This window comes from Pseudomonas sp. HN2, from assembly GCF_020736465.1.
GTDB classification, from domain to species: domain Bacteria; phylum Pseudomonadota; class Gammaproteobacteria; order Pseudomonadales; family Pseudomonadaceae; genus Aquipseudomonas; species Aquipseudomonas moraviensis_A.
Genome location: NZ_CP085885.1, coordinates 3,619,645 through 3,730,138 on the forward strand (window position 1 = coordinate 3,619,645; position 110,494 = coordinate 3,730,138).

General features: G+C 60.7%; 110 protein-coding genes and 1 pseudogene. 60 read left to right on the forward strand and 51 right to left on the reverse strand.

All coding sequences use genetic code 11. The annotated features are described in order from the left end of the window. Positions 1 to 135: 135 nt before the first annotated feature. Positions 136 to 744, reverse strand: coding sequence for a tRNA-(ms[2]io[6]A)-hydroxylase (locus tag LIS66_RS15685; RefSeq protein WP_123419326.1), 609 nt, complete (start codon positions 742 to 744; stop codon positions 136 to 138). 159 nt (positions 745 to 903) lie between these two features. Between LIS66_RS15685 and LIS66_RS15690 the strand changes: the two genes are divergently transcribed. Beyond that, on the forward strand, positions 904 to 1,767 hold the full coding sequence (locus LIS66_RS15690; protein ID WP_042609373.1) for a universal stress protein: 864 nt from the start codon (positions 904 to 906) through the stop codon (positions 1,765 to 1,767). A gap of 103 nt (positions 1,768 to 1,870) precedes the next feature. On the opposite strand, the gene LIS66_RS15695 is transcribed toward LIS66_RS15690, so the two are convergent. After that, a complete protein-coding gene (locus LIS66_RS15695) occupies positions 1,871 to 2,341 on the reverse strand; it encodes a DUF1289 domain-containing protein (protein ID WP_042609372.1) in 471 nt (156 codons plus the stop codon). A gap of 467 nt (positions 2,342 to 2,808) precedes the next feature. On the opposite strand from LIS66_RS15695, the gene acnB reads away from it, so the two are divergent. Continuing rightward, positions 2,809 to 5,418, forward strand: a complete 2,610-nt coding sequence (gene acnB / locus LIS66_RS15700) for a bifunctional aconitate hydratase 2/2-methylisocitrate dehydratase (protein WP_039763151.1) — start codon at positions 2,809 to 2,811, stop codon at positions 5,416 to 5,418. A gap of 134 nt (positions 5,419 to 5,552) precedes the next feature. On the opposite strand, the gene LIS66_RS15705 is transcribed toward acnB, so the two are convergent. The 3 genes from LIS66_RS15705 to LIS66_RS15715 form a co-directional block, all read right to left on the reverse strand. Then, a complete protein-coding gene (locus LIS66_RS15705; RefSeq protein WP_227974523.1) occupies positions 5,553 to 6,833 on the reverse strand; it encodes an HAAAP family serine/threonine permease in 1,281 nt (426 codons plus the stop codon). Between the two features lie 249 nt (positions 6,834 to 7,082). Beyond that, positions 7,083 to 7,253, reverse strand: coding sequence for a hypothetical protein (locus tag LIS66_RS15710; RefSeq protein ID WP_165839209.1), 171 nt, complete (start codon positions 7,251 to 7,253; stop codon positions 7,083 to 7,085). Between the two features lie 52 nt (positions 7,254 to 7,305). Continuing rightward, positions 7,306 to 7,500 (reverse strand): hypothetical protein, encoded by a 195-nt coding sequence (locus tag LIS66_RS15715; RefSeq protein WP_042609370.1) that lies wholly within the window; start codon positions 7,498 to 7,500, stop codon positions 7,306 to 7,308. A gap of 226 nt (positions 7,501 to 7,726) precedes the next feature. Between LIS66_RS15715 and LIS66_RS15720 the strand changes: the two genes are divergently transcribed. From LIS66_RS15720 to LIS66_RS15745, 6 genes are all read left to right on the forward strand, one after another. Beyond that, complete coding sequence (locus tag LIS66_RS15720) at positions 7,727 to 8,110, forward strand: tautomerase family protein (RefSeq protein ID WP_042609369.1); 384 nt, start codon at positions 7,727 to 7,729, stop codon at positions 8,108 to 8,110. Positions 8,111 to 8,441: 331 nt separating this feature from the next. Further along, positions 8,442 to 8,924: a DUF4822 domain-containing protein gene (locus tag LIS66_RS15725; RefSeq protein ID WP_042609368.1), complete on the forward strand. Its 483-nt coding sequence runs from the start codon at positions 8,442 to 8,444 to the stop codon at positions 8,922 to 8,924. A gap of 16 nt (positions 8,925 to 8,940) precedes the next feature. Then, positions 8,941 to 9,363: a hypothetical protein gene (locus tag LIS66_RS15730; RefSeq protein WP_042609367.1), complete on the forward strand. Its 423-nt coding sequence runs from the start codon at positions 8,941 to 8,943 to the stop codon at positions 9,361 to 9,363. A 169-nt stretch (positions 9,364 to 9,532) separates the two neighbouring features. After that, complete coding sequence (locus tag LIS66_RS15735) at positions 9,533 to 10,501, forward strand: 2-hydroxyacid dehydrogenase (protein WP_042609366.1); 969 nt, start codon at positions 9,533 to 9,535, stop codon at positions 10,499 to 10,501. A 198-nt stretch (positions 10,502 to 10,699) separates the two neighbouring features. Continuing rightward, complete coding sequence (locus LIS66_RS15740; RefSeq protein ID WP_227972528.1) at positions 10,700 to 11,767, forward strand: phosphotransferase family protein; 1,068 nt, start codon at positions 10,700 to 10,702, stop codon at positions 11,765 to 11,767. Positions 11,768 to 11,804: 37 nt separating this feature from the next. Further along, positions 11,805 to 12,572, forward strand: coding sequence for an SDR family oxidoreductase (locus LIS66_RS15745; protein ID WP_024013283.1), 768 nt, complete (start codon positions 11,805 to 11,807; stop codon positions 12,570 to 12,572). A gap of 1,096 nt (positions 12,573 to 13,668) precedes the next feature. Here the strand turns inward: LIS66_RS15745 and LIS66_RS15750 are convergent. From LIS66_RS15750 to LIS66_RS15765, 4 genes are all read right to left on the reverse strand, one after another. Beyond that, positions 13,669 to 13,926, reverse strand: coding sequence for a DUF1652 domain-containing protein (locus LIS66_RS15750; RefSeq protein WP_042609364.1), 258 nt, complete (start codon positions 13,924 to 13,926; stop codon positions 13,669 to 13,671). Positions 13,927 to 14,065: 139 nt separating this feature from the next. Continuing rightward, entirely contained in the window at positions 14,066 to 15,562 is a 1,497-nt protein-coding gene (locus LIS66_RS15755) for a helix-turn-helix transcriptional regulator (protein ID WP_227972529.1), read from the reverse strand. A 124-nt stretch (positions 15,563 to 15,686) separates the two neighbouring features. Beyond that, a complete protein-coding gene (locus tag LIS66_RS15760; RefSeq protein ID WP_042609362.1) occupies positions 15,687 to 16,058 on the reverse strand; it encodes a DUF1428 domain-containing protein in 372 nt (123 codons plus the stop codon). Positions 16,059 to 16,060: 2 nt separating this feature from the next. Beyond that, complete coding sequence (locus LIS66_RS15765) at positions 16,061 to 17,143, reverse strand: hypothetical protein (RefSeq protein ID WP_042609361.1); 1,083 nt, start codon at positions 17,141 to 17,143, stop codon at positions 16,061 to 16,063. Between the two features lie 279 nt (positions 17,144 to 17,422). On the opposite strand from LIS66_RS15765, the gene LIS66_RS15770 reads away from it, so the two are divergent. Continuing rightward, a complete protein-coding gene (locus LIS66_RS15770; RefSeq protein ID WP_042609360.1) occupies positions 17,423 to 17,698 on the forward strand; it encodes a hypothetical protein in 276 nt (91 codons plus the stop codon). Positions 17,699 to 17,796: 98 nt separating this feature from the next. Here LIS66_RS15770 and LIS66_RS15775 read toward each other — a convergent pair whose 3' ends face one another. Further along, positions 17,797 to 18,861, reverse strand: coding sequence for a hypothetical protein (locus LIS66_RS15775; RefSeq protein ID WP_042609359.1), 1,065 nt, complete (start codon positions 18,859 to 18,861; stop codon positions 17,797 to 17,799). 104 nt (positions 18,862 to 18,965) lie between these two features. Continuing rightward, a complete protein-coding gene (locus tag LIS66_RS15780; RefSeq protein WP_042609358.1) occupies positions 18,966 to 19,172 on the reverse strand; it encodes a hypothetical protein in 207 nt (68 codons plus the stop codon). Positions 19,173 to 19,415: 243 nt separating this feature from the next. On the opposite strand from LIS66_RS15780, the gene LIS66_RS15785 reads away from it, so the two are divergent. The 4 genes from LIS66_RS15785 (at position 19,416) to paoC (ending at position 25,229) form a co-directional block, all read left to right on the forward strand. Next, positions 19,416 to 21,170 carry an L-lactate permease gene (locus LIS66_RS15785; RefSeq protein WP_227972530.1) on the forward strand — a complete coding sequence of 585 codons (1,755 nt, stop codon included), beginning with the start codon at positions 19,416 to 19,418 and terminating at the stop codon, positions 21,168 to 21,170. A 287-nt stretch (positions 21,171 to 21,457) separates the two neighbouring features. Then, entirely contained in the window at positions 21,458 to 22,081 is a 624-nt protein-coding gene (gene paoA, locus LIS66_RS15790) for an aldehyde dehydrogenase iron-sulfur subunit PaoA (RefSeq protein WP_227972531.1), read from the forward strand. Further along, positions 22,078 to 23,034 (forward strand): FAD binding domain-containing protein, encoded by a 957-nt coding sequence (locus tag LIS66_RS15795; RefSeq protein ID WP_227972532.1) that lies wholly within the window; start codon positions 22,078 to 22,080, stop codon positions 23,032 to 23,034. The genes paoA and LIS66_RS15795 overlap by 4 nt, the downstream gene beginning before the upstream one ends. Beyond that, positions 23,031 to 25,229, forward strand: a complete 2,199-nt coding sequence (paoC, locus tag LIS66_RS15800; protein WP_227972533.1) for an aldehyde oxidoreductase molybdenum-binding subunit PaoC — start codon at positions 23,031 to 23,033, stop codon at positions 25,227 to 25,229. Before LIS66_RS15795 ends, paoC begins: the two co-directional genes overlap by 4 nt. Before the next feature lie 63 nt (positions 25,230 to 25,292). Here paoC and LIS66_RS15805 read toward each other — a convergent pair whose 3' ends face one another. After that, positions 25,293 to 25,769, reverse strand: coding sequence for a cupin domain-containing protein (locus LIS66_RS15805; protein ID WP_227972534.1), 477 nt, complete (start codon positions 25,767 to 25,769; stop codon positions 25,293 to 25,295). Between the two features lie 97 nt (positions 25,770 to 25,866). Here LIS66_RS15805 and LIS66_RS15810 point away from each other — a divergent pair, with 97 nt between their 5' ends. Next, complete coding sequence (locus LIS66_RS15810; RefSeq protein ID WP_083352521.1) at positions 25,867 to 26,760, forward strand: LysR family transcriptional regulator; 894 nt, start codon at positions 25,867 to 25,869, stop codon at positions 26,758 to 26,760. Positions 26,761 to 26,766: 6 nt separating this feature from the next. Here the strand turns inward: LIS66_RS15810 and LIS66_RS15815 are convergent, their stop codons facing one another. Further along, complete coding sequence (locus LIS66_RS15815; RefSeq protein ID WP_227972535.1) at positions 26,767 to 27,726, reverse strand: aldo/keto reductase; 960 nt, start codon at positions 27,724 to 27,726, stop codon at positions 26,767 to 26,769. 111 nt (positions 27,727 to 27,837) lie between these two features. On the opposite strand from LIS66_RS15815, the gene LIS66_RS15820 reads away from it, so the two are divergent. Beyond that, the gene (locus LIS66_RS15820; RefSeq protein WP_227972536.1) at positions 27,838 to 28,608 is read left to right on the forward strand and encodes an alpha/beta hydrolase; all 771 of its coding nucleotides are present in this window, start codon (positions 27,838 to 27,840) and stop codon (positions 28,606 to 28,608) included. A 133-nt stretch (positions 28,609 to 28,741) separates the two neighbouring features. Here the strand turns inward: LIS66_RS15820 and LIS66_RS15825 are convergent, their stop codons facing one another. Next, positions 28,742 to 29,551 (reverse strand): OBAP family protein, encoded by an 810-nt coding sequence (locus LIS66_RS15825; protein ID WP_416220735.1) that lies wholly within the window; start codon positions 29,549 to 29,551, stop codon positions 28,742 to 28,744. Between the two features lie 243 nt (positions 29,552 to 29,794). Between LIS66_RS15825 and LIS66_RS15830 the strand changes: the two genes are divergently transcribed. Both LIS66_RS15830 and LIS66_RS15835 read left to right on the forward strand, forming a co-directional pair. Beyond that, positions 29,795 to 29,977, forward strand: a complete 183-nt coding sequence (locus LIS66_RS15830) for a hypothetical protein (RefSeq protein ID WP_189654622.1) — start codon at positions 29,795 to 29,797, stop codon at positions 29,975 to 29,977. Between the two features lie 14 nt (positions 29,978 to 29,991). Next, positions 29,992 to 30,420, forward strand: a complete 429-nt coding sequence (locus LIS66_RS15835) for a nuclear transport factor 2 family protein (RefSeq protein ID WP_227972537.1) — start codon at positions 29,992 to 29,994, stop codon at positions 30,418 to 30,420. 93 nt (positions 30,421 to 30,513) lie between these two features. Here LIS66_RS15835 and mqo read toward each other — a convergent pair whose 3' ends face one another. Then, on the reverse strand, positions 30,514 to 32,160 hold the full coding sequence (gene mqo, locus LIS66_RS15840; RefSeq protein WP_064363529.1) for a malate dehydrogenase (quinone): 1,647 nt from the start codon (positions 32,158 to 32,160) through the stop codon (positions 30,514 to 30,516). A 527-nt stretch (positions 32,161 to 32,687) separates the two neighbouring features. On the opposite strand from mqo, the gene LIS66_RS15845 reads away from it, so the two are divergent. Further along, a complete protein-coding gene (locus LIS66_RS15845) occupies positions 32,688 to 33,119 on the forward strand; it encodes a nuclear transport factor 2 family protein (protein WP_227972538.1) in 432 nt (143 codons plus the stop codon). Between the two features lie 159 nt (positions 33,120 to 33,278). Here LIS66_RS15845 and LIS66_RS27985 read toward each other — a convergent pair whose 3' ends face one another. Together LIS66_RS27985 and LIS66_RS27990 are read right to left on the reverse strand one after the other, a co-directional pair. Beyond that, on the reverse strand, positions 33,279 to 34,142 hold the full coding sequence (locus tag LIS66_RS27985; RefSeq protein WP_416220763.1) for a methyl-accepting chemotaxis protein: 864 nt from the start codon (positions 34,140 to 34,142) through the stop codon (positions 33,279 to 33,281). 42 nt (positions 34,143 to 34,184) lie between these two features. Next, positions 34,185 to 34,955, reverse strand: a pseudogene (locus LIS66_RS27990) (MCP four helix bundle domain-containing protein); the annotation flags it as partial. Positions 34,956 to 35,135: 180 nt separating this feature from the next. Between LIS66_RS27990 and sodC the strand changes: the two are divergent. The 3 genes from sodC to LIS66_RS15865 all read left to right on the forward strand — a co-directional run bounded on the left by sodC (position 35,136) and on the right by LIS66_RS15865 (position 36,580). Further along, positions 35,136 to 35,657, forward strand: coding sequence for a superoxide dismutase family protein (gene sodC / locus LIS66_RS15855; RefSeq protein WP_042609346.1), 522 nt, complete (start codon positions 35,136 to 35,138; stop codon positions 35,655 to 35,657). 126 nt (positions 35,658 to 35,783) lie between these two features. Continuing rightward, the gene (locus LIS66_RS15860) at positions 35,784 to 36,098 is read left to right on the forward strand and encodes a DUF2388 domain-containing protein (protein WP_016775151.1); all 315 of its coding nucleotides are present in this window, start codon (positions 35,784 to 35,786) and stop codon (positions 36,096 to 36,098) included. An 80-nt stretch (positions 36,099 to 36,178) separates the two neighbouring features. After that, positions 36,179 to 36,580, forward strand: a complete 402-nt coding sequence (locus LIS66_RS15865) for a hypothetical protein (protein ID WP_173867309.1) — start codon at positions 36,179 to 36,181, stop codon at positions 36,578 to 36,580. Here LIS66_RS15865 and ligD read toward each other — a convergent pair whose 3' ends face one another. Together ligD and LIS66_RS15875 are read right to left on the reverse strand one after the other, a co-directional pair. Beyond that, entirely contained in the window at positions 36,581 to 39,220 is a 2,640-nt protein-coding gene (gene ligD, locus LIS66_RS15870; protein ID WP_083352516.1) for a DNA ligase D, read from the reverse strand. A gap of 128 nt (positions 39,221 to 39,348) precedes the next feature. Then, positions 39,349 to 40,086, reverse strand: coding sequence for a tellurite resistance TerB family protein (locus LIS66_RS15875; protein ID WP_227972540.1), 738 nt, complete (start codon positions 40,084 to 40,086; stop codon positions 39,349 to 39,351). A 259-nt stretch (positions 40,087 to 40,345) separates the two neighbouring features. Here LIS66_RS15875 and pcsA point away from each other — a divergent pair, with 259 nt between their 5' ends. After that, positions 40,346 to 41,068 (forward strand): phosphatidylcholine synthase, encoded by a 723-nt coding sequence (pcsA, locus tag LIS66_RS15880; protein ID WP_042609341.1) that lies wholly within the window; start codon positions 40,346 to 40,348, stop codon positions 41,066 to 41,068. A gap of 122 nt (positions 41,069 to 41,190) precedes the next feature. On the opposite strand, the gene LIS66_RS15885 is transcribed toward pcsA, so the two are convergent. The 4 genes from LIS66_RS15885 to LIS66_RS15900 form a co-directional block, all read right to left on the reverse strand. Continuing rightward, the gene (locus LIS66_RS15885) at positions 41,191 to 42,003 is read right to left on the reverse strand and encodes a class I SAM-dependent methyltransferase (protein WP_227972541.1); all 813 of its coding nucleotides are present in this window, start codon (positions 42,001 to 42,003) and stop codon (positions 41,191 to 41,193) included. A gap of 235 nt (positions 42,004 to 42,238) precedes the next feature. Continuing rightward, positions 42,239 to 43,450 (reverse strand): cytochrome c biogenesis protein DipZ, encoded by a 1,212-nt coding sequence (locus LIS66_RS15890; protein WP_083352514.1) that lies wholly within the window; start codon positions 43,448 to 43,450, stop codon positions 42,239 to 42,241. Positions 43,451 to 43,540: 90 nt separating this feature from the next. Beyond that, positions 43,541 to 43,921 carry a hypothetical protein gene (locus tag LIS66_RS15895; RefSeq protein ID WP_227972542.1) on the reverse strand — a complete coding sequence of 127 codons (381 nt, stop codon included), beginning with the start codon at positions 43,919 to 43,921 and terminating at the stop codon, positions 43,541 to 43,543. Positions 43,922 to 43,954: 33 nt separating this feature from the next. Next, on the reverse strand, positions 43,955 to 44,218 hold the full coding sequence (locus LIS66_RS15900) for a DUF2790 domain-containing protein (protein WP_042609337.1): 264 nt from the start codon (positions 44,216 to 44,218) through the stop codon (positions 43,955 to 43,957). 298 nt (positions 44,219 to 44,516) lie between these two features. On the opposite strand from LIS66_RS15900, the gene LIS66_RS15905 reads away from it, so the two are divergent. From LIS66_RS15905 to LIS66_RS15920, 4 genes are all read left to right on the forward strand, one after another. After that, the gene (locus tag LIS66_RS15905; protein ID WP_039762337.1) at positions 44,517 to 45,257 is read left to right on the forward strand and encodes a response regulator; all 741 of its coding nucleotides are present in this window, start codon (positions 44,517 to 44,519) and stop codon (positions 45,255 to 45,257) included. Continuing rightward, the gene (locus tag LIS66_RS15910; protein ID WP_042609336.1) at positions 45,254 to 46,564 is read left to right on the forward strand and encodes an ATP-binding protein; all 1,311 of its coding nucleotides are present in this window, start codon (positions 45,254 to 45,256) and stop codon (positions 46,562 to 46,564) included. The genes LIS66_RS15905 and LIS66_RS15910 overlap by 4 nt, the downstream gene beginning before the upstream one ends. 150 nt (positions 46,565 to 46,714) lie before the next feature. Continuing rightward, positions 46,715 to 47,761, forward strand: coding sequence for a class I SAM-dependent methyltransferase (locus tag LIS66_RS15915; protein WP_065616099.1), 1,047 nt, complete (start codon positions 46,715 to 46,717; stop codon positions 47,759 to 47,761). A gap of 160 nt (positions 47,762 to 47,921) precedes the next feature. Next, positions 47,922 to 48,764, forward strand: a complete 843-nt coding sequence (locus tag LIS66_RS15920; RefSeq protein ID WP_227972543.1) for an NAD-dependent protein deacetylase — start codon at positions 47,922 to 47,924, stop codon at positions 48,762 to 48,764. 151 nt (positions 48,765 to 48,915) lie between these two features. Here LIS66_RS15920 and LIS66_RS15925 read toward each other — a convergent pair whose 3' ends face one another. Continuing rightward, the gene (locus tag LIS66_RS15925; RefSeq protein ID WP_227972544.1) at positions 48,916 to 50,532 is read right to left on the reverse strand and encodes a L,D-transpeptidase family protein; all 1,617 of its coding nucleotides are present in this window, start codon (positions 50,530 to 50,532) and stop codon (positions 48,916 to 48,918) included. 153 nt (positions 50,533 to 50,685) lie between these two features. On the opposite strand from LIS66_RS15925, the gene LIS66_RS15930 reads away from it, so the two are divergent. Then, the gene (locus LIS66_RS15930) at positions 50,686 to 51,399 is read left to right on the forward strand and encodes a murein L,D-transpeptidase catalytic domain family protein (RefSeq protein ID WP_064363540.1); all 714 of its coding nucleotides are present in this window, start codon (positions 50,686 to 50,688) and stop codon (positions 51,397 to 51,399) included. On the opposite strand, the gene LIS66_RS15935 is transcribed toward LIS66_RS15930, so the two are convergent. Further along, the gene (locus tag LIS66_RS15935; RefSeq protein ID WP_083352509.1) at positions 51,396 to 52,016 is read right to left on the reverse strand and encodes a cell wall hydrolase; all 621 of its coding nucleotides are present in this window, start codon (positions 52,014 to 52,016) and stop codon (positions 51,396 to 51,398) included. The two genes, LIS66_RS15930 and LIS66_RS15935, sit on opposite strands and share 4 nt — an antisense overlap. A 197-nt stretch (positions 52,017 to 52,213) precedes the next feature. Here LIS66_RS15935 and LIS66_RS15940 point away from each other — a divergent pair, with 197 nt between their 5' ends. From LIS66_RS15940 to LIS66_RS15960, 5 genes are all read left to right on the forward strand, one after another. Next, positions 52,214 to 53,065, forward strand: coding sequence for a CAP domain-containing protein (locus tag LIS66_RS15940; RefSeq protein WP_227972545.1), 852 nt, complete (start codon positions 52,214 to 52,216; stop codon positions 53,063 to 53,065). A 119-nt stretch (positions 53,066 to 53,184) separates the two neighbouring features. Continuing rightward, the gene (moaA, locus tag LIS66_RS15945; RefSeq protein ID WP_064363543.1) at positions 53,185 to 54,183 is read left to right on the forward strand and encodes a GTP 3',8-cyclase MoaA; all 999 of its coding nucleotides are present in this window, start codon (positions 53,185 to 53,187) and stop codon (positions 54,181 to 54,183) included. A gap of 25 nt (positions 54,184 to 54,208) precedes the next feature. Continuing rightward, on the forward strand, positions 54,209 to 55,108 hold the full coding sequence (locus LIS66_RS15950) for a bestrophin family protein (protein WP_064363544.1): 900 nt from the start codon (positions 54,209 to 54,211) through the stop codon (positions 55,106 to 55,108). A 578-nt stretch (positions 55,109 to 55,686) separates the two neighbouring features. Beyond that, a complete protein-coding gene (locus LIS66_RS15955; RefSeq protein WP_227972546.1) occupies positions 55,687 to 57,051 on the forward strand; it encodes a glutamine synthetase family protein in 1,365 nt (454 codons plus the stop codon). Positions 57,052 to 57,196: 145 nt separating this feature from the next. Beyond that, on the forward strand, positions 57,197 to 58,480 hold the full coding sequence (locus LIS66_RS15960) for an NAD(P)/FAD-dependent oxidoreductase (protein WP_227972547.1): 1,284 nt from the start codon (positions 57,197 to 57,199) through the stop codon (positions 58,478 to 58,480). A gap of 112 nt (positions 58,481 to 58,592) precedes the next feature. On the opposite strand, the gene LIS66_RS15965 is transcribed toward LIS66_RS15960, so the two are convergent. Next, positions 58,593 to 59,378: a DeoR/GlpR family DNA-binding transcription regulator gene (locus LIS66_RS15965; RefSeq protein WP_227972548.1), complete on the reverse strand. Its 786-nt coding sequence runs from the start codon at positions 59,376 to 59,378 to the stop codon at positions 58,593 to 58,595. 83 nt (positions 59,379 to 59,461) lie between these two features. On the opposite strand from LIS66_RS15965, the gene LIS66_RS15970 reads away from it, so the two are divergent. After that, on the forward strand, positions 59,462 to 59,626 hold the full coding sequence (locus tag LIS66_RS15970) for a hypothetical protein (protein WP_165839223.1): 165 nt from the start codon (positions 59,462 to 59,464) through the stop codon (positions 59,624 to 59,626). A 7-nt stretch (positions 59,627 to 59,633) separates the two neighbouring features. Here LIS66_RS15970 and LIS66_RS15975 read toward each other — a convergent pair whose 3' ends face one another. Beyond that, positions 59,634 to 60,527, reverse strand: coding sequence for a LysR family transcriptional regulator (locus LIS66_RS15975; RefSeq protein ID WP_227972549.1), 894 nt, complete (start codon positions 60,525 to 60,527; stop codon positions 59,634 to 59,636). A gap of 85 nt (positions 60,528 to 60,612) precedes the next feature. Here LIS66_RS15975 and LIS66_RS15980 point away from each other — a divergent pair, with 85 nt between their 5' ends. Beyond that, the gene (locus tag LIS66_RS15980) at positions 60,613 to 61,389 is read left to right on the forward strand and encodes an NAD(P)H-dependent oxidoreductase (RefSeq protein ID WP_042609323.1); all 777 of its coding nucleotides are present in this window, start codon (positions 60,613 to 60,615) and stop codon (positions 61,387 to 61,389) included. A 177-nt stretch (positions 61,390 to 61,566) separates the two neighbouring features. Here the strand turns inward: LIS66_RS15980 and LIS66_RS15985 are convergent, their stop codons facing one another. Both LIS66_RS15985 and LIS66_RS15990 read right to left on the reverse strand, forming a co-directional pair. After that, positions 61,567 to 62,586 (reverse strand): AbrB family transcriptional regulator, encoded by a 1,020-nt coding sequence (locus LIS66_RS15985; protein WP_227972550.1) that lies wholly within the window; start codon positions 62,584 to 62,586, stop codon positions 61,567 to 61,569. Between the two features lie 134 nt (positions 62,587 to 62,720). After that, positions 62,721 to 63,143, reverse strand: a complete 423-nt coding sequence (locus tag LIS66_RS15990; RefSeq protein ID WP_227972551.1) for an HD domain-containing protein — start codon at positions 63,141 to 63,143, stop codon at positions 62,721 to 62,723. 159 nt (positions 63,144 to 63,302) lie between these two features. Here LIS66_RS15990 and LIS66_RS15995 point away from each other — a divergent pair, with 159 nt between their 5' ends. Further along, the gene (locus LIS66_RS15995) at positions 63,303 to 63,734 is read left to right on the forward strand and encodes a hypothetical protein (RefSeq protein ID WP_042609320.1); all 432 of its coding nucleotides are present in this window, start codon (positions 63,303 to 63,305) and stop codon (positions 63,732 to 63,734) included. A gap of 60 nt (positions 63,735 to 63,794) precedes the next feature. On the opposite strand, the gene LIS66_RS16000 is transcribed toward LIS66_RS15995, so the two are convergent. The 6 genes from LIS66_RS16000 to LIS66_RS16025 all read right to left on the reverse strand — a co-directional run bounded on the left by LIS66_RS16000 (position 63,795) and on the right by LIS66_RS16025 (position 70,062). After that, a complete protein-coding gene (locus LIS66_RS16000) occupies positions 63,795 to 64,079 on the reverse strand; it encodes a hypothetical protein (protein WP_042609319.1) in 285 nt (94 codons plus the stop codon). A 186-nt stretch (positions 64,080 to 64,265) separates the two neighbouring features. Then, positions 64,266 to 64,550, reverse strand: coding sequence for a hypothetical protein (locus tag LIS66_RS16005; RefSeq protein WP_042609318.1), 285 nt, complete (start codon positions 64,548 to 64,550; stop codon positions 64,266 to 64,268). A 196-nt stretch (positions 64,551 to 64,746) separates the two neighbouring features. Continuing rightward, positions 64,747 to 65,295, reverse strand: a complete 549-nt coding sequence (locus tag LIS66_RS16010; RefSeq protein ID WP_011333561.1) for a cupin domain-containing protein — start codon at positions 65,293 to 65,295, stop codon at positions 64,747 to 64,749. A 394-nt stretch (positions 65,296 to 65,689) separates the two neighbouring features. Further along, positions 65,690 to 66,973, reverse strand: coding sequence for an NAD(P)/FAD-dependent oxidoreductase (locus tag LIS66_RS16015; protein ID WP_042609317.1), 1,284 nt, complete (start codon positions 66,971 to 66,973; stop codon positions 65,690 to 65,692). Positions 66,974 to 67,022: 49 nt separating this feature from the next. Then, the gene (locus LIS66_RS16020) at positions 67,023 to 68,513 is read right to left on the reverse strand and encodes an aldehyde dehydrogenase (protein WP_227972552.1); all 1,491 of its coding nucleotides are present in this window, start codon (positions 68,511 to 68,513) and stop codon (positions 67,023 to 67,025) included. A 172-nt stretch (positions 68,514 to 68,685) separates the two neighbouring features. Further along, positions 68,686 to 70,062: a glutamine synthetase family protein gene (locus LIS66_RS16025; protein ID WP_007918694.1), complete on the reverse strand. Its 1,377-nt coding sequence runs from the start codon at positions 70,060 to 70,062 to the stop codon at positions 68,686 to 68,688. 282 nt (positions 70,063 to 70,344) lie between these two features. Between LIS66_RS16025 and LIS66_RS16030 the strand changes: the two genes are divergently transcribed. The 5 genes from LIS66_RS16030 (at position 70,345) to LIS66_RS16050 (ending at position 75,598) form a co-directional block, all read left to right on the forward strand. Then, positions 70,345 to 71,106 carry a gamma-glutamyl-gamma-aminobutyrate hydrolase family protein gene (locus LIS66_RS16030; RefSeq protein WP_227972553.1) on the forward strand — a complete coding sequence of 254 codons (762 nt, stop codon included), beginning with the start codon at positions 70,345 to 70,347 and terminating at the stop codon, positions 71,104 to 71,106. 290 nt (positions 71,107 to 71,396) lie between these two features. Then, positions 71,397 to 72,539, forward strand: coding sequence for a polyamine ABC transporter ATP-binding protein (potA, locus tag LIS66_RS16035; protein ID WP_042609314.1), 1,143 nt, complete (start codon positions 71,397 to 71,399; stop codon positions 72,537 to 72,539). Next, positions 72,536 to 73,450, forward strand: a complete 915-nt coding sequence (locus LIS66_RS16040) for an ABC transporter permease subunit (RefSeq protein ID WP_227972554.1) — start codon at positions 72,536 to 72,538, stop codon at positions 73,448 to 73,450. The genes potA and LIS66_RS16040 overlap by 4 nt, the downstream gene beginning before the upstream one ends. Then, entirely contained in the window at positions 73,447 to 74,325 is an 879-nt protein-coding gene (locus tag LIS66_RS16045; RefSeq protein ID WP_227972555.1) for an ABC transporter permease subunit, read from the forward strand. The genes LIS66_RS16040 and LIS66_RS16045 overlap by 4 nt, the downstream gene beginning before the upstream one ends. Before the next feature lie 175 nt (positions 74,326 to 74,500). Next, positions 74,501 to 75,598: a polyamine ABC transporter substrate-binding protein gene (locus LIS66_RS16050; RefSeq protein ID WP_042609311.1), complete on the forward strand. Its 1,098-nt coding sequence runs from the start codon at positions 74,501 to 74,503 to the stop codon at positions 75,596 to 75,598. 252 nt (positions 75,599 to 75,850) lie between these two features. Here the strand turns inward: LIS66_RS16050 and thpR are convergent, their stop codons facing one another. Next, the gene (gene thpR / locus LIS66_RS16055) at positions 75,851 to 76,390 is read right to left on the reverse strand and encodes an RNA 2',3'-cyclic phosphodiesterase (protein WP_227972556.1); all 540 of its coding nucleotides are present in this window, start codon (positions 76,388 to 76,390) and stop codon (positions 75,851 to 75,853) included. 107 nt (positions 76,391 to 76,497) lie between these two features. Here thpR and LIS66_RS16060 point away from each other — a divergent pair, with 107 nt between their 5' ends. Continuing rightward, on the forward strand, positions 76,498 to 76,692 hold the full coding sequence (locus LIS66_RS16060; protein ID WP_042609399.1) for a hypothetical protein: 195 nt from the start codon (positions 76,498 to 76,500) through the stop codon (positions 76,690 to 76,692). A gap of 125 nt (positions 76,693 to 76,817) precedes the next feature. Here LIS66_RS16060 and LIS66_RS16065 read toward each other — a convergent pair whose 3' ends face one another. Together LIS66_RS16065 and LIS66_RS16070 are read right to left on the reverse strand one after the other, a co-directional pair. After that, positions 76,818 to 77,960, reverse strand: a complete 1,143-nt coding sequence (locus LIS66_RS16065; protein WP_083352496.1) for an HlyD family secretion protein — start codon at positions 77,958 to 77,960, stop codon at positions 76,818 to 76,820. Further along, the gene (locus LIS66_RS16070; protein WP_227972557.1) at positions 77,957 to 79,612 is read right to left on the reverse strand and encodes an MFS transporter; all 1,656 of its coding nucleotides are present in this window, start codon (positions 79,610 to 79,612) and stop codon (positions 77,957 to 77,959) included. Before LIS66_RS16070 ends, LIS66_RS16065 begins: the two co-directional genes overlap by 4 nt. 310 nt (positions 79,613 to 79,922) lie before the next feature. Here LIS66_RS16070 and LIS66_RS16075 point away from each other — a divergent pair, with 310 nt between their 5' ends. From LIS66_RS16075 to LIS66_RS16100, 6 genes are all read left to right on the forward strand, one after another. Then, entirely contained in the window at positions 79,923 to 81,218 is a 1,296-nt protein-coding gene (locus LIS66_RS16075) for an OprD family porin (RefSeq protein WP_227972558.1), read from the forward strand. Positions 81,219 to 81,495: 277 nt separating this feature from the next. Beyond that, complete coding sequence (locus LIS66_RS16080; protein WP_227972559.1) at positions 81,496 to 82,320, forward strand: NAD-dependent epimerase/dehydratase family protein; 825 nt, start codon at positions 81,496 to 81,498, stop codon at positions 82,318 to 82,320. Positions 82,321 to 82,364: 44 nt separating this feature from the next. Continuing rightward, positions 82,365 to 83,258: an SMP-30/gluconolactonase/LRE family protein gene (locus tag LIS66_RS16085; protein WP_227972560.1), complete on the forward strand. Its 894-nt coding sequence runs from the start codon at positions 82,365 to 82,367 to the stop codon at positions 83,256 to 83,258. Between the two features lie 60 nt (positions 83,259 to 83,318). Next, complete coding sequence (locus tag LIS66_RS16090; RefSeq protein WP_227972561.1) at positions 83,319 to 84,290, forward strand: TRAP transporter substrate-binding protein; 972 nt, start codon at positions 83,319 to 83,321, stop codon at positions 84,288 to 84,290. A gap of 76 nt (positions 84,291 to 84,366) precedes the next feature. Further along, entirely contained in the window at positions 84,367 to 84,894 is a 528-nt protein-coding gene (locus tag LIS66_RS16095) for a TRAP transporter small permease (protein WP_042609303.1), read from the forward strand. Further along, a complete protein-coding gene (locus LIS66_RS16100; RefSeq protein ID WP_042609302.1) occupies positions 84,894 to 86,174 on the forward strand; it encodes a TRAP transporter large permease in 1,281 nt (426 codons plus the stop codon). The genes LIS66_RS16095 and LIS66_RS16100 overlap by 1 nt, the downstream gene beginning before the upstream one ends. A 114-nt stretch (positions 86,175 to 86,288) precedes the next feature. Here the strand turns inward: LIS66_RS16100 and LIS66_RS16105 are convergent, their stop codons facing one another. From LIS66_RS16105 to LIS66_RS16115, 3 genes are all read right to left on the reverse strand, one after another. Then, a complete protein-coding gene (locus LIS66_RS16105) occupies positions 86,289 to 87,089 on the reverse strand; it encodes a sulfite exporter TauE/SafE family protein (protein WP_064363566.1) in 801 nt (266 codons plus the stop codon). A gap of 9 nt (positions 87,090 to 87,098) precedes the next feature. Continuing rightward, the gene (locus LIS66_RS16110; protein WP_227972562.1) at positions 87,099 to 88,343 is read right to left on the reverse strand and encodes an NAD(P)/FAD-dependent oxidoreductase; all 1,245 of its coding nucleotides are present in this window, start codon (positions 88,341 to 88,343) and stop codon (positions 87,099 to 87,101) included. Positions 88,344 to 88,506: 163 nt separating this feature from the next. Then, positions 88,507 to 88,848, reverse strand: a complete 342-nt coding sequence (locus LIS66_RS16115) for an ArsR/SmtB family transcription factor (protein WP_083352492.1) — start codon at positions 88,846 to 88,848, stop codon at positions 88,507 to 88,509. A gap of 93 nt (positions 88,849 to 88,941) precedes the next feature. Here LIS66_RS16115 and LIS66_RS16120 point away from each other — a divergent pair, with 93 nt between their 5' ends. Further along, positions 88,942 to 89,805, forward strand: coding sequence for an MBL fold metallo-hydrolase (locus LIS66_RS16120; RefSeq protein WP_227972563.1), 864 nt, complete (start codon positions 88,942 to 88,944; stop codon positions 89,803 to 89,805). Positions 89,806 to 89,892: 87 nt separating this feature from the next. Here the strand turns inward: LIS66_RS16120 and bkdR are convergent, their stop codons facing one another. Then, positions 89,893 to 90,381, reverse strand: a complete 489-nt coding sequence (bkdR, locus tag LIS66_RS16125) for a Bkd operon transcriptional regulator BkdR (RefSeq protein ID WP_039762201.1) — start codon at positions 90,379 to 90,381, stop codon at positions 89,893 to 89,895. 185 nt (positions 90,382 to 90,566) lie between these two features. Here bkdR and LIS66_RS16130 point away from each other — a divergent pair, with 185 nt between their 5' ends. From LIS66_RS16130 to LIS66_RS16150, 5 genes are all read left to right on the forward strand, one after another. Continuing rightward, positions 90,567 to 91,802, forward strand: a complete 1,236-nt coding sequence (locus LIS66_RS16130) for a 3-methyl-2-oxobutanoate dehydrogenase (2-methylpropanoyl-transferring) subunit alpha (protein WP_227972564.1) — start codon at positions 90,567 to 90,569, stop codon at positions 91,800 to 91,802. A gap of 1 nt (position 91,803) precedes the next feature. Continuing rightward, positions 91,804 to 92,862 carry an alpha-ketoacid dehydrogenase subunit beta gene (locus tag LIS66_RS16135; RefSeq protein ID WP_003224000.1) on the forward strand — a complete coding sequence of 353 codons (1,059 nt, stop codon included), beginning with the start codon at positions 91,804 to 91,806 and terminating at the stop codon, positions 92,860 to 92,862. Beyond that, the gene (locus LIS66_RS16140; protein ID WP_227972565.1) at positions 92,863 to 94,134 is read left to right on the forward strand and encodes a dihydrolipoamide acetyltransferase family protein; all 1,272 of its coding nucleotides are present in this window, start codon (positions 92,863 to 92,865) and stop codon (positions 94,132 to 94,134) included. 7 nt (positions 94,135 to 94,141) lie between these two features. Then, the gene (lpdA, locus tag LIS66_RS16145) at positions 94,142 to 95,515 is read left to right on the forward strand and encodes a dihydrolipoyl dehydrogenase (protein WP_227972566.1); all 1,374 of its coding nucleotides are present in this window, start codon (positions 94,142 to 94,144) and stop codon (positions 95,513 to 95,515) included. A 226-nt stretch (positions 95,516 to 95,741) separates the two neighbouring features. Then, entirely contained in the window at positions 95,742 to 96,761 is a 1,020-nt protein-coding gene (locus LIS66_RS16150; RefSeq protein WP_008086978.1) for a branched-chain amino acid aminotransferase, read from the forward strand. Between the two features lie 135 nt (positions 96,762 to 96,896). Here the strand turns inward: LIS66_RS16150 and LIS66_RS16155 are convergent, their stop codons facing one another. The 3 genes from LIS66_RS16155 to LIS66_RS16165 form a co-directional block, all read right to left on the reverse strand. After that, positions 96,897 to 97,799 (reverse strand): TIGR03915 family putative DNA repair protein, encoded by a 903-nt coding sequence (locus LIS66_RS16155; RefSeq protein ID WP_227972567.1) that lies wholly within the window; start codon positions 97,797 to 97,799, stop codon positions 96,897 to 96,899. Then, positions 97,796 to 99,016, reverse strand: a complete 1,221-nt coding sequence (locus tag LIS66_RS16160) for a putative DNA modification/repair radical SAM protein (RefSeq protein ID WP_042609293.1) — start codon at positions 99,014 to 99,016, stop codon at positions 97,796 to 97,798. The genes LIS66_RS16155 and LIS66_RS16160 overlap by 4 nt, the downstream gene beginning before the upstream one ends. A 112-nt stretch (positions 99,017 to 99,128) precedes the next feature. Next, on the reverse strand, positions 99,129 to 99,881 hold the full coding sequence (locus tag LIS66_RS16165; protein ID WP_227972568.1) for an ArsR/SmtB family transcription factor: 753 nt from the start codon (positions 99,879 to 99,881) through the stop codon (positions 99,129 to 99,131). 79 nt (positions 99,882 to 99,960) lie between these two features. On the opposite strand from LIS66_RS16165, the gene LIS66_RS16170 reads away from it, so the two are divergent. Next, a complete protein-coding gene (locus LIS66_RS16170; protein WP_227972569.1) occupies positions 99,961 to 101,070 on the forward strand; it encodes a cytochrome P450 in 1,110 nt (369 codons plus the stop codon). 111 nt (positions 101,071 to 101,181) lie between these two features. Here the strand turns inward: LIS66_RS16170 and LIS66_RS16175 are convergent, their stop codons facing one another. Both LIS66_RS16175 and LIS66_RS16180 read right to left on the reverse strand, forming a co-directional pair. Beyond that, complete coding sequence (locus tag LIS66_RS16175; RefSeq protein WP_042609290.1) at positions 101,182 to 102,501, reverse strand: Nramp family divalent metal transporter; 1,320 nt, start codon at positions 102,499 to 102,501, stop codon at positions 101,182 to 101,184. Positions 102,502 to 102,616: 115 nt separating this feature from the next. After that, positions 102,617 to 103,153, reverse strand: a complete 537-nt coding sequence (locus LIS66_RS16180; protein ID WP_064363577.1) for a chalcone isomerase family protein — start codon at positions 103,151 to 103,153, stop codon at positions 102,617 to 102,619. Positions 103,154 to 103,298: 145 nt separating this feature from the next. On the opposite strand from LIS66_RS16180, the gene LIS66_RS16185 reads away from it, so the two are divergent. Together LIS66_RS16185 and LIS66_RS16190 are read left to right on the forward strand one after the other, a co-directional pair. Continuing rightward, on the forward strand, positions 103,299 to 104,072 hold the full coding sequence (locus tag LIS66_RS16185; RefSeq protein ID WP_123419276.1) for a hypothetical protein: 774 nt from the start codon (positions 103,299 to 103,301) through the stop codon (positions 104,070 to 104,072). Positions 104,073 to 104,156: 84 nt separating this feature from the next. After that, positions 104,157 to 104,714, forward strand: a complete 558-nt coding sequence (locus LIS66_RS16190) for a hypothetical protein (RefSeq protein WP_227972570.1) — start codon at positions 104,157 to 104,159, stop codon at positions 104,712 to 104,714. Here LIS66_RS16190 and LIS66_RS16195 read toward each other — a convergent pair. The 3 genes from LIS66_RS16195 to LIS66_RS16205 form a co-directional block, all read right to left on the reverse strand. Then, positions 104,704 to 105,420, reverse strand: a complete 717-nt coding sequence (locus tag LIS66_RS16195; protein ID WP_227972571.1) for an alpha/beta hydrolase — start codon at positions 105,418 to 105,420, stop codon at positions 104,704 to 104,706. The two genes, LIS66_RS16190 and LIS66_RS16195, sit on opposite strands and share 11 nt — an antisense overlap. 181 nt (positions 105,421 to 105,601) lie before the next feature. Next, positions 105,602 to 106,714 (reverse strand): succinylglutamate desuccinylase/aspartoacylase family protein, encoded by a 1,113-nt coding sequence (locus tag LIS66_RS16200; RefSeq protein ID WP_227972572.1) that lies wholly within the window; start codon positions 106,712 to 106,714, stop codon positions 105,602 to 105,604. Between the two features lie 200 nt (positions 106,715 to 106,914). Next, positions 106,915 to 107,694 (reverse strand): ABC transporter substrate-binding protein, encoded by a 780-nt coding sequence (locus LIS66_RS16205; protein ID WP_042609284.1) that lies wholly within the window; start codon positions 107,692 to 107,694, stop codon positions 106,915 to 106,917. A gap of 26 nt (positions 107,695 to 107,720) precedes the next feature. Here LIS66_RS16205 and LIS66_RS16210 point away from each other — a divergent pair, with 26 nt between their 5' ends. Continuing rightward, positions 107,721 to 107,930 (forward strand): hypothetical protein, encoded by a 210-nt coding sequence (locus LIS66_RS16210; RefSeq protein ID WP_227972573.1) that lies wholly within the window; start codon positions 107,721 to 107,723, stop codon positions 107,928 to 107,930. 113 nt (positions 107,931 to 108,043) lie between these two features. On the opposite strand, the gene LIS66_RS16215 is transcribed toward LIS66_RS16210, so the two are convergent. Further along, positions 108,044 to 108,472, reverse strand: coding sequence for a rhodanese-like domain-containing protein (locus LIS66_RS16215; RefSeq protein WP_123419273.1), 429 nt, complete (start codon positions 108,470 to 108,472; stop codon positions 108,044 to 108,046). A 100-nt stretch (positions 108,473 to 108,572) separates the two neighbouring features. On the opposite strand from LIS66_RS16215, the gene ftrA reads away from it, so the two are divergent. The 3 genes from ftrA (at position 108,573) to LIS66_RS16230 (ending at position 110,392) form a co-directional block, all read left to right on the forward strand. Continuing rightward, on the forward strand, positions 108,573 to 109,562 hold the full coding sequence (gene ftrA, locus LIS66_RS16220; protein ID WP_042609282.1) for a transcriptional regulator FtrA: 990 nt from the start codon (positions 108,573 to 108,575) through the stop codon (positions 109,560 to 109,562). Between the two features lie 194 nt (positions 109,563 to 109,756). Beyond that, entirely contained in the window at positions 109,757 to 110,080 is a 324-nt protein-coding gene (locus tag LIS66_RS16225; RefSeq protein ID WP_042609281.1) for a type II toxin-antitoxin system RelE/ParE family toxin, read from the forward strand. Positions 110,081 to 110,083: 3 nt separating this feature from the next. Further along, positions 110,084 to 110,392 (forward strand): helix-turn-helix domain-containing protein, encoded by a 309-nt coding sequence (locus LIS66_RS16230; protein WP_227972574.1) that lies wholly within the window; start codon positions 110,084 to 110,086, stop codon positions 110,390 to 110,392. Positions 110,393 to 110,494: the final 102 nt, after the last annotated feature.

Here is a 110,494-nt window from a genome sequence, read left to right on the forward strand (position 1 = left end):
GCGGGCAATCGTCGGTCAGGCGATGACGCCAGACAGCAAAAACCGGCCACGCGGGCCGGTTTTCGGTGATGTTTCATACTCTTAAGAATTTTTTACAATCAGACAATGATGGCCGTTTTCGTAGGAGCTGCCCTGTCATGCGGCGACCGGCACACCGCTGTGGAAGCGGAATTCGTCGTCCGGTGACTCTATCAGTGCTTGCTCGGCTGCACGGACGCGCTCGATCACCTGCGCGACATCCTTGGCATCACCATACTGATAGGCCAGTTTCAGATAACCCTGAAAATGCCGCGCCTCGCTTTTCAGCAGACCGAAATAGAACTTGCCCAGCTCTTCGTCCAGATGCGGCACCAGTGCTTCGAAGCGTTCGCAACTGCGTGCTTCGATGAACGCGCCGACCACCAGCGTGTCGACCAGTTTCACCGGCTCGTGGCTGCGCACCACTTTGCGCAGGCCCGAGGCGTAACGGCCGGCGTGCAGCTGACGCAGCTCGATCTTGCGCCGCTTCATGATGCGCATGACTTGCTCGTGGTGCACCAGTTCTTCCCTGGCCAGGCGCGACATCATGTTGATCAGGTCGACGTGGGCGTGGTACTTGGCAATCAGGCTCAGCGCAGTGCTGGCGGCCTTGAACTCGCAGTTCTTGTGGTCGATCAGCAGGATGTCCTGATTGGCCAGTGCCGCCTGGACCCAGGCGTCGGGCGTGCGGCAGCCAAGGAATTCGTGGATTTCGGGAAGGATCATGGGGCTCACGGTAAAAGGTGTTCGAGCGAAGGGCGCCGATTATACCGGCCTGCCCGCAGACCACCAGCGGCGGCTGTTGATATGCATCAAGTCGCAGACGTTCGGACAGCAACTATAGTTGTGCAACGCCGTGCCTTTTCTTTGCTGGAGACTCCGCTCATGCAAGCCATTCGCAGCATTCTGGTGGTCATTGAACCTGAACATGCAGAGAGCCTGGCGCTCAAGCGCGCCAAGCTGATCGCCGGTGTGACCCAGGCCCATCTGCATCTATTGGTGTGCGACAAGAAGCATGACCACGCCGGCCTGCTCAGCGTGCTCAAGGCTGCGTTGCTCGCCGAAGGTTACAGCGTGACCACCGAACAGGCATGGAACGAGAGCCTGCATGAAACCATCATCGATGTGCAGCAGGCCGAGGGTTGCGGCCTGGTGATCAAGCAGCATTTCCCCGACAGCTCGCTGAAAAAAGCCCTGCTGACCCCGGCCGACTGGAAGCTGCTGCGCCACTGCCCTACCCCGGTGCTGCTGGTCAAAACCGCCGGTACGTGGAAGGACAAAGTGATTCTCGCCGCCGTCGATGTCGGCAATGCCGACGGCGAGCACCGGCATTTGCACAGCACCATCATTGATCACGGCTACGACATCGCCAGTCTGGCCAAGGCGCATTTGCATGTGATCACCGCGCACCCGTCGCCGATGCTGTCGGCGGCAGATCCGACGTTTCAGCTCAAATCGACCATAGAAGCCAGATATCGCGAGCAATGCCGGGCGTTTCAGGCGGAGTTCGACGTCGATGATGAGCACCTGCACGTCGAGGAAGGCCCGGCAGATGTGCTGATTCCGTTCATGGCGCACAAGCTGCAGGCGGCGGTAACGGTGATTGGCACGGTGGCGCGCAGTGGCTTGTCAGGCGCGTTGATCGGCAATACCGCTGAAGCAGTGCTGGATACGCTGGAAAGCGATGTGCTGGTGCTCAAGCCGCAGGAGGTTGAGGATCATCTGGTGGAGTTGGCGGTGAAACACTAAACATTTGCTATGCGGCCCCTTGTAGGAGTGAGCCTGCTCGCGATAGCGGTGGATCATTGAAAATGCGTTGACTGACACAACGCCATCGCGAGCAGGCTCACTCCTACAATTGAAAGGCGTCTTTGAGAAAGCCGGGGGCGATATAGCGCTGATAATGCGCTTCCGACAGCAGGAAGAATTCCCGATCGATGGCATCGCGCAGCTCCGGCAGGTTCCAGTCACGAAACTCCGGCAGCAATACCATCCCGTATGCCTCAAGATTAATGATCACTCGCGCGCCCCGGGCAATCAGCTGATAGGCCCAGCAATATTCCGACTGATGCGGGACGAAGCGGATCTTGCGCTGTTCCAGCTGTTCGCGCAGACGAACCGGGTCGAAGATCTCGACCTTGCTCGCCATCACTTGTGACAGCAATTGCTCCAGACGCAGCCAGACCGCACGCTTTTCCTCCTCGTTGTATCCGTTCCAGTGGATCACTTCGTGGTGGAAACGCTTGCACCCACGGCACACCAGGTCACCGTAAACGGTGGAGCAGAGGCCGACGCAGGGGGTCTTGATGGTCTGATTGGGCATAAATGGGCAGAACACTGAAACGCGGAACAGGCCGGCATGTTAGCCCTTTGTCGCGCATTGATCACCCCTCAAACAGCAGGGTTTCGCCAGCGTCGCAGGTTTGCCCCGGCCACGCTGGTTGCCACGAAAGTCCAATAGAGCGCGACTTACCTTTAAATTTTTTTTGCCGTAGAATCAGCCAGCCTTTTAAGGCGCCAATGTCCGTTAGAAGCTGTTTTCAAAGCGTCACGAGCACAGTCGTTCCTTCAGAGCGGTGTTGGCGAAGGGTTTTTCCAGCGGGGAAAAGCCCGACGCCAACCCTCATCAGCTCCCCGTTCTGCAGGCGTAAAACTTTGAAAGCAGCTTCTGTAAGGAATGCCCGGTAATTCTGGCCAAGCGGCCCACAACGCCGCGCAGCGCATGAGTACGAGCATTTCGCGACGAGCGTCCCGGACACCCATTTGGGACCACTGATGAGGGTAATAACTGTGCTTGAAGCCTACCGCAAACATATCGAAGAGCGTGCAGCCCTGGGTATCGTTCCCCAGCCGCTTAACGCCGAACAAACAGCAGGCCTGATCGAGCTGCTGAAGAACCCTCCGGCTGGCGAAGAAGCTTTCCTCGTTGACCTGATCACCAATCGCGTACCGCCTGGAGTGGACGAAGCCGCCTACGTCAAGGCCGGTTTCCTGTCCGCCCTGGCCAAGGGCGAAGCCACCTCCCCTCTGTTGGACAAGAAACGCGCTGTCGAACTGCTCGGCACCATGCAGGGCGGCTACAACATCGTCACTCTGGTCGAGCTGCTGGATGACGCCGAACTGGCCCCAGTCGCCGCCGAAGAACTCAAGCACACCCTGCTGATGTTCGATGCCTTCCACGACGTCGCGGAAAAAGCCAAGAACGGCAACGTTCACGCCAAGGCCGTGCTGCAATCCTGGGCTGACGGCGAGTGGTTCAAGAAACGCCCTGTTCTGGCCGACAAGATCAGCCTGCGCGTATTCAAAGTCACCGGCGAAACCAACACCGACGACCTGTCGCCTGCCCCAGACGCCTGGTCGCGCCCGGACATCCCGCTGCACGCCCTGGCCATGCTGAAAATGGCCCGTGACGGCATCGTGCCGGACGAGCAAGGCAAGACCGGCCCGATGAAGCAGATCGAAGAAATGCGCGGCCAGGGCTTCCCGATCGCCTACGTCGGTGACGTGGTCGGTACCGGTTCCTCGCGTAAATCGGCCACCAACTCGGTGCTGTGGTTCTTCGGCGACGATATCCCGTACGTGCCGAACAAGCGCGCTGGCGGTTTCTGCTTCGGCAGCAAGATTGCCCCGATCTTCTACAACACCATGGAAGATGCCGGCGCCCTGCCGATCGAGTTCGACGTGTCGAACATGAACATGGGCGACGTGATCGATCTGTACCCGCACGCTGGCAAGGTCTGCAAGCACGGTACCGACGAAGTCATCACCACTTTCGAAATGAAAACCCCGGTGCTGCTGGACGAAGTCCGTGCCGGCGGTCGTATTCCGCTGATCATCGGCCGTGGCCTGACCGAGAAGGCTCGCGCCGAGCTGGGCCTGCCACCGTTCGACCTGTTCAAGAAGCCTGAAGCGCCGGCTGAAAGCACCAAGGGCTTCACCCTGGCGCAGAAAATGGTCGGTAAGGCTTGCGGTCTGGCAGAAGGCCAGGGCGTTCGTCCTGGCACCTACTGCGAGCCGAAGATGACCACCGTGGGTTCTCAGGACACCACCGGTCCAATGACCCGTGACGAACTGAAAGACCTGGCGTGCCTGGGCTTCTCCGCTGATCTGGTGATGCAGTCGTTCTGCCACACCGCGGCTTATCCAAAGCCGATCGACGTGACCACCCACCACACCCTGCCTGACTTCATCATGACCCGCGGCGGCGTATCCCTGCGTCCGGGCGACGGCATCATCCACTCGTGGCTGAACCGCATGCTGCTGCCGGACACCGTCGGTACCGGTGGTGACTCGCACACCCGTTTCCCGATGGGCATCTCGTTCCCGGCCGGTTCCGGTCTGGTTGCGTTCGCCGCAGCCACCGGCGTCATGCCGCTGGACATGCCGGAATCGATCCTGGTGCGTTTCAAAGGCAAGATGAAACCTGGCATCACCCTGCGCGACCTGGTTCATGCCATTCCGTACTTCGCTATCCAGAACGGTCTGCTGACCGTTGAGAAGAAGGGCAAGAAAAACGCCTTCTCCGGCCGCATCCTGGAAATCGAAGGCTTGGAAGGTCTGACCCTCGAGCAGGCGTTCGAACTGTCCGACGCCTCGGCCGAACGTTCGGCTGCCGGTTGCACCATCAAGCTGTCGAAAGAGTCGATCACCGAGTACCTGCAGTCCAACATCACCCTGCTGCGCTGGATGATCGGCGAAGGCTACGGCGATGCGCGTACCCTGGAACGTCGTGCTCAAGCGATGGAAGCCTGGATTGCCAACCCTGAGCTGATGGAAGCCGATGCCGACGCCGAATACGCCGAAGTCATCGAAATCGATCTGGCCGAGATCAACGAGCCTGTGCTCTGCGCGCCGAACGATCCGGACGACGCCCGTCTGCTGTCCAGCGTCGCTGGCGAGAAGATCGACGAAGTGTTCATCGGTTCCTGCATGACCAACATCGGTCACTTCCGCGCTGCCGGTAAACTGCTGGATCAGGTCAAGGGTCAGCTGCCAACCCGTCTGTGGCTGTCGCCGCCGACCAAGATGGACGCTCACCAACTGACCGAAGAAGGATACTACGGCATCTACGGCAAGGCTGGCGCACGCATGGAAATGCCAGGCTGCTCGCTGTGCATGGGTAACCAGGCACGCGTTGAGCCGAACAGCACCGTGGTGTCGACTTCGACCCGTAACTTCCCGAACCGCCTGGGCGACGGCGCGAACGTCTACCTGGCCTCGGCCGAGCTGGCGTCCGTTGCTTCGATCCTGGGTCGCCTGCCGACCGTCGAGGAGTACATGGAATACGCTGGCAAGATCGACAGCATGGCGGCCGATGTCTACCGCTATCTGTCCTTCGACCAGATCGCCGAGTTCCGTGAAGCTGCTGCGAACGCCAAGATCCCGGTCGTTCAAGCCTAACGCTGCAAGGCAATAAAAAACGCCGCCCATCGTGAGATGAGCGGCGTTTTTTTATGCCTGCCGTGCAAGCATCACGCAAAACCTTGTGGGAGCGAGCCTGCTCGCGATGGCAGGCTCGCAATCGCACAGATCGGTCAGACAGCCAGCTTGTAAACCAACGCTGAAATCGCTACCAGCCCAACTGCCGTAACAAACACGTTCGATGCCTGACCGCGATAACGCGCCATGGCCGGCACCTTGCGAATCGCGTACATCGGCATCAGAAACAGAATCGCCGCAATCACCGGACCACCGACGGTCTCGATCATGCCGAGGATGCTAGGGTTCAGCGTCGCGACAATCCAGCAGACCACCAACATCAACGCCGCAACGATGCGATCCAGCGCCTTGGCGCCCGGACGCTTGCCGCTCTTGACGATCAAACCCTTGAGACCTTCACTGGCACCAATGTAATGGCCGAGGAAGGACTTGGAGATCGCCACAAACGCAATCAACGGCGCCGCGAAAGCGATGGTCGGGTTACTGAAGTGGTTGGCCAGGTACGACAGGATCGACAGGTTCTGGTCTTTCGCCTCAGCCAGTTGCTCCGGCGACAGGGTCAGTACGCAACTGAATACGAAGAACAGCACCATCACTACCATCAGTGCATGAGCGCGCGCGAGGATCTGCGAGCTGCGCTCTTCAGCGTGTACGCCATAACGACGCTTCTGATCCACCGCAAACGCGGAGATGATCGGCGAATGGTTGAACGAGAACACCATCACCGGAATTGCCAGCCAAAGGGTATGCAGCAGCGCTGACGGCGCCGGTACTTGCGAGGCGGTGGCGAGGATGCCGCCGTTCCAGTGCGGAATCAGGTACACGGCGAGGAACAGCAGCGCGACGATAAATGGATAGACCATCAGGCTCATGGCCTTGACGATCGCCTGTTCACCGCACCGCACCACCGCCAACAGGCCGAGAATCAGCACGAATGACAACAGCGCGCGCGGCGGCGGCGTGATGTGCAGTTGATGTTCGAGGAAACTGGCGACCGTGTTGGTCAGGCCGACGCTGTAGATCAGCAGGATCGGGAAAATGGCGAAGAAGTACAACAACGTGATCAACGCGCCGGCCTTGATGCCGAAATGCTGCTCGACCACTTCCGTGATATCGGCGCCTTCGCGACCGGACAGCACAAAACGGGTCAGGCCACGGTGAGCATAAAACGTCATCGGGAACGCCAATAGCGCGAGGATCACTAGCGGCCAGAAGCCCCCCAGCCCTGCGTTGATCGGCAAAAACAGGGTGCCGGCGCCAATGGCCGTCCCAAACAGTCCCAGCATCCAGGTGGTGTCCTGGCGATTCCAGCTCGAAAGTTCAGCGGGTGCTGCTGCGTCGAAACGCTTTTCGAGGCTATTGGCCTGATCATTCATCCGGTCGGATCTCCGCATTCCGGTCACTTGCCACTCGGTCGGGACGCGTCGGAAAAAACCGACAGACATGCTCCGGCCGAAACAGGGGCGCGATTCTCCGTGATAAATCAACGCAAGCAAAGACTTAGCTGAGGAATGGTTGTCCGGAGCAGATGGATGGGTGGTCGTTTTCGGAATGTTTTTTGCCGTTAAAAGCTACGTTGAATGTCGTTTTTCGACGTTTTTCCTGCACCCTGCCCAGCCGAAGGCTCAGATCAATCGAGCGACCAGGAAGCCAAACGACATGCAAAGTATTGCCAGACTCAGTAATCCCAGGATAGGAACGATGTCGCCTCTCTGTTTGATGCGTAATTTTTCCAAATACTCGTCGTGCTCTCGATCGGATCGATCAATCATGGCCTGGCGGTCGAATGTACTCATGGTGGATTTCCTACTCGCGGGTGATGGGTTAAATATGGTGAAGCTCGAACATTCATAACTTGAGTGAAAGGCCTATCAAGGCCGCTGTTGCAGTCAATACCCCGGCTATTACCGCAACCGGGTAGAAATAGGTTTCCCATTTCATCTTTTTTTCTTCCGCTACAAGCTTTTTCCTCTCAGCCACAAGCTTGCGTATTTCATTCATCAGCTTGTCAAGTTCGAGGTTTTCCCGGTCGTTTTGAAGCATTCGCCTTCCTTGGCTAGTGGCAGCTCTCGCGCAAGCTGCTCTGTGGCGTGATGATTTCGCATCCATAGGGTGCTGGCTAGCAGACGCATCTGCCGTCCCCGTAGGCAAAATCCGCGCGTCGCGTAAGCTCCCTCATACACCGAACCCACGATATTCCAGACCATTCACCTGCCAGGACACTGCTTTTGATCTAGCGTGAGAGAAGCCACCACTCAAGGAGACTCCCATGCCACTGGTTCGCGTCGATATCCAGCAAAACCCCGATCCCACGTTCGCCAGGCGCATCGGTGAACAGGTCTATGCCGCTCTGCGCACCTGTATCGATGTGCCCGAGCACGACAACTTCCAGATTCTCAACGAGCACGACAGCCAGCACTTCGTGTATGACCCGCAATACCTCGGCATCCAGCGTAGCGATGGCGTGGTGTTCATTCAGATCACCATCAGCGAAGGGCGCACCGTGGATAAGAAACAATTGCTGTTCAAGACCATCGCCGAGGGCCTGCATGCGCAATTGGGCATACGCCTGGAGGATGTCTTCATCAATCTGGTCGAGGTAAAAAAAGAGAACTGGTCATTTGGCAATGGCGTCGCCCAATACGTCACCTGACGTCGTCGGCGTTTCGAGTCGGGACTGACTCCCACAGCCCTGTCTGATTTTAATTGTTACATGTTCTTCAGATCGAATTAGAAAACCGGGTAGACCGTCCTGGCGACTATCAACTGACACGCGACACCTGTGTTAACACTGTAACTTGGAAGAATTTCAGACCCAAACTTTCAGATTAATCCTACAAATAAAAACGCAATTAAAATAACACCGAACAATACCGGGAATTCAAAACAAGCGAATTTGTTACAAGCAACTTCCCTGGCCTTGAATAACTTCCCGATGCCTGACTATATTTTCTCCGTCACCTTTCAGACAGCGAGAATCGGGCATGCAAAAATACAACAGGATTCATTTACTGTGGGCGGCGCTGCTCTTGCCGATTGCGGGCGCGCAGGCTGACATTCGCGAATTGGCCTCGTCACCGCGGTGGCTGACGACCAAGGTCTACATCGAGGGCGCTCCGCAGACTGACGTGAAGGCCAAATATCCCGGCGTCGTCGGAATATCGACCTGGGACCCGGAAACCAACCGCTACGAGTTTTTCTACACCGATACCGGTGAGTCCAAATACAACAATGGCGGCGGCGGTTACTTCTTCGTCACCGGTGATCAACGACAACATGTGCTGGTGCCGGACATCGGACCGAACAAAACGATCGTCAGGCGTCTGGAGACACTGAATAAAAACGAGTTCACTTATTCCCGTGAAGTACCTCGCGACATGATTGAAAGCAATCCGCCCGTACGCATTCACGTAGTTCACGCGCCCTATACCGGAAGTGTGGTCACCAAGTCTGCCACGCCACAATAAAAGCCTGGAGTTCGACATGAAAAAGACACTGAAGTCCCTGTTGTTATCAGCATCCCTGATGTCCGCCGCGCTGCTCGGATTCAGCAACGCACAGGCCACGACAGCTCCGACAAAGGCCGCCGTCACGGACAACACTATGATGCTCACCGTGTTCCTCAAGCATGATCAATCCCGTCCGCTCAGCGAACTCAAAGCCCAGCTTGCCCAGCAAGGTTTCTATAAAACCTTCCCGCCCGCCGGGGTCGAAGTGGTGAGCTGGAATATCATGATGGGCATCGGCCAGGTCGTTACAGTGCGTTTTCCCGCGTCTCGACTGGCGGAAGTGAACCTGGCGCTGGAAAACACAGCCTGGGGCAGCTATCGCACCGAGTTCTACCCCACCTATGATTTCAAACCGATCGCGCTGGCCGAACAGAGCAAAGCGCACGCGGCCCAATGACATCGCCCGCCCACCGGTTCACCGGTGGGCGGGCGCCCTTGCTTCTGGCGTGAAGCGGTCCAGAATCAAAGCACCACTGCGCGAATGCAACGATTGCCAAGCCGCTGCGGATTCAGCACTCTGAGTCGACTTTCGCGACCCACCCGCCGCCAATCACAGGAGCCGCGCAATGCCCGCAACCGTTCTGGTACTGGTTGAAACGATCAATGACTATCTGCCGATTCTCGAACATCAGGGATTCCACCTGATCCTTGCACCGACGCCAGCCGAACGTACGCAAGCCATCCTCACCCATGGCAGTCGTATCGACGCCGTGCTCACTCGCGGCCCGCTGGGCCTGACAGCCGACGAAATCAACGCCCTCCCCGCCTTGAAAATCATCACGGTGATCGGTGCGGGCTACGAGCAGGTCGACCTGCAAGCAGCGAGTAATCGAGGCATCACCGTCACCAACGGCGCCGGGGTCAACGCTTCATCGGTGGCGGATCATGCAATGGCACTGCTGCTGGCATTGGTGCGTGATATCCCGCGCTGCGATGCCGCAGTACGCCGGGGTGAATGGCCAAAAATCATGCGGCCCTCCCTGGCGGGCAAACGTCTGGGCATTCTCGGGCTGGGCGCGGTGGGCATGGCGATTGCCAAACGCGCCGAGCTGGGTTTCGACATGCAGATCAGCTACCACAATCGCCAGGTGCGCAGCGATGTGCCCTACGCATTCTGCTCAACGCCGACGGAACTGGCCCGGGCCTCGGACTTCCTGGTCGTTGCCACGCCCGGTGGCATTGGTACTCAACATCTGGTGACGCGAGCAGTGCTTGATGCGCTGGGCCCAAACGGATTCATCGTCAATATCGCGCGAGCCAGTGTGATCAGCACGGCGGAACTGGTTTCCGCACTGGAACAACGTCGCATCGCCGGAGCTGCGCTGGACGTTTTCGATCACGAACCCGAGGTGCCCGACACGCTGAAAAACCTCAGCAATGTGGTGCTGACGCCTCATGTCGCCGGGCTGTCTCCCGAGGCCACTCAGGGCACCGTGGAACTGGTAGGCAAGAACCTCATGGCGTTTTTCTCCGGTCAACCAGTGTTGACCCCCGTCGCCCTGCCGCCCAGATTCAGCAACCAGCGCGTGCACTGAAGCATGCCGCGAGCCTCGGATTCACTGCCGTCAAGCGGATCCGGCCCGTTCTGTCTGCACGCCCGTTGTACCCATTTCCATAGGTGATCATCCAGCAACACGCGAACCTATAAGACCGACCCGCGCTTGTGACCGACCCCGCGCGCCATTAGATTAGCCAATGATGTCTGGCCTCCAAAATAAGCAGAAGGGATAAGCATGGCGCTTACTGACCAGTCCACCCGGATCCGCGCAGGCGAAGAACTCGATGCCGGCCTGATCGATCCGTATCTCAAGGCGCACATTCCCGGCCTGACCGGCAGCCCCAGGATCAGCCAGTTTCCCGGCGGCGCCTCGAACCTGACCTACCTGCTGGAATACCCAGGACAGGAGTTCGTCCTGCGCCGCCCGCCGTTCGGCCACAAGGCCAAGTCCGCCCATGACATGGGCCGTGAGTTCCGCATCCTCAATCAACTGCGCGAAGGTTTCCCGTATTGCCCGAAGGCCTACGTGCATTGCACCGACGAAGCCGTCATCGGCGCCGAATTCTATGTGATGGAACGGGTCAAGGGCATCATCCTGCGCGCCGAACTGCCGCCGGAACTGGGCCTCGATTCGGCGAAGACCGAATCGCTGTGCAAAAGCTTCATCGACCGTTTCGTTGAACTGCACCGGGTCGATTACAACGCCTGTGGCCTCGGCGATCTGGGCAAGCCCGAAGGCTACGTCGCGCGGCAGATCAAAGGCTGGAGCGAGCGTTACGAGAAAGCCCTGACCCCGGACGCCCCGCATTGGGAAACAGTGAAAGCCTGGCTCAACGCCAAGATGCCGGCCGACCACCCGACGTCGAGCATCGTCCACAATGACTACCGTTTCGACAACGTCATCCTCGACCCGGACAACCCGATGCAGATCATCGGTGTACTCGACTGGGAACTGACCACCCTCGGCGACCCGCTGATGGATCTTGGCAACACCCTTGCCTACTGGATCGAAGCCGGCGACCCGGCACCGGTGCAATTGATGCGTCGCCAGCCGAGCCATGCGCCGGGCATGCTGACGCGCCGCGAATTCGTCGACTACTACGCCGAGCGCTCAGGGATCCGCATCGACAACTTTGACTTCTACTACACCTACGGCCTGTTTCGCCTGGCCGGCATCGTGCAGCAGATCTACTACCGCTTCTACCATGGCCAGACCCAGGACAAACGCTTCGCGCAGTTCATTCACATGAACAAACTGCTGGAGCAGATGAGCCTGCAGGTCATCCAGAAATCCAGCCTCTGATCCGGGCCAATAACAAGACTTTTCACAAGGGAATCCCATGTCCAAGACTCAGTTGTTCGACCTCGACGGCAAAATCGCTTTCGTCTCCGGCGCCAGCCGCGGCATCGGTGAAGCCATCGCCAAACTGCTGGCCCAGCAAGGCGCCCACGTGATCGTCTCGAGCCGCAAGCTCGAAGGCTGCCAGCACGTCGCCGACGCCATCACCGCCGCCGGCGGCAAGGCAACCGCCGTAGCCTGCCACATCGGTGAAATGGAGCAGATCAGTCAGGTCTTCGCCGGGATCAAGGAACAGTTCGGCCGCCTCGACATCCTGGTCAACAACGCCGCGACCAACCCGCAATTCTGCAACGTGCTCGACACCGATCTCGGTGCGTTCCAGAAGACCGTCGACGTGAATATTCGCGGCTACTTCTTCATGTCGGTGGAAGCGGGCAAGCTGATGCGCGAAAACGGCGGCGGCAGCATCATCAACGTCGCCTCGATCAACGGCATCTCGCCGGGGATTTTCCAGGGCATTTATTCGGTGACCAAAGCCGCGGTCATCAACATGACCAAGGTCTTCGCCAAGGAATGCGCGCAATTCGGCATCCGCTGCAACGCCCTGCTGCCCGGCCTGACCGACACCAAATTTGCCTCAGCACTGGTGAAAAACGACGCAATCCTGAAGCAAGCCCTGACCCAGATCCCGCTCAAACGCGTGGCCGATCCGAGCGAAATGGCGGGCGCGGTGTTGTACCTCGCCAGCGACGCGTCGAGCTACACCACCGGTGTGGCGCTGAATGTGGACGGCGGCTTCCTGTCCTGATTTCCCCGGCAAATTGCTAGCCCGTGTGGGAGCGAGCCTGCTCGCGAAAGCGTCGTGTCAGTCAGCTGTGTTTCGACTGATACCCCGCCTTCGCGAGCAGGCTCGCTCCCACAGAGTCACTGCTGGATTCCAGGCCTCGTGCAATCGAGCAATCGCGAGTCTTATTGTGTGATGCAACGGGTAGTCGTGATCTGGCGTGTCACCTGCCCATCCACGTACATGTCCCCAACAACCTCAGTATTCTCCAACACCTCGCAGCGGCGCTCCGGCGGTGGCGGCGGCGCGACAGGCGCAGGGGGTGGTGGACTGGCACAACCCGCCACCAACACGACAAGAAAAGCCAACGGCAATACGCGTTTCCCAGGATTAGTCATAGGACGACCCGCGATAAAGGGAGACAACCTCCCGCCGCCCAAACGGCCGCGGAAGACCTGACCACTCATTCTTTATAGCTGAGCACATTGTTCGCGCCAGTGGATTGGGGCGATTGAATAGTTTGGGCTGTCGGTTTTGCGCGGATTGTCCAGAAGAGGTCTGGATTGAGATCATCGTAATCGGCGAGGGCCTCATCGCGAGCAGGCTCGCTCCTACATGGATTGCGTAAAACCTAAAGAACAGGTCGGCTGTCAGGCCACCTTCGCGAGCAGGCTCGCTCCCACAGAACAGCAAAAACAAAATCAAAAGATCGTCCGATCGCGCCCCGAGCCTTCGGCAGCGCCTACCCACGATGAGCGCAAGCTCGAGTTCCGCTTTTGATCCTGGAGCCCGTCGGCAGGCTGAGTGGAGGGATTGATCCAGGCGTGGGAGCGCAGCGACCCTACGACGCAGTCGGACACAGCGAGTGTAGGTGCAGCGAAGCAAACCGGAGCCGCTGCGCCAGGATCGATCCCGTAGCGAAGGAACCCCGAGCCCCAGCGAGTGGGCCGAACGTCAGGGCGAAGACCTTTTGGTTCCTTTTGGGGCGTTTGCCAAAAGGGACTCGCCGTAAGGGCGAAACCGCCATCCGCAACACCCAAAAAAACGGATATACACCCCCCCCAAAGCATGGTCGGCCCAAAGGCCGCCAAGCCCCAAAGGCCGCCAAGCCCCAAAAGCGCTAAGCCAGATCCGGATCCCGCGACGAGCGCAAAGAATTGCTCTCAAGCTCATACCGCAACTCACCCACCAACGCCTCAACCGCCTCCGGCGTACGCAGCGAAGCCAAATCCAGGCCACTGATCACCAGATCCACCTGCCCCGAATCCGGGTGATACAACTTGACCGTCAGCGAATGATCACCATCCACCGAACATTCACAAGCCAGCGGCGCAAAACTGTGCTCTAGCCGAGCGCGCAACTGCGCAAGATTCATCATGGACATGTTCCTATGGCTGTTTCGAAAGGGGGCGCGATCGCAAGACGCAAATGGTCCACACCGCACCCCACAAGCCTAAGAACACAACGCCTGCGCCAATACATGAATTTGCACCCTTGTAACTAGTGCATTTGCACCCTCAGCGCTGGCCTTTGGTGCCCCACTCTCCCGAGAACAAGCCGCGCTCCCGCGCCCAGACAATCGCCTCGCTGCGGCTGTGCACATCCAGCTTCGAATACACCGTGGCCACGTGATTGCGCACGGTATTGGGCGCCAGTTTCAGTCGGCCGGCGATCTCCTTGTCTGCCAGCCCTTCGCAGATCAGACCCAGTACATCGCGCTCGCGCGCCGTCAGATCAGTGAACGAGGCGCTGGGCAACTGCGGCGAGTTGATCTTCTTTACGTTGGCGAGCTTTTCGATCAACGTCCGACTGAACCACGAAGCATCCTTCATCACCTCTTCAATCGCCGCGACCAGTTCAAGCTCCGTGCGCTTGCGTTCGGTCATGTCCATCAACACCAGCAGATAGCACGAGGTGTCATGGATGTTCACCGTGTCGGCGGACACTGCGCATTCGAGCAGTTCCTCGTCCTTCTTGCGCACCGGCACGTCGACCCGATCCACCCGACCGTGCTTGGCTAGCGCCGACAACAACCGCGTGCGCGCACCGTCATCGTGGATAAAGCTCAACTGCGTCACCGTCTTGCCGAGCACCTCATCGCTGTCATAGGCCAGGGTATCGAGAAACGCCTGATTGACGTCGATGACCTCCTGCTTGTCCGCGGTGCAGATGAGAATCGGCACGGGGGTCAGCCGAAAGGCTTTGGCGAACCGTTCTTCGCTCTGACGCAGCGCCAACTCGACCCGGCGCCGCGGCTCCATGTCGACGAAGGAAAACAGCATGCAATTCTCGTCATTGAGCAGCAGCGGCTGGCCGGCAACGATCACCTGTTTGCTGCCGCCGTCAGGCAGGCGCAGTTCCGCCTGCATCTGCGGAATGGTCGCGACATCGCGCAAGCGCTGGATAGCCAGATCGCGTTTATCGGCCTGCTCGAAGATATCGATTTCGTATGCCGAGGTGCCGATCACCTGATCGCGGGTATAGCCGGTCATTTCCAGAAAACCCGGATTGACCTTGATGTAACGCAAATCGCTGAGCCGGCAGATCACCGCCGGCGCGGGGTTGGCGTTGAAGGTTTTTTCGAAGCGCAGCTCGGCGTTGGCCCAGTCGGTGACATCGCTCATGATCAGCACCAGCGACTCGGGCTGCCCCACACGGTCGGTCAGCACCATGCTGCGCACACTGTGCACCCAGATACGCTCCGGGTCGTCCACGGGCGAGATCTCGATCAGCACGTCACTGAACGCCTCGCAACGCGCCACGCGGCTGATCGGGTAGTTCTCGGGCGACAACACATGGTTATTGCGATAGCGCAGGACGAAACGCTTGGCGTACTCGTCAGCGTTGGTGCCCAGGTCACCGATGGTGCTGACGCCATGCATGGTCAGCGCCGCTTCGTTGGCCCAGAGGATACTTTTGTCGAGTTCCAGCAGAATCACCCCGTCCGACAGCCCGGCAATGATCTGCTGCAACTGGCGACGGTTGGTTTCGGTGGTCAGGACTTCCTGGCTCATTGGATCTCCACACTGTGATGCGGCTAGGTGAAGAGTACGACCGCGACGACTCGGGATCGTGCCACGCCTTGAAAATCGCCGAAAAGCCCTCTGTGGGAGTGCGTGAGCTGTAATCTGTGCCAGTTCACTTGTCCCACGGCCCAACGCCGTCAAAAAGATTCTTGAACCCACCAAAAATCATCCGCTGCCCGTCAAAGCCCATGGGATTGACGTCCGGTTGCATGCGCGGGTCTTCCATCATTTTCGCCATGCCTGCGTCGCGGGTGGCTTTGTCGGGCCAGATCAGCCAGCCGGATGACACGGTCTCGCCTTCCTTGAGTTTGACCGCCAACGGGAAAGAGGTGAGCTTGCCCTCCGGCACGTCGTCACCCCAGCACTGGACGACCTCAACGGCGCCATATTCCTTGAACAGCCTGGCGGCGATCTGACAGTGTTTTTTGTACTGTTCACGATTGGCGTCAGGCACGGGTGCCACGAAGATATCGATGTAGGCCATGTTCATTCTCCTTGCAGGATGGGTTCGATCTGCTGACTGGTCGATTGTGGCGGGCGCCATTCGACACGATTCACGCCAGGCCCGACCGGCGGTTCGCCAATCGCCCCAAGATTGCCCTCGACCTGCCCGGCCATGTGCAGCGTTCCCGCCATCACCCCGGTGGTCGGGTTCTGCAGCAGCTTCATCCAGGCCTTGTCGAAGGTGTTGCCCAGACTGCTACGGATCAGCGCTTCGCTGTCGGGGCGGTCATTGGCCTGGATGATCGCGCGAATGCCGGCCACGCCGACTGAAATCATCGCCCCGGCCAGTTTCCCCGCCGCTGCCGCCACCGCACTGGCGGCGCCGCGCGGGGCCATTTCCGCTTCAATGCGCTGGCTGGCACGTTTGGCCACCGGGGCCATGGCGGCGTCGGTGGAAGAAATGCCCCTGGCGCCGCCGTCGGTGTGAACCTTGTCGATCAGCGCGGCGTACGCCGGCAGCGTGTTCAGCGGCTCGGTGCTGATGACCGTGAACAGCGAGGCATCCCGCGCCGGCGGGGGCCCGAGGGCGATGGCCGGGATCTTTTGCAAGCGCCCGTTGAGCTGCGCAATAGGCACACCATGACGCTGGGCGATGAGTGGCATCTGTTGCGCCATCAACTGCGCGTAGAACGCCGTGGCCTGAGCCAGGATCGCGTCCGGATCTATCTCTACTGCGACCGGCGCCAGGACCTTTTCCTGATATTGCTCAAGCAGATACGCCGCCAGCCGTTTCGCCGAAGCATCCTGCTCGCCGCCAGCGCTGATCGTGTACCAACTGACCTTCATCGACAGCCATTCCTGAGTCCAGTAGCTGCTGAACCAAGGGATGAAATTTTCTTCAGTTTGCTGATAGACGCGAGTGCGCCAATGTTCCATCGAACCGCGGGCGAACAGCTTGACCTGTTCGGTGGCCTGCTGCGAAGCGCTGAGGATTTCGCGGTCGATCTGCTGCCAGGTCTGCGCCGACACGACCACGGCTTGCGGCGCGGTCACCGGTGCCCGGACCGAAGTAGCACAGCCGGCCAGCAGAAACAGTGCGGCAACGACCAGCGCGCGCGGATTCACGGTGGTGGTGTCCTTTGGCTGAGGGAGGTGCAGGTTTGAGTATAGGCAGGTGATCAAGAGGGGCGCCGCTTGTTCTGGCCTCTTCGCGAGCAGGCTCACTCCTGCATTTGAAATGCGTTCTCCCTGTAGGAGTGAGCCTGCTCGCGAAGGGGCCATCAGCAGCACCACAAACCTCAACCATCACCACCGTCGATAACCACCATCGCCACGATTGCCTTCCGCCCATCCCTCACCAAAGGCACGATTGACTCATCCGACACACAACGAGGCGTTCACATCATGATCCATACCCAAGTCACCCTCTCCGTGAGTTTCCCGGTGTTCGGCAGCAACTACTACCAACAGCACGTCGTACCGCGCAAAGCGCAGACGCTGGTGTTCAACAAGGATTTCGACGATCTGCTGATGCCCGCCGCCAGCAACCATTTCAGCAATGAAGTGGTCGGCCTCAACGATCAGTTCCGTTTTCTGAGCGACATTCTCGCCACCCATTTGCTCGATCACGAGGCCTCGGTGCCTGCGCGATCCCGCGTCCAGGCGAGCGCTCATTTTTAATCCCTCAAAGGCTTGCCCGCGAAGCGGACGATCATGAAAAAGCCCACTGGCCGGTTCGGCTCAGTGGGCTTTTTCGCGGCATCCGCTGACTCAGTCGATCAACGCTTCCAGCAGTCTGCAAAGCGCGAACAGACTTCATATTTCGCGTCCATGGCGGCCATCCGATCGAGGTGATGATCGATGGCTTCCGCCATCACGCGGTTCGACGCCTGGAAATAGAACATGAACATGGCCTTTTCTTCCGCGTCCGGCGCCGCGTTGCCACGCTTGCCGTCTTTGTCATCCACGCGCGCCCACTCGCCCAGGCGCTTGTCATCGACGCTACGCAAACGCTGGCGATATTCGTCTTTGGTGCGCTGCATCGCCTGATCCTTTGTGGTCGCGCTTTCCTTGTCGAACTCGATCAGATTCTGGCGATACAGCGCCCAGTAATCGTCCGGCAACGTAAAACCCAGTTTGGCCTTGCGGTCGTTGATCAGCGAGTCGAGCTTCTCTGGAGAAAAACTGGCCGCAGGCTCTTTGCCCGCATCCGGTTTCATGAAAACGAAAAGGCTGCCTTCGATGATACGGTCGATCAGTGCCGTGCGTTGCGGCGTGTCGGGCAGCAGCGCCGGTGGCTTGGGAAAGATCGGGTTGCGCCCCACGCACGCCGCCAGCGCAGTGCGGTCCAGTGGCATCACGGTGCGCAGATCTTTACCGTCGTGCCGCTCCAGATGCCGCAACGTGGTGATGCACTGGGTCTTGGTGACGTTCAGTGTCACTTCATATTCATTGCCACGCTTGGGCGTAAAGGAAAAACCAGAGCCGCAGGTGGCGTAACCGACCTGCGTGTTGACACGCAGATACGCCGGCTGCTCGGGCTTGATCTTGAATTCAAGGTAACCGCGCGCCTGTTCCGGCGGCGCAACCATCATCCCCGCCCGGCGCTTGCTGTCGCCGATCAACACATTGTTGAGCATGCCGGTGGTCAAGCCATCGCAATGCTCGGCGTCGAAATAATCGATCGTGGCGTTATCGGTATTGGCGACGAACCTTACCTTGGCGGCGTCTGGATCGGTCGCATCCTGATAGGTGCCGGTGATGTTGCAACCTGTCAGCAGGCTGCATGACAGTACTGCACCAGCCAGCGACAGGGCCAGGCGCAGCGGGGAAACAATGGACATGATCTTCCTTGGCAGCGTGAAAAGCGCGCATGCTACTGAATTGCCACTACGGCGTCCATTTCTTCGCTCTCTCACGTGAGCCCGTCCCTGGGACTCTCGATCAATCAGTCATCATCGCGATCACGGTAATAACGACGGCCATCGCGGCGGTCGCCATCGCGGTCGTCCCAGCGCCGGTCATCATCGTGATAGCGGCCATGGTCGCGGTCGTAATGCCGGCCATGCCGGTGGTCATCATCAAAATCCGCAATACAGCCGCTGAGCAATACCGCGGCGGTCACAGTGAGCAGCATCGTTGTCGCGTGCTTCATTCAATACTTTCCTAAACCCAAGGTCTTGACGATGAAATCGCCACGCTGCCGGCCTCTTCAAGAGGCAGTGCGCGCAGCCGCAGATACGACCGGGCAAAAACCCGTTGATTCACTGGCCACCATCGACCGTTTGTCGGCCCGTTCGCCGCAACCGAGCGGCGGCGTAATGCCACCTATACTGCTTGCAACCAATCCCCAAGCAATGGATCTGCACCCTCAAATAACAACAAGCAGAGGTGGACCATGGTCTGGCAGCAAATCTATGACCCGTTCGGCAATCCGGTGCTCTCCACGCTGATGGCTGCAGTGCCGGTGGTGGTGATGCTCGCGGCGCTGGCGTTCTTTCACGTCAAGGCGCATCTGGCGGCGCTGCTGGCACTGGCGTCCGCCCTGCTGATCTCGATCTTCGCCTTCGACATGCCGGCGGGCATGGCCGGTTCGGCGGCATTGTTCGGCGCGGCGAATGGCTTGCTGCCGATCGGCTGGATCGTCCTCAACATCATCTTCCTGCATCGCCTGACCACTGAGAACGGCTCGTTCAAAGTGCTGCAGGATTCCCTCGCGCGCATCACTGACGACCGACGCTTGCAACTGCTACTGATCGCCTTCTGCTTCGGTGCGTTCTTCGAAGGCGCGGCAGGCTTCGGCACGCCGGTGGCGGTGACCGGGGCGATCCTGATTGGTCTGGGTTTTTCACCCTTGGCCGCATCCGGTCTGGCACTGATCGCCAACACCGCCCCCGTGGCATTTGGCGCCCTGGGCACGCCGATCATCACCCTCGCCAAAGTCACCGGGCTGGATGAGATGGAGCTGTCGATGATGGTTGGCCGGCAGTTGCCGTTTTTCTCGGTGCTGGTGCCGTTCTGGTTAATCTGGGCCTTTGCCGGATGGCGCAAGATGCTCGAGGTGTGGCCGGCGATTCTGGTGGCCGGAGTCAGTTTCGCCATCCCGCAATTTCTCGTTTCGAACTACCACGGGCCGATGCTGGTGGACGTGATCGCCGCGCTGATTTCCATGGCCTGCCTGACACTGTTCCTCAAAGTGTGGAAACCGGCCACCATTCATACTTCGGCAGCGCTGTCCGGCCGCGTCGACAACTCCAAAGTCGATGAAGAAAAAGTCACCGCCAGCGCCGCCTTCAGCGATCAGGCGCGCCCGGCAGTGATGCGCGCATGGATGCCGTGGATCATTCTCACGGTGTTCGTGTTTGCCTGGGGCACGCAGGGCTTCAAGAACATGTTCGATACGCGGCCGGTGATCGACCCGGTCACGCAATCGGCCAAGCTTGATCCGCAAGGCAAACCGGTGCGTGAGGCCAATCCGACCTTCGCCCCGGCAGTGACTTTCACCAGCCTGCACTTGCAGATCGAAAAAGTCCCGCCAGTTGTTGCGGCGCCGAAAGCCGAGGAAGCGGTGTACAAGTTCACCTGGCTGACCGCGACAGGCAGCGGGATTCTGCTGGCGGCGATTGTCGGCGGTCTGTTGATGGGCTATTCGATCCCGCAACTGATCAAGCAGTACTTGCGCACGCTGTGGGTGGTGCGGTTTTCGCTGATCACCATTGCGGCAATGCTGGCGCTGGGGTTCCTCACGCGCTATTCCGGACTGGATGCGACGATGGGCCTGGCGTTCGCGGCGACGGGAATTTTCTATCCGATGTTCGGCACGCTGCTCGGTTGGCTGGGGGTGGCACTGACCGGCTCGGACACCGCGTCGAACGTGTTGTTTGGCGGCTTGCAGCGGGTGACTTCGGAACAACTGGGCATCAGTCCCGTGCTGATGGCGGCGGCGAACAGTTCCGGTGGGGTGATGGGCAAAATGGTCGACGCGCAGTCGATCGTCGTCGCCTCCACCGCGACCCGCTGGTATGGGCATGAGGGCGAGATCCTGCGTTACGTGTTTTTCCACTCGATCGTGCTGGCGATCCTGGTCGGCGGGCTAGTGACGTTGCAGGCGTACGTCTCGCCGTTTACCTCGATGGTGGTAGGTGGGCCATAACTGAAGAAACACAACTCCACTGTAGGAGTGAGCCTGCTCGCGATAGCGGTCTGTCAGTTGATAGTGTGTTGGCTGACACACCGCTATCGCGAGCAGGCTCACTCCTACAGGGTTTTTGTGCTGCCTTGGAGATTGATGAGCAGAGCACATAACTCTTTAGCGAAAATCCGACAAAACCTTTTCCTCCCTCCTGCGGTCACTCCTTTTACGAGACTGGCATGCATGCCGGCGCGCCCTTTTGGGCCTTTTGCAATCCTGCCGCCCGATGAGAGAAAAGGAATCGAACCATGCCGATTTCCCGACGCAACTTCATGATCCTCGGCGCCGTAACCGCGACGGCGTTCGCTATGCCCCCCTTTATCAGCCTCAAGGCCTACGCGGCCAGTCTGGAGCAACCGGCCATGAGCAAAGTCACCCTGCAAGTCAACGGAAAACCGCAAACCCTGGAAGTCGACACCCGCACCACCCTGCTCGACGCCCTGCGCGAACACCTGCACCTGACCGGCACCAAGAAAGGCTGCGACCACGGCCAGTGCGGCGCCTGCACGGTGATCGCCGACGGGCGGCGGATCAACTCCTGCCTGACCTTGGCGGTCATGCACGACGGCAGCGAAGTCACCACCATCGAAGGCCTCGGCATGCCGGACAAGCTGCACCCGATGCAGGCCGCGTTCATCAAGCACGACGGCTATCAGTGCGGCTACTGCACGCCGGGGCAGATCTGCTCCGCAGTCGCGGTGCTCAAGGAAATCCGCGACGGTATTCCCAGCCACGTCAGCCCGAGCCTGACCGAGCCGCCGAAACTGATCGCCGCCGAACTGCAGGAGCGCATGAGCGGCAATATCTGCCGCTGCGGCGCGTACTCGAACATCATCGAAGCCATCACTGAAATCGCGGAGGTGCCGGCATGAGAGCCTTCAACTACAGCCGCGCCGACTCGCCTGCCGCAGCCGCCTCCCAGGCTGCACAAGTCGAAGGCGCCAAGTTCATCGCCGGCGGCACCAACCTGCTCGACCTGATGAAACTCGACATTGAGACCCCGGTGCATCTGATCGACGTCAACCACCTCGGCCTGGATCAGATCGAAGCTACGCCTGAGGGCGGACTGCGTATCGGCGCCCTGGTGCGCAATACCGATCTGGCCGCCGACGCCCGCGTACGCAAGGATTACGCCCTGCTCTCCCGCGCGCTTCTGGCCGGAGCCTCCGGGCAGTTACGCAACATGGCGACCACCGCCGGCAACCTGCTGCAACGCACCCGCTGCCCATACTTTTACGACACCCATCAGGCCTGCAACAAACGCAATCCGGGCAGCGGTTGCGCGGCGATCGGCGGGGTCACTCGACAACTGGGGATCATCGGCGTCAGCGACGCCTGCATCGCCACCCACCCGAGCGACATGGCCATCGCCATGCGTGCGCTTGATGCGCAGATCGAAACGGTCAAGCCTGACGGCAGCACCCGCAGCATTGCCATGGCCGATTTTCATCTATTGCCCGGCAATACGCCGAACATCGAAACCAGCCTCACACCCGGTGAGTTCATCACCGCCGTGACCCTGCCGGCGCCGGTCGGTGGCACGCACATTTATCACAAGGTTCGCGATCGTTCGTCCTACGCGTTTGCCCTGGTCTCGGTGGGTCTGATCCTGCAAAAGGACGGCACCGGCCGCGTCGCCGTTGGCGGCATTGCGCCGAAACCGTGGCGGGTCGAGGCCGCTGAAGCGCTGCTGCCCAAGGGCGCCAAAGCGGTCAGCGAGCGCCTGCTCGAAGGCGCGACCCCCACCGATGACAACCAATTCAAACTGACACTGGTCGAGCGCACGCTGGCTTCGGTGTTGGCGCAAGCGAGGGAAACCGCATGAAATTCGACACGCCCGCCACCACCAATCCCATCGACCGCCTGAAAGTCGTCGGCCAGCCCACCGAGCGCATCGAAGGCCCGTTGAAAACCAGCGGCCAGGCGACCTACGCCTACGAACAACATGAAGCGGCGGCCAATCAGGCCTACGGTTTCATGGTTGATTCGGCGATCGCCAAAGGGCGGATCAAAGCTATTCATCTCGACGAGGCCAAAGCCGCACCCGGCGTACTGGCGATCGTCACCGCCGAGAACGCCGGCAAGCTCGACAAAGGTGATTACAACGCCGCCCATTTGCTCGCCGGTCCCGACGTGCAGCATTACCAGCAAGCCGTTGCGCTGGTGGTCGCCGAGACCTTCGAACAGGCCCGCGCCGCCGCGCAACTGGTCAAGGTCGACTACGAAACCGCCGAAGGCAAGTTCGACCTGGCCAGCGTCAAAGACCTCGGCGTCGAGCCGAAAGACGAGCTGCCGGACGTCAATCACGGCGACTTCGACAAGGCCTTCGCCGCCGCCCCGGTGCAGTTCGATCAGACCTACACCACGCCGGACCAGTCCCACGCGATGATGGAACCCCATGCGACATTGGCCGCCTGGAAAGGCGACCAACTGACGCTGTGGACGTCCAACCAGATGGTCGCCTGGAGCGTCGGCGACATTGCGAAGACCCTCGGCCTGCCGAAGGAAAAAGTCCGCCTGGTCTCGCCGTACATTGGCGGTGGGTTCGGCGGCAAGCTGTTCATTCGTGCCGACGCGATCCTCGCCGCTCTAGGCGCGCGCATGGCCGGCCGGCCAGTGAAAGTCGCCCTCGCCCGCCCGCAGATGGCCAACAACACCACCCATCGTCCGGCGACGATTCAGCGTATCCGCATGGGCGCCACGGCCGACGGCAAGCTGACCGCCATTGCCCATGAAGGCTGGTCGGGCAACCTCGCCGACGGCAAGGTCGAACTGGCCGCGCAACCGAGTCAATTGTTGTATGCCGCGGAAAACCGCCGCGTCAGCATGCGCCTCGCCCCGCTCGACCTGCCCGAAGGCAACGCCATGCGCGCACCGGGTGAAGCGCCGGGCCTGATGGTGCTGGAAATCGCCATGGACGAAATGGCCGAACAGCTGAAAATGGACCCGGTGCTGTTCCGCATTGCCAATGACACCCAGGTCGATCCGGTGAAGACCGAGCGGCCGTTTTCCCAGCGTCAACTGGTCAAATGCCTGCAGATCGGCGCGGAGAAATTCGGCTGGGATCAGCGCAAAGCGCAGCCCGGCACACGTCGTGAAGGCCGTTGGCTGATCGGCATGGGCGTGGCGGCGGCGTTTCGCAATAACCTGCTGGTCAAGTCCGGCGCGCGCGTGCGCCTGGAGCGTGACGGCAAGGTGATCGTCGAAACCGACATGACCGACATCGGCACCGGCAGCTACACGATCATCGCGCAGACAGCCGCGGAGATGATGGGCGTCGGCCTGAATGATGTGGTGGTACGTCTGGGCGATTCGGACTTCCCGGTCTCGGCCGGTTCCGGCGGCCAGTTCGGCGGCAACTGCTCGACTTCAGGGGTTTATGCCGCCTGCATGAAACTGCGCGAAGCGGTGGCGCAGAAGCTGGGACTCGCGGCGGATCAGGCCGAGTTTGTCGATGGTCAGGTGCGCGTCGGCAGCAAGAGCCTGCCGCTGCGCAATGCCGCTGAGGGCGGCGCGCTGGTCGGCGAGGACAGCATCGAATTCGGCGATCTGGCCGAGAAGTACCAGCAATCGACCTTCGGCGCGCACTTCGCTGAAGTTGCCGTCGACGCCGCCACCGGTGAAGTCCGCGTGCGGCGCATGCTCGCGGTGTGCGCGGCCGGACGGATTCTCAACCCTATTTCGGCCCGCAGCCAGGTGATCGGCGCAATGACCATGGGCGTCGGCGCGGCATTGATGGAAGAACTGGCCGTGGACAAGCGTCTGGGCTATTTCGTCAACCATGACCTGGCGGGATACGAAGTGCCGGTGCACGCCGACATTCCGCATCAGGAAGTGATTTTTCTCGAAGAGACTGACCCGATTTCTTCGCCGATGAAGGCCAAGGGCGTGGGTGAATTGGGGATTTGCGGCGTGAGTGCGGCGGTAGCGAATGCGATCTACAACGCTACCGGCGCGAGGGTGCGGGAGTACCCGATTACGCTGGACAAGATTCTGGATTCATTGCCGGAGATGATCTGAAGCGAAAAGCCCCTCACCCTGGCGCTCTCCCAAAGGGAGAGGGCCAGGGTGAGGGGCGAGGTTTCACTCGGTCTTTGGATATTGCTCATCACTGACCTGCTCCATCCAGTCCACCACCTTGCCATCCAGCACTTCCGCAATTGCGATATGGCTCATCGCCGTTGTCGGCGCCGCCCCGTGCCAATGTTTGGCACCCGGGGCAATCCAGACGGTATCGCCCGGACGGATTTCACGAACCGGCTGGCCCCATTCCTGGACGAACCCTGCTCCTGCGGTGACGATCAATGTCTGTCCTAACGGATGGGTGTGCCACGCAGTTCTCGCGCCCGGCTCGAACGTTACGGTCGCGCCGCTGACGCGGGCCTCGTCGGTACCCTTGAACGGCGCATCCACCCGCACCGTGCCGGTAAACCAGTCAGCGGGCCCTTTGGCCGAGGGTTGAGAGCCATTCGGCGTGACCGTGACACGCGGGTTGTCAGTGGCCTGCACCTCACCGGCCAGCAGCGAGAGCGTCAGCGCAGAAGCAGCGATCGGGTTCATGGCGGTTCCTCCGGATGATTAAAGCAACCACTGTAGCGATCTGCACTCTTTAGATAATCGTCTAGAATCCGAAAAAACTTATGCAGGACAATCATCAATGCTCCGGGAAAACGCCACCGACCTGCTCGCCTTTCTCGCCGTCGCCCGTGAACGCAGTTTCACCAAGGCCGCCGCCAAACTCGGCGTTTCGCAATCGGCGCTCAGCCACACCATTCGCAGCCTCGAGGCACGTCTCGGCCTGCGCCTGCTGACCCGCACCACGCGCAGTGTTTCGCCGACCGAGGCCGGCGAACACCTGCTGCAGACCATCGGCCCGCGCTTCGAAGAGATCGAGGTGGAACTGGCCGCCCTGAGCAACCTGCGCGAGACCCCGGCGGGGAAGATCCGCATCAGCGCCACCGACCACTCGCTGAACTGGATTCTGCGTCCGGTGTTGCAGGAGTTCCTGCCGAAGTACCCGGACGTCACCGTCGAAGTCTGCTGCGACTATGGCTTCGTCGACATCGCCGGCCAGGGTTTCGATGCCGGCGTGCGCCTGGGCGAAGACGTTGCGCAGGGCATGATCGCCACGCGCATCGGCCCCGACATGCGCATGGCCGTGGTCGGCTCGCCCGCCTACTTCGCCCGGCGCGCAGCGCCACAGACCCCGCGCGACCTGACCGACCACGCCTGCAACAACCTGCGTCTGCCAACCAATGGCGGACTGTATTCGTGGGAGTTCGAAAAGGACGGTGAAAGCCTGAAGGTTCGTGTCTCCGGCCAGGTCACCCTGAATGGCGTCTACCCGTTGCTCGACGCCGCGCTGGACGGTTTCGGTCTTAGCTACATCCCGGAAAATGTCGTCGCGCCGTTTCTGGCCGACGGCCGCTTGATCCAGGTGCTCGGAGACTGGTGCCCGGCGTTTTCCGGCTATCACCTGTACTACCCGAGCCGACGCCAGGCAGCGCCGGCGTTTGCCTTGTTGCTGGAAGCGTTGCGCTATCGCGTTTGACCCGGTTCAACCCAGCAACGCAATCAACTGATGCCGCTGCGCATCGGTGAGCATCGGCCCAAAACCGGCTCCGGCGTTGTCAGCCATGTAGCGCGGATTGCTGGTCCCCGGAATCACACAGGTCACCGCCGGATGCGCCAGCAGGAATTTCAGCGCCAGTTGCGGCCAGCTGTTCACCTGCACGTCCGAGACCCACGCGGGCAGGGGCTTGCCCTTGAGCCGGGCGAGCAAATCGCCGCCGCCAAATGGCCGGTTACAGATCACCGCGACCCCGCGCTCGCGGCACAGCGGCAGGATGCGCTTTTCCACGCCTCGGTCGTCGAGGGCGTAGTTGATCTGCAGGAAATCCAGCCTCTCGGCCTTCAGCACCGCTTCGACCTCGTCATAGGCCGACGAGGTGTAATGGGTGATGCCGATGTAGCGAATCCGCCCCTGCTCTTTCCATTCGCGCAGGGTCGGCAAGTGGGTTTGCCAGTCGAGCAGGTTGTGAATCTGCATCAGGTCGATGCGCTCGGTTTGCAGCAGGCTGAACGACTGCTCCATCTGCGCGATGCCCTCCTTGCGCCCGCGCGTCCACACCTTGGTCGCGAGAAAGGCCGGCGAGCGCGGTTCGTGGATCGACAGCAATTCACCGGTCGTCTGCTCGGCGCGGCCGTACATCGGCGAGCTGTCGATCAGCGTGCCGCCCTTCCTGAACAGCGCTTCGAGCACGGCGGGCAATTGCCGATAAACCGGATCACCCGGGGCGACGTCGAAACCGCGATAGGTGCCCAATCCGACCATGGGCAGTGCCTCGGAGCTTGAAGGGATGGCGCGGGTCTGCATGGTCTGGTCTCCTGCCGTGTGCGGCGCAGTGACGGGCGGCGGCGTGCCGCTGGCCAACGCCCGATCAATCGTGAACACCGCCGCAACCTCGGCAGCCAGCGTAAGCAAGCGGCGACGGGAATAACCCTCAGTGTGGCGCATGCGGGCCCTCCTGCTGCGCGGATCTGTTGCATGTTGTGTGTGCAGGCTGTCAGGCGCAGTCGCTGAACTACACTTCGACAGCCCACCTCTTACCCCGTTAAAAGTAGCCGAATGTCCCGAACCCTGATGTCACTCGTCGTTTTCATTGTTGCCGTGTACCTGGTGCTGTGTGCCGCGCTGTTCGTATTTCAGCGCTCGCTCATCTGGTTTCCCCAGCCTGCGGCCGTGGTTGCAGCGGATTCGCGGTTGAAACTGTCGATGCCGGACGCCGAAATCTGGGCGACTACTCGAGAGCGCAGCGGAACACGGGCGCTGATCTATTTCGGCGGGAATGCCGAGGACGTCTCGCGCAACCTGCCGGAGTTCGCTGAGGCGTTCCCCGATTACGCGCTGTATTTTCTGCATTACCGGGGTTTTGGTGGCAGTTCAGGCTCACCATCGGAACCGGCGATTGCCGAAGATGCGCTGGCGTTGTTCGATCAGGTCTACGCCAGCCATCCGCAGATTGCGGTGATCGGGCGCAGCCTCGGCTCGGGGGTGGCGATACGCCTGGCCAGCCAGCGGCCGGTGCAGAAGCTGATCCTGGTCACGCCGTTTAACAGCCTCGAAGAAATCGCCGAACGACAATATCCGTGGGTGCCGGTGAAGTGGTTGCTCAAGGATCGATTCGAATCGGGCAAGTACGCCGCGCACGTTCGCGTGCCGACCTTGCTGTTGGCGGCGAGTGATGACGAGGTGATTGGACGCAAGAGCACGCAGCGGTTGTTGGAGAGTTTTCCTGCGGGGGTGGCGACGCTCAAGGTGGTGCCGGAATCGGCGCATAACTCGATTTCCGAGCGAGGGGAGTACTTGCGGTGGATGGGCGATGTGTTGAATCGCTGACAGGTGTAGCGATCATGCAGACGCCTTCGCGAGCAGGCTCGCTCCTACAGGGGTAACGCATTTCAAATGTAGGAGTGAGCCTGCTCGCGATGAAGTCGGTACCGACATCACCATTTACAGCTACTGTCCAATGCTAAGGCTGACGGCCGCTCCGGGCATTTTCGTCGCCAGAGGTGGCCGGGCGCGGCATGACGTGTTGATGGCCGGTCGGGTCGTTGAGTTGCACGGCATTGCCCTTCTGCCACGCATCAGCTCCTGGCGCGACCGGTGCCGGTTTGATCTCGGCGCGGGCCTTTTTCTTCTCGGCGCTATCAATGCCCAAACGCTGGTCGCGCTGGCGGACCATTTGCGCGTCGGCCTGACCGTCGGCAGTAAAGCCCATCATCAACTGCGGCACGCCCAAGGGCAGTTGCTTGTCCTGATCGGTGTGCCAGGTGTGCCAGGTCTTGCCATAGGTGTTGGCAAGTTTTTCCATCAAACGCGTCTCCGCCACCTGCGGGATGCCCGGCGCGACCAACTGGCCGGAAGTGACTTCGTGAGCGTGGCTATGCCACAAGGCCTTTTCGTTTGCCGGCAATTGCGTGAACAGGCGCTGGCTGATGATGTATTCCACGCCCATCAGCTTCGCTTCAGCGGTGTTGCCGTCGTAGATCACACACTGGAACACTTCCTCGTTGAGCGCCGAGCAGTAGTGATGCGCTTCCATCTGTGCGCCGGGATGGCCGTTGTAGAAATGGAAGCCATCGAGGTACATGTTCAACGCGCGAATCGGCGGTTTGTCCTGCAACCATTGCGCGCCGACTTCGAGCATTTCAGTGTCGGAGGCTTTAGCCTGGCCCGGTGTCTGCACCGGTGACTCGGTGTTGCTCATCGCACAACCGGTCAGCGCGGCGACCATCAAACCGACGGGAACCCAACGTCCCTGCAAGGTTTTATTACGCATGTTTCGCTCCTCGTACATTCAGTAACGGGCGCGTGCTGGCCCTGTTCTGCAACTGAAAGCAGGAGAACGGCAGAGTTCGAAAAAGCTGCGTGCGGATCAGACTGGAGAGATCGTTGCCAGTACGCCGATCAGGATGGTCAAGGTCAGAAAGCCGCCGAGGAAAATTGCCATCTTGTACATGTTGCGCTCCTTGATGCTGAGTGTGCGGTGCACCGGACGCTTCGGGATGAGGTCGGAGGGTGAATGTCCGCACTGCCCGGGCATTCTGAGGCTGTGGCTGTACTGAATACAGAGGCAGATGAAACAGAAAAATACGGATCAGATGCGCATCTGATCCGCTTCGGGCATGGACCGGTATTCAGCCCGAAACTTGACGATCCACTCTGCGCCGGGTTGATCTACAGTCATTGCCGCCAACCACAATAAAAACCGGAGTGACCATGCCCGACCTCGCCTTGCAGCCCAATGTCGCCGAATCCCTCAAGCGCTGGCACGAGATGATCCGCAACGGCAATCTCAACGCCCTGCCCGAATTGCTCGATGCCCAAGCCGTGTTCCGCTCGCCGATGGCCCACACGCCCTACCCCGGCGCGCCGGTGGTGGCGATGATCCTCAACACAGTGTTCGAAGTTTTTGAGGATTTCGCCTATCACCGCGAACTGGCGACGGCGGATGGCTTGAATGTGATTCTCGAATTCAGCGCCAGGGTCGGCAGCAAAGAACTCAAGGGCATCGACATGATTCGCTTCGATGAGCACGGCAAGATCGTCGAGTTCGAAGTGATGGTTCGGCCGTTGAGCGGATTGCAGGCACTGGGCGAAGAAATGGGCCGGCGCCTCGGTGCCTATCTCGCGTCCGCAAAAGCCTGAATCCCCGCCGGACCGTAGGCGCGTAGGAACCAGGCCACAAAAAAACCCACTGACCGTCGCCGGTTCAGTGGGTTTTGTGTGTCAGGGTTCTGGTTACAGAGCCATGTCACGTGCAGCGTTTTCCTTCGGTGCTACGGCTTTATCAGCCGCAGGTGCCGCTGGAGCAGCTACCTGACCGATCACCGGAGGGGTCGGCAGTTCGAGGATTTTCGCGGTGTAAGCCCACTCGGCAGCCACTTTGGCCGGATCGCTGTTCAGCTGGGTGCCATAGCTCGGCACGATCTGGTGCAGCTTGGTCTGCCACTCAGGGGTTGCGACTTTGTCTTTGAAGACTTTCTGCAGCACGCTCAGCATGATCGGTGCAGCAGTCGACGCGCCTGGCGATGCGCCCAGCAGGCCGGCGATCGAGCCGTCTTGCGAAGCCACGATCTCGGTGCCCAGTTTCAGCACGCCGCCAGCGGCTTCATCACGCTTGATGATTTGCACGCGCTGGCCGGCTTGCCACAGGCGCCAGTCTTCGGCCTTGGCGTTCGGGAAGTATTCCTTCAGCGCGTTCAGACGGTCTTCATCCGACAGCATCAGTTGACCGGCAAGGTACTCGACCAGCGGGTATTCCTTGATGCCGACCTTGGTCATTGGCCAGATGTTGTGGGTGGTGGTGCTGGTCAGCAGGTCAAAGTACGACCCTTCCTTGAGGAACTTGGTGCTGAAGGTCGCGAACGGGCCAAACAGAATGACGCGCTTGCCGTCCAGAACACGGGTGTCCAGGTGCGGAACCGACATCGGTGGCGCGCCAACCGAAGCCTTGCCGTAGGCCTTGGCCAGATGCTGCTCGGCAATGCTTGGGTTGTCGGTTACCAGGAACGAGCCGCCAACCGGGAAGCCTGCGTATTCCTTAGCTTCAGGAATGCCCGACTTCTGCAGCAGGTGCAAGGCACCGCCGCCAGCGCCGATGAACACGAACTTGGCGTCGGTTTCGGTTTTGCTGCCGTCTTTCAGGTTTTTGTAGCTGACACGCCAAGTGCCATCGGCGTTCTTGGTGATGTCTTCGACTTCGCTCGACAGTTTCAGATCGAAGTTGGGCTTGGTCTGCAGGTGAGCGGCGAACTGGCGGGTGATTTCGCCGAAGTTCATGTCCGTACCCAGCGGGCTCCAGGTGGCCGCGATTTTCTGGTTCGGGTCCCGCCCTTCCATCATCAGCGGCACCCACTTCTTGATCACCGCCGGATCTTCGGAGTACTGCATGCCGGCAAACAGCGGGCTCGCCTGCAGGGCTTCGTAGCGCTTTTTCAGGAACTTGATGTTGTCATCGCCCCACACGAAGCTCATGTGCGGTGTGGTGTTGATGAACGAGCGAGGGTTTTTCAGCACGCCCTGTTGAACCTGCCACGCCCAGAACTGACGGGAGACCTGGAACGCTTCGTTGATCTCGACGGCTTTCGGGATCGTGACGTTGCCCTTGTCGTCTTCCGGGGTGTAGTTCAGCTCGGCGAGGGCCGAGTGACCGGTACCGGCGTTGTTCCAGCCGTTGGAGCTTTCCAGGGCGACGCCGTCGAGGCGCTCGACCATTTCCATCGACCAGCTCGGTTCCAGCTCATTGATCCACACACCCAGGGTGGTGCTCATGATGCCGCCGCCGATCAGCAGGACGTCAACTTTCTTCGCTTCGGCAGCATTGGCAGACGACATCCCCATCGCCAAAGCCAGCCCCAGCAAGGCTGTGTTCACTTTCTTAAACATCTGTTGCACCTATGATAAAACGCCTTCCGCCCGTCGTTGTTATCAGTCTGCGTTGCGCTGTATTGACGCTCAGGCTGGCGTCGCGCGATCCGGCACACTGCAATATTGACGGGTGGGCACACAAGGCCGATATGTAGCATCGACCTCAGTTAATGTCCCTTCTGAACTGACTTCTTATCGTTATTGGCTTCAGCTGCTTGAGCGACAGGGATCCCGTCGGCCCGCCCGAAAGGCAAGCCAACCGAATTAGGTCAAAGCAAATTGGCGCGGAGAATATCACGTCAGGGCGAACCCGCGCGTCTGTTCCCGACTTGAAAGTCTTTTTCCGCTCTGAAGCTTATCGGCCACAGCGCGCGGAACATGACGCCACTGCGGTGGGTACCGTCAGTTTTTTTGCGCGATGCGCATCGCAACGCAGCGATCCAGTGCACACGCCCCGTTGCTCCTGAAGAAAATAACCTGCTACGTTGTACGATGACTGACGAATTCAACTTCAGTCATCCATCCAATAACAACAAGGAAACAACATGACCAAGTCCCGCCTCCTCATCGGTTTGTTCTGCGCCTTCAGCGCCTGCGCCATGGCCGCCCCTGCCCCAGCGGAAAAACAAGTGGCGCAAGCGGTCGATCATCTGACCCAGGCGATGCTGCACAAAGACATCGCCGAACTGAACGCCCTCACCGCGCCGAACCTGACCTACGGCCACTCCAGCGGCAAGATTCAGAACAAGCAGGAATTCATCGCCGACATCGAAACCGGTCGCAGCGCATTCAAGACCCTCGAAATGCAAAAGCAGACCATCACCCTGTCCGGCGATACCGCGCTGGTACGCCACCACTTTTCCGCGCAGGCGTTGAAGGGGACCGAGGTCATTCCCACCGAGATCGAGAATTTCCAGATCTGGCAGAAACAGGGCGGGAAATGGTTGTTGGTGGGGCGACAGGCGTTCAAATTTTGATTAAGGGCACATTGGCCTGAATCAATCCTGTCAGAGCTGGCCTATTCGCGAGCAGGCTCGCTCCCACAAAGGACTCGACACTGGCGAACCTTGTGGGAGCGAGCCCGCTCGCGAAAGCGCTGGCTCAGGCAATGGAAAACCCGCTGGTCTACCTCACCATCACAACCGAAACCGATCCACCGACCGTGCCAACTGCCCCGCCAGGTCCGACAACTCATCCGTAGTCGTTGCCGTCTGCCCGATCACCCGGCTATTGCCCTCGCTCATCCCGGCAATCATCTCCACCTGATGGGCGATTTCGTTACTGGCCTGACTCTGTTCGCCAATCGTGCGAGTGATGTCATTGACCAGTTGCGTGGTGCTGAGCGTCGCATCGAGGATTTCGCGAATCGCCCGCTCGACCTCCGCCGTCACCGCCATGCCCTTGTCGACCTGCGCCACGCCCGCCTCCATGCTGCTGACCGCCTCGCGCGTGCTGTTCTGAATGCGCGCGACCATCGTGGCGATCTCCTGGGTCGAGGCGCTGGTGCGCGCGGCCAGACTGCGCACTTCATCGGCGACCACGGCAAAACCACGGCCCTGCTCACCCGCCCGTGCTGCCTCGATCGCCGCGTTGAGCGCCAGCAGATTGGTCTGGTCGGCGATGCTCTTGATCACCTGAATGATGTTGAAGATTGCCTCGGATTCCTGATCCAGCGTGCGGATCACTTGCGCCGACTGCTGCGCCGAGCGGGCGATGTCGTCCATGTCGCTGACCACTTGGTGAATCACCCCCCCGCCCTGCTTGGCCAGAGTCTCAGCCTGGTTGGCCATGCTCAGGGCACGTTCGGCGTGGCGGGTGATTTCTTCGATGCTGGCGGTCATCTGGCTGGCGGCGGCGGCCATGGTCCCGGCGGCGACGCTTTGTTGCTGGCTGCTGTCGGCGACCTGATGGCAGCCATGGCTGAGCTGCTCGCTCATGCCACTGACACCGTGGGCGTTGCGCCGCACCACGTCGATCATATTGCGCAGATCGCGCTGCATCGTCGCCAGCGTGCGGATCAAGGCACTGGCTTCGTCTTTGCCGCTGGGCTCGACAATCGGCTCGCTGAGATTGCCATGGGCGATGCTTTCGGCGATGCGACTGGCGGATTTCAGCGGCCCAAGGATGCTGCGCATCACCCAGCGGCCCTGAATCAGCAGCAACAACAGACTGGCGATCAGGACGACGCCGAGGGCGAGATTGGCGTTGCGAATGGCCGCTTCAGTGCCTTCGCTGGTTTGCCCGGTGTTGCTTTCAATCAACTCGCTGAGCGTCGCCATCTGTTCTTCGAGCTGGCTGAACGCGGTGCTGAATCGGCCGAGTTGCTGTTGCGCAGCGTCGGGGTTGTCCAGCGCCACGGCGACAATCTGCTCGGCGGATTTGATGTAGGTGTCGAGGCTCGGCTTGATCTGCTCCAGCGCCGTGCGCAGCGGCGGGTTGATCGGCAGTTTCAGGTTGTCATCCAGCACTTCACGAAAATGCCCGGCGTGCTCGGCCAGCGAATCACGCACTTCAGTCGCGGTGCCGGTGCCTTTGCCCAGGCCGACCAACATCGCCGAGTACACGTCGGCGCGCAGGGCGTCGTGCATCATGTCGGCTTCCATGTGATTGCGCAGTGCGCTCATGCTCACCGTGTTATCGCCGACCGCCGTGGCCATCCGCAGGTTGCCGACGTAACTGACCAGACTCACGATCAGCGCTGTCAGCAGGCTGGTCGCAATCAGCAACACCAAACGCAGTTTGATCGACACCGTGGAATCTCCCGTGGGCACGCTGGATTGCGCTTGTCGGATTTCAGTTAAGCCTATTTGCATGGAACTGCCGACACAGAGCGTATCGGCTGATGTCAGCGGCGACTTGAATCCGGCAAAACTTTTGGATCGAGCGGCCAGTCACACCTTGCACCACCGCTGGATAACGCCTTCATCGCCGGTTAACCCCGGCAGGCTATCAATCCAGCGCTTCGAACATTCATGCAGCTGAAGGAAACGCTTATGAAACGCGCACTGTGGTTTGGTCTGCTCGGCACCCTGGCAATCGGCACCGCACAGGCGGCAACGGAGAAAGTCGCGATCAATCTGGTCAGCGCCGACGGTGCGCCGCAGGCGATCGGTTCGGTCACGGTCAGCGAAACGCCCTACGGTCTGCTGTTCACGCCCGAGCTGAAATCATTGCCGGCCGGCATTCACGGTTTCCATGTTCATGAAAACGGCAGCTGCGAAGCGGGCACCAAGGACGGGGTCAAAGGCGCGGCACTGGCCGCTGGCGGACACTTCGATCCGGCGAAAACCGGCAAGCATCTTGGCCCGTACGCCGATGGGCATCTGGGTGACCTGCCGGCGGTGTATGTCACCGCCGACGGTGTCGCCAACTACCCGGTGCTGGCGCCACGCCTGAAGAAAATCTCCGAGATCAAGGGCCACGCCCTGATGATTCACGCCGGCGGCGATAACCATTCCGACATGCCCAAGCCACTGGGCGGTGGCGGCGATCGCATGGCCTGCGGGGTGATCTGATCCGACTGAGCGGGATAATGCCCTGACCCAAGGCTTTTTTCCGCTCACGGAACTCCGGCGCGCCGATTATCTCTGAAGCTATGTAGTCCCTTCTCTTTTTGCTTCGCGCTTGTGGAGGAACACGTCATGCGCAAGTTAGTCCTGATTTCTTCTCTAATGCTTTGCCTGCCGGTCGGTTCGGCGCTGGCCCGTGTTGATGCGGGTGACGTCGCCACTTCGGCAGGTGTCTCCGCGTCGCTGTACTCGACCTTCAAGGATGACAAAATGGTGATTCCGGCCCGTGACGACGTGTCTGCCTTTGTCGCCAGCGGTGGAGCCATTCGTGGGGTTTATCTTGAGTCGGTACTGCAACAGGTGCGTCAGGCCAACCCTGGCTTGAACGCCAGCGACGAAGACCTGGCCAACGCCATTCTGGTGCAATACGAAGGCGTGCAGCAGTAGTCACGAGGGATACAGCGGCCGATGGACGGCCGCTGAGTGCGCATAGGCAAAAACGTCCGACGGCCTCTATGATGGAGGCCATGACGACCACCGTGCCCTTGCGCTCACCCTGCCCACCCGGCGCCTGCATCTGCGGGCGCGATCCCTTGCTTGAAACGCCCGGAGCGGATCTGCGCATCCTGCGCCTGACTCGCGCAGAGGAAAAAATCCTCCTGGCGCGTCTGGAACAACTCAAAGACCTCGACGACCTCAAACGTCTGCAACAGCGCATGTATGAGCAGTTGGGCATCCGCGTCGACGTCGCACCGGGTTTCAACGAGGTACGCACCATGCGCGGCATTGCCATTCAGATCGATGACTTGCCGGGCCTGTGTCGAAAAACCCGTGCGGCGATCCCGGCGGCGATTCGCAAGGGTCTGGAAAACCACCCGCAAATCGCCTTCGAACTGCTCAACGCCCACGACTTGCTGCGCGACACCTGATCACTTTTTCATGCCGACGCGCTTGCGCATCTCGGCGGTAATGGTCTGACGGGTTTTCTTCATGTCCGCCCAAGGCTCATCGCCGACTTCGGTCAGACGCTCGTGCACGTTGTAAATGTTCCAGTGATTACCGCCCTTGATCTCCGCGACCTCCTCTCGGTACAGCGGCACGGAAACCGGCATGCCTTCCCGCGCCCGTGCGGCATAGGCGCAGATGGTGGTGGCGCCGAGGCCGTTGCGCAGGTAATCGATAAAGATCCGCCCGACACGGTTTTTCGGTCCGGACACCGCCGAAATACGATCCGGCAGCAACTTGGCCATGTGGCTGACGATGGCGTGGCTGAAGTCCTTCACTTCGTCCCAGCCGTGCTTGCGCGTCAAGGGCACCACCAGGTGAATGCCTTTGCCGCCACTGGTTTTCAGGAAGGCTTTGAGTCCCAGTTCATCGAGCACGGTGAGGGTCAGCGCGGTGGCTTCTACCATGCTTTTCCATGGCAACGCCGGATCCGGGTCGAGGTCGAGGACGAAGCGATCGGGCTTGTCCAGATCCACCGTCGTGGCGTTCCAGGTGTGCAGCTCCACCGTGCTCATCTGCACCGCGCCGACCAGCGCTTCGGGATTGTTGATCATCATCACTGGCTGGCCGGTGACGTCCTTGTCCAGTGTCGAAATCCCGGGGATGGCCAGGCGTTCGGCGTTCTTCTGAAAGAACAGTTCGCCGGCAATGCCATCCGGGGCGCGCACCAATGCCACGGGGCGATCCTTGAGTTGCGGGAGGATGTGTTCAGCAACGCTGGCGTAATACTGCGCGAGTTGCATCTTGGTGGTGCCGCTGACTGCATCGATCACCCGATCCGGGTGCGTGATGCGCACCTTGCCGCCGGCCAGCCCCGCCTGCGAGGGTGCGGTTTCGGCTTTGCTGGCGGCGGTTTTCTTCGCTGGTTGTTTGGCGGCGGTTTTGGTTTTTTCGGTGGTTTTGGTTTTTTCGGTCTTCTCGGATTTTTCAGACTTGGCAGCTTTCACAGGCTTCGCTCGCTCCTCTGTAATGTCCTTGGCCGGTTTGTCATCGCGCAAACCATGGAACACGGCGTGCCGCACCGAGCCGTCCTTGGTCATCTCGGCGAACGCCACCTCCGCCAGCAATTTCGGTTTCAGCCAGTGCACGCCCTTGGCCTCGAAACCACTGGGCGGATTGACCACCGCAGCGCTTTTGGTCTGTAGCGGCTTGAGCTGGGCGAGGATGCTTTTCAACGTGGTTTCGTTGAACCCGGTGCCAACCTTGCCGGCATAGCGCAACTCGCCGCTGTCACCGTCGTGCAGACCGAGCAGCAAAGCACCGAAGGCACTGCGCGCACCTTTCGGATCGGTATAGCCGACGATGACGAACTCTTGCCGATGCTTGCATTTGAGCTTGATCCAGTCGCCACTGCGCCGCGACACGTAGGGCGAACCGAGGCGCTTGCCGATCAGGCCTTCCATCTGCATCTGGCAGGCGCTGTTGAGCAGTGCGTCGGGAGTTTCTTCGAAGGCTTCGGAGAAGCGCAGCGGTGAAGAATCTTTCTGTGCGCCAAGGATCGTGCTCAGCGCCGCACGCCGCTCTTCGACCGGAACATCACGCAGGTCGACGCCGTTGAGGTACGGCACGTCGAACAGGTAATAAACGATGTTGCCGCTGCGTCCGGCATCGAAGGCATTTTGCAGCGCCTGAAAATCCGGCACACCCTGCTCGTTGGCCACGACCATTTCGCCGTCAAGCCACGCCGATTCGAGGCCCAGTGCCGCCAGCGCCTTGGCCTGCTGCGGCAGTTTATGCGTCCAGTCGTGGCCATTGCGGGTAAACAGCTGGACCTCATCGTGATCGATCCGCGCCATGATCCGGTAGCCGTCGAACTTGATCTCGTAGCTCCACTGCCCTTCTGGCGCGCTATCGACCAATGTGGCCAGTTCCGGTTTGATCAACGCCGGCAGCTTGGCCTTGCGCGCGCCATTGAGCTGCCCAGACGCCTGTTTGCGTGGCTTGGCCGGGGCCTTCTTCAGCGGTTTGGCCTGTTCGGCGGCGAGCGTGGGTTTGCCGACAATCGTGCGCTCACTGAGCACGCTGTCGGGTTCGGCGACCAGCACGTCGAAGTCATCCTGCGGGCGCGCGGCATTGTCTTGATGCTTGATCAGAAACCATTGTTCTTTCTTGCCCGGCATGTGCGTGCGCACCAGATTCCACACGCCGCCGAGCTTCTCGCCCTGCAACTCGAACTTGAGCCGACCCTTGGCATAGGCCTTGTGCGGATCCTCCAGCGGAATCCACACGCCGCGATCCCAGACGATCACATCGCCGGCGCCGTAATGCCCCTCGGGAATGCTGCCCTCGAACGTCGCGTAATCGAGCGGATGATCCTCGACATGGATCGCCAGACGCTTGACCTTGGGATCCAGCGACGGCCCCTTCGGCACCGCCCAGCTCTTCAGCGCGCCATCGAGTTCCAGGCGAAAGTCGTAATGCAGGTGCGAAGCATCGTGCTTCTGGATGCAGAACTGCAAAGCATGGTCCTTGGCAGACTTGCGCCCCGGGCGCTTGACCGCAGCCGGTTCCGAAGTCGCGGAAAAATCACGCATGCGGTTGTAATCGTCGAGGTTCCTGTTCATGAGCACACCGATGGCAGACGGGTTCTGTTATGCAGAAGAGCGACACGGCGGCGGAAAAATTCAATCGACGTAAAAAAGCCCCGGACGGATGGAGCGGCTGGGGCTCGGGTGTAGAGTTTTACAGCGGATCAGGCTTGTCCTTTCGCCTGTTTTTCCAGATGCACCTGCAGGTCTGGATCGATCTGTAAGGCCGCGGCCAGCTCGTCGAGATAGCTGCGTTCGGCATCCTGTTGGTCGTCCACCAGCATCACGCTGGCCAGATACATTTCCGCGGCGACGGCCGGGTCGCCGTCCGCAGACTGCGCTACTTCGCGGGGATCCAGCGGTTTGGCGACTTCGGCGTCGAGCCATTGCTGCAACTGCGGATCCGCAGTGTGTTTGCCGATTTCGCTGCTGATCAGGTGCTTCTCTGCGTCGTCGATACGCCCGTCAGCCTTGGCGGCGGCGATCAAGGCGCGGAGCACCGCGTGGCTGTGGGTTTCGATTTGCGGGCCGGCGAGCAGGTCGGCGGTTTGTGGCAGGTCTGGCGGCGCCTTGCTGGCCTGGCTGCGTTGCCAGGCTTGATACGCCTGGTAGGCCATCATGCCCAGCGAAGCGAGGGCCGCGTAATGGGTGCCGCCGGAACGACTTCGGTTGCCGCCACCCAAGGCACTTCCCAAGCCGCCACCACCGCGCAAGCCTCCCAGTAACCCACCCAAGCCGCCGAGTCCGCCGGAAGCCGCGCCAGCACCCGCGCGGGTCTGCCCTCCACCGCCCAACAGGCCGCCAAGCAATCCGCCCAGGCCATCGCCGGCCGCAGCACCACGTTGTTGTCCCGCCGAGGCCTGGCCTCGCAGCAGTTGTTCGAGCAAATCGCTGGTGTTCATGTCGTCATCCTCAAGGCCCCGGCCCGATTGCGTCAGGCAACGATAGACCGACGCGGCCATAGCGCCAGCACCGTTTGGCTGACGCCCGATAATCGCTAAATCGCCACGCAAGAAATTTTCCGCCAGCCAGCTAAGATTCAAGGGTGGTGAACCTTATCCCGGCCAAACCGGTCGATAGCTGCAACCCGACCCGGTTTGCCGACGCCCTTCCTGACGATGGGCGATACCCGGCTTGCTTCACTTTCTGGAGAACGCCCCCGTGATATCCACCGTACACATCGCCAGGCTAAAAGCATGGGGCGCCCATGGTTTTACCGCGACCGGCGTGGTCACCGCCTTCCTTGCCACCCTCGCCCTGCTGGAAAACCAGCCGATCCATTGCCTGATGTGGCTGGGCGTAGCGCTGATCGTCGACGGGCTCGATGGCGCACTGGCGCGCAAGGTCAATGTGCAATCGGTGTTGCCGAGTTTCGACGGCTCGATCCTTGATCTGGTGATCGACTACCTGACTTATGTGTTCATCCCGGCACTGTTTATCTACCGCTACATTCCCCTCCCCGATTACACCTTGTTGCTGACGGTGTCGGTGATTCTGGTGTCCTCGCTGTTCTGCTTCTGCAACGTCAACATGAAGAGCAAGGACAACTACTTTGTCGGTTTCCCGGCGGCCTGGAACGTGGTTGCGCTGTGCCTGTACATCATTGGCCCGGGGCCGTGGATCACCTTCCTCACCGTGATCGGTCTGGCGCTGCTGACGGTGACGCGGATGAAGTTCCTGCACCCGTTCCGCGTTCGCCGCTTCATGCCGATCAACATTGCGGTGACGGCGATCTGGCTGTTGTGCAGTCTGTCGTTGGTGCTCAATCACCCGGTAATCAACCCGCTGGTGATGGGCTTGTGGCTGCTGATGTCGGCATATTTCCTGGGGATCTGCATCTGGCGCACGGCGCTGGAGTGGTTTGATCGCGGCCACTCGAAATAAGCAAATCCCCCTGTAGGAGTGAGCCTGCTCGCGATAGCGGTGGGTCAGCTGAAAATCATTCGACTGATACACCGCTATCGCGAGCAGGCTCACTCCTACAGGGGTTGTTCATTTGTCCGGAACTAACGTTTGGTTATCACCACTTCCAGATACTCACTCGGCACCACCAGCGACGCCTCTCCCGCCCGGTTCGAGCGGTTGAGCAACACGGTCAGATCATCCTCCAGCGCCTGCCCAGCCTCCGGCGTCAACACCGCAAACGCCTTGTGCACCGGCCCGTACCAGTGCCGAAAAATATCAATGAAATGCGCCGCGGAGCGATAGCGGAAGTTGAAGTGGTTGCGCGTCACCCGCACGACAAAATCGCGATCATCGAAATGCTTGTGCAGCCATGCATCCGAACCCCAATTCGATGGAGGCTGTGCAACCGCAGGCGGTGGCAGATGCTGACCGAGGATCTTGAACATCTGCCCGACGAAGCCCTCCGGCGTCCAGTTCGCCATACCGATCCGCCCGCCGCGACGACACACCCGGCCCAGTTCAGCAGCAGCAGTGACCTGATCGGGCGCAAACATCACGCCAAAAGTCGACAGCACGGCGTCGTAGCTTTCATCGGGAAACGGCAGCGCTTCGGCATCGGCCACCTGAAAAATCACCTCCAGATGCTCGGCCCGGGCGCGGTCCTGACCGCGCTCCAGCAGTGCCGCCACGTAATCGGTCGAGGTCACCACACAACCGCGCCGCGCCGCTGCCAGAGTGGCGTTGCCGTTGCCGGCAGCGACATCCAGCACTTCTTCGTCACAACGCAGATCGCAGGCTTCGGCGAGGCATTCGCCGACGATTTGCAACGTGGTGCCGATCACGGCGTAGTCGCCACTGGCCCAAGCGACTTTCTGACGTTCCTTCAGGGCAGTGAGATCAATCGGGGTACTCATGACAGCGAGCTCCGTGGCAGAGAGAATGCACAGGCTGCGACGCGGACCGTGCTTGCTCACTATCGCGCCGAGGCTGCCCGGCGTCCCTGTCAATCGTCCGGCGAGCCCATAAACCGGGGACTTTGCCGATGAGCGGTGGAAATCTGTCAAGCCCATGAAACAGGTTGGCTGGCATAGGGCTGCAGATACTGGCAATGGCTCATGGGTCGCGACCCATGAGCCATTGTTGTTGTCATCAAGCCGCCGGCGCCTTGGCCTCCTCCAGCAACTGCTTGATCATCTGCTCCTGCTCCGCATAACGACCTTCACCGAAGTGGCTGTAACGCACTTGGCCCTTGGCGTCGATCAGGTAATGCGCCGGCCAGTACTGGTTGTCGAAGTGGCGCCAGATCGCGTAGTCGTTGTCGATCGCTACCGGGTAGGTGATGCCGAGTTTTTTCACCTGATCCTTGACGTTGTCGATGATGCGTTCGTAGCCGTACTCCGGCGTATGCACGCCGATCACCACCAGGCCGTCCTTCTCATATTTCTGCGCCCAGTCTTTGACATACGGAAGGGTGTGCTGGCAGTTGATGCAGTCGTAGGTCCAGAAATCCACCAGCACCACTTTGCCGCGCAGGGATTCGGCGCTGAGTTCCGGGGAGTTGAGCCACTGCACAGCGCCGGACAGCGACGGCATCGCGCCCTGGGCGTCGTCCATCATCGAATCCGCGCGGACCTTGCTGACAAAGTAGTCGACCACTTTCGGCACGTTTTCCAGGACGTTTTTCTCGACGCTGGCAACGCCTTCCGAAGAGGTGTTGGCGAGCAGGGTTTTGTCCGCGCCGGTGGCGATCACTGCGACCGTAGCCAGCACCGCAACCCCGGCACCGCGGCGCAGCCAGCCACTGAACGGGATCGACGGTTTCAGCCGATTGACCAGACCGCGCCCGGCGAAGATCAACGTGCCCAGCGACAAGGCACTGCCGGCGCCGTAAGCCAGCAGCAACAGGCTGGTCTGGGCATTGGCACCTTGCAGCATCGCGCCGGTGAGAATCACTCCAAGGATCGGCCCGGCACAAGGCGCCCACAACAGGCCGGTGGCGACACCGAGCATGATCGAGGCCATGGGTCCTGCGCGTTTACGGGTGTCTTGATCGAGGCGATTGCCCAACGCGACAAAGGGTTTGGTCAGCCAGTCACCGACCCGGGCCGAGATCAGCGACAGGGCAAACAGCGCCATGACCAACAGGGCCACGTGGCGGCCGGTGTTGCTGGCCTCAATCACCCACTCGCTGCTGACCACGGCGAGGCTGGAGATCAACGCAAAGGTCAGCGCCATGCCGCCGAGGGTGAGCAGGATCGAGGAGCGTGTACGGTTGGCGCCAGCGAACAGAAACGGCACCACCGGGAGGATGCACGGACTGAGGACGGTCAGCAGACCGCCGAGAAATGCGATGAGGTACATGACGGGTCACCTTGAAATGGGGGCTGGGCGCACAACCGGGCAGCGAGGGGATATGTCCGCCTCGCTAGCACGCTTTATTGACGCCGTGGCTCATGCGTTCTGGCCGTCCAGCAACTGCGCTTGTGGCGTGCGACTGGCACCGTTTTCCGCGACCAGTTGGCCCTGCGGTGTGCGGCTGGAACCATCAGCGGCGAGCGTCTGGCCCTGCGGCGTGCGGCTGGAACCGTCAGCGGCAAGCGTCTGGCCCTGCGGCGTGCGGCTCGAACCATCAGCGGCGAGCGTCTGGCCCTGCGGCGTGCGGCTCGAACCATCAGCGGCGATCAGTGCATCGCTGCCCTCCTTCGCCACTATGGTCAGCTGGAAGCAGGTGCTGCTGGCGCAACTGCTTTGCTCCACGGCACTGTTGGCGTGGGCGGCGGCACCGGTGAAGGCGAAGGCTGCTGCGGTCAGAAAGCGCGAGACGTTGTTCATGGCAAAACTCCTTGCAGAAAAAGTAGGGATGACTCAGTTCTGGTTGTTGCAGCCGTCAGCGAATTTGCTGTAATCCAGCTCGCGGGTCTTGCCGGCGGAATCGAGGTAGGTCATGCGCGCCTCGGTGATGCCGCAGGTCACCGAGGTGTCTTCGGTCATCGACAGCACTTTCTTGATATCCAGATGGGTGCCGTAGGTGTAGGTTTGCCGGCTGACGTCAGCTTCGGCGTGGGCCGACAGGGTGCAGATGTTCAGAGCGGCGAACAGGCAGGCGGCGAATACGGATTTGTTGTTCATGGTGGTGTCCTCAAGGCTTCAGTGGGTTTTGAGCCGAGGCGCTCTGTGTGTGCCTCGATGGAGCCTATTTGAGGCGCTCGAGGTATCGCGTCTGTGTCAGGAAAGGACGAGAATCACTCGTTGTGTATCCACGCCATGTGTAGATACACAGCGATACAAACCCCGGTAAAAATCGCGTTTTTGCGTCGGCGTGTATCCGCCGTTGCGGCAGATACACTGCAATACAAAGGCAGGCAGGCGTGCGGTTTCCGGCGCTATAGACTGCACGGCATTCCCCTTTTGACAGAGGCTTGAACCGATGGAACATGTCGATCACATTCTCATCGTCGACGACGACCGCGAGATCCGTGAACTGGTAGGCAACTACCTGAAGAAAAACGGCCTGCGCACCACAGTGGTCGCCGATGGCCGGCAGATGCGCAGCTTCCTGGATGCCAATACTGTCGACCTGATCGTGCTCGACATCATGATGCCCGGCGACGATGGTCTGCAGCTGTGCCGCGAATTGCGCGTGGGCAAACACAAGGCGACGCCGGTGCTGATGCTCACCGCGCGCAACGATGAAACCGACCGCATCATCGGCCTGGAAATGGGCGCCGACGATTACCTGACCAAACCGTTCGCCGCCCGCGAACTGCTGGCGCGGATCAACGCGGTATTGCGCCGAACCCGCATGCTGCCGCCGAACCTGGTGGTCACCGAAGCCGGACGCTTGCTGGCCTTCGGTCGCTGGCAACTGGACACTTCGGCGCGGCACCTGCTCGACAGCGACGGCACCATGGTTGCCCTCAGTGGCGCCGAATACCGCCTGCTGCGCGTATTCCTCGACCACCCGCAACGGGTGCTCAGCCGCGATCAGTTGCTCAACCTGACCCAGGGACGCGAAGCCGACTTGTTCGACCGTTCCATCGATTTGCTGGTGAGCCGCTTGCGTCAACGTCTGCTCGACGATGCCCGCGAACCGGCCTACATCAAGACTGTGCGCAGTGAAGGTTATGTGTTTTCGCTGCCGGTCGAACTGCTTGGGGCGTCGGCATGAAACTCAAGCTGCAATGGCCGCGCACCCTCGCCTCGCGCCTCTCGCTGATTTTTCTGATCGGGCTGATTCTGGCGCAGGGCCTGTCGTTCGGCGCGCAGTACTACGAGCGTTACCAGAGCGCGAAAAGCACCATGCTTGGCAACCTCGAAACCGACGTCTCGACCTCGATGGCAATCCTCGATCGCCTGCCCGCTGCCGAGCGCGAGGCCTGGTTGCCGCGCCTGGCACGGCGCAATTACGGCTACCTGCTCAATGAGGGCGAACCGGGCATGCCGGTGACCTCGGCTGAAGAATCCGTTGCGATTGCCTCGATTACCGCGGCCATCGGCGGCACTTATCCATTGGTGTTTACCGAGGTTCCCGGCGGTCCGAGACGGCATTTCCAGGGCCATCTGCGCCTGAGCGACGGTAGCCCGGTGACCATCGATATCCGTCCGGCGATGGTGCCGCTGTCGCCGTGGTTGCCAGTGGTGCTGCTGGGCCAGCTGGCGCTGCTGATCCTCTGCACCTGGCTCGCCGTGCGCATCGCCATTCGCCCCCTCACCCGCCTGGCCAATGCGGTGGAAACCCTCGATCCCAACGCGCATCCGATCAAACTCGACGAGCAAGGGCCGACCGAAGTGGTCCACGCAGCGCGGGCGTTCAACGCCATGCAGACGCGCATCGCCGCCTACCTGAAAGAACGCATGCAACTGCTCGCCGCGATTTCCCACGACTTGCAAACACCGATCACCCGGATGAAATTGCGTGCGGAGTTCATGGACGATTCGGTGGAAAAAGACAAACTGAGCAGCGACCTCGGCGAGATCGAACATCTGGTGCGCGAAGGCGTGGCCTACGCCCGCAGCGTTCACGGCGCCACCGAAGAAAGCCGCCGTACCGATCTCGACTCGTTCCTCGACAGCCTCGTGTTCGACTATCAGGACATGGGCAAGGACGTGCAGCTCGGCGGCAAGAGCAAAGCGGTGATCGAAACCCGTCCGCAAGCGCTGCGCCGGGTCCTGGTGAACCTGACCGACAACGCCCTGAAATTCGCCGGCGCCGCGCAACTGCAGGTCGAAGCGCAGGGCAACAGCCTGTCGGTGAAAGTCCTCGATCGCGGGCCGGGCATCGCCGAGGCCGAACTGGCGCAGGTGCTGGAACCGTTTTATCGCGTGGAAAACTCGCGCAACCGCGACACCGGTGGCACCGGACTCGGGCTGGCAATTGCCCAGCAATTGGCGATGGCGCTGGGTGGTTCGCTGCTGCTGAGCAATCGCGAGGGCGGCGGCCTGTGCGCTGAGCTCAGGTTGCCGCTGCCACGCTGAGAAAAACACCGACTAGACTCAATCAGTACCCAGTCGAGGGGGCCGCAGGACTTCTGCTGTGCCCTGCCCCTATCCGTGACCACCGCCCGGTGGCGCCTGCCTCGACATTCAACGCCGCCGGACGGTGATCCTGTTTCAGGAGCACACGTGATGAATGAGGCGAAGCTCAACGAATTCATGGGCAAACTGGTCAGCGACATGGGCGGCGCGGCGATGCTGGCCAATGTCATCGTCGGCGAAGAACTCGGTCTGTACCGGGCGATGGCCGACAGCCAACCGATCAGCCCCGAAGCCCTCGCAGCAAAAACCACCTGCAATCCGCGCCTGGTGCGCGAGTGGCTCAGCGCCCACGCCGCATCCGGTTACATGGAGCACCTCGACGGTCAGTTTCGCTTGCCGGAAGAACAGGCACTGGCGCTGGCCGTGGAGGATTCGCCGGTGTACGTCGCCGGCGGTCTCGGCGTGGTGGCGTCGTTTTTCCATGACAAGGACAAACTGGTCAAAGCCATGCGCGGCAATGGCGCGCTGTCCTGGGGCGATCACCACCCGTGCATGTTCAGCGGCACCGAACGCTTCTTCCGCCCCGGCTACAAAGGTCACCTGATCGCTGAATGGCTGCCGGCACTGGAAGGCGTGGTGGCGAAACTGGAACGCGGCGCCAAAGTCGCCGACATCGGCTGCGGCCACGGCGCCTCGACGGTGATCATGGCCCAGGCGTTTCCCAGGTCGCAGTTTGTCGGCTTCGACTTCCACGCGCCCTCCGTCACCGTCGCCACGCAACGGGCCGAAGAAGGTGGCGTGGGCAACCGCGCCAGGTTCTTCGAGGGCACGGCGAAAAACTATCCCGGCGGCGACTACGACCTGATCTGCTTTTTCGATTGCCTGCACGACATGGGCGACCCGGTCGGCGCCGCCCGCCATGCCCATGAGGCGCTGAAAGACGACGGCACGGTGTTGCTGGTCGAACCGTTCGCCAACGACAAACTGGACGACAATCTCAACGCGGTCGGGCGCCTGTTCTACGCCGCCTCGACGTTTATTTGCACACCCAATTCGCTGTCACAGGAAGTCGGCCTCGGGCTCGGTGCCCAGGCCGGAGAGCTACGCTTGCGCAAGGTATTCACCGAGGCCGGGTTCAAGCAGTTCCGTCGCGCCGCGCAGACACCGTTCAACCTGATACTGGAGGCGCGCAAGTAACCGACTGAAAACGCGAAACCTGTGGCGAGGGAGCTTGCTCCCGCTGGACTGCGCAGCAGGCCCTTCTTCTGCGGCCGCGTCGCGCCCCAGCGGGAGCAAGCTCCCTCGCCACAGTGGTTGATGCTAACCTGCGGGCACTGCCCATTCTGGAGTGCTGAGCATGCTCGACAGCCCGATCCGCGAACACCTCGATACGCTGGTGCAGGCCATGGCCGAGGATAAGTTTCTCGTCCTGACCGGCGCTGGCATCAGCACGCCTTCGGGCATTCCGGACTACCGCGACAGCGACGGCGTGCGTCGCGGGCGGCAGCCGATGATGTATCAGGAATTCCTTTCTGCCCCGGAATCACGCCGTCGCTATTGGGCCCGAGCCATGCTCGGCTGGCCGCGCGTGCGCCAGGCGCGGCCGAATGCAGCGCATCAGGCGCTGGCGACGCTGCAGCAGCGTGGCCGGATCAGCGATCTGATCACGCAGAACGTCGACACCTTGCACGATCAGGCCGGTAGTCACGATGTGATCGAACTGCATGGCAGCCTGCATCGGGTGCTGTGTCTGGATTGCGGGCACCGCAGTCCGCGCGATGAGATTCAGCGCCAGATGGAAGCGGAGAATCCCTATCTGAGCGGCGTTGATGCGGTGCAGGCGCCGGATGGCGATACCTTGCTCGACCCGGCATTTGAAACGCGCTTCCAGGTGCCGCAGTGCCCGCATTGCGCGGGTGAGCGGATGAAACCGGATGTGGTGTTTTTTGGCGAGAACGTGGCACAGGCGACCGCAGCGCGGGCGATGGCCGCTGCCGAGAATGCGGCGGGGTTGCTGGTGGTTGGGTCATCGTTGATGGCGTATTCGGCGTTTCGTTTGTGTCGCGTGATTGCCGAGCGTGGCAAGCCGCTGATGGCGATCAATCTGGGCAGGACCCGGGCGGATGATCTGCTGGATTTGAAGATTGAAGGGTCGTGTGAGGTGCTTTTGCCTTGGATAGTTGAAAAGCTGGAACGGTGAGATTTTGAGTATTGGGTTCGGCTTGAAATCGGCCCCTCACCCTAGCCCTCTCCCGAGGGAGAGGGGACTGAACGAGGTGTTTGTACGGGATTCGTCGACCTGAAAATCACTCATCGAACTCAGGTTTTTGATTGCCGTGCTGGTGCCAGACTCAATGCGCCCGGTCCAGGCCTACCAATAAAGCGCTATCGCGACTGTAGATATCCGGCGCGTATCGCACGTGGCCGCTGCTGTCGACTTGCGCCGTCCAGTAGGTCATCAGGATCGGCACGGGGGAAGACAGGCGAAATTCGTGGGTGGTACCGCTGGCGAGCAGTGTGTCGGTGCGCGTCTTTTCTGCCGGTGACAGCAGCAGATCGCGCAGTTGCAGCGGATGCTCGACACGCACGCAACCGGAGCTGAACGCCCGTGGACCTTTTTCAAACAGCGCCTTGCTCGGCGTGTCGTGCAGGTACACCGAGAACGGGTTGGGGAAACGAATGACCATTTGCCCCAGAGGATTGCGCGGGCCGGCGTCCTGGCGCAGGAGGATGTTGCCGGGGTTGTCCCAGTCGATGTCCGCTGCCGCCAGGGGCTGACCGTTGGCATCGAGCACTTGCAGGTTCTGGCGGCTGAGGAAGGTCTGGTCCTTGCGGATTTCCGGCAGCTTGTCTTCTTTCCAGATGGTGGGCGGCACGGTCCAGGTCGGGTTCAGCGTGAGCCGGGTGACGCGGGATTTCAGCAGCGGTGTCTGGCGCTCGGCGCGGCCGACCTGGGTGCGGGTCTGCCACACCGGCTGACCGCCCTGATACAGCGTCAGCTCAGCGGCCGCGACGTTGACCACCAGACTGCTGGGCTCCATGTCCTGGGCCATCCAGCGGAAACGTTCGAGATTGACGCGCAACTGATCGCGGCGGGTCAGCGGGCTGATGTTCAGCTCGGCAATCGTACCCGGCCCGACCACGCCGTCAGCCTGCAACGAGTGACTGGCCTGAAAATGCTTCACCGCTTCCACCAGCACGTCATCGTAGGCGTTGTCCGGCGTCACGATCACGTCAGCCAGATAACCTTCGCTGTACAGACGCCGGGCGAGTTCCGGCACGCGCTGGTCTTCCATCGCCGGGCGCAGCAGCGGGCCGTTGCCAACCGGCTGCCATTGCGGCAAGGCCTGCAAACGTTGTGCGGCATACAGCTGACGCAGGCTCTGATACTGCGGCAGATGCGGACGGGCGAGGTCGAACGCTGCAGCAATGTCGTTCACCCCCGGCACGGCAATGCTGAGCAACTGCGCCTGACGATCGGTCGGCGGGCCGTCGACATGCCACAGCGGTTCGAAATGCGACTGCAACAGACGACCGTAATGCAGATCCTGCAAGGCCTGGAGGTAATGGCGGCTGATATCGATATCGGCACACAACTCGCCGTCCTGCGGCGGTGACGCCGGCACAGCATAGCGATTGGGATTCAGCCCATCGTCGGCCAACAGCTGCAATTGCGCGCGCAATGCCGGCAATCGAGCCGACTCACTGGCCCACACAGGCATCCAGTCCTGCTGTGCATAGAACGCCTGCAATTGACTCAGCGCCGGGCCGTTGAGACGCGGAGCAATGGCCGGGCACGACTGCGCCAGGCTGATCAACACGGCCTGCAACGGGCTGCGCGGCTCCACCGGCAGTTCCGTCGTCGGCGTCGGCAGGGTTTCGAGCGGGGGCAGCGGCTCATCGGCGCAAGCGACAAACGGCGCAGCGAGCAAACAAATGCTCAAGTAGCATGCGTACTTTTTGAACAACTGCTTTACTCCAATCCATGGCCGTCCAGATGACGGTCAACCTTACATCAGGTGCGCTGAACAGTCAGGCTCCAGCCTCGGAGCCTGCGGGTATTGACTGGGAGTCAGGAGCCAAAGTGCCGTTTATGTAGCAAGTTGAGGACACTTTATAAAATGTTGACGTTTTTGCGCCGACTTCTGTTGAGCACCGCGACCCTTGTCGCCGTGACCAGCCCAGTATTTGCCGCCGGCAAGCCATCGCCGGTTCTCTACAACAGCCTCGCCCACGCCGCGCCGGAACTCAATCCCCAAGCGCTCAAAGGTGCATTGAACGCCATGCAGTGCGCAGTCAACAACGGCGCAAAGCCCTCGCGGCATCTGGCGATCATCGACTATTCGCAACCGTCCACCGAACGTCGCCTGTGGATCTTCGACCTGAGCAAACAGAAATTGGTGCTGCGTGATCTGGTCGCCCACGGCTCCAATTCCGGGGAAAACTTCGCCACACAGTTTTCCAACCGCGAAGGCAGTTATCAGTCCAGTCTCGGCCTGTTCCGCACCCAGGAAAGCTACGAAGGCACCCACGGCTATTCACTGCGCATGGACGGCCTGGAACCCGGTTTCAATGATCTGGCCCGCGATCGCGCGATTGTGATTCATGCCGCCAGCTACGTGAACCCGCTGTGGAGCAAGCGTCAGGGGCGCATCGGCCGCAGTCAGGGTTGCCCCGCCGTGCGGCCGCAGATCGCCAAACAGGTGATCGATCGCCTGAAGAACGGCCAGTTCATGTTTTCCTGGTACCCGGATCAGCGCTGGCTGCAAAAGTCACCGTACCTGAACTGCCAGCCGCAGCAGGTGGCGAGCATTCTCAACACCCACGCCAGTTAACGCGCGTCGCCGCCGGCGGGTTTGTAGAACAGGAACCTGCCGGTCTGCGCGGTGTTGCGATAGGCCTTGGCCCAGCTCGGGTGCACGCCGCGGTCGTGAAAATACAGGGCGCCGCGGGTGCGGTCCTTGAGCTGGCGATTCAACGCCTTGCCAGCGATTTCCTTGGCCAGCGCGTATTCGGCGTCTTCCTTGACCTGATCGGGCTTGCCATCGCACCACCAGGAAAACTGGCAGTTGCCGCTTTCCGAGCCTTGCTTGACCACCGCGCACACCGTGTCGGGAAAGCCTTCATGGCCGAGGCGATTCATCACCACGCTGGCGACGGCCTCCATTTCCGGGGTGTCCTTGCCCTTGGCTTCCCAATAGATGCTGCGCGCCAGACAGGTCAGCGGATCGTCCAGCGGCGCGGCCCCGGCCGGGTCCACTGCCTGCGCTTCGGTGGGGGTGATGGCCTCGGATTTCGGCGCCGGAGCAGCACTGACTTTATCCGCCGCTTTCTCCTCCAGCACCTCGGCTTTCTGTTCCGCCTTGGCCTCGATAGGGGCCTGAGCGCCGGCCCATGCTGCGCCGGCAAAAACAATCCACAACAAACCGCCCGCCAAGCCTTTCAATCCCATGTCGGTTCTTCCGTCAGCGCCCGTCGGGGGCAAGATGTTACGTCGGTGAGACGCCCGGTTTGCGGGGTCTTCGCAGAGTGTAGCGAGCAAATACGCGGGCACACCAGTGCAGAAAAAATCCGCCGCAAAGAAAAACACATTCACCCACCGGGGGCCTTTCGCGCATCATGGGCGCATTCAGCTCAAGGGAGATTTCCATGCGCTTCATGCCGTCCGTTTTGCGTTGTGCCGCATTGTCGCTGGGCGTGGTGTTTGCCACCTCGGCGCTGGCCGCCGAGGAACTGCAATTGATCGAGTCAATCAATAGCTATCGCAGCCAGCCGCAGCGTTGCGGCAGCCAGGCGTCGAACGAGTTGCCACCGTTGTCGGCCGACCCGCGCCTGCGACTGCCCGCCAGTGGCGCGGTCGATTTGCAGCAGGCCATGGCCAGCGCCCGCTATCCGATGGTCAACGTTCAGGCGATCACTCTCAACGGCCCGCGCGATGCGGCGTCAGCAATGAAGGCGATTCAGGAAAGCTTCTGTCAGGTGGTGCTCGACCCGCAGTTTGTCGATATCGGCGTCAACCGCGTTGACCGTGACTGGCGCATCGTCCTCGCGCGGCCGTTGCTGACGGCGAAACTCGGCGATGCGCAAAGCGAAGGGCAAAAGCTGCTGGCGCAACTCAATACCGCGCGCAGTCAGGCCCGTCAGTGCGGCGGCCAGTCCTTCGCGGCGGCAGCACCGCTCGCCTGGAACGCCACGCTGGGCACCGTTGCCCAGGATCACAGCCGCGACATGGCCAACAATAATTATCTCGACCACAAGGACCGCGACGGCCGCACACCCGGCGACCGCGCCGAACTGTCCGGTTACAGTGGGCAACTGGTTGGCGAAAACATCGCCGCCGGGCAGGACACCGTCGGCAAGGTCGTCGACGGCTGGCTCGCCAGCCCCGGTCATTGCGCCAACCTGATGAACCCGCAATATCAGGAACTGGGCGCCGCGTACGCAACCGATCCGAAAAGCAACGCCGGCATTTACTGGACGGCAATGTTTGGCGCACCGTAAGGCATCATCGACGCCGTCAATCACTCGGTCAGCCAGAGTGATTGGACGGCGTGGCGAGCGCAGCCTACCCTGCGCGATCTGCGCCCGCTGACGGCGCTCCACATCCACGAGGCGAGCCCATGACACAGCGTGAATTGATCGATGGTCACAACCGCCGCGTGGATTATCTGCGCCTGTCGGTCACCGACCGCTGCGATTTTCGCTGCGTCTACTGCATGGCCGAGGACATGCAGTTCCTGCCGCGCCAGCAGATCCTCACCCTCGAAGAACTGTTTCAGGTAGCGCAAAGCTTCGTCGCCCTTGGCACGCGCAAGATCCGCCTGACTGGCGGCGAGCCGCTGATCCGCCCCGGTGTCGTGCAACTCTGCGAGCAGATCGCCGCCCTGCCCGGCCTGCGCGAACTGTGCCTGACCACCAATGGCTCGCAGCTGGGTCGGCTGGCCAGGCCGCTGTTCGAGGCCGGGGTCAAGCGTCTCAACATCAGCCTCGACAGCCTCGACCCGCAGCGCTTCAAGGAACTGACGCGCACCGGTGACCTGGCGCAAGTCATCGACGGCATCGATGCCGCCCGTGCCGCCGGTTTCACCCGCACCAAACTCAATTGCGTGGTGATGCAAGGGCGTAACGACCACGAGATCAACGATCTGGTCAGTTTCGCCATCGAGCGTGATCTGGATATTTCCTTCATCGAAGAAATGCCGCTGGGCGCGATTGCCGAACACAGCCGCGCCGAGTCGTTCTATTCCAGCGCGCAGGTGCGTGAACGCATCGCCGAACGCTTTACCCTGATCGACTCCACCGAGTCCACGCAAGGGCCGTCGCGCTACTGGCGCGTAGCCGAAGCGCCGAACATTCGCCTGGGCTTCATTTCACCGCACAGCCACAACTTTTGCGGCACCTGCAACCGCGTGCGCCTGACCGTCGAAGGTCGCTTGCTGCTGTGCCTGGGCAACGAGCATTCGATGGACCTCAAAGCGGTGTTGCGCGCGCATCCGGGCCACCCGGAACGCTTGGAAAACGCGATCATCGAGGCAATGAAACTCAAGCCCTATCGACACAACTTCGAAGTCAACGACGACGTGCAAGTGGTGCGTTTCATGAACATGACCGGCGGCTGATGCGCCGCGCAACAGGGACCGCGAGATGATCGTCAGACCGAGACCCAATCAGTTCGCCGTGCTCTTCACCCTCAGAGGTTCGATCGCCAAACGCATTGCCGTGCGCACCTTGATGCTGACGCTGCTGGCGGCGGTGATTGTGCTGGTTGAAATCCTTGTGCCGCGCTACTTCGCCGAGATCAACGCGACGCCGTTCACCCTGCTCGGCCTGTCGCTGTCGATTTTCCTCAGCTTTCGCAACAACGCCTGTTACGACCGCTGGTACGAGGGCCGCAAGGCCTGGGGCGAAGTGCTGCTGCGGGTGCGCGCGGTGATGCGCGAAACCCAGGGCATCGACGACGCCAGCCTGCGTCGGCAACTGTTGCGCAATTTGTGCGGGTTTGCCCATGCATTGAACGCCCGGCTACGCACAGAGAGTGAGGCGCAGGCCAGTGCCGATTGGGTCAGCCCGCCGATCGACGAGGCTGTACCGGACCACTGCGGGCAGATCCTGCACCAGGTCGGGCGCCAGTTTTCCGAGCTGGAAACGGCCGGTGTGCTGTCGCCATGGCGTTATCAATTACTGGCCAGTCACCTGACCTGCCTGAGCCAGGCCCAGGCCGTGTGCGACCGGATCAAGAACACGCCGCTGCCCTTCCCTTATACCCTGCTGCTGCACCGCACTATCTACCTGTTCTGCCTTTTGCTGCCCTTCGCCATGGCGCAATCGCTGGGTTGGTTGACGCCGCTGTTCACGGCGATTGTCAGTTACACCTTTTTCGGCTTCGACGCGATTGCCGATGAACTCGAAGACCCGTTCGGGCGTGATGAAAACGACCTGCCGACCGACGCACTGGTGCGTACCCTGGAGCGCGACGTGCTGCACGAACTCGGCGTCTCGCCATTGCCGCCCGCGCCGCAACCGGACGATTACGTGCTGCGCTGAATGGCACAGCGGCGGGCCCGGCGTGTTCACTCTGGACCGAGGTGCGGACATTCGCGAGCAGGCTCGCTCCCTCAGTTGAAATGCATTGCAATGTGGGAGCGAGCCTGCTCGCGAAAAACGCAACTCGGTCAATCAGACCAAACGCACCAAGCGACACCGGCAAATTTTGCGTTTACACGCGCGCGAATTCCCCCTTACTATCCGGGCACACCGGTCGCCGGGCCCGCCCTGCTGCCGACGCTTTCCGCCAACGGAAACACGCGTTATGAGCACGTCACCACAACAACCCAAAAGGTTGCACGTCTCTGCCGTACGCGCCCACTGCAAGCGGGGCCGCGTATGAACCGCATCGTCAATCTGCCCATGGCCCTGCGCCGTTCCAAGCTGCGTCACTCCGCACGCCCGCCGGATATCGCCTGCTGATTTCTGTCAGTCACTAAGCCATTGTGGCGAGGGAGCGTGCTCCCTCGCCACAGGTTCTGTGTCCTCTGACTGATCTCCCTATGAAATCCCTGCCGGGACGCCCTGCGTCCGGCCGAATCTGCGCGCCTGTGCGGCGCCATCGTGAGTGATTTGCCATGAAATTCGCAGCCATCGAAGACGCACACCTGTTCCTCGAACAGAACCCCGATATCGACATGATCGAGCTGTTCATCCTCGACGCCAACGGCGTGCCGCGCGGCAAGCTGTTGCACCGTGAAGAGCTGCTCGCCGTGTATGAAAGCGGCCGGCCGCTGCCGAGCACGATTCTCGGTTTGACCGTGCAGGGCGAGGACGTCGAGAACTCCGGACTGGTCTGGGACGTCGGCGATATCGACTGCCGCGCCTATCCGCTGCAAGGCAGCCTGGTGCGCCTGCCATGGCGGCAGATTCCGACTGCAGCGGTGCAGGTCAGCATGCACCCGACCGAAGGCCTGCCGGCGAGCATCGCTGATCCTCGGCACTTGCTGATCAAGGTGATCGACGGGCTCAAGGCCGAGGGATATCACCCGATCATGGCCTGCGAGCTGGAGTTCTATCTGCTCGACGCCAAACGCGATCACAACGGCCGCCCGCAACCGGCGCTGGACGCCGACGGCGGGCGACCGCGACACACGCAAGTCTACGGCTTGCGCGAGCTGGAACAGATCGAACCGTTCCTCGCTGACCTCTACAGCGCCTGCAAACTGCACGGTATTCCGGCGCGCACGGCAATTTCCGAATACGCCCCGGGCCAGGTGGAAATCACCCTCGAACACGGCGATGCACTGGCAGCGATGGATCAGGCGGTGCGTTACAAACGCCTGGTCAAAGGCGTGGCGCACAAGCACGGCATGCAGGCGACATTCATGGCCAAGCCGTTCGACGATCTGGCCGGCACCGGCATGCACATGCACGTCAGCCTCGCGGACGCCGACGGCCGTAATCTGTTCGCCTCGCAAGACCCGGCCGGCACACCGCTGTTGCGCACGGCGATTGGCGGCATGCTCGCGTCCTTGCTCGATTCGCTGCTGCTGTTTTGCCCCAACGCCAACTCCTACCGACGTTTCCAGGCCAACAGCTACGCGCCACTGGCGCCGACCTGGGGCGTCGACAATCGCACCGTCAGCCTGCGGGTTCCCGGCGGGCCAGCGCCGACGCGGCACATCGAACACCGCATCTGTGGCGCCGACGCCAACCCCTATCTGGCAGCGGCGGCGATCCTCGCCGGCATCCATCGCGGCATTCGTGAAGAGCTGGATCCGGGCGCGCCGGTCGAGGGCAATGGCTATGCCCAGGCTAAAGAATTGTTGCCGACCGATTGGCTGACGTCGTTGCAGGCGCTGGAAAATTCCGCGTGGGCACGGCAGGCGCTGGGGGAGGAATTCCTTGGGGTGTATCTGGCGGTGAAGCGTGCCGAGTATCGGCAGTTCATGGCTGAAGTGGGTGAGCAGGATTGGCGGTGGTACCTGACCGAAGCCTGAGGATTCACCACAACCCCTGTAGGAGTGAGCCTGCTCGCGATAGCGGTGTGTCAGACAATTGATTTTTGACTGACGCACCGCTATCGCGAGCAGGCTCACTCCTACAGGGGACCGTGTACCAACCTGAATTTTTGTGGACCCTGACATGACCATTCGCTGCAATTCCTACTACACCGCCACCCTCAACCAGGACACCGACTACCCCACCCTGCAAGGCCAGCACAAGGTCGATGTGGTGATCATCGGCGGCGGTTTCACCGGTGTCGCCACTGCTGTCGAACTGGCGGAAAAAGGCCTGAAAGTCGCCATCGTCGAAAGCCACAAAATTGGCTGGGGCGCCACCGGACGCAATGGCGGGCAAGTCACCGGCAGCCTCTCCGGCGACGGTGCGATGCGCAAACAGATGCGCGCCAGTCTTGGCGATGACGTCGACGATTTCATCTGGCACCTGCGCTGGCGCGGGCATGAAATCATCTGCCAGCGCGTCGAAAAATATGCGATCCAGTGCGACCTCAAACACGGCCATCTGCACGCGGCGTACAAGCCGAGCCACATGACCGATCTGTGCAAGGACTACGACGAAGCCGTGCGCCGAGGTCTGGGCGATGAAGTGAGCCTGCTCGACCGCAGCCAGGTTCGCGATCTGCTGCAAAGCGAGCTCTACCACGGCGCAATCAAGAACACCCGCAACATGCACCTGCACCCGCTCAACCTGTGCATCGGCGAAGCGCGGGCGGCCGAAAGCCTCGGTGCGCTGATCTTCGAAAACAGTGAAGTGCTGGAGATCATTCAAGGCGACAACCCTGGCGTGCGCACCGCCCACGGCCAGATCGACGCCAATCAGGTGATGCTCGCCGGCGACGTCTACCACAAACTCGAACCGGGTCAGCTCAAGGGCAAGATTTTTCCGGCCATGGGCGGCATCGTCACCACCGCGCCGCTCGGCGATCTGGCGCAACAGATCAACCGCGAAGACCTCGCCGTCTATGACTGCCGATTCGTCCTTGATTACTACCGGCTCACCGCCGACGGCAGGTTGCTGTTTGGTGGTGGCGCGAATTACAGCGGCAAGGACTCACGGGACATTGCCGCCGAACTGCGCCCGTGCATCGAGCGCACGTTCCCGGCGCTAAAAGGCGTGCCGATCGATTACCAGTGGAGCTGCGCCATGGGCATCGTCATCAACCGCATCCCGCAACTGGGCAAGCTCTCGGATAACGTCTGGTACTGCCAGGGCTATTCGGGACACGGCATCGCCACCACGCACATCATGGGCGAAATCATGAGCCGGGCGATCACCGGGCAGCTGGAGCAGTTCGACACCTTCGCCGCGTGCCGGCACATTCGCGTACCGATGGGCGACCTGCTCGGCAACCCGTTGCTGGCGGCGGGGATGTGGTATTACCAGATGCTTGAGCGGTTGCGCTGACCGGACCGGCCCTTTCGCGAGCAGGCTCGCTCCCACATTGGATTTGTGAACGACACAACACCCTGTGGGAGTGAGCCTGCTCGCGATGAGCCCCTCAAATCCAACACAACATTCAATCCGGCAACTGCTCCACCACAATCCCCAACCGCTGATAATCCTCGACATTCCCCGACCCCGGATGCCGCTCGGTAATCAGCCTGTGCAGGCGCGTGCACGGCGCCACCACGAACGGCTCCACCGCCCCCAGCTTGTCCGCCGTGGTCACCGCAATCACCCGCGTCGCGCTGTTGAGCATCGCCTGTTTGATCGGCACTTCATCGAAATGCAGCGAGGTGATCCCGACCTCGGGATGAATCGCACAAACGCCGGTAATCGCCACATCAGCCTTGATCCCCGCCAGCAGTCGCAGCGCTTCCTGACCACTCGCCGACATCGAATGCGGATTCAATTCGCCGCCCGCCAGAATCACTTTCACGCCCTTGTATTCGGACAGGGCAATCGCCGTCAGCGGTGATGCGGTCACGGCGGTAATGCAGATGTCGGCGGGTAACGCCCGCGCTACCTGCAAGGTGGTCGAGCCGGAGTCGAACAACACAATCTGCCCGTGCTCGATGTGCTGGGCCGCCAATTGCGCCAGGCGCACTTTGATCTCGTCCGTCTCATCCAGGCGGGTGAAGTAATCCTTGCCGGAATCTTTCGGTCGCGGCAACGCCCCGCCATGCACGCGCTGCACCAGACCGGCGTTGTCCAGTTCGGCGAGATCGCGGCGGATGGTGTCTTCGGAGACTGCAAAATGCTGGCTCAGCTCGGAGGCCATGACCTTGCCGTCACGTTCGAGAAGCAAAAGGATTTTCTGCCGACGCAGCGAAGGCAATTCAGCGATGGAGTGGTCGTGCATGGTTGTGCCTGTTTGTGCTTGTAATTGCAGGTTTCAGCGACACTAGCGAAAGTCTCGGGCGAATACAAACGCGACGGCTATCAATGCTTTCGATCATTGGAATCAACAAGGCGAATTTTTTCTTTGCGTTGCGCCTGTTCACAATGGCCCCACTCTTAAAAGCTCAGGATGAACCGCCCATGAATCTCAATTTCGCCTTCGCCTGCATGATCGTCGTGTCGTTCGCGATTGCCCTGGGCCACGCCTGACAGCAAGTCAAACCGAGGCGAGCAATTGCTCACGCAACCATTTATGCGCCGGATCGCGGTGCATGCGCTCAGCCCAGAACATCGCCATTTCATAACCGGGCACCTGCAACGGTGCATCGACCACTTGCAGCGCCGGATTGCCGCGGACCAGGCGTGACGGCAGCATCGCCACCAGATCGGTGCTGGCCAGTACCGACATCGCCATCAGAAAGTGCGGCACCGACAACACCACTTTCCGTGCCAGGCCGACCTCGGCCAGCGCCTTGTCGGTCACGCCGAAAAAGCCCCCACCCTCCCGCGACACCAGCACGTGCTCCAGCGCGCAGAATTGTTCGCGGCTGGGCGCCTGGGTCAATCCCGGATGACCGATGCGCCCGGCCAGCACATAGCGTTCAGTGAACAACGGTCGCCGATGCAACTCCGCCGGCGCGTCCTCGCTGATGTGCAGGGCCAGATCGAACACGCCCTGCTCGGCCTGCTTGACCATTTGCGCGGGCGTCAGGTCGATGATCGCCAGCCGGGTGCCCGGGGCCTGTTCGCGCAAATGGCTGAGCGCTGGCAGCACGACAGTGGATTCACCGTAATCGGTCGCGGCGATTTTCCAGCTGTTATTCGCCCGCGCCGGGTCGAACACATCCGCTGGCGCCACCGCCCTTCTCAACGCCTCCAGCGCTTCACGCAATGGCTCGCGCAGTTCATCGGCGCGCGCGGTCGGGCGCATGCCTCTTGGGCCGGGCAGCAACAGCGGATCGTTGAAGATTTCGCGCAGTCTGGCCAAGTGCACGCTCACCGACGGCTGCGACAAATGCAGACGCTGCGCCGCGCGGGTGACGTTGTGCTCGGCGAGCAATACGTCGAGGGTCAGCAGCAGGTTGATATCGAGGCGTCTCAAATTATTCATGGCTATACCAGACATATCAGGCATTCATTTCAAATATACCGGGCGAGCGCTGATCCTGCAGTCATCAACTCAAGGAGCACGCGACATGAATGTATTACTGGTTTACGCCCACCCTGAATCGACTTCGCTCAACGGCTCGCTGCGCGACTTCACCGTCCAGCGCCTGCAAGCCGCCGGCCACACCGTGCAGGTCTCCGATCTGTACGCAATGAACTGGAAACCCGTGCTCGACGCCGATGACGCACCGCAGCGCGATCAATCGCAACCGTTCCACGCCTCCCTCGACTCGAAACGCGCCTACGCCGACGGCACCCAGGCCGCCGACATCGCCCGCGAGCAAGAGAAACTGCGCTGGGCCGACGCACTGATCCTGCAATTCCCGATGTGGTGGTTCAGCATGCCGGCGATCCTCAAGGGCTGGTTCGACCGTGTCTACGCCTACGGCTTCGCCTATGGCGTCGGCGAACACTCCGACAGCCGCTGGGGCGAGCGATACGGCGAAGGGAGGATGAAGGGCAAACGGGCGATGTTGCTGGTTACCACCGGCGGCTGGGAATCGCACTACAGCCCACGCGGGATCAATGGGCCGATGGACGATTTACTGTTTCCGATTCAACACGGGATTCTGTATTACCCAGGGTTTGATGTGGTGCCACCGTTTGTGGTGTATCGCACCAGCCGGATGGATGAGGCGCGGTATGGCCAGACCACTGAGGAACTGGGGTTGCGCCTGGATGAAATGTGGAGTGTGCGGCCGATCGGGTTTCGGCAGCAGAATGGTGGGGAGTATGAGATTCCGGGGTTGACGTTGAAGGATGAGATTGCGCCGGGCCTGGAGGGTTTTTCAGCGCACATCCGCTAGCCCCTCACCCTCTCCCAAAGGGAGAGGGGACTGACCGAGTTGTTCTGGCAAATTACGCCGATCTGGGATATCGAGCCGAACTCAAGTTTTGAACAGCCCCCGCTCTGCTCCCTTCCCCCTCGCCCCCTTTGGGGGCGAGGGCTGGGGTGAGGAATCGCCAGGCACCACTGGCTTGCTTCACGTTTCCTGGCGCACCCGCCGAAACTGCACCAACAACGCCGGGGCAAAATGCAGCAACACCATCCGGCTCAGATGATGCGTCAGGATAAACACCACATTCAGCCCGCCACCAAACGCGACGATCGCAATCGTCTCGATTGCGCCCGGCATATACGCCAGCCACAACGACAGCGGATCACTGCCCAGCCAACTTGCGGCCCCTTCAGCAAACACCGCCGCGACCACAATCATCAACCCCACCGAGACCAACGCCGTGCGCCCATGTCGCGCCAGTTCCGCGATGCCAAGTCCCTGAAACCGCGAGCCGATGCGCACGCCGAGAATCAGTGCCGCCAGGTTCAAGCTCCACTCCGGCATGTGAAAGCCATGCAGCCATCCTGACTTCACAAACACCGCGGTAAGGAGGATCGCGGTAAGCATGAATGGCGCCGGGACGCCGATCAGCAGCAGCAAACGCCCGAGCAATACGCTCAAAGCGATGACTGAGCACGCGGTCAGCGCCATGCCTGTGGTCAACGGATCGCTGGCGACTTCAGCCACCGCTGCTTGCCCGGGAATGAGCAAGCTCACCAGCACGGTGATCAATAGCAGCCGCATCAGGTGCACGATGATGACCTTGCTCGAAGCCTTTTCCGATTCAAGCAAATCGAACACCGCGGCCAATGCGCCGGGATACACCGCCAACAGCGCATCGGTGCGATTCCAGCCGGCGCCGCGTGTCAGCCACCAGCCAGCGAGGGCGATTTGTACGGCGAGGCAGATCAGCAAGATGCCAAGGCTGGGCAACATCGTCGAGGCCGTTTCGCTGTCCCAGGCTTCGAACATAAGCCCGGTGGCGATGCCCAGCGTGACCTGGATGTAGCCCAAGCCATAAGGGGTTGCCGGGGCGATGCCGGTTTTGCTGGCAAACAACGCGGTCACCACAATCGAGCCCAACAACAAACCGTGGGGAACGCCTTCAAACTGCAACAACGCGCCGAAACCGGCGGCAATCAACAAGCACACAATGGATTTCATAGTCGCCTTCCTGGCTATCCAACTGACACACCACCATTTCCCTGTAGGAGCTGCCGAAGGCTGCGATCTTTTGATTTTTTAAGATCAAGATCAAAAGATCGCAGCCTTCGGCAGCTCCTACGGGGGGTTGCGTTTTATGCGCGAAGCCGTGCAATCGCCCGCCGATACTTCTCGACCCGCTCCAGATCCTCCCAACTCGGCGAGGTGATCCGCGAGATATCGCTGTTCTCTTCCAGATCCGCCAGCTTCACTACCCGGCCGATCGGGTTCTGCGCGGCGCGGTCGACGAAATCCTCGTAGGACTCGCCGGGCACTTTGCTCACTGCTGCAATCGCCGCCAGCACCTCTTCGCTGAAACCTTCCCCGCGCAAATCATCCAGACTCACCCCGCAATCCTCGACCACATCGTGCAGCACAGCGACGATGCGTTCTTCCAGCGTGTTCATGCGCAACATGACTTTCAGCGGATGCAAAATGTACGGCGCGCCGCCCTTGTCCACCTGCCCGCTGTGGGCCGTGGCGGCAATGGCGATGGCGCGTTCGAGGGTTTGGGCCATGGGAATCGAATCCTGCGCTGAATGTTTCTGATTGTTGCGCAGTGTACGCGAAGATCGTGCAGCGCAAAGCCGATTGAACCTTGCCCGCCTGCGCCGCCTCGAAACCAGACAAGCGCCAAATCACCGATCAGACGCGGCGCCATTGGAGAGGAACTGCCGATGAAAACCCGACTGCTGCTCCTGATCGCCACATTCGCCATCATCCCCACTTGCGTCATGGCCGAAGGCTGCGACGTCCAGACCCGCTCCTCCAGCGCCGCAGTGCCCGCCGTGGAAACCCACAGCTGCTACGAATACGAAGGCATGCCCGTGGACTCCATCAACTGGTCGTGCAGCAACGAAAGCAAGGACACCCTCAACGCCACCAAGAAAAAAGTCGAGCGCTGCGACGACCACTACCAGGCCACCTGCACCGCCCGCCTCACCCAGGAATCCCTCGCTAATCCGCACTCGACCAGCAAAGACAAAAGCGCCAAACCGCTGAACATGCCCGACAACGCCAAAGTCACCACGTATTACTACGACGGTGAGCATCTGGCTCAGGCGAAGATTGATTGTGAGAACAGTGGTGGTGACTGGAAGGCCAAGTAGCTTCCAGGATCTGTCAAAAAGCCCGGCTGGATGCCGGGCTTGCTGTATTTGAACCCACCATCAGCCCTCACCAGCGCCGCTGCTGGTACCGCTGTCGTTCGACTGCTTCGAACCACTGGGCTTGGAGCCCGAAGGTGTCGAGCCATCATTGTTGGTGGTGTTGCCCTGAGTGCCCTTGGGCACGGTGGCGCCATTGGAATGAATGTCTTCCGGCGCGCTCGGGTTGGTTTGGCTGTTGCCGTCGTTTGCAGTGGGTTCAGGGGTGTCGCTGGCGGCTGTTGCGTAGAGCGAGGTGGCGGATAGCAGGGTGGCCAGGGAGAGTGCTGCGAGTTTGACTGGGCGCATATCGATGGTTCCTTTGCGGGGTGAGTTACGCATTGGAAACAGGAATTCGGTGAAAATGCGGGGCGGCTGACGAATGGCAGGGATAAATAACCCGGCCTCGAAGAGACATCAGGTTAATAAAGACAGCATCTTGTGCGCAGAAAAAAGCCCGGCTCAAAAGACCGGGCTTTCAGCTTGCGACACCCATCAACTACCGCCGCTCCCGCCACTGCTGCTACCGGACGGTTGACCCGCAGGGCTGGGTTTAGAGGCAGAAGGCACCGGCCCATTGTCGGTCTTGCCACCATCACCACCTTGGGGCAGCGAATCGGCATCCGGGTCGGCATTGGTGGCTGGAGACGCCGGTTCACGGGTCTGGCTGGTGCCGTCGCTCGCCTTCGGGGTCGACGTTTCGCCAGCCGCGAGCGTGTACGGCGAACTGCCGAACAGCAATGCCGCGAGGGTAATCACCGCAAATCTATGGTTCAGCATGGTGGCTCTTCCTTTGCGTGTGGAGTTACAGCATTGGAAGCAGGTGTGCAGCGAACGTGCGACGCGTCGGACGAATGGTTATCACCCGAATGTTTCGCCAAATTACGACGCCTGAACGCTTCGCAGCAAAACACCCGGACGGCCCGCGGGTTCCTGAAAAATCAACCTCGATAAAGCTATGCGAAATGCATGCCCCTCAAAAATTCGCCGGCGTATTCGCACTGATAATCTCAGCCTCATCCGCCCCGATATTGCGGAACTTGTGCGGCAGCGTGGTCGGAAAGTAATACCCGTCCCCCGCACTCAACACACTCACCTGCCCGTCCACGGTCAACTCCACGGTGCCGCGCGTGACCAGCCCGCACTCTTCGCCTTCGGCGTGCACGATCGGCTCTTCGCCGGAGCTGGCGCCGGGGGCGTATTGTTCGCGGAGCAGGCGCATCTGGCGGCTGGGGACGGAGGCGCCGATGAGCAGCAGGCGCAGGCCGTGGCGGCCGAGGTCGGGTTGTTCGTTGGCGCGGAAGACGTATTGGTGTTCGCGCGGCGGCTGGTCGAAGGTGAAGAAGTCGGCCAAGGACATCGGTATGCCTTCGAGCAGCTTTTTCAGCGAGCTGACGGAGGGGCTGACGCGGTTCTGTTCGATCAGCGAGATGGTCGCGTTGGTCACGCCGCTGCGCCGGGCGAGCTCGCGCTGGGAGAGTTTGTAGCTTTCGCGTACTAGTTTGAGTCGAGAACCCGTATCCATGACTGCCTTATGTTGAGGTACTTAAGGGTAATGGGGGTGGGTGGCGGGTGACGCGCAGGTCGCGCGGATCACGTTGCTCCCGTGTCCCGGAACCGTGAAAGGCGGCTATTAAATCACGTTTGCGGGTGTTGCTCAGCAGGTTCGATGGATGGTTGGGCAAAAGTCATTTATGCCTTGGTAATCCGGATCTGTAGGAGTGAGCCTGCTCGCGATGGCGGTGTGTCAGGTAATGATTCGGGGCGGACACACCGCTATCGCGAGCAGGCTCACTCCTACAGTTGGATTCTGGTGTGTCAGGAATTGCATTGGTGGCTGGAGTGGCCTCTTCGCGAGCAGGCTCGCTCCCACAGGGAAAAACCGGCGCGGTCTTGGGGACCGTCGCCGGTGAGGTCAATCAGACGCCGAAACGGTCGCGCAGGGAGTAATAGACAGCGCCCAGCGCGGTGAGCGGTGCGGAGAAGGTGCGGCCGCCGAGCATCGGCATGTGCGGCAGGGAGGCGAAGGCGTTGAAGCGTTCGGCGTCGCCGCGGATCATTTCCGAGATCAGTTTGCCGGCCAGGTGTGAGCAGGTAACGCCGTGGCCGCTGTAGCCCTGCATGTAGTAGGCGTTCTTTTCGATACGACCGAATTGCGGCATGCGCGACATGGTCAGCAGGAAATTTCCGGTCCAGCGGTAGTCGATTTTCACGTCCTTGAGCTGCGGGAAGGTCTTGAGGATCTTCGGCCGAATCAGCTGTTCGATGTCGTCCGGCTCCCGCGCGCCGTAGACCACGCCGCCGCCATAAAGCAGACGGTTGTCGGCGGTGAGGCGATAGTAATCGAGCAGGTAATTACAGTCTTCGACGCAATAGTTGTTGGTGATCAGGCTGCGTGCCTGCTGCTCGGTCAGCGGTTCGGTGACGACGATCTGCGAGCCGCACGGCATGCTTTTCGCGGTGACGCGGTTGTCGAGGCCTTGCGGCAGATAAGCATTGCCGGCGATCAGCAGGTATTTGGCGCGGACCAGCCCTTTGCCGGTGCGCACGGTGATCGGCTCGCCGTAGGTAATTTCCACCGCCGCCGATTGCTCGTAGATCTTGCCGCCCAAACGCACGATGGCAGCGGCCTCCCCTAGCGCCAGGTTCAACGGATGAACGTGGCCACCCTGCATGTCCAGCAAACCGCCAACGTAAGCATCGGAGCCGACTTCACGACGAATGTCCGCTGCATCGAGCATCTGCAGACTGCGGTTGCCGTAGCGTTCCCAGTTGCGCTTCTGCTCGGCCAGACCGTTGAGTTGCTTCTTGTTCATCGCCGCGAAAATACCGCCCGGGCGATAGTCGCACTTGATGTCGTAATCCTGGATGCGCGAACGGATGATGTCGGCGCCTTCGAAGATCATGCTGCCGAGGATTTCCGCAGTCTTGTCACCGTAGCGCTCTTCGATGACATCGACGTCGCGGCTGTAGGAGTTGACGAGTTGCCCGCCGTTGCGACCGCTGGCACCGTAGCCGACTTTCGCCGCTTCCAACACCGTGACTTTGTAGCCAGCCTCGCTGAGGAACAGCGCCGAGGAAAGACCGGTATAGCCTGCGCCGATGATGCAGACGTCGCAGTCCAGCGCTTCTTCGAGAATCGGAAAGTCGATGACTTCGTTGCGGGTGGCGGCGTAGTAGCTGTTGACGTGTTGCTGTTTCATACATTTCTCCGAGGGTCGCCAACCAGGGGCGACCGCCGCTGTAAAAGAATTAGAGCTTGATCCAGGTCGCTTTCAGCTCGGTGTACTTGTCGAACGCGTGCAGCGATTTGTCGCGACCGTTGCCCGATTGCTTGAAACCACCGAACGGTGCGGTCATGTCGCCGCCGTCGTACTGGTTGACCCAGACGCTACCGGCACGCAGGCCACGGGCGAAGGTGTGCGCCTTGCTCAGGTTGCTGGTCCACACACCGGCGGCAAGGCCGAAGATGCTGTCGTTGGCGATCTGCAGGGCTTCTTCAGCGGTGTCGAAGGTGATCAGCGACAGCACCGGGCCGAAGATTTCTTCCTGAGCGATGGTCATTGCGTTGGTCACGCCGTCGAAAATCGCTGGCTGCACGTAGAGGCCACCGGTTTCTTCGAGGGTGCGCTGGCCGCCGGCAATCAGCTCGGCGCCCTCCTCGCGACCGATGCTGATGTAGCGCAGCACGTTGTCGAGCTGACGCTGGTCGACCACGGCGCCGACGGTGGTGGCCGGATCAAGCGCATGCCCCGGTTTCCACGCTTGCAAGGCTTCCACCAGCAGCGGAATAAACTGCTCGCGGATCGAACGTTCGACCAGCAGGCGCGAACCGGCGGTGCAGACTTCACCCTGATTGAAGGCGATGGCACCGGCCGCTGCTTGGGCTGCGGCGCGCAGATCCGGTGCGTCGGCAAACACCACGTTCGGGCTCTTGCCGCCGGCCTCGAGCCAGACGCGTTTCATGTTGCTTTGGCCGGCGTAAATCATCAGTTGCTTGGCGATCGCCGTGGAACCGGTGAAGGCCAGGACGTCGACATCCATATGCAACGCCAGCGCCTTGCCGACGGTGTGACCGAAGCCCGGCAGCACGTTGAACACGCCCTTCGGAATCCCGGCCTCCAGCCCAAGCTGCGCAATACGGATGGCGGTCAGTGGCGACTTTTCCGAAGGCTTGAGAATGAACGAGTTACCCGCTGCCAGCGCTGGAGCGAACTTCCAGCTGGCCATGATCAGCGGGAAATTCCACGGCACGATCGCCGCGACCACACCGGCGGGCTCGCGGGTGACGAGGCCGAGTTGGTCGTGCGGGGTGGCGGCGACTTCGTCGTAGATCTTGTCGATGGCCTCGGCGCTCCAGCGGATCGCGTTGGCGGTGGCCGGGATGTCGATGCTCATCGAATCGCTGATCGGTTTGCCCATGTCGAGGGTTTCCAGCAGCGCCAGTTCTTCCTGGTGCTGCAGGATCAGATCGGCGAAACGGATCAGGATGCGCTTGCGCTCGGCCGGGGCCTTTTTCGCCCAGATGCCGGAGTTGAACGATTGACGCGCGGCTTCCACCGCGAGGTTGGCGTCGGCTTCATCGGTACTGGCGACGGCGGCGAGAAAGCGGCCATCGACCGGGCTCAGGCATTCGAAGGTGTCGCCACTGATCGCCGGGCGGTATTCACCGTTGATGAAGGCGCGGGATTCGATGGACAGGGACTGGAAGCGGTGTTCCCAGTCGTTGCGGGTTGTGGTCATTGTTATGAGCTCGACAAAAGGAATGGGGATGGGCGAACGCACGCCAAACGAAATCTGATAACCCGTTCCCATGTAGGAGCTGCCGAAGGCTGCGATCTTTAGCTCTTGCTCCGAAAATCAAAGTCAAAAGATCGCAGCCTTCGGCAGCTCCTACAGGGTTGGGTGTCAGCTTTTAGACGGTATGCAGATACCAGTTGTACTCAAGGTCAGAAATCGAGTTCTCGAACTCGGCAAGCTCGCTTTCCTTGCACGCGACAAACACGTCGATGTACATCGGGTCGATGTAGCGCGCCATGACTTCGCTGTCGTCGAGCTCACGCAGGGCGTCGCGCAGGTTGTTCGGCAGGCTCTGCTCGTTCTGCTCGTAGCTGTTGCCTTCGACCGGAGCGCCCGGTTCGATCTGGTTGGTCAGACCGTGGTGAATACCGGCCAGCACCGAAGCCATCAGCAGGTATGGGTTGGCATCGGCACCGGCGACGCGGTGTTCGATGCGCACGGCGTCCGCTGAACCGGTCGGCACGCGCACGGCGACGGTGCGGTTGTCGATGCCCCAGCTCGGCGAGTTCGGCACATAGAACTGCGCGCCGAAGCGGCGATAGGAGTTGACGTTCGGGCAGAGGAACGCCATTTGCGCCGGCAGGGTCTCGAGCACACCGCCGATCGCGTGACGCAGCGCGGCGTTCTGCTCGGGATCCTCGCTGGCGAAGATGTTGTTGCCTTCTTTGTCCAGAATCGAAATGTGTACATGCAAACCGTTGCCGGCCTGGCCCGGATACGGCTTGGCCATGAAAGTCGTGTCCATCTCGTGGTCGTAGGCGATGTTTTTCACCAGACGCTTGAGCAGCACCGCGTAATCGCAGGCCTTGATCGGGTCGGAAACGTGATGCAGGTTGACTTCGAACTGCGCCGGGGCGCTTTCCTTGACGATCGCGTCAGCCGGGATGCCCTGCTCTTTCGCGCCTTCGAGGATGTCTTGCAGGCAGTCGACGTATTCGTCGAGATCGTCGATCAGGTACACCTGAGTCGATACCGGACGTTTGCCCGACACTGGCGAGCGTGGCGACTGCGGACGGCCGTTCACGTTGTCCTGGTCAATCAGATAGAACTCCAGTTCGAACGCGGCGCAAATGGTCAGGCCGAGGTCGTCGAACTTGCGCACCACATTGGCCAGCACTTCACGCGGGTCGGCAAAGAACGGCTGGCCTTCGATCTCGTGCATGGTCATCAGCAGTTGTGCGGTCGGGCGCTTTTGCCACGGCTCGATGCTCAAGGTGCCGGGAATCGGATAGCAGATGCGATCGGCATCGCCAATGTCCAGACCCAGGCCGGTGCTTTCCACCGTCGAGCCATTGATGTCCAGCGCGAACAGCGACGCCGGCAGGTTGATGCCTTTTTCGTACACCTTATGAAGACTGGTGCGTTCGATGCGCTTGCCGCGCACCACACCGTTCATATCCGCAATCAGAAGGTCGACGTACAAAACCTCAGGATATTTCTTAAGGAATGCGTTGGCTTCGTTGAGTTGAACGGTACGCAGAGGGACCGACATGATGCACCTATTTAGCTGTTAATTATTATGTTCACCACCGTATTGCGCAGCCAGTCAATCCGAAAGGCAAAGTGAAGTCAATAGCGAACAGCAGGCCCCGCAGCCTTTATTTTTCGGGCTTTTATTCACACTCTCGTGCCAGATTCGCCGTCAAACCCCATGAAACCAGCGCAACCTGATGATCGGCGTTTAGAATTTTTTACATGGCAGTTGTTAATTAAAATCAACGAGGCTAAGCTCCGGAAAAGCTCGTTCAAGTGACAGACTTCGAGGTGAATAAAAATGGCATTCAAGCCATTGATCGGCGTTACTGCGTGCGTCAAACAGATTGGCCTGCATCCCTATCACATCAGCGGCGACAAGTACGTACGTGCTGTCAGCGTTGGTGCTGAAGGGCTGCCAGTGGTCATTCCTTCCCTCGGCAACCTGACTGAAATCGACGACCTGCTCGGCCAGCTCGATGGTCTGTTGCTGACCGGCTCACCCTCGAATGTGCAGCCTTTCCACTATCAAGGCCCGACCAGTGCGCCTGGCACGGATCACGACCCGGCCCGCGACGCCACCACCCTTCCTTTATTGCGTGCAGCCATCGCGGCGGGCGTTCCGGTGCTCGGCATTTGCCGTGGCTTTCAGGAAATGAACGTGGCCTTCGGCGGCAGTCTGCATCAGAAGGTGCATGAGCTGCCGGGCATGCTCGATCACCGTGAGGCCGACAGCCCGGATGTCGCGGTGCAATACGCCCCGGCTCATGCGGTCAGCGTGCTCGCCGGCGGTGTGTTCGAAGCGCTGGAGTTGCCCAACGAGTTTCAGGTCAATTCGATTCACAGCCAGGGCATCGACCGCCTCGCCGCCGGCCTGCGTGCCGAAGCGGTGGCGCCGGACGGTTTGATCGAAGCGATCTCGGTGGAGCACAGCCCGACCTTCGCACTCGGCGTGCAATGGCACCCGGAATGGCAAGTGCTGGACAACCCCGATTACCTGAAGATTTTCCAGGCGTTCGGCGCAGCGTGCCGGCAGCGGGCGGCGCGGCGCAACCAGCGCTGACGCAACCACGAATCAAGTAACGATTTACTGCCCCAGCGGCTGGCGGGTGTGCGTTTGCACCCCTGTCAGTCGTGAACCGCGACACCCGTAATAACAACAAGTACGACCCAAGCCGCAGGGCAGGAGCCCTGTAGGAGCTGCCGAAGGCTGCGATCTCTTGATCTTGATCCTGAAAAACAAAATCAAAAGATCGCAGCCTTCGGCAGCTCCTACAGGTGCATTTGCAGGCTTGCAATCCACTTAAGCCCGGCCACGTTGGCCAGGCACACGAAACCTGTTGGGAGTTTCACATGGCAAACGCCTCCAGCACTTACCGGAAGGCACTCGAAGGTCATCAGCAACCGAAAAAGGTGTTGGTGAAAGTCGACCGTGTCACCAAGAAGTTCGACGAAACCGTGGCCGTGGACGATGTGTCCCTGGAGATCCATCAGGGCGAAATCTTCGCGCTGCTGGGTGGCTCCGGATCGGGCAAATCGACCCTGCTGCGCATGCTCGCCGGTTTCGAGCGGCCGACCGAGGGGCGGATTCTGCTCGATGGCGTGGACATCACCGACATGCCGCCGTACGAGCGGCCGATCAACATGATGTTCCAGTCCTACGCGTTATTCCCGCACATGACCGTGGCGCAGAACATCGCCTTCGGCCTCAAACAGGACCGTTTGCCTGCCAGTGAAATCGATGCCCGCGTCGAAGAAATGCTGCGTCTGGTGCACATGACCCAATACGCCAAACGCCGCCCGCACCAATTGTCCGGCGGTCAGCGGCAGCGCGTCGCCCTCGCCCGCTCGCTGGCGAAACGGCCGAAACTGTTGCTGCTCGACGAGCCGATGGGGGCGCTGGACAAGAAACTGCGTTCGCAGATGCAGCTTGAGCTTGTGGAGATCATCGAACGCGTCGGCGTGACCTGCGTGATGGTGACCCACGACCAGGAAGAAGCCATGACCATGGCTCAGCGCATCGCAATCATGCACCTGGGCTGGATCGCGCAGATCGGCAGCCCGGTCGACATTTATGAAGCGCCGGTCAGCCGCATGGTCTGCGAGTTCATCGGCAACGTGAACGCCTTCGACGGCACCGTGGTGGAAGATCTGGAAGGCCACGCGATCATCCACAGCCCGGATTTGCAGCAGAAGATTTACGTCGGTCACGGCGTCAGCACTTCGGTGCAGGACAAGTCGATCACCTACGCCATCCGCCCGGAGAAAATGCTCGTCAGCACCAGCCAACCGGAGTTCCGCTACAACTGGTCCGAAGGCAAGGTGCACGACATCGCCTACCTCGGCGGTCACTCGGTGTTCTACGTCGAGCTGCCCGGCGGCAAGATCGTCCAGTCGTTCATGGCTAACGCCGAACGTCGTGGTGCGCGGCCGACCTGGGACGACAAGGTCTACGTCTGGTGGGAAGACGACAGCGGCGTGGTACTGCGCTCATGAGAACCTTCAATCAGCAATTCCTGCGCCTGGTGCCCAGCGGACGAAAATGGGTGATTGGCATTCCGTTCATCTGGCTGTTTCTGTTTTTCATGCTGCCGTTCTTTCTGGTGATGAAGATCAGCTTCTCGGAAGCCGCGCTGTCGATCCCGCCGTACTCTGAGATCTACACTTTCGCCGAACAGAAATTCCAGCTGCTGCTGAACATCGGCAACTACACCCTGCTCGGCGAAGACGAGCTATACCTGTCGGCCTACCTCGGTTCGCTGAAGGTCGCAGCACTGAGCACGCTGATGTGCCTGGCGATCGGTTTTCCGATGGCCTGCGCGATCACCAGGACCGGCAAGGAAACGCAAAACGTCCTGCTGCTGTTGATCATGATGCCGACCTGGACGGCGATTTTGATCCGCGTTTATGCGTGGATGGGCATCCTCAGCAACAACGGTTTGCTCAATGCGTTTCTGATGTGGACCGGGCTCACCGATCACCCGATCGAGATCCTCAACACCAACACTGCCGTCTATATAGGTGTCGTGTACGCGTATTTGCCGTTCATGGTTCTGCCGCTCTACGCCAACCTCGTCAAGCACGACAACAGCCTGCTGGAAGCCGCGCAGGACTTGGGTTCGAGCAACTTCAACAACTTCTGGAAGATCACCGTGCCACTGGCGAAGAACGGGATCATTGCCGGCTGCATGCTGGTGTTTATTCCGGTGGTCGGCGAGTTCGTGATTCCGGAACTGTTGGGTGGCCCGGAGACGCTGATGATCGGTCGCGTGCTGTGGCAAGAGTTCTTCAATAACCGCGACTGGCCGGTGGCGTCCGCCCTGGCGGTGGTGATGCTGTTGATCCTGATTGTGCCGATTCTGCTGTTCAACCGCAGTCAGGCCAAAGAGATGGAGGCACGGGGATGAAACGCTTCAACTTTTCCAGGTTCATGCTGATCTTCGGCCTGATGTTCATTTATCTGCCGATGCTGATTCTGGTGATCTACTCGTTCAACGCCTCGAAACTGGTGACCGTCTGGGGTGGCTGGTCAATCAAGTGGTATGCCGGCCTGCTCGACAACACGCAACTGATGGGCTCGGTGGTGCGCTCGCTGGAGATTGCCTGCTACACCGCGATTGCTGCGGTGGCGCTGGGCACCCTCGCCGCTTTTGTCCTGACTCGCGTCACGCGCTTCAAGGGTCGCACGCTGTTTGGCGGCCTGGTCACCGCGCCGCTGGTGATGCCGGAAGTGATCACCGGTCTGTCGTTGTTGCTGCTGTTCGTAGCGATGGCGCAGCTGATCGGCTGGCCGCAGGAGCGAGGCATCGTCACCATCTGGATTGCTCACACGACCTTTTGTGCGGCTTATGTCGCGGTGGTAGTCTCCGCCCGCCTGCGCGAGCTGGATCTGTCGATCGAAGAAGCGGCGATGGATCTCGGCGCGAAACCGTTCAAGGTGTTTTTCCTGATCACCATCCCCATGATCGCGCCGTCGCTGGCGGCAGGCGGGATGATGTCATTTGCCTTGTCGCTGGATGACCTGGTGCTGGCGAGTTTCGTCTCCGGGCCGGGCTCGACGACGCTGCCGATGGAAGTGTTCTCGGCGGTGCGTCTGGGTGTGAAACCCGAGATCAACGCGGTGGCCAGCCTGATTCTGCTGGCGGTGTCGCTGGTGACTTTCCTCGTCTGGCACTTCGGCCGCAAAGCGGAAGCCAATCGCAAACGGGCAATCCAGGAAGCAATGGATCAGACCGCGAATGAGTCTTGGCAGCCGCAACGTGCCGCAGCGGCCACAGCCTGACTCTAGGACTATAAAAACCTGTGGCGAGGAGGCTTGCTCCCGCTTGAGTGCGCAGCGCTCACAAGATTTTGCGGGCGCTTCGCAGCTCAGCGGGAGCAAGCTCCCTCGCCACAATGGTTCTGTGTACATCATGTTTTGTGTTCGGTTTTTGAATAAGAAGAAGGGAGTTGTACCGATGAAAATGTTTGGCAGGACTCTGCTGACACTGTCCTTAATGGGCGCAATGGTCATGGGCGCCCAGGCCAACGACAAGGTGCTGCGTGTTTACAACTGGTCCGATTACATCGCGCCGGACACCGTGAAGAAGTTCGAAGACGAGACCGGTATTCGCGTGACCTACGACGTCTTCGACAGCAACGAAACCCTCGAGGCGCGCCTGCTGGCGGGCAAATCCGGTTACGACATCGTCGTACCGTCGAACAGTTTTCTGGCCAAGCAGATCAAGGCCGGCGTCTATCAGCCGCTGGACAAATCGAAGCTGCCGAACTGGAAGAATCTCAACCCGGTACTGCTGAAAAACGCCTCCGCCAGTGATCCGGACAACGCGCACGCGTTCCCGTACATGTGGGGCTCTATCGGTATCGGCTTCAATCCGGCCAAGGTCAAGGAAGTGCTCGGCGCCAACGCCCCGACCAACTCCTGGGACTTGCTGTTCAAACCGCAGAACGCGGAAAAACTCAAAGCCTGCGGCATCAGTTTTCTCGATTCGCCGACCGAGATGCTCCCGGCCGCCCTGCACTACCTGGGCTATCCGGTGAACGACAAGGACAAGGCGCACATCGCCGAGGCGGAAGCGCTGTTCATGAAAATCCGCCCGTATGTGGCGTATTTCCATTCCTCGAAGTACATCTCCGATCTGGCCAACGGCAACATCTGCGTAGCGGTCGGTTATTCCGGCGACGTCCTGCAGGCCAAGGCCCGGGCGGTGGAATCGGGCAACAAGGTGGTGATCGACTACAGCATTCCCAAGGAAGGCGCCGGCAGTTTCTACGACATGGTCGCCATCCCGCGCGACGCTGCGAACGTCGACAACGCCTACCTGTTCATGGACTTCCTGATGCGCCCGGACATCATCGCCGAAGTCACCAACAGCATCGGCTACAGCAACGCCAACGCAGCGGCCACGCCACTGGTGGACGAAGCGATCCGCAATGAACCGGGCTCGTATCCATCGCAAGCGGTGATGGCGACGTTGTATGCCGTGCCGGATCAGCCAATTGCCACACAGCGCATCATGACGCGCGGCTGGACGCGGGTGAAGCTCGGGAAATAAGCACACCAGTGATCCACATGTAGGAGTGAGCCTGCTCGCGATAGCGGTGTTTCAGCCAGCTTCGATAGTGAATGTGCTGACGTCATCGCGAGCAGGCTCACTCCTACAGTGGTTCGGCGTTATGCCAGACAGAATCACAAGTTTCCCGTTCACGCAGCGCCTTACCACCGCTGCCCCTTGCTCTGAACGGCCTCACCCGGCTCCCTCGGCTCGGGTGAATGTGCAGGCGCCTTCGGGCGCCTTTTTTGTCGCTCAGATCAGCGGCCAGTCCTGCACCACCCGATAGCGGCCCTTGTGCGATTCGAACAAGGCGAAGCGTTCAGCGCGCAGGAAAAACTCCGGCGGCGTGCCCGCTTCCGGCTCCGGCGCACGGTATTCGCGAGCCAGGGTCAGGTGCGGACGGAACTCATGGGTGGGTTCTTCAAAACCGAACGGCAGCATCGCTTGCTCCAGCGCATAGACCAGGCGCAACAATCCCGGCGGCGCCTGCTCCGGTGCCAATGACAGGACACCGGCGCGATGCCAGACCTGCAAGCGATCCAGCGAAATCCGCAACGCTTCCCCCGGCGTGCGCACACTGCCCGCGGCTTCGCAGACGCCATGAATCTGCGCCAGCGGCACCGCGCCGAGAAACAGCAAGGTCAGATGAAAGTTGTCCGCCGGCACCGGCCTGCCGTTGCGCAGACCCAGCTCCGAACGCCACTGGGCGATCGCCTTGCGCTGCGCTGGCGGGCAATCCAAGGCAAAAAACAATCGCTTCGACGGCTCATCCTTGCGCACCCCATCAATCATTGCCCTCTCCCCTTGTTCGTCATGACCGCGCCGATTCTACACAGCCTGTTCTGACGACTCGCGACAGGAAGCTATAGTTCATGGATTGCCATCAACCGGAGGCTGCCATGCGCGAGATCCTCAGCAAAGAACCCTGGTGGGCCCGGCCACCACAACCCGGGCAGAACGAAAGCGAACTGGAATGGGGCTGGCTGGTGCATTACAGCGAAGGCGAACCGCGCTTCGAGTTCGTCCGCGAACGACCCAGCGACGAGCAGATTCGCAACCGCAAGAGTTGCCGGGTCACCCCCTCGCCCGAGTGAATAGAGCCCGTGAGCACTAATCCTGTGGGAGCGAGCCAGCTCGCGAAAGCGTCGTATCAGTAACATTTCTTTATCTGAGACACCGCTTTCGCGAGCAGGCTCGCTCCCACAGGGTTATGCATTGATCAGTGGGGTTGGGTGTCGCCGGCTGCGGTGTCGATGCTGACCACCACCGACATGCCCGGTCGTAGCCGTTCCTGCTCCTGCTGATCGGGATCGATGGTGATGCGCACTGGCACGCGCTGAGCGATCTTGACGAAGTTGCCAGTGGCATTGTCGGCCTGGAGCAAGGCAAATTCCGAACCGGTGCCCGGCGAAATATGCTGCACATGGCCAGTGAATCGGCGGTGGTTCAAGGCGTCGACGGTGAAGCGCACCGGTTGCCCGACACGCACGTTGGCCATTTGGGTTTCCTTCATGTTGGCGATCACCCATTTCTGATCCGGCACCAATGCCATCAATTGCGCGCCGGAGTTGACGTAGGCGCCGAGGCGCACGCCGATCTGCCCGAGCTGGCCGTCGCGCGGGGCGACAATCCGCGTGTTCGACAGATCGATCCGTGCCAGTTGCACCGCCGCTTCGGCGCTGGCCACCGCAGCTTCCAGCGAGCCGCGATTGACGATCACCGTTTGCAGGTCCTGCCGGGCGATTTCCAGATTGGCCTTGGCCTGCGCCACTGCCGCCGTGCTCTGCGCATTGGCAGCGAGGGTCACGTCGAACTCGCGTTTCGACACCGAACCGTCGCGCACCAGTTCCTGATTACGCCGCAGATCGGCCTCGCTCTTGCGCAACTGCGCCTGGCTGTCGGCCAACACCGCCTGGCGCAATTTGATCGTTGCCTCGGCGCTGTTGCGCTGCTGCACGACGTTGGCCAGCCCGGCCTTTTGCACCGCCAGTTGTGCCAGCGACTGGTCGAGGCGCTGCTGATAAATGCGGTCATCCAATCGCACCAGCAGGTCCCCGGCCTTGACGTACTGGAAGTCCTGCACCGGCACCTCGAACACGTAACCGCTGAGCTGCGGGCCGATGATCGTCACCTGCCCGCGCACCAAGGCGTTTTCCGTGGTTTCCACGGCGCTGCTGAACGGCGGCAATTGCCACGCATACAACACGATCAGTACGCCGACAATGGCGATCGCCGCAAAGCCCAGCGAAGAAATGATCCGCACCCGCAGCGAACGCGGCTCGGTATTGGCTGACGATGGCGGCGCCTCACCTTCAGGCGTGGCGGCAATGGCGTTAGTGGTTGTGGTGGTCGGTTCGGTCATGAAGAAATGGCGCCGCTTGATGGTACGGAAGGTGTCGGCTCAATGGCTTTGGTGGTACTCATCAGCCACAACGCGCGAATCGAAAGCCAGATCATGGTCAGTACGGCAATGACCGCGATCAGCATGAAGACATCGTTATAGGCCAGCACGTTCGCTTCGCGTGTCGCTGCATTGGCGAGGCTGCGCATCCCGGCCAGATTGCGCAGGCTCGGGTCGGCCAGCAACCCGCCATAGGCTGAACCGCCGCTCTGCACGCGCGCGGCCACCAAGGGATCGGACATCACCAGATGATCGACGATGTGGCTGGAATGGTACTTCTCCCGCACGATCTGAAACGTGCCAAGCAACGCCGCGCCGAGCAGCCCGCCGAGGTTGTTGCAGATCCCGAACAGCACGGAAAAACTCACCAGGTTGCGTGGGTTGGTCAGCACGTTGCGCGTCCCGAACACCATGGTCGGGCCGAGAAAAAACGTACTGCCGAACGCCAGCAGGAACTGGCTGAAGTAGAGATTTTGCGGGCGGGTCAGGTTGTTGGAAAAACTGTCCATCACCGAACCGGTGGCCATCAGTGCGAGCGAGATGATCAACGGCATCAGCAAGTGTTTGGGGTCGATGGTCAGCGCGCTGGTGGCAAGCCCGGCGACGCTGCCGATCAGCATCACCACGTACAGGCTGTGCAGTTGCTCATAGCCCATGTTGAGGTTCTGCATGAAACCGACCGCACCGGTGGATTGCTCCGAGGTGACCATGCGGATCAGGGTCACCGCCAGCGCCAGACGAATCATCGTGCCGCTGCCCAGCCAGCGGGTCATCAGCATCGGGTTGCTGCGGTTATGTTCGATGGCCAAGCCCATGATGATCAGCGCGATCGAACAGGCGAGCGCGACGCCGATCCAGTCGGCCTCCAGCCACCAGTCGATGCGCCCCAGCGACAGCACCGCGCACAACAACGCCACACCGGTGGCGAGGATGGCGAAGGTCAGGAAGTCGAGTTTTTCAAAGGTCTTGAAGCGGTCACCGGGCGGCAACTTCAGCAGCAATACACAGCCGAGTGACAACAGGGCCATGCCCAATTCGAACAGGTAGAGGCCGCGCCACTCGGCGATCTGCAACAGGTCTTCGGAAAACAGCCGCGCCAGCGGCAACGCCAGTTGCGAAGTGCCAAGACCGAGTACCAGCGCTTTGAGTCGCCACTTCGCCGGGAACGCCTGGACCATGTAATACAGCCCCAGCGAACTCAGCGCCGCGCCGACCATGCCGTGGGCAGCACGCACTGCCACCGCAGAATTGAGATCGTTGACGAACAGATGGCCGAAGGTCACCAGCGCATAGAGCACCAGGAACACTTCGGTGAACGCGCGCAAGCCGAACTGCTGGCGAAACTTCACCAGCAGCAGGTTCATCGATACGTTGGTCATCACATAGGCGGCCGGCAGCCAGGCCATTTCCGCGGTGGTCGCGCCGAGCGAGCCTTGCAGATAAGGCAGGTTGGCGACCACCAGCGAATTCCCCAGCCCACCAGTCACCGCCACCAGCACACCAACCGCCGCGTACGCCAGGCGCTTGGGCGTGGAGTGCAGTGGTGTCGACGGCGAACCGGGCAGGCTGGGCTTTTCGTGAGGTTGCCAGTTGCGCGGGGCGTACTTATCCATGGATCGGCCTGGTGCTGGGGGGTGGAGGAAGTTTGCCGCATATTTCTTTGCAGCACACTTTTCCATGGACAACAAAAACCCCTGTAGGAGTGAGCCTGCTCGCGATAACGGTGAATCACTCGCCATTTTCTTCGCTGACACACCGCTATCGCGAGCAGGCTCACTCCTACAGTGGAGAATGCGTGGCTGGACGAGTGATCGTATAACTTCCAGTTGACAATCCTCGAAAATCTGGGAAATATCCCCAGCGATGTTGTACGACGACGTATGACAAATAATAAAAACAACAAACGATTCAGGGAGCGTCACAGTGAGCACACTCGCCCGCAATTCCGTCCGCCCTCCACGTTTTGCCACTTTCAAGCCGCGTTCGACCCTCAGCCTTCTCGGCTGCAGCAGCCTCGCCCTCGCCCTGCCAATGAGCGCCGATGCCGAAGGCTTTCTCGAAGACAGCAAAGCCACGCTGAACCTGCGCAACGCCTACTTCAACCGCAACTTTGTCAACCCGGCCTATCCCCAGAGCAAGGCTGAAGAGTGGACGCAGAACTTCATCCTCGACGCCAAATCCGGCTTCACCCAAGGCACCGTCGGCTTCGGTCTCGACATCCTTGGCCTGTACTCGCAGAAGCTCGATGGCGGCAAGGGCACTGGTGGCACGCAACTGCTGCCGATCCATGATGACGGGCGCCCGGCCGACAACTTCGGCCGGCTCGGCGTAGCCCTGAAAGCCAAAGTTTCGAAAACCGAATTGAAGGTTGGCGAATGGATGCCGGTACTGCCGATCCTGCGCTCCGACGATGGCCGCTCCCTGCCGCAGACCTTTCGCGGCGGCCAGATCACCTCCACCGAGATCAACGGCCTGACCGTCTACGGCGGCCAGTTCCGGGGCAACAGCCCGCGCAACGACGCGAGCATGGAAGACATGTCGATGAACGGCCGCGGCGCATTCACCTCTGATCGCTTCAACTTCGGCGGCGGCGAATACACCTTCAACGAGAAACGCACCATGGTCGGCGTGTGGTACGCCGAGCTGACCGATATCTATCAGCAGCAGTATTTCAACCTCAGCCACAGCCAGCCGATGGGCGACTGGACCCTCGGTGCCAACCTCGGTTTCTTCACCGGCAAGGAAGACGGCAGCGCCCAGGCCGGCGACCTCGACAACAAGACCGCGTTCGCCCTGTTGTCGGCCAAGTACGGCGGCCACACTTTCTACGTCGGCCTGCAGAAACTCACCGGCGACGATGCCTGGATGCGCGTCAACGGCACCAGCGGCGGCACCCTGGCCAACGACAGTTACAACGCCAGTTATGACAACGCCAAGGAGCGCTCCTGGCAGTTGCGTCACGACTACAACTTTGTGGCGCTGGGCGTGCCTGGCCTGACCCTGATGAACCGCTACATCAGCGGCGATAACGTGCACACCGCGACCACCAATGACGGCAAGGAATGGGGCCGCGAATCGGAACTGGCCTACACCGTGCAAAGCGGCCCGCTGAAGAACCTCAACGTGAAATGGCGCAATGCGACCATTCGCCGGGATTTCAGCACCAATGAATTCGACGAGAACCGGATCTTCATCAGCTATCCGATTTCGTTGTTGTAATTTCCAAGGCGACACCGACCCCCTGTAGGAGTGAGCCTGCTCGCGATAGCGGTATATCAGTCAGAGAAAATGTCAGCTGATACACCGCTATCGCGAGCAGGCTCACTCCTACAAGGAAATGCATTTCAAGGCGAAGCAACTGGAAAAAAACACCTTTCCGCCTTCCGTCATCTACACCAAAAGTCGCGTTGACAAGATCCGGAAACCCTACCGATACTTCAGCGCAGTCATACGACAACCTACAACAAACCTAATAACAATGTGTCCAGGGATTGCCATGACGTCTACTTCTACCCCCCGCGTACCTTTCAATCGCCTGCTGCTGACCGGTGCCGCCGGAGGCCTGGGCAAAGTCCTGCGCGAACGCCTGCGCCCTTATGCCAACGTGCTGCGCCTGTCCGATATCGCCGCCCTCGCCCCAGCCGTCGATGAACATGAAGAAATCGTGCTCTGCGACCTCGCCGACAAACAAGCCGTGCATCAACTGGTCGAAGGCGTCGATGCGATCCTGCATTTCGGCGGCGTTTCGGTCGAGCGGCCGTTCGAAGAAATTCTCGGTGCGAACATCTGCGGCGTCTTCCACATTTACGAAGCCGCGCGCCGCCATGGCGTCAAACGCGTGATTTTCGCCAGCTCCAATCACGTCATCGGCTTCTACAAGCAGGACGAAAACCTCGACGCCACTTCCCCGCGCCGTCCTGACGGTTACTACGGCCTCTCCAAGTCCTACGGCGAAGACATGGCGAGTTTCTACTTCGATCGCTATGGCATCGAAACCGTCAGCATCCGCATCGGTTCCTCGTTCCCCGAGCCGCAGAACCGCCGGATGATGCACACCTGGCTGAGCTTCGACGACCTTACGCAACTGCTCGAACGCGCGCTGTACACACCGAATGTCGGTCACACCGTGGTCTACGGCATGTCCGCCAACAAGGAGGTCTGGTGGGACAACCGCTACGCCAGCCACCTCGGTTTCGAAGCCAGGGACAGCTCGGAAGTGTTCCGCGACAAAGTCGAAGCCCAGGCGATGCCGGCCGATGACGATCCGGCGCGGATCTATCAGGGCGGCGCGTTCGTTGCAGCAGGCCCGTTTGGCGACTGATCGCTCGACTTGATCCCCCTCCAATAAAAACCAAGGGAATGAGTATGCAAGCCGAATTGATCGTCGACGCCCGCAACGCGGTCGGTGAAAGCCCGGTCTGGGTGTCGCAGGAAAACGCGCTGTACTGGGTGGATATTCCCAACGGCGGGCTGCAACGCTGGAGCGCCGACACTGGCCACGTTGCCTCGTGGAAAGCACCGGAAATGCTCGCCTGCATCACCCGCCACCGCAGCGGTGGCTGGGTCGCTGGTATGCAAAGCGGTTTCTTTCGCCTGCACGCGCACAGCGACGGCAGCCTCGACAGCGAATTGCTCGCCACCGTCGAGCACAGCCGCCCGGACATGCGCCTTAACGATGGTCGTTGCGACCGCCAGGGGCGTTTCTGGGCCGGCAGCATGGTCTTGAACATGGGCCTGAATGCGCCCGAAGGCCGGCTGTACCGCTTCGGCGCCGGGCAGGCTGGCGTGGTTGAAGCGCAGCTGGATGGCTTCATCGTGCCCAACGGCCTCGCCTTCAGTCCTGACGGCAAAACCATGTACCTGTCGGATTCGCATCCCAACGTGCAACTGATCTGGGCGTTCGATTACGACACCGAAACCGGTACGCCATCGAATCGCCGCATCTTCGTCGACATGAACCACTTCCCCGGCCGCCCCGACGGCGCCGCCGTGGATGCCGAAGGGTGCTACTGGATCTGCGCCAACGACGCCGGCCTGATTCACCGTTTCGCCCCGGACGGTCGCCTCGATTTCTCGCTGGAAGTACCGGTGAAAAAACCGACCATGTGCGCTTTCGGCGGCAGCAACCTGGACACCTTGTTCGTCGCCTCGATTCGCCCCGGCGATGACCTCGATCCGCAATCCCTGGCCGGCGGCGTGTTCGCCTTGAAGCCCGGCGTCAAAGGCCTCGCCGAACCTGAATTCAACGATCTGCTTTAGACCTTCTGCTGCACCGCTGCGCCTTGAACACAAAAATAACAAGACTGGAGACTCACCCCCATGAACTTCAAACGCACCTTGCTCGCCGCTGCACTCCCGCTGATATTTACCCTCGCTAGCGCCGCTCAGGCACTGGAACTTAAAGTCGCCGACATCCACCCCAAGGGTTATCCAACCACGGTGGCGGAAGAAAGCATGGGCAAAATGCTGACCAAAGAGACCAACGGCGAGCTGACTTTCAAGTACTTCCCGGGCGGTGTGCTGGGTTCTGAAAAGGAAGTCATCGAGCAGATGCAAGTCGGCGCGATACAGATGTCCCGGGTCAGCCTGGGGATCGTCGGCCCTGTCGTACCGGACGTGAACGTCTTCAACATGCCGTTCATCTTCCGAGACCACCAGCACATGCGCAATGTCATCGATGGGCCGGTGGGCGATGAAATCCTCGACAAGATCACCAACTCGGAATTCGGCCTGGTGGCCCTGGCCTGGATGGACGGCGGCACGCGCAACATCTACACCAAAAAACCGGTGCGCAAGCTCGAAGACCTCAAGGGCATGAAAATTCGCGTGCAAGGCAACCCGATGTTCATCGAGATGATGAACGCCATGGGTGCCAACGGGATCGCCATGGACACCGGCGAGATCTTCAGCGCCCTGCAAACCGGCGTGATCGACGGCGCGGAAAACAACCCGCCGACCCTGCTCGAACACAACCACTTCCAGAACGCCAAATTCTACAGCCTGACCGGTCACCTGATCCTGCCAGAGCCTATCGTGATGTCGAAAATCACCTGGGAGAAACTCACTCCGGATCAACAGACACTGGTCAAGAAAGCCGCCAAGGCTGCCCAGGCTGAAGAGCGCGAACTGTGGGACAAGAAGTCCGCTGCCAGTGAAGAAAAGCTCAAGGCCGCCGGCGTCGAGTTCATCACGGTCGACAAAAAACCCTTCTACGACGCCACTGCACCGGTACGGGCCAAGTACGGTGCGCAGTATGCCGACCTGATCAAGAAAATCGAAGCCGTTCAGTAACGCCTCCCGCTCCGTACTCATGAATAAGGCCCGGCGCGCCTGATGTTCGAGGCGCGCCCGGTTACGGTGAAACCCGATGAAGAATTTGCTGCTGCGTATCAACGACAAGATCTACATGACCTGCATCTGGGTGGCCGGCCTTTCCGTTCTGGCAGTTTCCCTGATGATTCCCTGGGGCGTGTTTGCCCGCTACGTGCTGGGTACCGGTTCGAGCTGGCCCGAGCCTACGGCCATTCTGCTGATGATCGTGTTCACCTTCATTGGCGCCGCTGCCAGCTACCGCGCCGGCGCGCACATGGCCGTGGCCATGGTGACCGACCGCATGCCGCCGCATCTGCGCCGCGCCGCGTCGATTTTTTCCCAACTGCTGATGGCCCTGATCTGCATTTTCATGACGATCTGGGGATTCAAGTTGTGCATGTCCACCTGGAACCAGTTCATGGCGTCCCTGCCCACCCTGCGGGTGGGCGTGACCTATTTGCCGATTCCCGTGGGCGGTTTGCTGACCCTGGTTTTTGTCCTGGAAAAACTGTTTCTCGGTGACCAGAGCAAGCGTCGGGTCGTGCAGTTCGATCTGGTTGAAGAAAGCGAAGGTGCCGTTTAATGGACGCTCTGATTCTGCTGGGCAGTTTTATCGTATTGATCCTGATCGGCATGCCGGTCGCCTACGCCCTCGGCGCCGCCGCGCTGATCGGTGCGTGGTGGATCGACATCCCCTTCCAGGCCGTAATGATTCAAGTCGCCGGCGGGGTAAACAAGTTCTCACTGCTGGCCATTCCGTTCTTTGTCCTCGCCGGCGCGATCATGGCCGAGGGCGGCATGTCCCGGCGGTTGGTGGCGTGTGCCGGGGTGCTGGTGGGTTTCGTCCGTGGTGGCCTGTCACTGGTCAACATCGTCGCCTCGACCTTCTTCGGCGCGATCTCCGGCTCGTCGGTGGCCGACACCGCGTCGGTGGGTTCGGTGCTGATTCCGGAAATGGAGCGCAAGGGTTATCCGCGCGACTTCTCCACCGCCGTGACCGTCAGCGGTTCGGTGCAAGCCCTGCTGACCCCGCCAAGTCATAACTCGGTGCTCTACTCGCTGGCCGCAGGCGGTACCGTTTCGATCGCCTCGCTGTTCATGGCGGGCATCGTGCCGGGCTTGCTGATGAGCGCGTGCCTGATGGTGCTGTGCCTGATCTTCGCGAAAAAGCGCAACTACCCCAAGGGCGAAGTAATCCCGATGCGCCAGGCGCTGAAAATCGTCGGCGAAGCCCTTTGGGGCCTGATGGCGATGGTGATCATCCTCGGCGGTATCCTCTCCGGGGTCTTCACCGCGACCGAGTCGGCCGCCATTGCCGTGGTGTGGTCGTTCTTCGTGACCATGTTCATCTACCGCGACTACAAGTGGCGTGAACTGCCCAAGCTGATGCACCGCACCGTGCGGACGATCTCGATCGTGATGATCCTGATCGGCTTCGCCGCCAGCTTCGGCTACATCATGACCCTGATGCAGATTCCGGCGAAGATCACCACGGCGTTCCTGACCCTGTCGGACAACCGTTACGTGATCCTGATGTGCATCAACGTCATGTTGCTGCTGTTGGGCACGGTGATGGACATGGCGCCGCTGATCCTGATCCTGACGCCCATCCTGATGCCGGTGATTCTGGACATCGGCGTCGATCCGGTGCAGTTCGGCATGATCATGCTGGTCAACCTGGGGATCGGATTGATAACACCGCCCGTGGGTGCGGTGCTATTCGTCGGCTCCGCCATCGGCAAGGTCAGTATTGAAAGCACTGTGAAAGCCCTGCTGCCGTTCTACGCCGTGCTGTTCCTGGTGCTGATGCTGGTCACCTACATTCCGGCTCTGTCGCTGTGGCTGCCGCACCTGGTGTTGTAACAATGTGACTGTGGCGGGGAGTTTGCTCCCGCTCGGGCGCGCAGCGGTCGCTCTTTAAAAAAAGGGCCTGCTGCGCAGTCCAGCGGGAGCAAGCTCCCTCGCCACAGAAGTGTTTCAGGTCCGAAAAAGCATGCAGGCTGCCACCACCAGACAGACACTGGCAAACCCCACCTGCAACGCCCGCGCCGGCACCCGTGCGCAAAGCCTGCGGCCGATGATCATGCCGACGATGCTCGCGACGATGAACGCGGCGCCCTGGCTATCGATGCGTACGCCCGCATGCAACGAGCCGATCACCCCGATCGCTGAAATCAGACTGATCACCATCAACGATGTCGCAACAATTCCACGCATCTGCACATCGGTCAGTTGCTTGAACGCCGGCACGATCAGGAACCCGCCACCGACGCCAAGCAATCCCGAGACCACACCGGTAATCGCCCCCAGTGCGGCGAGAGTTGCGGTGCATTTGGCGGTCCAGTCGAAGCGCCCGGTCTGCTCGTTGAGCATGCAGTTCTTCTGGCCCCAACTGGCATGCCCGTGATCGCTCGGCCCCGCTTGCTGACGGTCTCTTCTGAACATTCGCCAGGCAACCATGACCATCAGCAGACTGAACAGGATCATCAGAACCTTCTCCGGCAACTGATGCGCGAAGTAGATTCCCAGCGGCGAAAACACCGCGCCCAGGGCCGCAATCAATAGCGCCGCGCGGTAACGGACCAGGCCATGGCGCAAACCATCGATTGCCCCGACCGCTGCCGCGCTGCCGACCGCAAACAAGGCCACCGGCGCCGCTTGCGTCATCGTCCAGCCAAGCCCGAGCACCAGCGCCGGCACCGCGAGAATCCCGCCGCCCGCGCCGGTCAGACCGAGCACCAACCCCATCACCACGCCAAACAGACTTGCCAGCAACATAGGGTTTTCTCAGTCGACCCTGGACAGACGCGTCAACCACTCGCGGCCCTTGAGCATGCCGTGCCAGTAGAACCACGGCAGCAGTGTCGCTTTCAGCCACCACGCCGATCGCCGCGGCACGGTCGGATCCAGCGGGAAGGTCGGCAGCAGTTTGCCGCCATAGCCGAACTCGGCAAGGATCACCTTGCCCTTCTCCACCGTCAGCGGGCACGAGCCGTAGCCGTCGTACTTCAGCGGCAGCGGCTGTTGTTTGCGCGCGGCCAGGAGGTTTTGCGCAACGACGACAATCTGCTTGCGCACCGCCGCTGCAGTTTTCGCGTTGCTGGTGCCGCAGATATCGCCGAGTGCGAACACTTCGGGATAACGCGGATGTTGCAGGGTGTGCGGGTTGACTTCGCACCAGCCGGCGGCGTCGGCCAGAGCGCTTTGCGCGATGAAGTCCGGCGAAACCTGCGGCGGCACGACGTGGAGCAGATCGAAGCTTTTCGTCTCGCGGGTGACGTTGCCGTCGGCGTCCTTGATCTCGAACCACGCGGTTTTTGCCGGGCCGTCGACCTTGACCAGATTGGAGTTGAAGGCCAGTTGCGCGTTGTACTGTTCGATGTACTTCATCAGCGGCGGCACGAACGTCGGCACGCCGAACAGCGCGGCGCCGGCCAGGTTGAATTCAACATTGATGTTGCGCAGCACCCCGGATTTGCGCCAGTGATCGCAGGAGAGATACAGGGCTTTTTGTGGCGCGCCGGCGCATTTGATCGGCATCGCCGGCTGGGTGAACAGCGCCCGGCCATCGCGCAGTTTCTGCACTTGATCCCAGGTGTACTGGGCATGTTGGTAGCTGTAGTTCGAGGTGACACCGTGCTGGCCGAGGCTTTCCTGCAAGCCTTCGATTCTCTCCCAGGCCAGGCGCAGGCCGGGACAGACGATCAGGTTCTGGTAGCTGACGGTGCGCTGATCATCGAGGGTAAGTTGACGCTGAGCCGGGTCAATGGCGCTGACGCTCGCCTGAATCCACGTTGCCTGACGCGGCATGACTTTGCTCATCGGCCTGACGGTGTCTTTCACATCAAATGCGCCACCGCCAACCAACGTCCAGGCCGGTTGATAGTAGTGCTGTGAACTGGGTTCGATGACCGTGACGTTGAGGTGCGGGCCACGCTTGAGCAGACTGGCGACAAAACCGATGCCGGCCGTCCCGCCGCCGATGACCACGATGTCCGCACTGATGGATGGGCCCCAGTGTTGATCGTTCATTGCTTGTTCCTTTTGCTGCACGCAAGGATTTCTCAGCCTTCACACAAAACCTGTAGGAATGAGCCTGCTCGCGATAGCGGTGTACCAGCCGACATCTTCATTGACTGTTTCACCGCTATCGCGAGCAGGCTCACTCCTACAAGGGGCGTGTGGGGGCTGGCATTTATTGCTGTTCCCAGCTCTTGAGTACTGCTCCGCAATAGAGCCCCGAGAGGGTCTTCATCACCTGAATCACTTCGTGACTGGCCAGGCCATAGAAAATGTACTTGCCTTCACGGCGGGTCGCGACCAGCCCTTCGTCACGCAAAATGCCCAGTTGCTGGGACAGCGTCGGCTGGCGTACGCCGGTCATGGTTTCCAGTTCACCGACGTTGCGTTCGCCCTGGGTCAGTTGACAGAGAATCAGCAGGCGATCCTCATTGGCGAGGGCCTTGAGCAGCGCGCAGGCTTTGGAGGCCGAGGCACGCAGTTGGGCGACTTCACATTCGGTCAGACTGGATTGCATTTGCACGAGGCCTTGAAGGTCACTTAAGCTGCGAACATTATGTTTTTACATAAAGTGTTGCAACCCGAAATTCCCCAGCACAGGTTTTTTGCCATGCCCGCCCTGATTGAAGCGTTCCTCGACCCCGCCTCTTCGACCTTCAGCTACGTGGTCTATGAAGCCGACGGCGGACACTGCGCAATCGTTGACCCGGTGCTCGATTACGACGGCGCCGCCGGGCGCACCGGCACCGAGCAGGCGGACAGGATCATCGCCTTCGTCCGTGCGCACCGGCTGCAGGTGCAATGGCTGCTGGAAACCCACGCCCATGCCGATCATTTGTCCGCTGCGCCGTACTTGCGTCGCGAGCTGGGCGGCAAGATCGCCATCGGCGAATCGATCAGCAAGGTGCAGAATGTGTTCAAGGCGCTGTTCAACCTCGAGCCGGAATTTCGTATCGACGGCTCACAGTTCGATCACCTGTTTGCGCCGAACGAATCGTTCATGATCGGCAACCTCAAGGCCACCGCCCTGCACGTCCCCGGCCATACCCCAGCGGACATGGCTTACGTGATCGACGGCGAGCAGATCCTCGTTGGCGACACGCTGTTCATGCCCGACGTCGGCACCGCGCGCTGTGATTTCCCCGGTGGCAATGCCCAGCAATTGTTCAGGTCGATCCAGAAGTTGCTGGCTTTTCCGGCCAGCGTGAAGCTTTACGTGTGTCACGATTACCCGCCTGAAGGGCGCGCTTCGCAGTGCCAGACCACGGTCGGCGAACAGCGCAAAAGCAATATTCATGTGCATGACGGGATCGATGAAGCCGCGTTCGTCGAGATGCGTACCCAGCGTGATGCCGGATTGGGCATGCCGACGTTATTGTTGCCGGCGATTCAGGTGAACGTGCGGGCGGGGAATATGCCAACGGCGGAAGACAACGGCGTGGTTTACCTGAAGATCCCGCTCAACAAACTTTAACGTCAAAAAATCGCAGCCTTCGGCAGCTCCTACATTTGGAATACGGTGCAACTGTAGGAGCTGCCGAAGGCTGCGATCTTTTGATCTTCAGGTTCCCAACGTCAATCCATTAGCCGGCAACGGCAACGCGGTCTTATAACGCACCTGCTTCAGCGCAAAGCTCGAACGAATATTCGCCACGCCGGGAACCTTGGTCAGAAAATCCATCATGAAGCGCTCCAGCGACTGGATGCTTGGCACCAGCACGCGGATCAGGTAGTCCGGGTCGCCCGCCATCAGATAACACTCCATCACCTCGGGCCGATCGGAGATCGCTTCCTCGAAATGCTGCAGCGCCTCCTCCACCTGTTTCTCCAGGCTGACGTGAATGAACACGTTCACGTGCAGCCCCAGCAGGTCGGCATCCAGCAGCGTGACCTGTTCGCGAATCAGGCCCAGTTCCTCCATCGCCTTGACCCGGTTGAAGCATGGCGTCGGTGACAGATTCACCGAACGGGCGAGGTCGGCATTTGTGATGCGCGCGTTCTCCTGAAGGCTATTGAGAATGCCGATGTCGGTACGGTCCAGTTTGCGCATGAGACAAAACCACCTGTTTTTTATGTTTATGCAGAATTTCTATCTGCAAATGGTCGCCAGCGCAACGAAACACAGAGAAATATTCTTCTTGCCCGCGCCTATGATTGTTGTAGGACAAGATTTCCTCTACCCAGGAATGACTGCCAGCTCACTACAAGAAATTCACAAGATCGAGCGTAGAAGCCATGACCCAAGCGTATGAACCGCTGCGCCTGCACGTCCCTGAACCCTCGGGCCGTCCCGGCTGTAAAACCGACTTTTCCTACCTGCATCTGACCGATGCCGGTACGGTGCGCAAACCTCCTGTCGATGTAGAACCTGCTGACACCGCCGACCTGGCCCGTGGCCTGATTCGCGTGCTCGACGACCAGGGCAACGCCCTCGGCCCATGGGCTGAAAACGTGCCGGTCGAGATCCTGCGCAAAGGCATGCGCGCGATGCTCAAGACGCGCATCTACGACAACCGCATGGTCGTCGCCCAGCGGCAGAAAAAGATGTCGTTCTACATGCAGAGCCTTGGCGAGGAAGCCATCGGCAGCGCTCAGGCTCTGGCGCTGAACATCGACGACATGTGCTTCCCGACCTACCGCCAGCAAAGCATTCTCATGGCCCGCGAGGTGCCGCTGGTCGACCTGATCTGCCAGTTGCTGTCCAACGAGCGCGATCCGCTCAAGGGACGCCAGTTGCCGATCATGTACTCGGTCAAGGACGCCGGGTTCTTCACCATTTCCGGCAACCTCGCCACCCAGTTCATTCAGGGCGTCGGCTGGGGCATGGCCTCGGCGATCAAGGGCGATACGAAAATCGCCTCGGCGTGGATCGGTGACGGCGCCACCGCCGAATCGGACTTCCACACCGCCCTCACCTTCGCTCACGTCTATCGCGCGCCGGTGATCCTCAACGTCGTGAACAACCAGTGGGCGATCTCGACCTTCCAGGCTATCGCTGGCGGTGAAGCCACCACTTTCGCCGGGCGCGGCGTCGGTTGCGGCATCGCCTCGCTGCGGGTCGATGGCAACGATTTCTACGCGGTCTACGCCGCTTCCGCCTGGGCTGCCGAACGCGCCCGACGCAACCTCGGCCCGACCATGATCGAATGGGTCACCTACCGCGCCGGCCCGCACTCGACCTCCGACGATCCATCCAAATACCGCCCTGCCGATGACTGGAGCCACTTCCCCCTTGGCGATCCGATCACGCGTCTGAAACAGCACCTGATCAAGGCCGGCCACTGGTCGGAGGAAGAACACGCCGCCGTCAGCGCCGAACTCGAAGCCGAAGTGATTGCCGCGCAGAAACAGGCCGAACAGTACGGCACCCTCGCCGGCGGCCAGATCCCGAGCGCCGCGACCATGTTCGAAGACGTCTACAAAGAGATGCCGGAGCACTTGAAGCGCCAGCGTCAGCAGTTGGGGATCTGACATGAACGATCACAACAACAATATTCAGTTGGAAACCGCCATGACCACGACCACCATGACCATGATCCAGGCCCTGCGCTCGGCCATGGATGTGATGCTTGAGCGCGATGACAACGTCGTCGTCTTCGGGCAGGACGTCGGTTACTTCGGCGGCGTGTTCCGCTGTACCGAAGGCCTGCAGACCAAGTACGGCACCTCGCGGGTGTTCGACGCGCCGATTTCGGAAAGCGGCATCGTCGGCGTGGCTGTCGGCATGGGCGCCTACGGACTGCGTCCGGTCGCCGAAATCCAATTCGCCGACTACGTCTACCCTGCCTCCGACCAGATCATTTCCGAAGCGGCGCGTCTGCGTTATCGCTCGGCCGGCGAGTTCACCGCACCGATGACCCTGCGCATGCCCTGCGGCGGCGGCATCTATGGCGGCCAGACTCACAGCCAGAGCATCGAGGCGATGTTCACTCAGGTCTGCGGTCTGCGCACCGTCATGCCATCCAACCCGTATGACGCCAAAGGCCTGCTGATCGCCTCCATCGAAAACGATGACCCGGTGATCTTCCTTGAGCCGAAACGCCTGTACAACGGCCCGTTCGACGGCCACCACGACCGCCCGGTAACCCCGTGGTCGAAACACCCGCAAGCCCAGGTGCCGGACGGCTACTACACCGTGCCGCTGGACGTTGCCGCGATCACTCGTCCGGGCAAGGACGTGACGGTGCTGACCTATGGCACCACCGTGTATGTCTCGCAAGTCGCTGCCGAAGAGTCCGGCGTCGATGCCGAAGTCATCGACCTGCGCAGCCTGTGGCCGCTGGATCTGGAAACCATCGTCAAGTCGGTGAAGAAAACCGGTCGCTGCGTGGTGGTTCACGAAGCCACGCGCACCTGCGGTTTCGGCGCCGAGCTGGTGTCGCTGGTGCAAGAGCACTGCTTCCATCACCTGGAAGCGCCGATCGAGCGCGTCACCGGTTGGGACACCCCCTACCCGCACGCGCAGGAGTGGGCGTATTTCCCAGGGCCGTCCCGAGTGGGCGCGGCGTTGAAACGGGTCATGGAGGTCTGAATGGGCACGCACGTTATCAAGATGCCGGACATCGGCGAAGGCATCGCAGAAGTAGAACTGTCGCAGTGGCACGTCAAGGTTGGCGACCTGGTCGTAGAAGATCAGGTGCTGGCGGACGTGATGACCGACAAGGCGATGGTCGATATCCCCTCGCCAGTACATGGCAAAGTCATTGCCCTCGGCGGTCAGCCGGGTGAAGTGATGGCGGTCGGCAGTGTGTTGATCAGCATCGAGGTCGAGGGGGCTGGCAATCTTAAAGAGTCCGCCGCACCTGTTGTCGATAAAGAGCCTGTCGCGCCGAAAGTTGAAGCCGTTGTTGCTGAGAGCAAACCTGCTGCAGCCGCGCCGCGCCCTGCGCCTGTTTGCCAAGGCCCGATGGTTGCTCGCGAAGCAGACGAACGCCCCCTCGCATCGCCCGCCGTGCGCAAACATGCGCTGGATCTGGGTATTCAATTGCGTCTGGTGCGCGGCTCCGGCCCGGCCGGTCGTGTGCTGCACGAAGACCTTGAGGCCTATCTGGCGCAAGGTCAGTCGAACGCTTCGGCACCCGTTGCCGCCGCGTACGCTCAACGTAATGACGAAGAACAGATTCAAGTCATCGGCATGCGCCGCAAGATTGCTCAGCGCATGCAGGACGCCACGCAACGTGCCGCGCACTTCAGCTACGTCGAGGAAATCGATGTCACCGCGATCGAAGAACTGCGCGCCCATCTGAATGAGAAACACGGCGCCAGCCGTGGCAAGTTGACCTTGCTGCCGTTCCTCGTCCGCGCTCTGGTTGTGGCCCTGCGCGACTTCCCGCAGATGAACGCCCGTTATGACGACGAAGCTCAGGTCATCACTCGCCTCGGAGCGGTACATGTCGGTGTCGCCACACAAAGCGATGTTGGCTTGATGGTGCCGGTCGTGCGTCACGCCGAAGCCCGCAGCCTGTGGGACAGTGCCGCGGAGATTTCACGTTTGGCCAACGCCGCGCGCAATGGCAAGGCCAGCCGCGATGAGCTGTCCGGTTCGACTATCACCCTGACCAGCCTCGGCGCATTGGGCGGCATTGTCAGCACGCCGGTGCTGAACCTGCCGGAAGTGGCCATCGTCGGTGTGAACAAAATCGTCGAGCGGCCCATGGTGGTCAAAGGCCAAGTGGTGATCCGCAAGATGATGAACCTCTCCAGCTCGTTCGATCACCGCGTGGTCGACGGCATGGACGCGGCACTCTTCATCCAGGCCATTCGTGGCTTGCTCGAACAACCTGCCACTTTGTTTGTGGAGTAAGGCGCGCATGCAATCTCTGAACACTACGCTGCTGATCATCGGCGGCGGCCCCGGCGGTTACGTTACGGCGATCCGCGCCGGGCAACTGGGCATTCCGACCATTCTGGTCGAAGGCCAGTCGTTGGGCGGTACCTGCCTGAACGTCGGCTGCATTCCGTCGAAGGCGCTGATTCATGTGGCTGAGCAGTTTCACCAGACGCAGCATCACAGCCAGCATTCGGCGTTGGGCATCAATGTTTCCGCGCCGACCCTCGACATCAGCAAAAGCGTCGAGTGGAAGGACGGTATCGTTGATCGCCTGACCACCGGCGTCGCTGCGCTGCTGAAGAAGAACAAGGTCCAGGTCATCAACGGCTGGGCGAAGATCATCGACGGCAAAACCGTGGAAGTCGGCGATACGCGCATTCAGTGTGAGCATCTGGTGCTGGCCACCGGTTCGACCAGCGTCAACCTGCCGATCCTGCCGATTGGCGGGCCGATCATCTCCTCCACCGAAGCGCTGGCGCCGACGTCTGCACCGAAACGCCTGATCGTGGTCGGCGGCGGATACATCGGTCTGGAGCTGGGCATCGCTTATCGCAAGCTCGGCGCCGAGGTCAGTGTGGTCGAGGCGCAGGACCGTATCTTGCCCGCTTACGATGCTGAACTGACGCAACCGGTGCATGACGCATTGAAGCAACTGGGCGTGAAGCTGTATCTGAAACACAGCGTGCTGGGTTTCGACGGCACGTTGCAGGTGCGCGATCCGCAAGGCGACACCCTGAATCTGGAAACCGATCAGGTGCTGGTCGCGGTCGGTCGCAGGCCCAACACCCAGGGCTTCAATCTCGAAGCGCTGAATCTGGACATGAACGGTTCGGCCATCAGGATCGACAGCCGCTGCCAGACCAGCATGCGCAACGTCTACGCCATTGGTGACGTGAGCGGCGAACCGATGCTCGCTCACCGCGCCATGGCCCAGGGCGAGATGGTTGCCGAGCTGATCAGCGGCAAAAGCCGTGAATTCAATCCGACCGCGATCGCCGCCGTATGCTTTACCGACCCGGAACTGGTGGTAGTCGGCAAGACTCCCGACGAAGCCACCGCAGCCGGGCTGGACTGCATTGTTTCCAGCTTTCCGTTCGCTGCCAATGGTCGGGCGATGACCCTGGAATCGAAAAGCGGCTTCGTGCGTGTAGTCGCGCGTCGCGACAACCATGTGATTGTCGGCTGGCAAGCGGTGGGCGTCGGCGTGTCGGAATTGTCGACGGCATTTGCGCAAAGCCTGGAAATGGGCGCGCGGCTGGAAGACATCGGCGGCACCATTCATGCCCATCCGACCCTGGGTGAGGCGGTGCAGGAAGCGGCGTTGCGTGCGTTGGGGCATGCGCTGCATCTGTGAGTCATAGCGACTTTATTCGCGAGCAGGCTCGCTCCCACATTTGAAATGCGTTCGACCTGTGGGAGCGAGCCTGCTCGCGAATTCCTGAGGCTGAGGCGGTCTATCTGTCGCTCATCCGATAGTCCGGGCTGCGAAACCGCTCAAGAATGAAGTATTGTTGTGCCCATCCAAAAAAACGTCAGAAGCCTTGAACCGTTTCGGCGGTTGTTCAGTGATAGAGGGTGTCATGGGTAACGAAAGCATCAATTGGGACAAGCTGGGTTTTGACTACATCAAGACCGACAAGCGCTATCTGTCGTACTTTCGCGATGGCGAGTGGGACAAAGGCACCCTGACCGAAGATAACGTCCTGCACATCAGCGAAGGCTCCACCGCCCTTCACTATGGTCAGCAGTGCTTCGAAGGCATGAAGGCCTATCGCTGCAAGGACGGTTCGATCAACCTGTTCCGTCCGGACCAGAACGCCCTGCGCATGCAACGCAGCTGCGCGCGCCTGCTGATGCCAACGGTCGACACCGAGCAGTTCATCGAAGCCTGCAAAGCCGTGGTTCGCGCCAACGAGCGTTTCATCCCGCCGTACGGCACCGGCGGCGCGCTGTACCTGCGCCCGTTCGTGATCGGCGTGGGTGACAACATCGGCGTACGCACCGCGCCCGAGTTCATCTTCTCGATCTTCTGCATTCCGGTCGGCGCCTACTTCAAGGGCGGCCTGACTCCGCACAACTTCCAGATCTCCAGCTACGACCGCGCAGCCCCACAAGGCACCGGCGCGGCCAAGGTCGGTGGCAACTATGCCGCCAGCCTGATGCCGGGCTCGAAAGCCAAGAAAGCCAACTTCGCTGACGCGATCTACCTCGATCCGATGACCCACACCAAGATCGAGGAAGTCGGTTCGGCCAACTTCTTCGGGATCACCCACGACAACAAGTTCATCACCCCGAACTCGCCGTCGGTGCTGCCAGGCATCACCCGCCTGTCGCTGATCGAACTGGCGAAATCGCGCCTGGGCCTGGAAGTGGTTGAAGGCGACGTGCTGATCGACAAGCTGTCGGACTTCAAGGAAGCCGGTGCCTGCGGTACCGCTGCCGTGATCACGCCGATTGGCGGCATCAGCTACAACGATCACCTGCATGTGTTCCACAGCGAAACCGAGGTGGGCCCGGTGACCCAGAAGCTCTACAAAGAGCTGACTGGCGTGCAGACCGGCGACATCGAAGCGCCTGCGGGCTGGATCGTCAAGGTTTGATCTGACGACTGCGGATGCTCAAAAGCCCTCCACCGAGTGATTGGTGGGGGGCTTTTTTGATTGTGGTTGTTGGTTTTGTTTGTGTAAGGCTGGAGATCTTTTGTGCTTTTCAAAACCCGAGTTCGACGCGAACTTTCAAGTCGGTGTAGAACGGGAGAACACCTCGGTCGGCCCCCTCTCCCTCTGGGAGAGGGCTGGGGTGAGGGATTGCTTTTGATTTTTGGCGGCAATGCGCTTGCCCGAGCGACTCGAAATCCCGCTCGCCTGCCCATTCTGCTGCTTGCCCATTCGCGCTTGGGTAATCAATCCCGGGATCAACTCACCCTCCGGTAGATTCTTCCAGAACCGCACCGGCAGATGCCCTTGCATGACCTTCGGATTCAACCGTGCCGGATTGAATATGTGGCTGTAGTAAGTCAACCACAAATCGCCATGGGGATCGTCGACGTTCTGCGCCAGTTGCTGCCATTCGATCGGGCACTGCCGCTCGTGAATCAATTGCTCACCGTCGTAATACACACCGTCGCGCGGCGTGGCGATCAACCAGCGATGCTGGCCCATTCGCCCGATGAAGTGCTCGCTGGCGCTGTGCAAAATGTCATGCGCCGGTTCGTGCCACGCCACATATTGCGGCCCGGGGAGATCCTTTGGGCGTTCGATGAAACGCACAAAGGCATGCAGATGATGGGCCTCGCGGCTGACCTGCTTGATGCGTCGCTGCAACTCACTGCCAAGCTTGTCGCCGGCCATCATCGCCGTGCGGTCGCCATGGCTGACGCGCCATAGCACTTCATACAACAGGCTCCAGCGTTGCTCGCCGCGATAGCGCGCCGCCTGTTCGAGGGTGTCGAGCAGCGCGCGCGGAATACGCGCCTGAAACGGCCCCTGGCCTTCGGGCACCTGTTCATCACTGGCAAACAGATCGCCCACCCCTTCCGCCGCCCAGCTCACCAGACTCGGATCGACTTCATGACTGAGCAACCAGCGCGCCTGCTGGCGCCAGGTGTCGAACACATCGTCACAATCCAGACTGATCATCCCCACAACCCCATCTGCTGCGGCATCGGCCGGTCGCGCAATTGCTGATAGAGCATGTGGCTGGTGACTTCCGCCTGCTGCGGGTGATAGTCACTGGTGATAATGAACGGCTTGGCCTTGGCCAGCACACAACGCATTCGCGCCACGTCTTCGTAACGGATCCGCCGCTGACGACGCAGCTCGACCAGGCGTTCGGTGGTGCGCAAGCCGATGCCGGGAATCCGCGCGATCAGCGACGCATCGGCATGGTTCAGGTCCAGCGGGAACACCTCGCGATTCTCCAAGGCCCAGGCCAGCTTGGGATCGATGTCGAGCGCCAGGTTTCCCGGGCCTTTGAGCAGTTCGTCCGCGCGATAGCCGTAGCTGCGCAGGAGGAAATCGGCCTGATACAAGCGATGCTCGCGCATCAGCGGCGGCGCGGCGAGCGGTACGCTTTTCGGGCTGTCGGGGATCGGGCTGAACGCCGAATAATAGACCCGCCGCAGGCTGAAGTTGCCATACAGCGATTGGGCGCTGTGGAGGATGGTGCTGTCATCGGTGTCATCGGCACCGACGATCAGTTGGGTACTTTGTCCGGCCGGTGCGAACCTGGCCGAGCGCGGCTCGTTCAATACGGTCTGCACGCCAGTGTAGATGGTGTTCATCGCTTGTTTGATCGAAGTGATGTCTTTCTCCGGCGCCAGAGTTTGCAGGCTGGCATCGGTGGGCAATTCAATGTTGACGCTCAGGCGATCAGCGTAACGCCCCGCTTCCTCGATCAAGGCAGGATCGGCTTCCGGAATGGTCTTGAGATGGATATAGCCGCGAAACTCGTGCTCTTCACGGAGCAACTTCGCCACCCGCACCAGTTGCTCCATGGTGTAGTCGGCCGAGCGAATGATCCCGGAGCTGAGAAACAGGCCGCTGACGCAGTTGCGCCGGTAGAAATCCATGGTCAGCGTGACGACTTCTTCAGGGGTGAAGCGCGCACGCGGCACATCGCTGGAACGGCGATTGACGCAATACTGGCAATCGTAAAGGCAGAAGTTGGTCAGCAAAATCTTCAACAACGACACACAGCGCCCGTCCGGCGTATAGCTGTGGCAAATGCCCATGCCGTCCGTCGAACCGAGCCCGCTCTTGCCCTCGGAGCTGCGCTTGGGCGCACCGCTGCTGGCGCAGGAGGCGTCGTACTTGGCGGCGTCGGCGAGGATGCTGAGCTTGTCGATGATTTGCATGGCACGGACTCTTTACTGTGTGCATATACAGTATAGGCTCGACCGCCGTGAAACAAGCCGATGGATGACCCCTCGTCGGCTGCCAGTGAATCCTGTGGGATGGTGGTGACAGTCAGGAAGTATGAAACCCCTCAGAACGCAAAGGCTGCGATCTTTTGATCTGCCCGTCCAACGGCAACTCAAAGCCGAAACGCGCATTGATCTGTCTGCGCCCCAGCGTCGTCAGCGTCAACGCCCGACTGTCCAGATCCTGCGTCACCCATTTGCGCTTCAGCGCCGTTTGCAACAAGGCCGCGCCCAGCGAGCCGCCGAGATGCGGCCGGCGCATGCTCCAGTCGAGGCACGGGCAGGCAAACTTGCGGCGCAGAGTCGTCAGGTCCCGCACATCGATACCCAGCCCGAGAAACAACGCCTCGCCACTGTCGCTCAGGCGATACGCCTGCTCGTCGGTTTGCACCAGCCAACCGCCTGCAATCAAGCGGTCATGCAACAACACCGCCAGCGTTCCGGCCATGTGGTCATAGCACGTGCGGGCGAATTGCAGGCGATCCGGGGTGTGCGCCTTGAACGTCGGCGCGGCATTCTGGCCAATCACCATCAACGCTTCCAGCGCTCGCGCCACCCGCTGATCGGCAAGGCTGTAATAGCGATGACGGCCCTGCACATGCAGGCGCACCAGTGCCAGATCCTTGAGTTTCGCCAGGTGCGCACTGGCGGTCGAGGCGCTGACTTCGGCGATTGTCGCCAATTCGGTGCTAGTTCGGGCGTGGCCGTCCATCAGCGAACAGAGGATTTTCGTTCGCGCCGGCTCGGCGATGGCGGCGGCCACTTGGGAAACGCCGATGTCCTGATGTTCTGCGTGCATAGTTCGCTCCCGGACGAATCGTCGCCTGCAAGGACTGCAGATAGTAGCAACACTTTCTCTGCTGACAAGGCTGCCAACCATGGACCCGCTCCGCGCTGCGACTCACGCCGATCCCTATCCTTACTATTCAGAGCTGCGTGCTGGCGGCGGACTGGCCTTTCACGAGGATTTGCAACTGTGGGTTGCCAGCAGCGCGCGGGCGGTGTGTGCGGTGCTGGCGCACGCCGATTGCCGGGTGCGCCCGGTGCAGGAACCGGTGCCTCAAGCCATTGCGCAAGGTCCGGCCGGCGAGGTGTTCGGCCGACTGATGCGCATGAATGACGGCGAGCGCCAGCGCTGCCCTCGCTCGGCCATCGAACCGGCGCTGGGGCTGATCAATCAGAGCGAGGCAGGTGAGCTGGTTGCTGCCCGACTGTTCACAGCGGATGCCGACGGTTTGTACAATGCAATGTTCCGCGGCCCGGTCGCCGTGGTCGCAACGTCGCTCGGCTTCACGCCGGCGCAGAGCCGGACGATCAGCGAACTGACCGCCGATTTCGTCGCGTGCCTGTCACCGTTGAGTAATGACCTGCAACTCGCCGCCGCGCATGCTGCAGCAACGCAGTTGCGCGGTTATTTCATCGAATTGTTGGCCGATCCCGACATGAACAGCGCGCTATTGCAGGGGATCACCCAACGTTTCGAAGGCGATCAAGATACATTGATCGCCAACCTCATCGGCCTGTGCTCGCAGACATTCGAAGCCTGCGCCGGCCTGATCGGCAATGCGTTGGTAATGTTGCAGCGCCAGCCTGAATTACATGCAACACCGATAGAGAATCTATTGGCGGAAGTTCAGCGCTTCGACCCGCCCGTACAGAACACCCGACGCTTTGTTGCTGCCCCATGCGAAATCGATGGCGTGCGGCTTGAAGCGGGTGATGCAGTTCTCCTGCTGTTGGCCGCGGCCAATCGCGATCCGGCGCTGAATGAACGGCCGGAGGAGTTCGTGCCGCAGCGCGCCAACCGTCGAAGTTTCAGTTTTGGCAGTGGTCGGCATCAGTGTCAGGGGCAAGCGTTGGCGATGAGTATTGCCGGGGCGACTTTGAATCAAATCCTTGCCAGCGGCCTTGGTCTGAATAGCCTGAGCTGGGATTACAGGCCATCGCTCAATGGCCGGGTTCCACTGTTCAACATTAGCGGCGGCTGATGATCAGTCTTCGCGAGCAGGCTCGCTCCCACATTGGCCCAGTGATGAACTCAACATTGTGGGAGCGAGCCTGCTCGCGAAGAGGCCAAAACATCCACCGCAACTCAACAATCAAACCGCCCACTGCAAGATCAACCAACTGTTCGCCCCACTGATCAACACAAACAGCCCCCACGCCAGCACACGGGTCGGCCAGCGATTGACGAACGGCCCCATCAATTGCCGGTCATTGGTCATGCGGATCAATGGGTACAAGGCAAACGGCAGTTGCAGGCTGAGCACCACCTGGCTCAACACCAGCAACTTGCCGATCGCGTTATCGCCCATCAGCCACACGCCGATAAAAGCCGGAATCAGCGCCAGCCCGCGGGTGATCAGGCGCCGCTGCCAGCACGGGATGCGCAGGTTCAAATAGCCCTCCATGATCACCTGCCCGGCGATGGTCCCGGTGAAGGTCGAACTCTGTCCGGACGCGAGCAGCGCCACGCCGAACAACACACTCGCCAGCGCACCGCCGACCAGCGGATCGAGCAAGTGATAGGCGTCCTGAATGTCGACCACATCGGTGTGCCCGGACTGGTGAAACGCCGCCGCTGCGAGAATCAGGATTGCCGCATTGACCAGCAGCGCCAGGGCCAGCGAACCGATGGTGTCGATGCGCGCCAGTTTCACCGCATCCTGCTTGCTCGCCAGATCCTTGCCGATCATTCGCGTCTGCACGATCGAGGTGTGCAGGTAAAGGTTATGCGGCATGACGGTGGCGCCGAGGATGCCAATGGCCAGATACAGCGGTGCGGCATCGCCGATGGCCGACAGCGAAGGTGTGAAGCCCTGCGCCACGTCCGGCCAGTAAGGTTTGATCAGCAACAGCTCAACGAAAAAACACACGCCGATGGTCGCGACCAGCACCAGCATGATCGCTTCGAGCCGGCGGAAACCACGGTTCTGCAGGGCCAGCACCAGCAGTGTGTCGAACGCGGTCAGGGCGATGCCGAAAGTCAGCGAACAGCCGAGCAGCAAGTGAAACGCGAGTGCGCAGCCAAGCACTTCGGCGAGGTCGGTGGCGATGATCGAGATTTCCGCCAGCCCCCATTGCAGGCGTGCGGTCGGCGTGCTGTAGCGCTCGCGGGACAGTTGCGCCAGATCGCGGCCGGTGGCGATGCCCAGCCGCGAGCACAGGCACTGCACCACCATGCCAGCCAGACTCGCCAACAGCACCACGAACAACAGGCTGTAACCAAAACGCGATCCGGCCTCGATCGCGGTGGCCCAGTTGCCCGGATCCATGTAGCCGATCGACACCAGCAAACCGGGGCCGGCAAAACGCAGCACGCGCTTGAAGAATGAAGCAGTCGGATCGACCGCGACACTGCCGGCCACTTCCGGCGGGCAAAACGGCGCAGTGGCGATTTTGGGCAAGCTGAATTTCACGCACACATCCAGAAACAAACACGGGAGCCCGGCAGCTTAGTCGTTTCGAACAAAGCGTTGAAGAGCAAGAGATCGCAGCTGGCGGCGCCCGCATGTGGAATGCGATCTTCTGATCTTATTGACTCACGCCCAACAACTGCTCGCGCAACTCAGGACTGCGCGTACGCGGATCCAGCCAGATATCGAAAAACGCCTTGGCAAATTGCGGATCTTCGATTTCATGCTGAAGCTTCTGACCGATAAAAAATCGCGCACCCTGCCCCGGCAGATACACACCGGTAATACGCGTGCCGGCCTGCACATCGACGAACGATTGCTGCATCTGCACCTGCCAGTCGGCCAGTTGCGCCGGACTGACGCGGGGGCCGCCAAGGCGTTTGATTTCGTCGACGCTGGTGCTGACCAGATCATCGCGCGAGATCGCCCGGCGGTAGATCAGCTCCAGGGCAAAGGGCTGGCCGGCCGCCAGCGGACGCGCAGCACTCCACAGGCGTGCACTGTAGACATCGAAGCCGAACACACTGAAATCGCCGCTGCCGATGATCTGCGCACCGGGCACGGCGTCTTGCCAACTGGCCCATGTCGGTGTCAGCAGTAGCGCCCACAAGCCAATGCCACAGCAGCCACGGACGAGCTTCGGTGTCCTGTTCATCGCCGTTTTGTCTCCGCGCGTCGTGATGCTCCAAGCATAGCCGGATTCACGCCTGAAATTTTGTATACAAACTTTGCACACATAGGCAGCAATCTTCTCAGCGCAGTGCTAACGTGGCTCACCCTGACCCGACGGAGATACCCGCGTGCTGATTCTCAAACTGCTGCTGATTCCCGGTTTCCTCCTGCTGATTTCTCTGGCGGGCAAACGCTGGGGCCCGAGCGTGGCGGGATGGCTATCGGGTTTGCCGGTGGTGGTCGGGCCGATTCTGTTTTTCCTCGCCATCGAACAAGGCCCGCAGTTCGCTGCGCAATCCGCGGTGGCAGCGCTGTCGGCAATGTTCGCGATGATTGCCTTCTGCATCACCTATGCCCAGGTCGCGCAACGCGCCAATTGGCCGTGGGCACTTACGATTTCACTGGCAGTCTGGGGCGTGCTGGCGGCGGTGTTATCGGTGATTCCGGGATCCTTGCCGTTCTCGGTGATTGCTGCGGCGGTAGCGCTGCTGGCATCGCCTTACCTGTTTCCTGAAGTGCAACCCGTATTGAACGGGCCGGCGCCGAAGTCGGACAAACTGATCTGGCGGATGATTGCCGGCGCGGCGCTGACGCTGGTAGTGACGATGCTCGCCAGCACCGTTGGCGAACGCTGGAGCGGCCTGCTCGCGGTATTCCCGGTGCTCGGCAGCGTCATGGCGGTGTTCTCGCAACAGACCCGCGGCCCAGCGTTTACCGCCGCGTTACTGCGCGCAACGGCGACCGGCATGTATTCGTTTTCGGCATTCTGCCTGGTGTCGGCATTGACGTTGCCGAGCATGGGCCTCAGCGGTTTTGCCGTAGGCGTGGCGGTTTCGGTCGCGATGCTGGGAGTGACCCGGCGTCTGCTGGCGCGGCCAGTGGCCAGGGCGCAAGCGCAATAACCGTCCGGACGAATCGTGCTGGAATCCCCGGCACGCTCCGTGGGATGATCGCCCGCCTCGCGCGACCAATTCCCGGAGATTCAGATGTCATTGTTGAGCAAAAAAGCCGTCATCCTGATGTTGGCGGCCGTCGCCGGATTCAGTGCGATCAGTGCGCACGCCGCCAAGGAAAAAGGCAAAACCGAGAAGGTCTCGATGCTCGACGGCAAGTTTGCCTTTGTCCTGCCCAAAGGCTTTGTCGCCGACCCGCTGCCCGCCAGCCCGAGCGGGGCCAAGGGCACGATGTACACCAACCAGGCGACCAAAACCGTGGTCATCGCCGCGGAAAACCAGATCCCCGCAGGGCAGAACGTCAAGAATAACGACAGTGAATTCCTCGACGGCAGCGTGTCGAGTTTCATCGACGATCAGCGCAAGGCGCTGCCGGACTTCAACAAGCTCAGCGAAAAAAGCCTGACCCAGAAAGGCACCGGCCTCGGCCTGCGCCAGGTTGACAGCACCGCCACCCAGGGCGGTGGCCAGACGCTGAACACCACGCTACTGGCCGGCTCAGGGACGAAGATGGCGCTGGTGCAGGTGATTTCCCGCGCCAGCGACAAGAAGACTCACGATGCCTTGGTCAAAGCCATCGTCAAGGATTGAGCCGCTGCAACCAGCCATTCAGATCGCGCAATTCGGCCGCACTGATGCTGTGGCCGACGCCCGGATAAGCGTGAAACTCGGGCTGGTAATCGAGTTTCTGCAGTAGCGCGTTGGCCTCGGTGCCATGGCGGTAAGGCACCGGATCATCGGCGGTGCCGTGGCCGATAAAGATGCTCAGCGGCAGCGGCGCCTGTCCGGGCTTGAGTTCGGCCTTGAGCACCGGCAACAAGCGCCCGCTCAACGCGGCAAAGCCGCCCACGGCCGCTGGCGCGCGCAGGCCCACTTCGTAGCTCATCATCGCGCCCTGGCTGAAGCCGATCAGGTACACCTTATCCGGCGCGGCGTGATATTTCTTCGCCGCCTGAGCGATAAAGTCGCGCAGCTGCTGGCCGCTGACCTTCAGATCATCGGTCTCGCCGTTGTAGGCACCGTCGCCCTTCTTGCGAAACCACTGGTAACGTCCTTCACCCAGACTCATCGGCGCGCGCACGGAAAGGTAGTTGTACTGCGCCGGCAGCTGAAATTTCATACCGATCAGATCGGCCTCGTTACTGCCATAACCGTGCAGGAAAATCACCAGCGGACGAGGTTCGGCATCGGCGTGGACCTGTTCGAGGTATTTGAGCGGCAGGTCGGATTGCAGGGTGGCTTGGGCGTGGACGGCGGTGGATGCGAGCAGCGTTAGCAGCGCGAATAGTTTCAGCATGGAGCGTTCCTTCACAGAGTGTCGGGTTCGCGGGGGAGCCTAACATCCTCGGCGGAGGATCCAAATTTTGTGGTGTGGCTGATGGCCCTTTCGCGAGCAGGCTCGCTCCCACAGTTGAAATGCGTTCCCCCTCTAGGAGTGAGCCTGCTCGCGATGAGGCCATTGAAGCCGACGGAAATCCTCAGTCGTTGGTCAGCTTCCCGGTACGAAACGGCACCCGCCCCGCCACTTTCGCCTGCCAGATCCCCGGTTCGGTATACCGCCCGCGATCAATCGCAAACAGCACCCCGCTGGTGCCGGCGCGCACGGTGGTCACGCGATCCTGCAATGGATCAACGACCTCGAACAGCGCATCGCCCTGCTCTACCCATTCACCGGCATTGCGCAAGAAACTCACTACGCCGTGGTGCGGGGCAAACAGGTATTCGGTGCCTTCGAACGGCAGGCCTTCACAGCACTCGTTCGGGGCTGCTGGCCATTCGCCGCTGATGAAGCCCTGCTCGGCGAGAAAGCCGAGAATCGCTTCGCAGTTGGCCCGGGCCTGATCGACACGGGTGTCGCCCATGCTGCCCAGCTCCAGCGTGGTTGCCAGGTTCGCCGCCGGAATCGCCGCATGCGGGAATGCTTTAGCCAGACGCAACCAAGGCGTCGAGCAAGATTCATCGAACGAGCTGCCGCCGGAATCCTCGCACAGCAACGCCACACCCGCCTTCAGCCGCGCCGCCAGTGATTGCCACTGCGGCCAGTGTTGCGGCAGCGCGTACAGGTGAATGGCAGCGTCGAAGTCGCAATGCAGATCGAGGGTGATGTCGGCGTCGCAGGCGTGGCGCAGCAATAAGCGATGCAAGGCTTCCAATTGAGATTTGGCCGCCGGCAACTCGTCAAAGACCTGAGCCATGGCCTCGCGGATCAACGCGACGTTGGCCTCGGCATCCGCACCGAGCCGCTCCCCTGCCAGCGCTGCCACCGGAGCGCTGAGCTCGACGAACGCGCGGTTGAAATTCTTGCCGCTGCCCAGTTCGAAGCGGCCCATGTGATTGCCTTGCAGATGCTGGTCCAGGCCGATCGGATTGGCCACCGGCACCAGTTCGATGACGCCCTGCAAGCGCCCCTGCTGTTCCAGCTCGCTCAGGCGCAGCTTGAGTTCCCACGCGGTGCGCATGCCCGGCAGCTCGTCGGCGTGCAGGCTGGCCTGGATGTACACCTTGCGGCTGCCGGCGCCATAGCGGAACACGCTGAGAGAGCGCTCGCTGCCCAAATGGCTCCAGGGCAGAACGTGGTCGATGCGTTGCATGGGAAACTCCTCGATATCTGGATCACACAAATCCCTGTGGGAGCGAGCCTGCTCGCGAATGCGGTAGGTCAGACGATGACGATGTCGAATGTCAGACCGCTTTCGCGAGCAGGCTCGCTCCCACAGGGAATTTCCATCAATAAAAGACATAAAAAAAGTGGCCACCGCACAAACGGTGGCCACTTTTTTCTCACGGCGTATTAATGGCCGTACACGTCAAAGTCGAAGTACTTGTCCTGGACTTTCTTGTACTCGCCATTGGCGCGGATTTCGGTGATGGCCTTGTTGAACTGCTCAGCCAGTGCGGTATCGCCCTTGCGCACGGCAATGCCGGCACCGCCGCCGAAGTACTTGGCGTCTTCGTACGTCGGGCCGACGAATTCGAAGCCTTTGCCGGCGTCGGTTTTCAGAAAACCGTCGCTGAGGTTGACCGAGTCGGCCAGCATCGCGTCGATACGCCCGGACACCATGTCGAGGTTGGCTTCCTGCTGCGAGCCGTAGCGCACCAGTTCGATCCCGGCCGGAACCAGCACTTCTGTGGCGTAGCGGTCGTGGGTGCTGGCGCGCAGCACGCCGACTTTCTTGCCCTTGAGTTCGGTCAGCGGGTCTTTGACGCCGGAGCCTTCCTTCATCACGAAGCGCGCCGGGGTGTGGTAGTACTTGATGGTGAAATCGACGTTTTTCTTGCGATCGTCAGTGATGGTCATCGACGACAGAATCGCGTCGATCTTCTTCACTTTGAGTGCCGGGATCAGGCCATCGAACTCTTGCTCGACCCACGTGCATTTGACCTTCATCTGCGCACACAGCGCGTCGCCGATGTCCACGTCGAAACCGGTGAGTTTGCCGTCAGGGGTTTTCATCGAGAATGGCGGGTAACCGGCTTCGATGCCGATGCGGATCGGCTTGGCATCATCGGCCACAGCGGTCAGGGACAACATCGACAGTGCCAGGGCACCGAACATCACTAGCTTTTTCATTTATTACTCCCGTGCGGAGGCTTTTATTGGCAGCTTTCGATTCAGCGTTCGGTCATGGCGTTCTAACAGCAAAAACCGAAGTGGCCGGCAGTCTATGGCGACGCGCACGGGGGCAATTGTTTTTAAGCGACAAATACTTACAGAACATCGGCGCACGCATTGACGCGGGTCAAGGCGTGCGCCGTGGTGGTGCGAAGGCTGTAGGACAAGACTGTTTTCAGAGCAAGAAACGTTGATCCTTCCCGTAGGAGCTGCCGAAGGCTGCGCTCTTTTGATCTTGATCGTCCCCACGCAGAGCGTGGGAACAATCGTTAAAAGATCGCAGCCTCCGGCAGCTCCTGCACAGGGATCAGCATTCGCAGGCGACAGGTGTCTTGGCGACTGACGCCGCGCTCAGTTTGAAGCCTTCATCCAACCATCCGGTAACGCCGCCGATCATCTCTTTCACCGGGTAATCCAGTGCGGCCAGTTTCACCGCCGCCTTGTTCGCGCCGTTGCAATGCGGCCCGGCGCAATAGACCACGAACAAGGTGTTTTTCGGGTAATCGGCCAAGCGTTCCGCCGTGAGCAAGCGTGTCGGGATATTGATCGCGCCGGGCACATGCCCGCGCTCGAACGCCAATGGGCCGCGCACATCCACCAGAACAAAATCGACCTCGCCGGCCTCGTGGCTGCTGAATACGTCGGAACAATCGGTTTCGAAGGTCAGACGATTGCTGAAATGCATCAGGGCAATCGCCGAAGGTGCGGCGGGGATGTCGCGAACCAGGCTGGTCATGTGTGTTGCTCCTTTGTCTGTGGGGGATGAACAGACTTTATCGAGACGGCGCTTACCGCTACAGTGGCGCGCAAGACACCGACCGGGAGTTTTCCGCCAAATGCTCACTCAGCCCAATCTGGTTGCCATTCTGGCCTACGATGGCCTCTGCACGTTCGAGTTCGGCATTGCCGTGGAGATCTTCGGCCTGGCCCGGCCGGAGTTCGAGTTCCCTTGGTATGAGCATGCGATCGCCGCGGTCGATCAAGGCCCGATGCGCGCCATGGGCGGCATTCAGGTGCTGGCCGATGGCGGGCTCGAACTCCTCGCCGAAGCGCGCACCATCGTCATCCCCGGCTGGCGCGACCGCAACGCCCCGGTACCGCCAGCGCTGATCGACGCATTGCGTCAGGCCCATGGCCGAGGCGCGCGGTTGCTGTCGATCTGCTCCGGGGTGTTCGTCCTTGCGGCCAGCGGCTTGCTCGACGGCCACCGCGCCACCACCCACTGGCGCTACACCAGCGAACTGGCCCAACGTTTTCCGGCCATCGAGGTCGATCCGGACGTGCTGTATGTCGATGCAGGCCAACTGATCACCTCCGCCGGCAGCGCGGCGGGCATTGACGCCTGCCTGCATCTGGTGGCACGCGACTTCGGCACACAGGTCGCCAACGCCGTCGCGCGGCGCCTGGTCATGTCGCCACAACGCACCGGCGGCCAGGCCCAATTTATCCCCACCCCGGTCAGCCCGACACCACGCAGCGATTTATCGCGAGTCATGCAATGGGCCCGCGAACGCCTGCACGAACCGCTGGAAGTCCGCGATCTGGCCAGCGAAGCAGCAATGAGCGAGCGCACGTTTCTGCGGCGCTTCACCGAAGCCAGCGGCCAATCGCCGAAAGCCTGGCTGCAACATGAACGCCTGGCGCGAGCGCGGGAGTTGCTGGAAAGCACCCACCAACACACCGAGCAGATCGCCCAGCGCTGCGGCTATCGATCGGTGGAGAGTTTTCGCGTGGCGTTTCGCAGCGTGGTGGGCGTGCCGCCGTCGGTTTATCGGGAGCGGTTTGGGCAAAGCAACAAGCTTTCACGCCATCCCACAGCGTTCTAAGCAACTGACGTTGACGGCGCGGCCTGCAGAAACGCCCGGCCATGAACACTGTGAAACGGAAAAATGCGGCTTGCTTTATATTGATTCTGATATAACCTGAAAATCAAACGTGCACGGCCATTTCTTGCAATACAACTCACCGTCTTCGCCCACATTCAGCTATTACGCTTTTCCTTTTGACACAGGACAAGCCTATGCCGAGACACAAGGATGTGGTGTTCGTGGGGAGCGCGTTGAAAGATCTCAAAGCGTTCCCGCTTGACGCCCGAAGGGCGGCAGGGTTTCAGCTGGATCTGTTGCAACAGGGTGACGTCCCCCTCGACTGGCGCCCTATGAAAACCGTAGGACGCGGTGTCAATGAAATAAGGATCACAGAGGACTCAGGGGCGTTTCGCGTGTTCTATGTAGTCAATCGTCCTGAAGCAATCTATGTGCTTCACGCCATACACAAAACCACGCGTAAAACGGAAATTAGAGATATCGAACTGGCCCGGGCCAGATATCAGGAAATAGGTTAAGCCATGAAGGAACATCAAGACTCATCCCAACGATTTTCGAGTGTGTGGGATGCATTGGAGGACACGCCTCAGGAAGCTTCCAACATGCGTTTGCGAGCCAAGCTCATGCGTTCGCTTTGCGAGACCATTCGAGCGTGGGAGATCCCTCAAAAGGACGCGGCACAGAGATTGGGAATCTCGCAGCCACGCCTCAATGATGTACTCAACGGGAAAATCGACAAATTCTCGCTGGATGCATTGGTCAACCTGTCAGCTGCTGCAAGGCTGGAGGTGGACATTTGCTTTCCGTCAGGCCCACTGCAATGGGCCTGACATTGGCTTTGCCCAGCGATGCCAACCCTGCATGCGAGTGCGGAAATCGACGGAGTTGAATAGCATTCAACTCCGCAGCTAACCATCGACATCATCCAGCAG

What these genes read in the sequence shown, in the direction of transcription:
- LIS66_RS15685 (WP_123419326.1), bottom strand. Translation starts at nt 744, where the DNA reads ATGATCCTTCCCGAAATCCACGAATTCCTTGGCTGCCGCACGCCCGAC.
- LIS66_RS15690 (WP_042609373.1), top strand. Translation starts at nt 904, where the DNA reads ATGCAAGCCATTCGCAGCATTCTGGTGGTCATTGAACCTGAACATGCA.
- LIS66_RS15695 (WP_042609372.1), bottom strand. Translation starts at nt 2,341, where the DNA reads ATGCCCAATCAGACCATCAAGACCCCCTGCGTCGGCCTCTGCTCCACC.
- LIS66_RS15705 (WP_227974523.1), bottom strand. Translation starts at nt 6,833, where the DNA reads ATGAATGATCAGGCCAATAGCCTCGAAAAGCGTTTCGACGCAGCAGCA.
- LIS66_RS15710 (WP_165839209.1), bottom strand. Translation starts at nt 7,253, where the DNA reads ATGAGTACATTCGACCGCCAGGCCATGATTGATCGATCCGATCGAGAG.
- LIS66_RS15715 (WP_042609370.1), bottom strand. Translation starts at nt 7,500, where the DNA reads ATGCTTCAAAACGACCGGGAAAACCTCGAACTTGACAAGCTGATGAAT.
- LIS66_RS15720 (WP_042609369.1), top strand. Translation starts at nt 7,727, where the DNA reads ATGCCACTGGTTCGCGTCGATATCCAGCAAAACCCCGATCCCACGTTC.
- LIS66_RS15725 (WP_042609368.1), top strand. Translation starts at nt 8,442, where the DNA reads ATGCAAAAATACAACAGGATTCATTTACTGTGGGCGGCGCTGCTCTTG.
- LIS66_RS15730 (WP_042609367.1), top strand. Translation starts at nt 8,941, where the DNA reads ATGAAAAAGACACTGAAGTCCCTGTTGTTATCAGCATCCCTGATGTCC.
- LIS66_RS15735 (WP_042609366.1), top strand. Translation starts at nt 9,533, where the DNA reads ATGCCCGCAACCGTTCTGGTACTGGTTGAAACGATCAATGACTATCTG.
- LIS66_RS15740 (WP_227972528.1), top strand. Translation starts at nt 10,700, where the DNA reads ATGGCGCTTACTGACCAGTCCACCCGGATCCGCGCAGGCGAAGAACTC.
- LIS66_RS15745 (WP_024013283.1), top strand. Translation starts at nt 11,805, where the DNA reads ATGTCCAAGACTCAGTTGTTCGACCTCGACGGCAAAATCGCTTTCGTC.
- LIS66_RS15750 (WP_042609364.1), bottom strand. Translation starts at nt 13,926, where the DNA reads ATGATGAATCTTGCGCAGTTGCGCGCTCGGCTAGAGCACAGTTTTGCG.
- LIS66_RS15755 (WP_227972529.1), bottom strand. Translation starts at nt 15,562, where the DNA reads ATGAGCCAGGAAGTCCTGACCACCGAAACCAACCGTCGCCAGTTGCAG.
- LIS66_RS15760 (WP_042609362.1), bottom strand. Translation starts at nt 16,058, where the DNA reads ATGGCCTACATCGATATCTTCGTGGCACCCGTGCCTGACGCCAATCGT.
- LIS66_RS15770 (WP_042609360.1), top strand. Translation starts at nt 17,423, where the DNA reads ATGATCCATACCCAAGTCACCCTCTCCGTGAGTTTCCCGGTGTTCGGC.
- LIS66_RS15775 (WP_042609359.1), bottom strand. Translation starts at nt 18,861, where the DNA reads ATGTCCATTGTTTCCCCGCTGCGCCTGGCCCTGTCGCTGGCTGGTGCA.
- LIS66_RS15780 (WP_042609358.1), bottom strand. Translation starts at nt 19,172, where the DNA reads ATGAAGCACGCGACAACGATGCTGCTCACTGTGACCGCCGCGGTATTG.
- LIS66_RS15785 (WP_227972530.1), top strand. Translation starts at nt 19,416, where the DNA reads ATGGTCTGGCAGCAAATCTATGACCCGTTCGGCAATCCGGTGCTCTCC.
- paoA (WP_227972531.1), top strand. Translation starts at nt 21,458, where the DNA reads ATGCCGATTTCCCGACGCAACTTCATGATCCTCGGCGCCGTAACCGCG.
- LIS66_RS15795 (WP_227972532.1), top strand. Translation starts at nt 22,078, where the DNA reads ATGAGAGCCTTCAACTACAGCCGCGCCGACTCGCCTGCCGCAGCCGCC.
- paoC (WP_227972533.1), top strand. Translation starts at nt 23,031, where the DNA reads ATGAAATTCGACACGCCCGCCACCACCAATCCCATCGACCGCCTGAAA.
- LIS66_RS15805 (WP_227972534.1), bottom strand. Translation starts at nt 25,769, where the DNA reads ATGAACCCGATCGCTGCTTCTGCGCTGACGCTCTCGCTGCTGGCCGGT.
- LIS66_RS15810 (WP_083352521.1), top strand. Translation starts at nt 25,867, where the DNA reads ATGCTCCGGGAAAACGCCACCGACCTGCTCGCCTTTCTCGCCGTCGCC.
- LIS66_RS15815 (WP_227972535.1), bottom strand. Translation starts at nt 27,726, where the DNA reads ATGCGCCACACTGAGGGTTATTCCCGTCGCCGCTTGCTTACGCTGGCT.
- LIS66_RS15820 (WP_227972536.1), top strand. Translation starts at nt 27,838, where the DNA reads ATGTCCCGAACCCTGATGTCACTCGTCGTTTTCATTGTTGCCGTGTAC.
- LIS66_RS15825 (WP_416220735.1), bottom strand. Translation starts at nt 29,551, where the DNA reads ATGCGTAATAAAACCTTGCAGGGACGTTGGGTTCCCGTCGGTTTGATG.
- LIS66_RS15830 (WP_189654622.1), top strand. Translation starts at nt 29,795, where the DNA reads ATGTCCGCACTGCCCGGGCATTCTGAGGCTGTGGCTGTACTGAATACA.
- LIS66_RS15835 (WP_227972537.1), top strand. Translation starts at nt 29,992, where the DNA reads ATGCCCGACCTCGCCTTGCAGCCCAATGTCGCCGAATCCCTCAAGCGC.
- mqo (WP_064363529.1), bottom strand. Translation starts at nt 32,160, where the DNA reads ATGTTTAAGAAAGTGAACACAGCCTTGCTGGGGCTGGCTTTGGCGATG.
- LIS66_RS15845 (WP_227972538.1), top strand. Translation starts at nt 32,688, where the DNA reads ATGACCAAGTCCCGCCTCCTCATCGGTTTGTTCTGCGCCTTCAGCGCC.
- LIS66_RS27985 (WP_416220763.1), bottom strand. Translation starts at nt 34,142, where the DNA reads ATGCAGCGCGATCTGCGCAATATGATCGACGTGGTGCGGCGCAACGCC.
- sodC (WP_042609346.1), top strand. Translation starts at nt 35,136, where the DNA reads ATGAAACGCGCACTGTGGTTTGGTCTGCTCGGCACCCTGGCAATCGGC.
- LIS66_RS15860 (WP_016775151.1), top strand. Translation starts at nt 35,784, where the DNA reads ATGCGCAAGTTAGTCCTGATTTCTTCTCTAATGCTTTGCCTGCCGGTC.
- LIS66_RS15865 (WP_173867309.1), top strand. Translation starts at nt 36,179, where the DNA reads ATGACGACCACCGTGCCCTTGCGCTCACCCTGCCCACCCGGCGCCTGC.
- ligD (WP_083352516.1), bottom strand. Translation starts at nt 39,220, where the DNA reads ATGAACAGGAACCTCGACGATTACAACCGCATGCGTGATTTTTCCGCG.
- LIS66_RS15875 (WP_227972540.1), bottom strand. Translation starts at nt 40,086, where the DNA reads ATGAACACCAGCGATTTGCTCGAACAACTGCTGCGAGGCCAGGCCTCG.
- LIS66_RS15885 (WP_227972541.1), bottom strand. Translation starts at nt 42,003, where the DNA reads ATGAGTACCCCGATTGATCTCACTGCCCTGAAGGAACGTCAGAAAGTC.
- LIS66_RS15890 (WP_083352514.1), bottom strand. Translation starts at nt 43,450, where the DNA reads ATGTACCTCATCGCATTTCTCGGCGGTCTGCTGACCGTCCTCAGTCCG.
- LIS66_RS15895 (WP_227972542.1), bottom strand. Translation starts at nt 43,921, where the DNA reads ATGAACAACGTCTCGCGCTTTCTGACCGCAGCAGCCTTCGCCTTCACC.
- LIS66_RS15900 (WP_042609337.1), bottom strand. Translation starts at nt 44,218, where the DNA reads ATGAACAACAAATCCGTATTCGCCGCCTGCCTGTTCGCCGCTCTGAAC.
- LIS66_RS15905 (WP_039762337.1), top strand. Translation starts at nt 44,517, where the DNA reads ATGGAACATGTCGATCACATTCTCATCGTCGACGACGACCGCGAGATC.
- LIS66_RS15910 (WP_042609336.1), top strand. Translation starts at nt 45,254, where the DNA reads ATGAAACTCAAGCTGCAATGGCCGCGCACCCTCGCCTCGCGCCTCTCG.
- LIS66_RS15915 (WP_065616099.1), top strand. Translation starts at nt 46,715, where the DNA reads ATGAATGAGGCGAAGCTCAACGAATTCATGGGCAAACTGGTCAGCGAC.
- LIS66_RS15920 (WP_227972543.1), top strand. Translation starts at nt 47,922, where the DNA reads ATGCTCGACAGCCCGATCCGCGAACACCTCGATACGCTGGTGCAGGCC.
- LIS66_RS15930 (WP_064363540.1), top strand. Translation starts at nt 50,686, where the DNA reads ATGTTGACGTTTTTGCGCCGACTTCTGTTGAGCACCGCGACCCTTGTC.
- LIS66_RS15935 (WP_083352509.1), bottom strand. Translation starts at nt 52,016, where the DNA reads ATGGGATTGAAAGGCTTGGCGGGCGGTTTGTTGTGGATTGTTTTTGCC.
- LIS66_RS15940 (WP_227972545.1), top strand. Translation starts at nt 52,214, where the DNA reads ATGCGCTTCATGCCGTCCGTTTTGCGTTGTGCCGCATTGTCGCTGGGC.
- moaA (WP_064363543.1), top strand. Translation starts at nt 53,185, where the DNA reads ATGACACAGCGTGAATTGATCGATGGTCACAACCGCCGCGTGGATTAT.
- LIS66_RS15950 (WP_064363544.1), top strand. Translation starts at nt 54,209, where the DNA reads ATGATCGTCAGACCGAGACCCAATCAGTTCGCCGTGCTCTTCACCCTC.
- LIS66_RS15955 (WP_227972546.1), top strand. Translation starts at nt 55,687, where the DNA reads ATGAAATTCGCAGCCATCGAAGACGCACACCTGTTCCTCGAACAGAAC.
- LIS66_RS15960 (WP_227972547.1), top strand. Translation starts at nt 57,197, where the DNA reads ATGACCATTCGCTGCAATTCCTACTACACCGCCACCCTCAACCAGGAC.
- LIS66_RS15965 (WP_227972548.1), bottom strand. Translation starts at nt 59,378, where the DNA reads ATGCACGACCACTCCATCGCTGAATTGCCTTCGCTGCGTCGGCAGAAA.
- LIS66_RS15970 (WP_165839223.1), top strand. Translation starts at nt 59,462, where the DNA reads ATGCTTTCGATCATTGGAATCAACAAGGCGAATTTTTTCTTTGCGTTG.
- LIS66_RS15975 (WP_227972549.1), bottom strand. Translation starts at nt 60,527, where the DNA reads ATGAATAATTTGAGACGCCTCGATATCAACCTGCTGCTGACCCTCGAC.
- LIS66_RS15980 (WP_042609323.1), top strand. Translation starts at nt 60,613, where the DNA reads ATGAATGTATTACTGGTTTACGCCCACCCTGAATCGACTTCGCTCAAC.
- LIS66_RS15985 (WP_227972550.1), bottom strand. Translation starts at nt 62,586, where the DNA reads ATGAAATCCATTGTGTGCTTGTTGATTGCCGCCGGTTTCGGCGCGTTG.
- LIS66_RS15990 (WP_227972551.1), bottom strand. Translation starts at nt 63,143, where the DNA reads ATGGCCCAAACCCTCGAACGCGCCATCGCCATTGCCGCCACGGCCCAC.
- LIS66_RS15995 (WP_042609320.1), top strand. Translation starts at nt 63,303, where the DNA reads ATGAAAACCCGACTGCTGCTCCTGATCGCCACATTCGCCATCATCCCC.
- LIS66_RS16000 (WP_042609319.1), bottom strand. Translation starts at nt 64,079, where the DNA reads ATGCGCCCAGTCAAACTCGCAGCACTCTCCCTGGCCACCCTGCTATCC.
- LIS66_RS16005 (WP_042609318.1), bottom strand. Translation starts at nt 64,550, where the DNA reads ATGCTGAACCATAGATTTGCGGTGATTACCCTCGCGGCATTGCTGTTC.
- LIS66_RS16010 (WP_011333561.1), bottom strand. Translation starts at nt 65,295, where the DNA reads ATGGATACGGGTTCTCGACTCAAACTAGTACGCGAAAGCTACAAACTC.
- LIS66_RS16015 (WP_042609317.1), bottom strand. Translation starts at nt 66,973, where the DNA reads ATGAAACAGCAACACGTCAACAGCTACTACGCCGCCACCCGCAACGAA.
- LIS66_RS16020 (WP_227972552.1), bottom strand. Translation starts at nt 68,513, where the DNA reads ATGACCACAACCCGCAACGACTGGGAACACCGCTTCCAGTCCCTGTCC.
- LIS66_RS16025 (WP_007918694.1), bottom strand. Translation starts at nt 70,062, where the DNA reads ATGTCGGTCCCTCTGCGTACCGTTCAACTCAACGAAGCCAACGCATTC.
- LIS66_RS16030 (WP_227972553.1), top strand. Translation starts at nt 70,345, where the DNA reads ATGGCATTCAAGCCATTGATCGGCGTTACTGCGTGCGTCAAACAGATT.
- potA (WP_042609314.1), top strand. Translation starts at nt 71,397, where the DNA reads ATGGCAAACGCCTCCAGCACTTACCGGAAGGCACTCGAAGGTCATCAG.
- LIS66_RS16040 (WP_227972554.1), top strand. Translation starts at nt 72,536, where the DNA reads ATGAGAACCTTCAATCAGCAATTCCTGCGCCTGGTGCCCAGCGGACGA.
- LIS66_RS16045 (WP_227972555.1), top strand. Translation starts at nt 73,447, where the DNA reads ATGAAACGCTTCAACTTTTCCAGGTTCATGCTGATCTTCGGCCTGATG.
- LIS66_RS16050 (WP_042609311.1), top strand. Translation starts at nt 74,501, where the DNA reads ATGAAAATGTTTGGCAGGACTCTGCTGACACTGTCCTTAATGGGCGCA.
- thpR (WP_227972556.1), bottom strand. Translation starts at nt 76,390, where the DNA reads ATGATTGATGGGGTGCGCAAGGATGAGCCGTCGAAGCGATTGTTTTTT.
- LIS66_RS16060 (WP_042609399.1), top strand. Translation starts at nt 76,498, where the DNA reads ATGCGCGAGATCCTCAGCAAAGAACCCTGGTGGGCCCGGCCACCACAA.
- LIS66_RS16065 (WP_083352496.1), bottom strand. Translation starts at nt 77,960, where the DNA reads ATGACCGAACCGACCACCACAACCACTAACGCCATTGCCGCCACGCCT.
- LIS66_RS16070 (WP_227972557.1), bottom strand. Translation starts at nt 79,612, where the DNA reads ATGGATAAGTACGCCCCGCGCAACTGGCAACCTCACGAAAAGCCCAGC.
- LIS66_RS16080 (WP_227972559.1), top strand. Translation starts at nt 81,496, where the DNA reads ATGACGTCTACTTCTACCCCCCGCGTACCTTTCAATCGCCTGCTGCTG.
- LIS66_RS16085 (WP_227972560.1), top strand. Translation starts at nt 82,365, where the DNA reads ATGCAAGCCGAATTGATCGTCGACGCCCGCAACGCGGTCGGTGAAAGC.
- LIS66_RS16090 (WP_227972561.1), top strand. Translation starts at nt 83,319, where the DNA reads ATGAACTTCAAACGCACCTTGCTCGCCGCTGCACTCCCGCTGATATTT.
- LIS66_RS16095 (WP_042609303.1), top strand. Translation starts at nt 84,367, where the DNA reads ATGAAGAATTTGCTGCTGCGTATCAACGACAAGATCTACATGACCTGC.
- LIS66_RS16100 (WP_042609302.1), top strand. Translation starts at nt 84,894, where the DNA reads ATGGACGCTCTGATTCTGCTGGGCAGTTTTATCGTATTGATCCTGATC.
- LIS66_RS16105 (WP_064363566.1), bottom strand. Translation starts at nt 87,089, where the DNA reads ATGTTGCTGGCAAGTCTGTTTGGCGTGGTGATGGGGTTGGTGCTCGGT.
- LIS66_RS16110 (WP_227972562.1), bottom strand. Translation starts at nt 88,343, where the DNA reads ATGAACGATCAACACTGGGGCCCATCCATCAGTGCGGACATCGTGGTC.
- LIS66_RS16115 (WP_083352492.1), bottom strand. Translation starts at nt 88,848, where the DNA reads ATGCAATCCAGTCTGACCGAATGTGAAGTCGCCCAACTGCGTGCCTCG.
- LIS66_RS16120 (WP_227972563.1), top strand. Translation starts at nt 88,942, where the DNA reads ATGCCCGCCCTGATTGAAGCGTTCCTCGACCCCGCCTCTTCGACCTTC.
- bkdR (WP_039762201.1), bottom strand. Translation starts at nt 90,381, where the DNA reads ATGCGCAAACTGGACCGTACCGACATCGGCATTCTCAATAGCCTTCAG.
- LIS66_RS16130 (WP_227972564.1), top strand. Translation starts at nt 90,567, where the DNA reads ATGACCCAAGCGTATGAACCGCTGCGCCTGCACGTCCCTGAACCCTCG.
- LIS66_RS16135 (WP_003224000.1), top strand. Translation starts at nt 91,804, where the DNA reads ATGAACGATCACAACAACAATATTCAGTTGGAAACCGCCATGACCACG.
- LIS66_RS16140 (WP_227972565.1), top strand. Translation starts at nt 92,863, where the DNA reads ATGGGCACGCACGTTATCAAGATGCCGGACATCGGCGAAGGCATCGCA.
- lpdA (WP_227972566.1), top strand. Translation starts at nt 94,142, where the DNA reads ATGCAATCTCTGAACACTACGCTGCTGATCATCGGCGGCGGCCCCGGC.
- LIS66_RS16150 (WP_008086978.1), top strand. Translation starts at nt 95,742, where the DNA reads ATGGGTAACGAAAGCATCAATTGGGACAAGCTGGGTTTTGACTACATC.
- LIS66_RS16155 (WP_227972567.1), bottom strand. Translation starts at nt 97,799, where the DNA reads ATGATCAGTCTGGATTGTGACGATGTGTTCGACACCTGGCGCCAGCAG.
- LIS66_RS16160 (WP_042609293.1), bottom strand. Translation starts at nt 99,016, where the DNA reads ATGCAAATCATCGACAAGCTCAGCATCCTCGCCGACGCCGCCAAGTAC.
- LIS66_RS16165 (WP_227972568.1), bottom strand. Translation starts at nt 99,881, where the DNA reads ATGCACGCAGAACATCAGGACATCGGCGTTTCCCAAGTGGCCGCCGCC.
- LIS66_RS16170 (WP_227972569.1), top strand. Translation starts at nt 99,961, where the DNA reads ATGGACCCGCTCCGCGCTGCGACTCACGCCGATCCCTATCCTTACTAT.
- LIS66_RS16180 (WP_064363577.1), bottom strand. Translation starts at nt 103,153, where the DNA reads ATGAACAGGACACCGAAGCTCGTCCGTGGCTGCTGTGGCATTGGCTTG.
- LIS66_RS16190 (WP_227972570.1), top strand. Translation starts at nt 104,157, where the DNA reads ATGTCATTGTTGAGCAAAAAAGCCGTCATCCTGATGTTGGCGGCCGTC.
- LIS66_RS16195 (WP_227972571.1), bottom strand. Translation starts at nt 105,420, where the DNA reads ATGCTGAAACTATTCGCGCTGCTAACGCTGCTCGCATCCACCGCCGTC.
- LIS66_RS16200 (WP_227972572.1), bottom strand. Translation starts at nt 106,714, where the DNA reads ATGCAACGCATCGACCACGTTCTGCCCTGGAGCCATTTGGGCAGCGAG.
- LIS66_RS16205 (WP_042609284.1), bottom strand. Translation starts at nt 107,694, where the DNA reads ATGAAAAAGCTAGTGATGTTCGGTGCCCTGGCACTGTCGATGTTGTCC.
- LIS66_RS16215 (WP_123419273.1), bottom strand. Translation starts at nt 108,472, where the DNA reads ATGACCAGCCTGGTTCGCGACATCCCCGCCGCACCTTCGGCGATTGCC.
- ftrA (WP_042609282.1), top strand. Translation starts at nt 108,573, where the DNA reads ATGCTCACTCAGCCCAATCTGGTTGCCATTCTGGCCTACGATGGCCTC.
- LIS66_RS16225 (WP_042609281.1), top strand. Translation starts at nt 109,757, where the DNA reads ATGCCGAGACACAAGGATGTGGTGTTCGTGGGGAGCGCGTTGAAAGAT.
- LIS66_RS16230 (WP_227972574.1), top strand. Translation starts at nt 110,084, where the DNA reads ATGAAGGAACATCAAGACTCATCCCAACGATTTTCGAGTGTGTGGGAT.